Raw genomic sequence first — 114,109 nt, forward strand, 5'->3', positions numbered from 1 at the left:
GCGAGCGCCGGATCAGGGCGATCACGTCGTCCAGGGCGTCCAACGCCTTGGCCAGACCGCGCAGGATGTGCGCCCGCTCCTCGGCCTTGCGCAACCGGAACGCGGTCCGCCGGCGGATGACCTCGATCTGGTGCTCGACGTAGTAGCGGATGAACTGCGCCAGGTTCAGCGTGCGCGGCACCCCGTCGACCAGCGCCAGCATGTTGGCGCCGAAGGTCTCCTGAAGCTGGGTGTGCTTGTAGAGGTTGTTGAGCACCACCTTGGCGACCGCGTCGCGCTTGAGGACCAGCACGATCCGCATGCCGGTACGCCCGGAGGACTCGTCCCGGATGTCGGCGATGCCGCCGAGCTTCCCCTCCTTGATCAGCTCGGCGATCCGCTCGGCCAGGTTGTCCGGGTTGACCTGGTAGGGCAGCTCGCTGACCACCAGCGCCGGCCGACCCCGCTTGTCCTCCTCCACCTCGACCACCGCGCGCATCCGGATCGAGCCCCGCCCGGTCCGGTACGCGTCCTGGATGCCGGCGTGCCCCACGATCAGGCCGTGGGTCGGGAAGTCCGGACCCTTGACGATCTCCAGCAGCGCTTCCAGCGTCTCGGCCTCGTCGGCCTCCGGGTGCTCCAGGCACCACTGCACCGCCGCGCCGATCTCCCGCAGGTTGTGCGGCGGGATCTTGGTGGCCATACCGACCGCGATGCCCTCGGAGCCGTTGACCAGCAGGTTGGGGATGCGCGACGGCAGGATGGTGGGTTCCTTGGCCCGGCCGTCGTAGTTGTCCTGGAGGTCGACGGTGTCCTCGTCGATGTCCCGCAGCATCTCCATCGCCAGCGGGTCGAGCTTGCACTCGGTGTTGTGGCTGACGAAACCGTCGGAGACGAACGAGTGGTCCTCGGTGTCCACCCGGATGCTGTAGACCGGCCGCACGCCCGCGTCGGCCAGCTCGGCCACCTCGGCGTAGTAGAACCGGCCGTCGACCAGCGGCTCGACCACGTCGAGGATGCCCGGCTCGGTGATCCGGGCGGCGATCTCGTCCCGGTCCCGCTCCCAGCGCTCGATCCGGTCCACGTTGTGCCGCCGCAGCCAGTCCCGCTCGGTCCAGCGGGTGGCGCCGTGCTCGCGGATGAAGTCACCGACGAAGGGCACGAAGTCACCGGCGAGCGCCCTGCTGGTCACCGGCACCTGGGCCAGTTCCGATGCCAGCTTGGCCTGCTTGCGGCCGAGGAAACCGACGTGCGCGGCGAAGATCCGCGCGTCCCGGCGGTTGGTGATGACAACCTTGATCTCGCCGTTGTCGTACCGGCACTGCCGGCTGACCACGCCGAACTCCAGCAGCAGCTGCTGCACCTCACGGGCGAGCCGCGCGCTGCGGGTCGAGTACGAGACCTGGATGGTGTGGCGCGGCAGCAGCGAGGAGGAGCCGTCGCCCTCGAAGAGCGCCTGGAGGAAGGCCCGCTTGACCGCCGCCGGCCCGCGCCAGACGAATTCGGGTACGAACTTGTCGGCGCTACGCGCCCCGACCAGCTCGCCGAGGATGCTCGACCGCAGGGCGGAGAGGTCCTGGACATCGAGCTCGTGCAGCGTGCTGCCGGAGGCGATGACCCGCTCGGCAACGTAGCGGGGGCCACCGACCGCCAGGTCGTAGGCGGCGAGTACCCGCACGAAGAACTCACGGTCGACGTTGTTGAAGCCGGCTCGGTGCTCCGACACCCAGCCTTCGGACACGAATGCGCCCGCCAGGACCGCCGCCTCGACGTGCTCCAGCGTCGGGTAGCCGATCTCGTCCGGCACCGTCCGCTGGAGGACCACCCGATCCCCGGGGGAGATCTCGGCGAGCAGCTTCCACAGCAGGGTGGGCACGCCGGCCACGCTCACCAGGCAGAGCACCGGGTGGTTGTGGGTGCCGGTCAGCTCGTACCCCTCGCGGGTGCGCAGCCGCAGCGTGGGGTGCTCGCCGGAGTGGAAGAACCGGCTGGCGTGGACCAGGTCGCCGTTGCGGTCGCGGACCTTCAGGTCGACGTCGGTCTCGCTGCTCGGCGCGGCGCCCGGCACGACGTCGCCGATCCGTACGCTAGCCTCGGCGGCACGAATCCGGACATCTCCGGTCAAGCAGTAACGCATCGCCGCAGCCGGATCATTTCCGGGCGAACCGAAGTTGCCGTTGCCGTCCACCAGCGGGTACCGCAGCGACCAGGGCTGCGCCATCCGGACCAGCGCGTCGTAGATCGCCGAGTCGCCGTGCGGGTGGAACTGGCCCATCACGTCGCCGACGACGCGGGAGCACTTCACGTAGCCGCGGTCCGGCCGGTATCCGGAGTCGAACATGGCGTACAGGATCTTGCGGTGGACCGGCTTGAGCCCGTCCCGGACGTCCGGCAGCGCCCGCCCGACGATGACGCTCATCGCGTAGTCGAGGTACGAGCGCTGCATCTCGACCTCGAGGCCGACCGGCTCGATGCGGTCGTGCTGGGCGACGACCGCGGCCGGTGTCTCCGGGGTCTCCGGCTCGTTGGGGGTGGACTCGGGAGTATCGGTCACTGTTAACCCTTATCAGACTCAGAGTCGGCTTCGTGCTGTGGATAACCGCTGTGGAAACCGGCCAGACTGTGGATAACTCTGTGGATCGCCGGGGTGTCCGGTGGATCACCGACCACCCCGGCGCCGTCCGTCAGATGTCGAGGAACCGCACGTCCTTGGCGTTGCGCTGGATGAACGACCGGCGCGCCTCGACGTCCTCACCCATCAGCACGCTGAACAGCTCGTCGGCGGTTGCGGCGTCGTCGAGCGTCACCTGGCGCAGCGTACGGGTGGCCGGGTTCATCGTGGTCTCCCACAGCTCGGGATAGTTCATCTCGCCGAGGCCCTTGAACCGCTGGATGTCGTCCGGCCTGGCGTTTGCCTTCTTCTGCTGGCGCAGCGCGATCAGCCCGTCGCGCTCCCGGTCGGAGTACGCGTACTGGGCGTCGTCGCCCTTCCGGTTCCACTTGATCTTGTAGAGCGGCGGGGCGGCCAGGTAGACGTGGCCCAGCTCGACAAGCGGCCGCATGAAGCGGAACAGCAGGGTGAGCAGCAGCGTCTGGATGTGCTGGCCGTCGACGTCGGCGTCGGCCATCAGCACGATCTTGTGGTAGCGCAGCTTCTCGATGTCGAAGTCGTCGTGGATGCCGGTGCCCAGCGCGGTGATCAGCGCCTGGACCTCGTTGTTCTTGAGCACCCGGTCGATCCGGGCCTTCTCCACGTTGAGGATCTTGCCGCGGATCGGCAAGATCGCCTGGGTACGCGGGTCGCGGCCCTGCTTCGCCGAACCACCGGCGGAGTCGCCCTCGACGATGAAGACCTCGGACTCGCGCGGGTCGGTGGACTGGCAGTCGGCCAGCTTGCCCGGCATCGAGCCGGACTCCAGCAGCGACTTGCGCCGGGCCAGCTTGCGCGCCTGCTGGGCGGCGATCCGGGCCCGGGCGGCCTGGGACGCCTTCTGGATGATGATCTTCGCTTCGCTCGGGTTGCGGTCGAACCAGTCGACCAGCGACTCGTTGCAGACCCGCTGCACGAAGCTCTTCACCGGGGTGTTGCCCAGCTTGGTCTTGGTCTGCCCCTCGAACTGCGGGTCGGTCAGCTTGACCGAGATGATCGCGGCCAGGCCCTCGCGGATGTCCTCGCCGGAGAGCCGCTCGTCGCCCTTGAGCAGCTTGCGGTCGGCGCCGTACCGGTTGACGACGCTGGTCAGCGCGGCCCGGAAGCCCTCCTCGTGGGTGCCGCCCTCGTGGGTGTTGATGTTGTTGGCGAAGGTGTAGACCGACTCGCCGTACGACTCGTTCCACTGCATCGCGATCTCGACCGACATGCCGGCCTCCTCGGCGCCGAACTCGACCACCGTCTTGTGGATCGGGTTCTTGGAGGCGTTGAGGTGCCGGACGAAGTCGGCGATGCCGCCGTCGTAGTGGAAGGTCACCTCGCGGATCTTGCCCTCCTCACCCTCGGGCACCCGCTCGTCGAGCAGGTGGATGGTGAGGCCACGGGTGAGGAAGGCCATCTCCTGCAGGCGCCGGTAGATGGTCTGGAAGTCGAAGTCGACGGTCTCGAAGACGTCCGGGTCGGGCCAGAAGGAGACCGCCGAGCCGGTGCGGTCGGTGGCCTCGCCCTTCTCCAATGGGGTCGGCTTGGAGTGGTCGTAGCGCTGCCGCCAGACGAACCCGTCCTTGTGGATCTCGACGGCCATCCCGGTGGAGAGCGCGTTCACCACGGACACGCCGACGCCGTGCAGGCCGCCGGAGACGGCGTACGCCTTGCCGTCGAACTTGCCGCCCGCGTGCAGCACGGTCAGCGCGACCTCGACACCCGGCTTCTTGAGCTTGGGGTGGAGGTCGACCGGGAAGCCCCGGCCGTTGTCGGTGACCCGGACCCCGCCGTCGGCCAGCAGCACCACGTCGATGGTGTCGCAGTAGCCTGCCAGCGCCTCGTCGACCGCGTTGTCGACGACCTCCCACACGAGGTGGTGCAGGCCGCGCTCGCCGGTGGACCCGATGTACATACCGGGCCGCTTCCGGACCGCCTCCAGCCCTTCGAGGACGGTGATCGACTCGGCGCCGTACTTCTTGTTGTCCTCCGCTGCCACCCTCGGCCACTTTCTGCGCCGGCCACGCCAAGGCGCGGGGCGCGGGTTCGGCGGACAGGACGCGACGTCGGGCGCGCACGGACCGGCCCGGATGCCCAGGTCGGGGATCGCTCGCGCCGGTCGCCGCGGTTGCCCGCGGATCGCGATCGGCTCGACCGGGCCCGGGACAATGATCAAGGGCCTGCGGGCCCGTTGTCCGTCGCACCGTGTCCGGTCTTCGTCTCGCCCTCAATCTTACTGTGCGCACACGACAGAACCGCCACTCGGCACCCCTGTAATGGCGGCTGAGAACTCCGTAGCGGGCCGAACTGCGCTGTCCGCGACTCCCCCTACACGCCAGGCCCCCGTCGCGGGTCGCCGCCGCCGTCGGATCGCCGGGCCGGGCCGGGGCGGACGTGGCGGACGACCGCGCCGTACCGTAGCTTTGCCACGCCGCCCGGGCTGCTCTTGATCTTTTCCGGTCGGAACCGGGACGATCGACCCGATCGCTCGCACACGTGCTGAAGAGGTGACGCCAGATGGGGCTGGACAACGTCGCGGTGCACTGGCCGCGGACCGGCCGCTTCTACGATCCGGTCGCGCCGGCCGAGTTCGTCGACTTCGGCGAGATCGTCGACCTGCCGCGGATCTCCGCGCCGACCGCGGCGCTCGCCGAGCTCATCGCCAAGACCGGCACGGTACGGGCGACCGCCTACACCGAGCTGGTCGACCTGATCCTCGGGCTGGAGGATGTGCTCTACGCCACGGAGAACGCCGCCGAGGACGAGGATCCGGTGATCGACCCGGACGGTTGCTCCTGGATCGCCGGCGGGGTGGAGAAGTTCGTCGCCCAGCACCGGCCGTTCGGCGAGGCGGTGACCTTCGAGTCGGTAAGCGAGGTGCTCCGGTCGCTGCTGTCCGACGGTCGGCTGGCCGAGCAGCAGTTGCGCTGGCTGGACAGCCGGCTGGACAAGCTGCGGGACGAGAACGGCGAGCCGCCGCAGTGGAGCTTCACCTGCGCCGAGCTGGCCGTGCTGGCCGCCTTCTACCGCCGCTGCGCCGACCGGGGCTTCGCCGTCTACGCCGACGCCTGATCCGGTCGCCCCGGCGCGGGCGGCTCGGTGGTGGCCCGGTTCGCCGCCGCGATCACCTCGGTCAGCACGGTGTGCAGGTGCCGCAGGTCGGCCAGCGGCAGGCCGAGCCGCTCGACGATCGCGGGTGGGATCCGCTCCGCCTGCGCCCGGAGCGCCCGCCCTTCGGGGGTGAGCGACACGGCGAGGCTGCGTTCGTCCGACGCGTCCCGCTCACGTCGCAGGTAGCCGGCCGCTTCGAGCCGCTTCAGCAGCGGTGACAGGGTGCCGGGGTCGAGTTGCAGGAGCCGGCTCAGCTCGCGACCGGAGAGCGGCGCGTGCTGCCAGAGGGCCAGCATGACCAGGTACTGCGGGTGGGTGAGGCCCATCGGCTCCAGCAACGGCCGGTAGACCGCGACGACGCCGCGGGCGGCGACGGAGAGCGCGAAGCACACCTGCTGCTCCAGCGCCAGCGGGTCACCGTCGAGTTGCTCGGACACCTGCGGCCTCCCTGGGGTCGTTGCGATCGTAGCAATGGTTGCTGTACCAATGGTTTGTACACCAACGGTTGGTCGGGAGGGGCAGGTATGAGCACCGAGGAGCACATCGGGGACGCCGCCGGCAAGGGCGGGCGCCTCATGAGTTGGGTGTTCCGCAACCTGGCCGGTCCCCCGCAGATCCAGGGCGCGCTCCAGGGCGGCTCCCGCCAGGCCCGCGAGGGCTGGAAGCAGGACCTCGAACGGCGCAAGCAGTGGAGCCGGGAGCAGCGCGAACGCAAGCGGGCCGAGCGCGAGGCCCGGCGCGGTAGCTGACCGTCAGCCGTAGGTGTCGCGGGGGCCGCGACCACGCACCCGGCGCGGCCCCCGCGACCAGGACGGCGCGGCCGGGCCGTGGATGTGCAGCTTCCGGACCACGTTGTGGCCGACCTCCCGGCCGATCTGCTGGAGCAGCGAGCCGGCGAGCAGCCGGAGCTGGGTGGCCCACGCGGTCGAGCGGGCCTCCACGGTCAGCTCGCCGTCCTCCAGCTTGACCGGCCGGCTGTGCTGGGCCACCTCCGCGCCGACGACCTTCTCCCAGGCGCCGAAGACGGTCGCCTCGGCGGCCGGCTGCTGCCAGCCGCGCGCCTTCATCAGCCGTTCCAACACCACGCCCAGCGGTTGGGGGTCGCGCGGGTCGGGGCCCGACCCCGAGTAGCCGCGCAGCCGCTTCTCGCCGTCGCCGCGTACCGCGCCGCGCCGCCGGGTGGGCGCGGCGGCCTGCCGGCGGGCCTTGGCCGCGTCGAGCACCGCGCGGGCCAGCTCCGGTCCGGACGCGCCGGCCGGCGGTTCCGCGGCACTGTCGCCGGCCGCGGGCGCTCCGGACTTCCGGGTACGGCCCGCAGCGGGTTCCCCGCCGCCGGCGGGCGGTGCTCCGCCGGCCGGGGCCGGCTCCCCGGGCCCACGCTCGGCGCCCGACGCACCGGCCCGCCGAGGGGCCGAACCACCGGGGGTACGCCGGGCCGGGTCCTTCGCCGGCCCCAGCCGGGCGGGCGGGAGCAGAGGCTCATCCGACACGGTGCACCGTCCCCTCACCGACCGCGTACCGGGTGCCGCGCAGGGCAGCCGGCACGTCCTCGTCCACCGCACAGGTCACCAGCAGCTGGCTGGCCCCACCCACCAGCGCGGCCAGCCGCTCCCGGCGACCGGCGTCCAGCTCCGCGAACACGTCGTCGAGGACCAGCACCGGCTCGATGCCGTCGGTGCGCAGCAGGTCGTAGCCGGCCAGCCGCAGCGCCAACGCGTACGACCAGGACTCGCCGTGGCTGGCGTACCCCTTGGCGGGCAGCGGGCCCAGGGTCAGGCTCAACTCGTCGCGGTGCGGGCCGACCAGGGTGGTGCCCCGCTCGATCTCCGCCGATCGCTGTTCGGTGAGCGCGGCGGTCAGCGCCTCGGCCAACGCCGCCCGGTCCGGGCTCGGCTCGGGCAGCGGCACCGACGGCCGGTACGCGATGCCCGCCGCGCCCCGGCCGGCGGCCACCGCGTCGTACGCCTTCGCCACGTGCGGGGTCAGCGCGGCGACCAGCTCCAGCCGGCCGGCCAGCAGCTCGGCCCCGTGCTGCGCGAGGTGCGCGTCCCACACCGCGAGGGTGGACAGGTCCCCGCCCCGGGAACCGCCGGTCTTGCGGGCCAGGTACGCGGTGCGCAGCAGGGCGTTGCGCTGCTTGACCACCCGCTCGTAGTCGGCGCGTACCCCGGCGAACCGGGGCTGCCGGAGCACCAGCAGGTCGTCCAGGTAGCGACGCCGCTCGGCGGGATCGCCGCGGACCAGTTCGAGGTCCTCCGGGGCGAAGAGCACCAGCCGCAGCGCGCCCAGCACGTCCCGGGCGCGGCGGGCCGGCGAGCGGCCCAGCCGGGCCCGGTTCGCCTTGCCCGGGACGATCTCCAGCTCGACCAGGAGTTCCCGGCCGTCGTGCACCACCGCGCAGCGGATCACCGCCGACGAGGCGCCCATCCGGACCAGCGGGGCGTCGGTGGCGACCCGGTGCGAGTCCAGGGTCGCCACGTAGCCCAACGCCTCGACCAGGTTGGTCTTGCCGACGCCGTTGGCGCCGATCAGCACGTTCGGCCCCGGCTCCAGGTCGACGCCGACCCGCTCGTACGAGCGGAAGTCGACAAGTTCCAGCCGGCGGACGTACACAGGTTGTGGATACCGGTCAGCGCTTGTGGACGGCGTGGCCGCCGAACTGCTGGCGCAGCGCGGCGACGGCCTTCATGGCGGGTGAGTCGTCCTGCCGGGAGGCGAACCGGGCGAACAGCGAGGCGGTGATGACGTTGAGCGGCACGGCGAGCCGGACCGCCTCGTCGACCGTCCAGCGGCCCTCGCCGGTGTCCTCGGTGTAGCCGCTCAGCTCGGCCAGCTCCGGGTCCTCGTCCAGCGCCCGGTCGAGCAGGTCGAGCAGCCAGGAGCGGACCACGGTGCCCTCGCGCCAGGACTTGAACACGCCCGGCACGTTGGTCACCAGCTCGGACTTGCTCAGCAGCTCGTAGCCCTCGGCGTAGGCGTGCATCAGGCCGTACTCGATGCCGTTGTGCACCATCTTGGCGTAGTGGCCGGCGCCGACCGGGCCGGCGTGCACGAAGCCGAACTCGCCCGCCGGCTTGAGCGCCTCGAAGACCGGCATCAGCCGGTCGACGTGCTCCTGGGCGCCGCCGACCATCAGGCCGTACCCGTTCTTGTTGCCCCAGACGCCGCCGGAGACGCCGACGTCGACGTATCCGATGCCCTGCTCGTTGAGGCGCTCGGCGCGCGGGGCGTCGTCGCTGAACCGGGAGTTGCCGCCGTCGATGATGATGTCGCCCTCGCCGAGCACCCCGGCGAGCTCGTCGATGGTGGTGTCGGTGACGCCGGCCGGGACCATCACCCAGACCGCGCGGGGCGACTCCAGCTTCTCGGCCAGCTCCGCCAGGCTCGCGACGTCGCTCAGCTCCGCGTTGCGGTCGAAGCCGACCACCTCGTGCCCGGCGGCGCGCAACCGCTCGCGCATGTTGCCGCCCATCCGGCCGAGTCCTACCAGGCCGAGCTGCATCTGCTGCTACCTCCGTACGTGCGGGTCCTGCGGGCGCCGGTCAGCGGGAGACCCGGATCGGCATGATGAGGTACCGGTACCCCGGGACGACCTCGCCATCCTCGCCGGCGGGGGAAATCACCGCCGGCTTGAACGCGTCGACGAAGTGCAGCAGGGCGTGCTGGGCGCCCAGGTTCGTCAAACCGTCGATCAGGTACTGCGGGTTGAAGCCGATGGTCAGCGGCTCGCCGGTGAAGGTGGCCTCCATGGCCTCGCTGGCCCGCGCCTCCTCGGTGCCGCCGGCCTCGACCACCAGGCCGTCGGAGCTGAAGCTCAGCAGCACCGGGGTGGTGCGCTCGGCGACCAGGGCGACCCGCTTGACCACCTCGATCAGCGTGCTGACCGCCACCTGGGCCGCGGCGTTGTGGCTGTTGGGGAAGAGCGAGCGCACCGGCGGGTAGTTGGCGCCGTCGAGCAGCCGGCTGGTGGTGCGCCGGGTGCCGCCGGCGAAGCCGATCATCCCCTCGCCGGCCGTGCCCTGGGAGAGCGCCAGGGTCACCGAGCCGCCGAGCGGGCCGAGGGCCTTCGCGGTGTCGTTGAGGGTCCGGGCCGGCACCAGCGCGTTGACGCTGATCTCCGGGTCGTCCGGGTGCCACTCCATCTCGCGCAGGGCGAGCCGGTAGCGGTCGGTGGCGAGCATGGACAGCGTGCCGCCGGAGAGCTCGACGCGTACGCCGGTCATCATCGGCAGCGTCTCGTCCCGGCCGGCGGCGATCGCGACCTGGGAGACGGCGGCGGCGAAGGCCGCCGCGTCGACCATGCCGGCGCTCTCCGGCATCTCCGGCAGGGTGGGGTAGTCCTCGACCGGCATGGTCGGCAGGGTGAAGCGGGCGCTGCCGCAGACCAGCTCCAGGTGGGCGCCGACGGCGGCGATGTCCACCGGCTTGGCCGGCAGCGCCTTGGTGATCTCGGCGAGCAGCCGGCCGGAGACCAGGGCGGCGCCGTCGGCGTCTCCCTGCACCTCGACGGTGACCTGGCTGGAGACCTCGTAGTCGAAGCCGGAGACCTGCAGGTTGCCGTCGGTGACCCGCAGCAGCACGCCGGCGAGGACCGGTACGGACGGCCGGTTGGGCAGGCTCTTCGCGGTCCACGCCACCGCTTCGGCGAGCGCGTCGCGCTCTACTCGGAACTTCATCAATGCCTCCGCGTCGACGTCAGCGACAACTCTCTCATGCCGACCGCTGCCTGCCGTCCCGCCCGACCGTGCGGGTACCCATCGCACCTTAGGGCGCGGGGACATCGGCTGTGCGCCCGACCCCGTGGATCTGCCGGTGCCGGAGCGACTGTCTCCGGCCGTTCCGGCCCGATCCACAGGAAGTCCAACGGTGATGATTGGTTTTTGTTGTTTTAGAAGAGATAACTCATCGTCTTCATCGCACCTGTGCAAACTGTGGAGAACCGGCGTCTGCCCAGTTCAGACAGGTTATCCACCGGTGGTTTGGCTGTGGAGAACCAGGGGTACAACCGGTGTCCCGGTCCACAGCCACGCCGCGTCCCCAGGTTGTCCACGGTTGTCCACCGGTTGTCCACCGCTAATCCACCGGGTTTCTCCCCAGTGCTGTGGACGGCGCGGAACGCCTCGACCGGCGTCATCCCCAGAACCTTCAACAGGCCGCCCACAGGCCCACCGTCGGCGGTGGACAACCGGAGCGTTGTCCCCAGGCGTCCACAGGTCCGTCCCCAGGAGTTGTCCACAGTCTGTGGGTAACCGGGTCGGGACGGAGGGTGGTTTTCCACCGCCTGTGGAACAGGGGGTGTGGACAACCGGGCCGAGGTGTGGACGAACACGACGCCGATGGTGGCCCCTGCACCGGGTCGAGGGTCAAGCGCCCGTACGCGAAAGGGCCCGCCGGACGTCCGGCGGGCCCTCGTCGTCGGTTCGCTCAGGGGGTGTTCTGCTTGATCCGGTTGGTGAGTTCGGCGATCTGGTTGTAGAGCGAGCGGCGCTCGGCCATCTGCTGCCGGATCTTGCGGTCGGCGTGCATCACCGTGGTGTGGTCCCGGCCGCCGAACGCCTGCCCGATCCGGGGCAGCGACAGGTCGGTCAGCTCCCGGCACAGGTACATGGCCACCTGGCGGGCGTTGACCAGCACCCGGGAGCGGGAGTGCCCGCGCAGGTCCTCCAGGCTCACCCCGAAGTAGTCGGCGGTGGAGACCATGATCTGGTCGGCGGTGATCTCCGGGCCGGCGCCGTCCGGGATGAAGTCCCGCAGCACCTCCTCGGCCAGCGACAGCTCGACCGTGGAGCGGGTCAGGCTGGCGAACGCGGTGACCCGGATCAGCGCCCCCTCCAGCTCCCGGATCGAGTTCGACACCCGGGAGGCGATGAACTCCAACACGTCCGGCGGCGCGTACAGCCGTTCCTGGGCCGCCTTCTTCTGCAGGATCGCGATCCGGGTCTCCAGGTCCGGCGGCTGGATGTCGGCCAGCAGCCCCCACTCGAACCGGGTCCGCAGCCGGTCCTCCAGCGTCGCCAGCTGCTTCGGCGAGCGGTCGGAGGTGATCACGATCTGTTTGTTGGCGTTGTGCAGGGTGTTGAAGGTGTGGAAGAACTCCTCCTGGGTCCGTTCCCGGTTCTCCAGGAACTGGATGTCGTCGATCAGGAGGATGTCCACGTCCCGGTAGCGCCGCTGGAAGGCGCTGGTCTTGTCGTCCCGCAGCGAGTTGATGAAGTCGTTGGTGAACTCCTCGGTCGAGACGTACCGGACCGAGCGGGCGTTGCCCAGCGTGGTGGCGTAGTGCCCGATGGCGTGCAGCAGGTGGGTCTTGCCCAGCCCGGAGCTGCCGTAGATGAACAGCGGGTTGTACGCCTTCGCCGGCGACTCGGCCACCGCCACGCTCGCCGCGTGGGCGAACCGGTTGGACGAGCCGATGACGAACGTCTCGAACATGTACTTCGGGTTGAGCCGGTTGCCGCCGGAGTCGGCGGCGCCGGGGAGCCGACGGTCGTCCCGTCCGCCCGGGCGGTGATCCGCGCCACCACGGCCCGGCCCGCTCTCCGCGCCGCCGGCCAGCCCGCGCGGCGGCGGCTGGTCACGGGCGGCGCGCGCCTCGTCCCGGTAGCGGGGCTCGAAGCCGCCGGACTCGGAGCGCGGGCGCTCGTCCAGGCGGGGCCGGCCGCCGCGGGCGGGCGGGGCCGCCGGCTCGTCGAACGTGCCGAAGAGGGTCTCCTGGGCGTCCCGGCTGGCCGGGATGTGGGTGCCGCGCCGGCCGTCGCCGGGCGCCGGTCGGGTCCCGGTGCCGTCCGCCGCCGGCCGTACCGCGGGACGATCCTGCTCCGGCGGGGGCCCGAGGTCGGTGTCCCGGTCGATCCCGGGTGGCCCGGTGTGATCGAGGTAACCCGGGCCGCCGTGGTCCCAGCCCGCCAGGGGCTCCGGGTAGGCCGGCGGCCGGTGGTCGACCGGCGGTCCGTCGCCGGGCACGGCGACCGGCAACTCCGGCGCGGTCTCGTAGCCGGCCTCCGGGGCGCTGCGGTAGACGGTGCCGGCCGGGCGCCCCGCGCCGTCCTCGGGCAGCCGTACGGTGACCGCCACCTGGATCGGCCGGCCGAGCCGGCGGGTGAGCGCCTCGGTGATCGCCGGGCGGAGCCGGGACTCGATCACGTCCCGGGTGAACGCGTCCGGGACGGAGAGCAGCGCGGTGTCCTCGACGATCGCGCGCAGTCGGGTGAGGCGCAGGTACGCCCGCTGCTGGGCGGAGACGATCTCGTCGGCGAGCTCGTCCGTCGTCGCCGTCCACACCGCGGCAAGGTCGGTCGTACCGGCCACCGTCGTGCCACCCCCCTCGCCTCTGCCCCCGGTCGCCGCTGTGGTCCAGCCAGCCGTACCGGGCCCGCCACCGTGTCGAGCGGGGGTGTGACACCCACCCGGACGGCTGACCGGTCGTCATCCACAAGTTATCCACAGCCTGTGTGTACCGACCGATTGTGGCCGCCCGCCGGACGCGGGTCGGACCTGGCCCCCCGGTCTCGACGGGCGCTGAAGCGGGTTCACCGTGCCGAACGATTCACGACCTTGTCCGGTCTTGCCGGTCAGCGACTTTTCCCCACCCCCGCCGCTGACCGCAAACGCGCACGCTAACAGCGCGGGCGGCACGGCATCAACCGCCGACGCCCCGCCCACCTTGTCGGCATCAGCAAAAACCGCCGCTTCGGTCCCGGTCGTCCGGTAGCGGGTCATCTGCTGTTTGACGGTCATTGCCCCCCTGCGTAGGCTGGAGCGGCTGCTCTCTCGCCCTCTGCTAGGGTGATTGATGCTTGCTGTCCGCGGTCGCGTTCCCGCGTCGCCGAGGTGCCGATTCGCCGGACAGCACCGATCGGAGGCCACCCACCGAGGTGGTCTTGAGCCACCCCACGACCCGGGCGATCCCGCGCCCGGGACGTACGAAAACGGAGAGCCTGACGTGAGCAAGCGCACCTTCCAGCCGAACAACCGCCGGCGCGCGAAGACCCACGGCTTCCGGCTGCGCATGCGCACCCGTGCCGGCCGCGCCATCCTGTCGACCCGTCGCGCCAAGGGCCGCACCCGCCTGTCGGCCTGACGCCGCACAGGTCGGTACCGGGGGCGTGGTCAGTCGTGCTGGCGGCCGCACAGCGACTGCGGCGCAGTAACGACTTCGCCGCAGCGGTCCGCGGTGGCCGACGCGCCGGACGAGGCGCGGTCGTGGTCCACCTGACCCTGCCGACAACGCCCGACGGCGCCACAGCGACCTCGCCGGAGCCGGCGCGGGGCGCGGAGGCCATCTCCGCACCGACCCGCGCCGGCTTCGTCGTGTCCAAGGCCGTCGGGCCGGCCGTGGTCCGGAACAAGGTCCGGCGCCGGTTGCGCCACCTGGTCCGCGAACGGCTGGACGCGCTGCCCGCCGGGAGCACCCTGGTGGTACGCGCGCTGCCGGCCGCGGCCGACGCGTCGTACCTCCGGCTCGGCACTGACCTCGACGCGGCGCTCGCCGCCGCGCGGGCTCCCCGGGGGCGGCGGCCGCGATGACCGACCACACCGGCGCCCGGCCGGCGACAACGGGTGCCCGGCTGCTGGCCGGGCCCATCATCGCGTACCGTCGTTGGATAAGCCCGGCGCTGCCGGCCCGCTGCCGGTTCTACCCGTCGTGCAGTGCGTACGCGCTGGAGGCGGTGACCCGGCACGGTGCGCTCCGGGGAGCCGCCCTGACGGTCCGGCGGCTCTCGCGCTGCCACCCTTTCCACCCCGGTGGACATGACCCGGTGCCGGAGCCGGGCGGCCGCCGCCGCGCTGACGTGACTGGAGCCTGAGAATTGAGTCTCGACTGGATCTACTCCGCGATCTCGTGGATCCTGCTGACCTGGCACTCGGCCTGGGACGCCATCGGGGTGCCGGTCGACACGGTGCTGGGCACCAACTGGGCCTGGATCCTGGCCATCATCTTCCTGGTGGTCACCGTCCGGGTGATCCTGTTCCCGGTCTTCGTCAAGCAGATCAAGTCCCAGCGGGCGATGCAGGCGCTCCAGCCCAAGGTCAAGGAGCTGCAGGAGAAGCACAAGGGTGACCGGGAGACGCTCCAGAAGGAGATGATGGAGCTCTACCGGAAGGAAAAGGCCAACCCGCTGATGGGCTGCCTTCCGATGTTCCTCCAGATCCCCGTCTTCCTCGGCCTCTTCCACGTGCTGCGCCGGCTCGACCCGGCCAAGATGAACAAGGACCTCTACGGCTGGTCCGTCGAGCAGTTCGACAGCGCCTCGAAGGCGACGATCTTCACCGCGCCGATCGCCGGCAAGTTCGGCTCCACCGCCGACGAGCTGGCCCGGCTGGGCGCCAACGGCACCACCGTCAAGGTGCTCGCCGGGATCCTGGTGCTGGTCATGATGCTCACCACCTACCTGACCAGCCGCCAGATGATCCTCAAGACCGGCTGGGCCGAGGACCCGCAGCAGCGGATGGTGCAGCGGCTGATGCTCTACGGCATCCCGGCCTCGCTGCTGATCTCCGGCGCGATCTTCCCGATCGGTGTGATCATCTACTGGGTCACCAACAACCTCTTCACCCTCGGCCAGCAGCAGTGGGTGCTGCGCAAGTTCCCGCCGCCGGTGACCAACCCGACCAAGGCCGGCGCGACCCGCGCCGCGGTGCAGCCGGCGAAGACCGGCGGGCTGTTCGGCCGCAAGCCGGCCCCCCAGGCCCCCGCCAAGCCCGCCACGCCGAAGGTCGCCGGGCCGAAGCCGGGCGCCCGGCCGGTCAACCCGAAGAAGAACCGCCCGGCCAAGCGGCAGGGCTGAGCTTGTCGGCCGCCGCCGGACCCCCGGCGGCGGCCGGTTCCGTCGATCGAGCCGCCGCCTCCAGGCAGGCGCCGACCGGAACCCACCGCGCACCGCGCGGTCGCGGGCGAAACTGGCCCGTACAGACGTGCCCGCGGGCACCGGCGACCTCCAGCCGGCCCCGGGAGACCAGCGGACCCGACGGTCCGGCCGAGCGAGTACGGAGATGAGACCGTGACCGACACCAGCATTCCCAGCGTCGACCCGGCCGTGGACGAGGAGAACGCTTCGACCACGGCACCGGACGACGTGGCGGAGACCGACGCCGAGGGCGGCGCGCGGGAGAAGAAGGCCCCGGCCGAGAGCGAGCTGTTCCGGCAGAGCGAGATCGCCGCCGACTACATCGAGGGCCTGCTGGACATCCTCGACTACGACGGTGACATCGACGAGCTGGTCTCCGGTGGCCGGCCGGTGGTCGAGGTCGTCGGCAGGCGCCTGCAGAGCCTGGTCGGCCAGCGGGGCGCCACCCTGGAGGCGCTCCAGGAGCTGGCCCGGCTGGCGGTGTTCCGGCAGACCGGCTCGCCGAGCCGGCTGCTGCTCGACGTGGGCGGATACCGGGCCACCCGGCGCAAGGAACTCGCCGCCGTCGCCAAGAACGCGGTGGAGAAGGTCAAGGAGTACGGCGAGCCGGTGCGGCTGGAGCCGATGTCCGCCTTCGAGCGCAAGTGCGTGCACGACGTCGTCAACGCGATGAGCGGCGTGGAGAGCGAGTCGGAGGGCGTCGAGCCCAACCGGCGCATCGTCGTCAGCCCGGCGGACTGACCGAGTGGACCACCAGCACGTTCCCGGCCCGGGTGGCACGCCGCCCGGGCCGTCCCCTGTCCCCTCCCCGTTCCTCCCCGACGAACCGGCCGCTGTGGCATCCGCCAGTGAACCGGCGGCCGTGCCCCCCGCCGAGCCGCCGGCCGTGGCGTCCGTCGACGAGTCGGCGGCCGTGCCCCCCGCCGACGAGCCGCCGGTCGTGGCGTCCGCCGGGGAGCTGTCGGAGGTGGTGCTGCCGGCCGAGCTGGCGGAGGCCGCCCGCACCCTCTTCGGTGACCGGCTCGACCTGGCCGCCGCGTACGCGGAGCTGCTCGGCACCGACGGCGTGGTCCGCGGCCTGATCGGCCCCCGCGAGGCACCCCGGATCTGGGACCGGCACCTGCTCAACTGCGCCGCCGTCGCGGAGCGCATCCCGCAGGGCGCGACGGTCATCGACGTCGGCTCCGGCGCGGGGCTGCCCGGCCTGGTGCTGGCGATCGCCCGACCCGACCTCGAGGTCACCCTGGTCGAGCCGCTCGCCCGCCGGACCTCCTTCCTCGTGGAGGCGGTGCAGCAGCTCGGCCTGACCCGCTCGGTGCGGGTGTTCCGTGGGCGCGCCGACGAGGCGGCCTCGGGGGCGACCGGTGTGGGTCCGTTCAGCGGTGACGTGGTCACCGCCCGCGCGGTGGCCCCGTTGGACCGGCTGGCCGCCTGGTGCCTGCCGCTGGCGGTACGCGGGGGACGGGTGATCGCGCTGAAGGGTGCCTCCGCGTCCGAGGAGATCGCCGAGCACGGCGCGGCGGTGGCCCGGGCCGGCGGTGGCGAGCCGGTCGTGCACAGGTGCGGCACCGGGATCATCGACCCGCCGACCACGGTGGTCGAGATCGTCCGGGAGCGGATGGTGGTGCCGCGGGCGGCGAAGCCCTCCCGGGCGGCCCGCCGGGGCCGGGGTCGCTGACCCGCGCAGGCGGTGTTCGGTGCCCGGTCGGGGCTCCTGGCGGCGCGGCGGTCGGGGGCGGGTGGCACCGCGCTCCTCGTCCCCCCTTCGCGCCCGTCGTCCCTAGCCCGCGGCCGGTATCCCCACCAGTCCCGTTGTGGGTGGCGCCCCGACCCGGCCGGTGATTCCGATCTCCACCGGAAGTCGAGGTGGGCTTCCCGCCAGGCGTTCCTTCGTTGGACAGGTAACGGGATGAGCACCCGACATGGACCCGCCGCGCCCGTGCGCCGTAGGCTGGCCGCGCGTCGATAGTGTGGAGCGGGCGGCACCGCGAGGCATCGGTCTCGGCCGCTTCTCCCAGAAGGGCCGGCCGCTCGGTGGAGCGGGCGTGCGAGGCCAGTTGACGGGGTGCCGACCGACATCCGGAGCGGGCAGGGATGACAGGTGCATGACGACGGCAGGTACGACGACCCACGGGTGAACGGTTCGGGCGACCCAGCCTCCACAACGGACCATGTTTCACGTGAAACCGACCAGCGCGGCGGATCGGCCGGCGAGTCGACCGACTCCGCTGCGGACTGCGCTCCGGTCGTACAACGGGACGGGTCGCCGACTGACGTCATCGCCGCATCGACCGCGGACGGTGGCCGGGACGCCGAGACGACGGGCCCGGTGCCGTCGGGGCGGGCGGGATTCGATGTCCCGAACCGGCCGGCGAACCTACCCGGGGCAGCGGGACCGGATGGCCCGGCTCGCCCGGCGAACCTGCCCGGGCCGCGACCGGTGGAGCCGCGCCGCAACGCGGCGGCCTCCGTGCGCTTTGAGCCGCCGGCCGCCGCGGCGGTGGTGCCGCAGCAGCCGGCCGCACCGGCCGCCGGCCCGGTGCCGCAGCAGCCGGCCGCCCGAGCGGTCCCGGACGCCACGCGGGCAGGGGCGGTCGGCGAGACCGTCGCCCCGTACGCTCAACCGGACGAGGCCGCGTACGTTTCACGTGAAACTCCGACGCGCGAAGAGGATGATCCACCGTTGGCTATGGAGGCGAGGCGCGCCGTGCAGATCCTGAATCCGAGTGGCGAGGTGACCATGCCTCGACCGGAGCGGACGCGGGTCATGTGCGTCGCCAACCAGAAGGGTGGCGTCGGTAAGACCACGACCACGGTGAACCTGGCGGTGGCCCTCGCGCTGCACGGCAACCGGGTGCTCGTGGTCGACCTCGACCCGCAGGGCAACGCCTCCACCGGGCTCGACGTGCCGCACCACACCGGCATCCCGGACGTGTACGACTGCCTGATCAACAGCATGCCCCTGGCCGAGGTGGCCCAGGCCGTCGACGGCATCCCCAACCTGTGGTGCGTGCCGGCGACCATAGATCTGGCCGGCGCCGAGATCGAGCTGGTGTCGGTCGTCGCGCGGGAGTCCCGCCTCGCCCGGGCGATCGCCGCCCACCCCGGCGACTTCGACTACGTGTTCATCGATTGCCCGCCCTCGCTCGGCCTGCTGACCGTCAACGCGTTGGTGGCCGCGCAGGAGGTGCTGATCCCGATCCAGTGCGAGTACTACGCGCTGGAGGGGTTGAACCAGCTGATCAACAACATCAACCTGGTCCGCCAGCACCTGAACCCGGCGCTGGAGGTCTCGACGATCCTGCTCACCATGTACGACCGCCGTACCCGGCTGGCCGACGCCGTGGAGCAGGACGTCCGGAACCACTTCGGCGACAAGGTGCTCCAGGCGGTGATCCCCCGTAACGTGCGCGTGTCCGAGGCGCCGAGCTACGGGCAGTCCGTGATGACCTACGACCCCGGCTCCCGGGGTGCCACCAGCTACTTCGAGGCCGCGCAGGAGATCGCCGAGCGCGGAGCCAAGGAGCCGGTGAGCCGGCATGCGTAGTACGGACAACCCGCTGGGAGGCGTGGCATGAAGAACCGACCCCGTGGCGGTCTGGGACGCGGGCTCGGCGCGCTCATCCCGACCGGTCCGGCGCCGGCCGACGGTACGACCGACACGGCACCGGCCCCGCAGTCGGTGAGCCCGGCCATCCTGCCCGGCCCCGCGGAGGCCGCCTCGGCCGAGCTGTCCGCGCCCGCGCCGCAGGCTCAGCCGGAGCCGGAACTCAGCCCGGTCCCGGGGGCCCGCTTCGCCGAGATTCCGGTCGACGCGATCGTGCCGAACCCGAAGCAGCCCCGGCACGTCTTCGACGAGGACGCCTTGGAGGAGTTGAAGACCTCCATCCGTGAGGTCGGCTTCCTCCAGCCGATCGTCGTACGTCAGCTCGACCCCGACAAGTACGAGCTCGTCATGGGCGAGCGGCGTTGGCGGGCGGCCCAGGCGGTCGGACGGGAGAGCATTCCCGCGATCGTCCGGGACACCCGCGACGACGCCATGCTGCGCGACGCCCTGCTGGAGAACATCCACCGGGCCAACCTCAACCCGCTCGAAGAGGCGGCCGCCTACCAGCAGCTGCTGGAAGAGTTCGGCGCCACCCACGAGGAGCTGGCCCGCCGGATCGGCCGGAGCCGGCCACAGATCTCGAACACCATCCGACTGCTCAACCTCCCGCCCCAGGTGCAGCGCCGTGTGGCCGCGGGAGTTCTCTCCGCCGGCCACGCCCGGGCGCTGCTCAGCCTCGACGACGCCGAGGCGCAGGAGCAACTGGCGCTCCGGATCGTCGCCGAAGGGCTCTCCGTACGGGCCACCGAGGAAGTGGTGGCCCTGGCGCTCGCCGACGGGCCGGCCAAGGCTCCCGCCGCCAAGCGTCGACCGAAGCCGCACGCACCGGCGCTGACCGACCTGGCCGATCGGCTTTCCGATCGCTTCGACACCCGGGTGAAGGTGGACATCGGGCGAAGCAAGGGGAAGATCACCATCGAGTTCGCCACCGTCGACGACCTGGAGCGGATCGTCGGCATCATCGGCGTGACCAAGGGCGACGAGCCCGAGGACTAACCGGACCCATCGACGCCGGCCGCGTACCTCCGATGTCGGGGGCGCGGCCGGCGTCGTTCGTGCGCGGCTGGTGGCGACGACACCGAGTGGCGGAGCCGATGGCGGCTGGTCGCTGCGGCCGCCGACCTCACCCGGGCCGGGCGGCGGCGGGTCTGGCGGCGGGTCGGTCAGGGCCGCCGCAAGGCGTCGTTCTTCCTGAGGCGGTACCAGCTCGTAGGTTTCACGTGAAACGTGGGCCATGTCGAGGGCGACCGGCGCGGTCGATCGGCCCTCCTCGTCGGTCGGCCCTCCTCGTCGGTCGGCCCTCCTCGTCGGTCGGTCGGAGGCGGGTCTCGCTGGTGCGGGCTCCGGATTTGCGGCAGCGATGTTTGCACAACGGCCGGCCAATACCGGCAACCAGTCGACGCTGCTGCTGGCCGGCCTCTGTTGCCTGGCGCGTTGCCCGTTCGCCAGTCAAGCTCGGCGCTGGCCCCACGGGGCGGTAGTCAGGACGCGGGGGATCACCACCGGGTCTAGCGGCCGGCCAGGGTGCCGTGGGCCTTCGAGGGCGGATCCTGTCCGGGCCATGCCGGCGGCCGGCCCGTGGCATGGCCGGGACAGGGCAGCCGGTGGTCCGGCCGGGACAGGCCCAGCCCGTGGCACGGCCCCGACGGGCTGGCCGGTGGCACGGCCTCGACTACCCAGCGGTGCGTGTGTTCTTCGCCGGCCGGCGTGGTCGGCGCCGCCGACCCGTACGGCGTCCACGAAGGCTCGGCTGTTACGCGACCGATGTGGGTTGGCTGGGCGTTCCCGGGCGTCCGGCATTCCGCTACTGGGCAACGCCACTGGGACGTAGCGGCGTGCCCGTTTCACGTGAAACCGGAGTCGTGGCCTGTGGCGAGCACGCTCGTTGCCGAGGCTGGCGTTGGCCTTCGCCGGCTGGCTCGCGCCGGTGCTGCCACCCGAGTGGTGGGGTCGACTTCTCGTCGCCCCCTCCTCCGCTGTCGTCGGTTGGCGGTGCTGCCCGACAGTCGGGCGAGCAGCGCCGCACCACGCTGAAGCAGGAGGGCCGGCTGCTGGGCAACTGCGAACTGCGCCCAGCGCGGCAACGGCGAGACACGGGAGATGCAGCGGGCGGCTCGCACTGGCATGGCCTGGCTAGCGCCCAGCGCGGTGACGGCGAGACGCGGGCGATGTAGCGGGCGGCGTTGGGACTGGCGTGGCCTGGCCAGCTGAGCGGCCCGAGGTCGCGCCATCACCGCGACCACCGCCAGGGCCGACCCGGGGCGAGGCGACCGCTCGATCGGCGGCACTGTGGCGGCGCTTCACCTGGTGTCGCTCGCCCGGCAAAGCGACAGCGGGACGGAAAGCGCCAGCGGTCCGCGCTGCCGGCGCGTGCCGGGCCGACGACTCGGCCCGCTCACCCGAGGACGGCTTTCCAGCCGGTCCCGGGTGAGCGGGTGGCCGAGCAGCCTGGCGTCCAGCACCGCTGGGCCACCCCTGACCGATCCTGTACCGCCAGCGGCGCTCACCGGCCGGTTGTGGGCCGCCTTTGCCGGGCGCCCCAGTTTCTCTGTTTCACGTGAAACCGGCGGCGATTATGTCGTGAGCTGCTCCGGTCACCCTTCCGACCCGGCGGCATCCGGCCCGCAGCGCCAGAGCTGCGGGACGGGTGCCGCCGGCTCAGCCAAGTGCGATCGGCAATGAGAGGACCGCCGGCCGATTGGAGAGCAATGCGAATCCCACCTCTTCCCGAGCCGATGCGCGCCCACCGACACGCTCCTTGATGCGATGGCCCTCCTGTCCCGCTGAGCCGTTCCAGGCGGTTCCGGCCACTCTCGACCCACAAGCCCCGGTCGAAGGCGGGCGTGGAGCCTCTCAGTGCCTTTTACGCACCCGCGAACTGCTCGGCGGCGGACCCGGGTCAGCACCCGACTGGCGGGCGTCGCCGCGCTGAGCGGAATCGCCCGCCGGTATCTGGCCCCGGAACCGCCGGCTCAGGGAGCCAGTCGCAGCCGTCCATCGGGAGCGAGCACCCCTTCTCCGCCTCGCTCGTTAGGAAGGAAGGGCGCGTCGGGCCCGGTCCTGAGGACGCCCCGCACGCAACCGCCGCTGGCGACGGAGACCGGGTGCACCCGGGCCGAAAAGGGAGTCGGGGAGGCCGATCGAGCCCACCGAAGCTGGTGGCCGCGACCAGCGGCCGATGGCGTTACGAGGGTGCCTCCCGGTCCTGTGGAAGAGCGCGACCGGCCGTACGAGTTATCCACAGGGGTTTTCCACAGGCCACCCTGTTTCACGTGAAACCCCGCGTAAAACAGGGTGTGTGCCTGTGGATGACGCGGTGTGCTGTGGATCTCAGCGGCCCTCTGCGCGCACTCGTCACGTGTCGCGAGCCGGTGAGCCGCCCCCGTTGTGGACGAACCCCGGGAACAGGAAAAGGGGATTCCAGGGGGCCCTTCTTCCCGCCGGCTCGGTTAGGGTCACCATCGTGCCCGACACCCCTCCCTCAGTTCCGGACTTCACCCAGTGGCCCTCGTTCCCCTTCGAGGGCGACATCCGCGTCAAGCAGCTTGCCGACCCCGTCGCGGAGGAGCCGCTCCGCAAGGGCGAAGGCAACCGCGACTGCACCGCCTGCCAGGCTCCGGACGAGGCGTACATCTGGGTCGGTGAACGGTGGCGGGTGCGGGCGATGGACCGGCCGACCGGCCTGCCGATGGTGTTGATCCTGGAGTCCCGGTCGCATCTCGACCTCGGGGACCTGCCCAACCTGCTCGCCGCCGAGCTGGGCGTCATGACCGTACGCCTGGAGCGGGCGATCCGGTCGCTCGACGGCGTCGCCCGGGTGCACGTGAACCGGTGGGGAGACGGGTCGGCGCACCTGCACATGTGGTTCCTCGCCCGGCCGTACGGGCAGCTCCAGTTGCGCGGGACGTTCCTGCCCCTCTGGGACTCGATCCTGCCGCCCATCTCCGAGGCGCGGTGGCGGGAGAACCTGGCTCTGGTGGCCGCCTGGCTGGCCGAGTTCGGCGGGCGCCCACTCGCCGAACCCCCGCGCATCCAGTGGCAGGCACCGTCGAGCTTCTCGGGACCGGCCGCCGAGCCGGTGAGCGAACCGGCCGAGCCGGCGTCGGTCATCGAGGCCGCCGAGGAGGCCCCGGCGCCCGAGGACGACGAAGAGGTGACCGAGGCCGAGGAGGACCAGAAGCCCGCCCCCGGCACCGGATCCGCCTGACGCGCCCCCCCGGTCGATGTGCCCGGGCGACGGCGGCGCGGACCAGACGTAGCCGGCCGGGACGACGGTCGGCCCGCCGGCCCCAGGCCGATGTGCGGACCGCGTCCGAGGGCCCAGGGCGTCGGGGGTGTCCCCGGCTACCGGGGCCGGGCGACGGCCCGGGTGACCAGGGTGCCGAGCACCCGGCCGAAGTCCAGGCCGCCGGCCTGGATCGCCAACGGCAGCAGCGAGGTCTCGGTCATGCCCGGCGACACGTTGACCTCCAGCACGTGCGGCCGGCCGTCCGCGTCGACGATCAGGTCCACCCGGGACAGGTCCCGCAGGCCCAGCGCCTGGTGGGCGGCGAGCGCGACGTCCGCCACCGCGCTCGCCACCTCCGGGTCCAGCCGGGCCGGGGCGTGCCAGGTGGTCCGGCCGGCGGTGTAGCGGGCCGCGTAGTCGTACACGCCGTTGCGGGGCACGATCTCCACCGCGGGCAGGGCCTGCGGCCCGTCCCCGAGGTCCAGCACCGACACGGCGACGTCCATGCCGGGCACGTAGCGTTCCACCAGGGCGGTCGAGTCGTACGCGAAGCAGCCCACCATGGCTGCGGGTAGCGCCGCGTCGTCCCGGACCACCGCGGCGCCGAGCCCCGACCCGCCCTGGGCGGGCTTCACCATCAGCGGCAGCCCCAACCGGTCCACGATCCGGTCCAGCACGGCCACCGCACCCAGCTCGGAGAACCGGTCGTGCGGCAGCGCCACCCAGTCCGGGGTGGGAATGCCGGCCTCGCGGAGCACCGCCTTCGCCGACGGCTTGTCCCAGGCGAGCCGGGACGCCCGCGCGTCGCACCCGACGTACGGCACGCCGCACAGGTCGAGGACGCCGCGCAGCGAACCGTCCTCACCGGTGGCGCCGTGCAGCGCGATCACCACCGCGTCCGGCGGGTCCGCGGCGAGCGCCGGCAGCAGGGCGACGTCCGCGTCGCGCAGCTCGGCCTCCAGCCCGGCGCCGCGCAGCGCGTCGAGCACCCGGCGACCCGAGCGCAGCGAGACGTCCCGTTCGTAGGAGAGCCCACCGGCGAGCACCAGGACGTGCAGCTCGCCCGTCGCGGCGGGGTCGGTCACCAGGGAGTGGTCGGCGGAGGTGGCAGCCATGCCGGAATCATGCCAAGTCGGGTCCGGGGGCGTCCGCGCCGGGACGCCCCCGCCGGATCCCGGGACGGTCCACCGGCCCGAAGATCCGCCGCATGGCGATGTCCTGCTCCATCACCCCGGCCAGCCGGCGGACCCCCTCGCGGATCCGCTCCGGCGGCGGGAAGGAGAAGTTGAGCCGGATGTTGCCGCTGCCCGACCCGTCGGCGTAGAACCCGGTGCCCGGCACGTACGCGACCCGGGCGGCGATGGCGCGGGGCATCATCGCCTTGGCGTCCAGCCCGTCCGGCAGGGTGGCCCAGACGAAGAGACCACCGCCGGGGGTGGTCCAGGTGGTGCCGGCCGGCATCATGTCGTCCAGGGCGTCCAGCAGGGCGTCGCGGCGCTCCCGGTAGACCTCGCGGTAGACCTTCAGCTGCTCCCGCCACGGCATGGTGGACAGGTACGTCGTCACCGCCGCCTGGGCGTAGGCGCTGGGGCAGAGGATCTGCGCCTCGCTGGCGATTACCAGCTTGTCGCGGACGGCGTGCGGGGCGAGGATCCAGCCGACCCGCAGCCCGGGCGCGAAGGTCTTGGAGAAGGTGCTGAGGTAGAAGACGCCCTCCCGGCGGCGGGCCCGCAGCGGCTTCGGCGCCTCCCCCTCGAAGCCCAGCTGACCGTACGGGTCGTCCTCCACCACCAGCAGCCCGGCCCGCTCGCAGATGTCCAGCACCCGTTCCCGCCGCTGCTCGCTCAGCGTCACGCCGGCCGGGTTCTGGTAGGTGGGGATGGTGTAGAGGAACTTCACCCGACGGCCGGCGCGGGCCAGGTCGGCGATGGCCACCTCCAACGCCTCGGGGATCAGCCCCTCGTCGTCCATCGGCACGTGCACCACCTGGGCCTGGGCGGCCTGGAGCACTCCGAGTGCGCCGACGTACGTCGGGCCCTCGGCGAGCACCACGTCGCCCGGGTCGAGGAAGAGGCGGGCGACCAGGTCGAGCGCCTGCTGCCCGCCGACCGTCACCACCACGTCGTCCGGGGAGGCGCCGCAGGAGGCGTCGATGCCGGAGAGGGCCATCACCTCGCAGATCCGCTCGCGCAGCTCCAGGGTGCCCTGGCCGATGCCGTACTGGAGGGTGGTGGCGCCGTGCTCGGAGCCGAGCCGGCCGAGCATCTCGCCGACCGCGTCCAGCGGCAGCGCGGCGATGTAGGGGGCCCCACCGGCGAGCGAGACGACCTCCGGCCGGCTGGCCACCGCGAAGAGCGCCCGGATCTCCGAGGCGGTCATGCCGCGGACCCGCCGGGCGTACCGGTCGGTGTAGTCGTCGAGCGTCGTGCCGGTCATGACATCACCTCGATCGCGTGTCGGGTGGCTCCCACCCGGGTGGTACCCGGGTCGCCGGCGACCATGGCGGCGCGGGCACCGATTCCGTCGATCCTAGTTCGCCCCGCCCACCAGCGGCTCCACCACGCGGTGGAGGTCCACATCCCGGACCCGTCGGACCACCGACGGCGGGCGTTCGCGCGTCCTCTCCCGTACGGTCGAGTGGCGGCGTACGATCGCTCGTCGGGGGCAGGAAGGCGGCGGCGTCGTACCGCGGTGGTTTCACCTCTGAGCCTAAGTGTGGGGATGCGCCAATGTCGCGACGTCTGGTCAGTCTGACCCTGGACACGTTGGAGGATCTGCCCCGTCCGTGCCGGCAGTGCGTCTTCTGGGAACTTGATCCGGTTTCCGCCGAGCGGGCCTGCGCGGCCGGCGACCCCGGTCTGGAGAAGGAGGCCTGGGTCTCCCAGACCCTGCTGGAGTGGGGCTCGTGCGGCAAGCTCGCGTACGTCGACGGGATGCCCGCCGGCTTCGTCATGTACGCCCCACCGGCCTACGTCCCCCGCTCGATGGCCTTCCCCACCTCGCCCGTGTCGGCCGACGCCGCGCTGCTGATGACCGCGCACGTGATCCCCACCTTCGCCGGTGGCGGCCTGGGCCGGATGCTGGTCCAGGGCGTCGCCCGGGATCTCACCAAACGGGGCATCAAGGCGATCGAGGCGTTCGGCGACGCGAAGTTCGGCGACGTGGACGAACTGGTCAGCGGCTGTGTCGCCCCGGCCGACTACTTCCTGTCGGTGGGCTTCAAGACGGTCCGCCCGCACCCCCGCTACCCCCGGCTGCGCCTGGAGCTGCGCACCGCGCTGTCCTGGAAGTCCGACGTGGAATACGCGCTGGAGAAGCTGCTCGGCTCGATGAGCCCGGAGTCCCTGCTGCGCCCGGTCCGCCCCGCCCCGGCCACCCGTTCCGCCGGCCGCTGACCGGTCCTCGGCGCTGGTCGGGGTGGTGGCTCAGTCGACCACGGTGCCGGCGGTGACCACGGCGCGCAGCTCGGTGACGTCGAGCGAGCCGGTCGGCACGTCCCGCTCGACCGGCAAATACAGGCGCTGCACGGCGGCGACGATCGCGTCCGCCACCCGGTCCCGGAACCGCGGGTCGACCAGGCGGTCCCGGTCGGCGGCCGAGGTGAGGTAGCCGACCTCGACGCGTACCGCGGGCATCCGGGTGAGCCGGAGCAGGTCCCAGGTCTTGGCGTGGGTGCGGCAGTCCCGCAGCCCGGTCCGGGCGACGATCTCCCGCTGCACCAGCCCGGCGAGCCGTTCACCGGTCGCCGAGGTGACCCCGTTGTCCGTTCCGTAGTGGTAGGTCGCCACGCCCTCGGCGGCGGGGTTGGCGTGCCCGTCGGTGTGCAGCGAGATGAACACGTCGGCGCCGAGCGAGTTGGCCAGCTCCGCCCGGTCGGCGTCCGGCAGGCAGGTGCGGGGCGCCGGCCCGCGGGTGAGCTGCACCCGTACCCCGGAGGCGGCGAGCCGCCCCTCCAGCCGGCTGGCCAGGTCGTGCGCCAGGTCGGCCTCGGTCCAGCGCAGCGGGCCGTCCGGCACCACCTGGCCGGGGTCGGTGCCGCCGTGGCCAGGGTCGATCACGACGGTGCGGCCGACCAGGTTCGGGCCGGCCTGGCGGATCGCGTCGGACTCCCGCAGCCACTGCGGCCGGCCGCCGACCACCTTGCGGCCGAGCCGCCGCAACGCCCCCATGGTGTACGGCCCGCACGACCCGTCCGGCTTCAGCCCCACCTCGCGCTGGAACTGGGCCACCGCCCGGGAGGTCCGTACGCCGTAGACGGCGTCCGCGCGGCCCACGTCGTACCCCATCTCCAGCAGGCGTTCCTGAAGCGTCCGGACGTCCTCGCCGGTGAGTGGCTCGGGCACCGCGTGGTACAGCGTCCGGGCACCCAGCCGCCAGCGGGCCTGGTCCAGCGCCCGCCAGGTCTCCGCGCCGACCCGGCCGTCCACGCTGAGCCCGCGGGACTGCTGGAACGCCCGGACGGCGCGTTCGGTGGGCGAGTCGAACTCGTCGCCGGCACCGCCGTCGGTCGGGGTGAGCAGGTCCAGGCCGGTCAGCACGGCGCGGATCTCCGTCACCGCCGGTCCCCGGTCACCGGGTCGGATCGGACGCACGTTCGACCCCCTTCGCAGCACGGGTCACCGATGGCCGGGTACCGCGGTCGCCCCGCTTGAGGCTAAGCGCTGCCGGACGCCGGTGGTGCCGGGTCCGCGCAGGTCAGCCCGGAAAAGACGGAACCCCGCGCCGTCGACGGGCGCGGGGTTCCGGTGACGACGATCAGGTCAGAGCGCGGACTCGATCAGCTTGACCAGCTCGCCCTTGGGCTTGGCGCCGGCGATGGACTGCACCGGCTCGCCGTTCTTGAACACGGTGAGGGTCGGCACGGACATCACCCGGTAGGCCCGGGCGGTCTCCGGGTTCTCGTCGATGTTGAGCTTGACGATGGTGACCTGGTCACCCATCTCGCCCGCGATCTCCTCCAGCAGCGGCGACACCTTGCGGCACGGGCCGCACCACTCCGCCCAGAAGTCCACCAGCACCGGCTTGTCGGACTTCAGCACATCGGTGGCGAAGTTGGCGTCGGTGACGACCTTTGTTGCTCCCACTATGACCCTCCTCCGGGGGTTTTCGTTCCTGTCGTGCGCTCCGCCGCCGGGGCGGAGCAACGTTCTCGGCCCGCGCGGCGGGCACCCGCTCAGGCCAGGGTGGCGATGAAGCGCTCGGCGTCCAGGGCGGCCGCGCAGCCCGTACCGGCCGCGGTGATCGCCTGCCGGTAGGTGTGGTCCACCAGGTCACCGGCGGCGAACACGCCCGGGATGTTGGTCCGGGTGCTGGGCGCCGTCACCTTCACGTACCCCTCGTCGTCCAGTTCCACCTGGCCGCGGAAGAGTTCGCTGCGCGGGTCGTGACCGATGGCCACGAAGACCCCGGTGACGTCGAGCACCTTGCTCTCGCCGGTGTGCACGTTGCGGATCCGTACGCCGCTGACCTTGCCGTCGTCGCCGAGGATCTCCTCGACCACGGTGTTCCACTCGACCTTGATCTTGTCGTTGCTCAGCGCCCGGTCGGCCATGATCTTGCTGGCCCGGAAGCTGTCGCGCCGGTGCAGGATGGTGACCGACTCGGCGAACCGGGTGAGGAAGCTGGCCTCCTCCATCGCCGAGTCGCCGCCGCCGACCACCACGATGTGCTGGTTGCGGAAGAAGAAGCCGTCACAGGTCGCGCAGGAGGACACGCCGTGGCCGAGGTATTCCTGCTCGCCCGGCACGCCCAGCGGCCGCCAGGCCGACCCGGTGGAGAGGATCACGGCCTTCGCCCGGTATGCCGTCTCGCCGACCCACACCGTGCTCACCGCGTCGGAACCGACCTCACCGGTGTCCTTCAGCTCGACCCGGGTCACGTCGTCGGTGAGGAACTCGGCCCCGAAGCGCTCGGCCTGCTTGCGCATGTTGTCCATCAGCTCGGGCCCGAGGATGCCGTCGGCGAAGCCGGGGAAGTTTTCCACCTCGGTGGTGGTCATCAGGGCGCCGCCGGACTGCACGCCCTCGATGACGAGTGGCTTGAGGTTGGCACGCGCGGCATAGACCGCCGCCGTGTAACCGGCCGGCCCGGAGCCGATGATGATCAGGTTGCGGACCTCGTCCACTGCCGTCTCCCGATGTGTGTGTTCGCCATCCGTTCCGGCGGGCGTGACGCCGGGACGATGCCGGTTCGAGTGCCGACGGCCGAGGGCGCCGGCGACCTGACTTGCAGAACGTCATCGTACGAAGCGGGGATTCCCGCGCCGGTCATCCGGTGGGTCACGTCACGTGCGAAAGCGGACGCCCGGCCGCGATCTCACCCTACCCGGGCCCGGTAGCGGGTGTCCGCGCCGGAACCGGGCACCCCACACTCCGGACCGCTCACCCAGGCCCACCGGGCGCCGGTGCTGTCGGCGAAGTCGACGACCAACGCCGGCTGCCCCTGGAAGGCGGCGTAGTCGACCACCATGACGGTCAGCGTGCCGGCGCCGTGCTCGGTGGTGATCTCCGCCAGGCAGGACTGGAGCGCGCCCGGATCGGTCAGCCGATCGAGCCCCACCGGACCCGCCAGCCGCTTGTCCTCCTGCGCGTCGGGACCGAGCAGTGGTCCCTTCGTCGTCCGCCCGCCCACCCGGGACATCCCCTGAGCCAGGCTGGCCGGGGTCCAGTCGGTGCCGCTGGCCGTCGTCGGCGCCGCCGCCACACCGAGCGGGGCGACTCCCGAGGGCTGGGCCTCGTGGACGGGGGCGTCGGCGGCGACCCCGCCGCTGTCGTTCGTCGCGTACGGCCGGGCCAGCTGGTTGAGGCCGAGGCCGCCGGCCACCACGACGGCGGCGGCGAGGGCCACCGGACCGGCGAGCCGGGCCCAGCGCCGGCGCCGCCGGCCCGGGCCGGCGGGCGGGCGGGCAGCGCCCCGCTCGTCAGGTGCGGGCCGGGAGCGCCGGCCCGGCCGGTCGTCAGTGGGGCCGATCGGCCGGGTGCCAGCACGCGGGGCGGGCACCACCCTCCGGCCGGTCTCGCCCGGTCCGTCGGGTTCGCCGGCCGCACCGTGCTCGTCCGCCGCGCCGGCTTCGGTTGCGTCGGCGGGGTCGACCGGGCCGGCGCCGGCCAGCGCGGCGGCGATCCGCTCGGTCACGGCCAGCGGCATGGCCGGCTCGGGGCCGGCCCAGCGGGTCAGGTCGTCGTGGACCTCGGACAGGGCGGCGGTCAGCCCGGCGTACGCCGTGGCCCACGCCTCGTCCCGCTCGACCAGGCGGGTGACGGTGTCCTGCTCCGGCGTACCCTCCAGCGCCCCGCCGACGTAGTCGGCGAGCAGGTCGTGGTCGACCTCGCGGAAGCCCCGGGCGGTCACGTCTCCTCCTGGTCGGTCTCCGGTCGGGAACGCCCCGACCTCGATCCGACGCCCGGGGTGGTCCGTGGGTTCCCCGGGGTGACGCCCGGCACGTCCGGACGAACCGGGTGGCCGGCGGTGGCCGGCTCGTCGGTGCCGGTACGCAGGTGACCGAGGTGCACCGCGAGCCGGGCCCGGCCCCGGGCGCAGCGGCTCTTCACCGTGCCCTCGGCCACGCCGAGGATCCGGGCCACCTCGGCGACCGGGTAGCCCTGCACGTCGACCAGGATGAGCGCCGCCCGCTGCTCGACCGGCAGCGCGGCCAGCGCCTGGCGGACCACCAGGGCGGTGTCGTGGTCCCGGACCGGGGCGGCCGGCTCCGGTCCGGCCGGCCGGTCCTGGTCGCCGTGGTTGCCGTCGGGCAGCGGGACCGTCGGGTGCGCCTGGCGGCGCCGGATGCGGTCCAGGCAGGCGTTCACCACGATCCGGTGCAGCCAGGTGGTCACCGCCGAATCGCCCCGGAACCGGGCGGCGGCGCGGTGCGCGGAGAGCAGCGCGTCCTGCAGGGCGTCCGCGGCCTCCTCGCGGTCGCCCACGGTACGCAGGGCGACCGCCCACAGCCGGTCGCGGTGCCGGTGGAAGAGCTCGGTGAACGCGTCCCGGTCACCGGCCACGTGGGCGCGGATCAGGTCGAGGTCGCTGACGCCCGGAAGCTCGGTGTCGACGCGCCGGGCAGCACCGGCCGGCTGCGTGCCGCGATCGGTCATCACCACGTCCGGCGGAAGTGGTGCCCGGTGCGCGGCGGCCGGCTCACGACCCCTGAACCGTGATCTCCTGGACGCCGAGCTTGTAGCCGCTGCCGTCCTCCTTCTGCGGCAGCTCGGTGATCCAGAGCATCAGGTACTGGTATTTCTGGTCGGCGTTGAAGCCGTTGCTGAAGGTCATCGTGGTGCCGTCGTACTGCTCCAGGGCGTCGCCGACCGGCTGGTAGTTCTTGACCAGATCCTTGTCACCGGAGGACGAGGCCGGGAAGTTTGAGGTGCCGGCGAAGAGCTGGGCGGTCGCGCCGCTGGCCGTGAGCACCGCCTGCACCGACTTCACCGTGTGCGGGGCACCCAGGTCGATCCAGACGCCCATGCCCCGCTTGAAGTTGCCGAACTTGGCGCTCTTGTAGGTTTGGGTGTCCCAGCCCTCGTCGAGGCTGCCGTCGGTCACCTTGTCGGCGCCGTCCAGCTCGTCGCGCTTCTTGCTGTCCGGGTCGATGATCTTCACGGCGCCGATGTCCAGCTTGCGGACGGCCGCCGTGGCCGGCGCGGTGTCCTCGGTGGCGGGCTGGCTGGCGGTCGGCTGGGCCACCGGCTCCTTGTCGCCCTTCTTGTCGTCGCCACCGCCGAGGACGCTGATCCCGATCAGGAGGCCGACCAGGGCCACCGCGAGCAGGCCGCCGATGCCGATGGCGACCTTGCGGCCACCGGCCGCGGCCAACGGTGAGCGGTCGTCCTCGGGGTCGGCGGTGAAGCGCAGCGTGCCGGCGCTCTCCAGGAAGTGGTCCTCGGCCGGGATGTCGAGGCGGGCCAGCTCGGCGGCGAGCACGTCCGAGCCGGGCGGCGCGATCTGCGCGTCCAGCAGGTCCATGGTCAGGTCGTCGAGGTAGGCCGGCACGCCAGCGCGGACCTGCCGGGGCGCCGCGATGGCGCCGCTGGCGTCGCGCACCGCGTCGGGGATGGCGGCCCGGCCGTGCCCGGCGGTGGCGCCGTGCAGCGGCGCCTCGGCGTGCGGCCAGTGCCCGGTGAGCGCGAAGTAGAGGATCCCGCCGACCGCCCGGACGTCGGTCTCCTGGCTGTCCGCGCCGTCGGTGCGCGCGTCGGCCAGCACCACCCGGCCCTCATCGCTGATCATGACGGTGCCGGGGTGCAGGTTGCCGTGCACCATCCCGGTGGCGTGCACGGCGGCGAGGGCGCTGGCGACGGCGTTGCCGACGGCGGTGGCCCGGGCCGGGTCCAGCGGCCCGTCGGCGCCGACCAGCTCGCGCAGCGACTGCCCGTCCACCCACTCGCGCACCACGTACGCCCGCTCGTCCTCGTCGATCGCGTCGTAGACGCCGACCAGGTTGGGGTGGATGACGCGGCTGGCCGCCACGGCGGCCTGGAGCATCTCCGTGGCGGAGTCGCCGCCCGGGTAGCGCATGACCACCGCGACGGGCCGGCGCAGCACGACGTCGACCCCGCGCCAGACCAGCCGGCCCGCGCTGTCGTTGTTGATGTGCTCGACCAGTTCGTACCGCTCGGCGAGGATCTCACCGGCCGTGGGAGCACCGAAGGTCATGATTGGCGGAGCGCTCTCGTCCGCCTCCTGACCCTCGCCGACCTGGGTCACCCGTCCTCCCTCGGTGATCGTGTCGATCGATGGACCCGCGCTGCTGGGCATTGTGGCTTCCCGCTCCGCCTGCGATGGAACCGGCCCGACCGGAGCCGACGCGGAGCGTCGACACCTGCCGTACCCGTCGAGTGCGACCTTACCCGGGTTGCCCGTGCCCTCGACATGTCATCTTCCCGCCGTCCCTGGCGGGTGCCAAGGGTCGGTGGATGCGTCCGGTTGTGACCGTTGTCGGCCACGTTGCTGGCACATGTACTAGCCAATCTAGAGGTTGACCGCAAGTAGTCGAAGCAGGGGTTCCCGGTGTGGCGGCCCGGGCCACCACCGCTCCGGGTTCCCCCGGACCGGCCCCTCGCACTCATCCTTCCGGTCGGTTGTCCACAGGCTGAACCGGTGGGTGACCCGCGAATCGCTGAGTTATCCACAGGCTCGTCCCCAGCCTGGTGATCGCCGGTCACGGTGCGTGGTGGGCGGCTCAGCGGGCCAGCCGCCGCCGCACCATCCCGATCACCTCGGTGATCTCCCGGATCCGCAGGAGCGCGGCCAACCCGAGATAGGTCAGGCCGATCGCCGCGCCGCCGATCAGCAGCTGCCCGAACGCGTGCCCCCGGCTCAGGGCCGCCGGGTCGCCCGGCAGCAGGGCGACCACCAGCAGGCCGACCAGGGTGGCGCCGAGCGCGGCGGCCAGCACCTTGCCGACGGTCCCGGTGATCCGGGCCAACCCGAGCCGGCCGACCCGCCGCCGGATCAGCATCGCCGAGGCGGCCACCGCCACCAGATACGAGATGCCGTTGCCCAGCATCATCCCGGCCGCCGCGAAGCTGGCCGGGAAGACCAGGTAGAAGACGACCTGGAGCAGGGTACGCAGCGCGACCACCCCCACGATCACCAGCGCCGGGGTACGGGTGTCCTGGAGCGCGTAGAAGCCGAAGGTGAAGAGCTGGCTGATCGCGAACGGCACCAGCCCCAGCGCCCCCACCAGCAGCACCGTCGAGGTGAGCCGGGCGCTCTGGCTGTTGAACGCGCCGTACCGGAAGACCATCACCGCGATCGGGCCGGCGAGCACCGCGTAGACCACCGCGATCGGGGCGAGCACCGCGCTGACGGTGCGGATGCCCCGGGACAGGTCGGCGGTGATGTCGGCGAACCGACCGTCCGCCGCGGCGGCACTCATCCGGGGCATCAGCGCGGTGATGATCGAGACGGCGACGATCCCGTGCGCCATCATCACCAGCAGGAAGACGTTGTTGTAGATCATGATGCCGGCCTTGTCGTCGCCGGCGGCCCGGGTGAGCAGGTTGACGATCACGAACAGGCCGAGCTGGTTGGCCGCGACGTAGCAGAACATCCAGGCGCCGAGCTTGGCCAGCTCGCGCAGCCCCAGCTCGCGGAAGTCGAACCGCCACTTCCACCGGAAGCCGACCTTGCGCAGCGCCGGCACCAGGCCGGCGGCCTGCACCGCCACGCCCAGCAGGGTGCCACCGCCGATCACCAGGATCCGGGCGCCGCCCATGTCCTCCGGGCTGAGCAGGTCGGTGCCGAAGGTGGCGATGTAGATCGCGCAGGTGCCGATCACCACCAGGTTGTTCAGGATCGGCGCCCACATCGGCGCGGCGAAGTGCCCCCGGGTGTTCAACACCGCGGCGACCAGCGCGCTGACGCCGGTGAAGAAGAGCATCGGCAGCATCAGCCGGGACAGGTTGTTGACCAGGCCGACGTAGTCGGCGCTCTGGCCGCGCGCGTACAGCAGGGTGATCGCCGGGGCGGCGATCACCGCGAGCAACGCGGCGACGCCCAGGGCGAGCACCGCGAGGGTGAGCAGCCGCTGGGCGTACGCGTCACCCCGGTCTGGGTCGGAGCGGCGCCGGCGGACCAGCACCGGGATCAGCACGCTGGTGAGCACCCCGCCGAGCAGGAACTCGTACACCTGGCTGGGCAGGAACTGCGCGGTGGTGTACGCGTTACCGACCAGGCCGCCACCGAGCGCCGCGCCGATCATCAGGTTGCGGACGAAGCCCGTACCCCGGCTGACCAGGCTGCCGACCGCCATCACCGCGCTGTTCGCGGCGGCGCTGCCCTCCGCCACCTGCTCCGGCGGTGGCGCGGTCGCCTCCACCGCCGGCTGGTTCAGCGGCTCGGCCGAGATGAAGGTCGCCTCGTCGGTGGGAGGGATCGCGCCGGGCGGCGTGGCGTTCGCGCTGCGGTAGAGCCCGCCGCTCATCTCCAGCCTCCAAGGGGTACGTGTGAGCCGGGCACCGGCCCGCACGCCACGACCTTAGTCAACGCCCGCTGCATACCCGCGCCCGGCGGATCAGTTCCTGCCCCGGCCCGATAGGCTGGCGATCCCATGTCCGAAGCCTCCGCATCCCACGCCGCCGACCGCCGCGAGCTCAGTGCCGCGCAGCGCAACGCCGTCGCCGAACTGCTCCGCGTCTCCCCGGTCGCCGACGAGCTGGGCCGCCGGTTCGCGCGCGCCGGGCACGAACTGCACCTGGTGGGCGGTTCGGTGCGGGACGCCCTGCTCGGCCGGCTCGGCAACGACCTCGACTTCTGCACCGACGCCCACCCGGACGAGACGCTGCGGATCGTCAAGGGCTGGGCCGAGGCGATCTGGGAGACCGGGCGGGAGTTCGGCACCATCGGCTGCCAGCGCGACGGCCTGCTGCTGGAGATCACCACCTTCCGCGCCGAGGCGTACGACCAGGTCAGCCGGAACCCGATCGTCGAGTACGGGACCAGCCTCGCCGAGGACCTGAAGCGCCGGGACTTCACCGTCAACGCGATGGCGGTGAGCCTGCCCGAGCACCGCTTCACCGACCCGTACGGCGGGCTGGACGACCTCGCCGCGAAGGTGATCCGTACCCCCGGCACGCCGCGGGAGTCGTTCGGTGACGACCCGCTGCGGATGCTGCGGGCGGCCCGGTTCGCCGCCCAGCTGCGCTTCGCCGTCGCGCCGGACGTCCGGGCGGCGATGACCGCGATGGCGGCCGACCTGGACCGGATCACCGCCGAGCGGATCCGCGACGAGTTCACCAAGCTGCTCTGCGGGGCCGACCCGATCACCGGGCTGCGGCTGCTTGTCGACTCCGGCCTGGCCGAGCGGTTCATCCCGGAGCTGACCGGGCTGAAGCTGACCATCGACGAGCACGCCCAGCACAAGGACGTCTACGAGCACACGCTGACCGTGGTCGGCAACGCGATGTCGATGGAGTCCGGCGGCTGCGACTTCGTGCTGCGGATGGCCGCGCTGATGCACGACGTGGGCAAGCCGGCCACCAAGGCGGTCGGGCCGGACGGCCGGGTCAGCTTCCACCACCACGAGGTGGTCGGCGCCCGGCTCACCAAGGCCCGGATGAAGGCCATGCGCTATCCCAAGGACGTCACCGCCCAGGTGACCAAGCTGGTCGGCCTGCACCTGCGCTTCTACGGGTACGGCCGCGGCGAGTGGACCGACTCGGCCGTCCGCCGGTACGTCACCGACGCCGGTGACCTGCTGCCCCGGCTGCACAAGCTGACCCGGTCCGACTGCACCACCCGTAACCGGCGCAAGGCGGCCCAGCTGGCGGCCGACTACGACGCGCTGGAGGAGCGGATCGACCGGATCGCGGCCGAGGAGGACCTGGCCCGGGTCCGTCCGGACCTGGACGGCAACGCGATCATGGAGCTGCTCGGCGTGCCGCCGGGGCCGGTGGTCGGGCGGGCCTGGAAGCACCTGAAGGAGCTGCGCCTGGAGCGCGGCCCGCTGGACCGGGACGAGGCCGAGGCCGAGCTGCAGCGCTGGGCCCGCGCCGAGGGCATCGTCAACTGACCGCGCGCCGGCTTCCGCCGCGCCCACTCCCACCGCGCCGTACCTGCTCGCGTCGTGCCCGCTCGCGTCGTGCCCGCTCGCGCGGCGCCGGGTCCCGCCGGGCTGGGGTGTTAACAGGGGCCCCCTGTACAACGGAATGCGTTAACAGGGGGCCCCTCCTTACACCTCAGCCGCCCGCCGCCCACCGGTCAGCGGGGCGCCACCGCCAGGACGGGGTTGGCCTCGAGCGCCGGGGGTAGGGCCTGCCGGGCGAGGACCCGGCCGGCGAGGTCGACCAGCAGCATCTCGTTGGCCCGCCGGTCCCGATAGAGCAGCTGGTCGCCGGCCACCCACGCCGCGTCGGCGGCGGGGGCCGGTCCGATCGTCCGGCCGGTCGCCACCTCGGCCAGCAGCGGGCCGTCCGGGCCCTTCACGATCACCGACCGGCCGTCCGGCGACCAGGACCAGGGGCCGTCCGGGTCGCCCTTGACCGGCACGAAGCGGCTGGGGCGGCCGTCGTCCGGCGAGAAGAACTGCACCCCGCGCCGGGCGTGCGGCTGCGACTCCGACACCGAGGCATCGGGGTCGGTCTGCTGGAGGGCCACCTCCGCGCCGTCCCGGCTCCAGGTGAAGAAGCACTGGTCGGTGCAGAGGTAGCGCTTGCCGTCGACGGGGAATGTGCGGTAGTCAGCGGTGTCGACGGTGAGCACCCCGAGCGAGAACCCGCCGTCGTCCTTGTCCATCAGGGTCAGCGCCAGCCGGCGGCCGTCCGGCGACCAGTGCGGGGTCATGATGAACGAGCCGACCTTCACCCAGCGGACCTGCCCGGTGCGCAGTTCGAGCAACCCCAGCTCGCCCCGCCGCTCGTAGTCGACCACCGCGGCCACCCCGCCGCGCGGGGCCGCCCAGGTCTCCTCGTACCGGCTGGTGACGTAGCGGCCGGCCGAGCGGTCCAGCGCGTAGCCCAGCTCGGCCGGCGTGCCGGTGGAGGTGGCGCCGGTGAGCACCCAGCCGCCGGGCAGCGCCAGCGGGCCGCGCGCCCAGTCTCCCGCCGGCGGCGGGGCCGCCACCGGGCCGGAGGGCGAGGGCGTCGACGCAGCCGGTGGTGCCGCCGGACCGGAGGGCGGGGGCGTCGACGTGGCCGGGGGCGCCGCCCACCGGGCCGGGCCGGCCGGCGGGTCGGGTCGCAGCCAGACGAACGGCCCGGCGAGGACGGCCGTCGCGGCGAGGGCGGCGCCCGCGGCCACCACCCGACGCCGTCGGCGCAGGCTCCGGCCCCGCCGCAGGGCCCGACCGGCGATGTCCGGCGCGCCCCGGGCCTCGTCCGCGAGGTCACGTACGGCCGCGCGCAGCGCCTCCTCGGTTCGTCCGTTCATCACGGCGCCTCCTGAAACGTCGTCAGCTCGTCGAGGGCGGGGACCAGCTCCCGCAGCTTGGCCAGGGCCCGGGACGCCTGGCTGGCCACCGTGCCGGCCCGACAGCCGAGCGCCGCGGCGGTCTCCTCGACGCTCATGTCCTCCAGGTAGCGCAGGATCAGCACGGCGCGCTGCCGGGGCGGCAGCCGGCGCAGCGCGTCGCGCAGCAGCAGCCGCAGGTCACTGTCCTGGCCGAGGTCCCGTTGCACGGCCCGCTCGGGCAGCACGGCCACCGGCACCTCGGCGCGGTGCGACCGGAGCCGCCAGCGGGAGACCTGGTCGTGGTAGAGGATCCGCTTCACGTACGGCTCGGCGTCGCCCCTGATCCGGGGCCACCGGGCGTACGCCTTGGCGAGCGCGTTCTGCAACAGGTCCTCGGCGCCGTGCTGGCTGCCGGCCAGCGCGTACGCGACCCGCAGCAGCGCGTCTCCCCGCTCGTGGACGAACGCGGTGAACTCGCCGTCGACTACCTCTGCCACCGGCCACCTCCGTCCTGTCAGACGCGTGGCACCGGGGAAATCTTGCCCGGCCGGCGGAAAATCCTCGATGTCCCACCGGCGGGGCAGAATGGCGGGATGCGCTGGACCGTGCTCGACACGCCGATCGGCGAGTTCTCCGTCGCCACCGACGGGGAGGCGGTGTGCGGGGCGCACTTCGGCCGGCTGGAGCCGGCGGTCGAGGAGCCCGGCGACGCGCTGGCGGCCCGGGCGGTGACGGAGCTGCGGGCCTACTTCGCCGGTGAGCTGACGGAGTTCACGGTGCCGGTGGCGGCGCGGCGGGGCTCCGAGTTCGAGCGGGCGGTGTGGCGGGAGATGACCCGCATCCCGTACGGGGAGACGCTCACCTACGGCGAGGTGGCGCGGGCGGTCGGCGACCCGGGTGGCGCGCGGGCGGTGGGGGTGGCCTGCAACCGCAACCCGATCCCGGTGCTCGTGCCGTGCCACCGGATCGTCGGCGCGGGCGGCAAGCTGGTCGGCTTCGGCGGCGGGCTGCCGCGCAAGGTGACGTTGCTGGAGCTGGAGGCGGCGGTGGCCCTGCGCCGCGCCTGGTCGAGCTGACACCGCACAACTCGTCCGCCTCGGCCCGAGCGATTCTCGCCATCATCTGGCGACGGCGAGATCGGCTCGACCGACGCACCGAGGAGGAGACGTAGTGCCGAGCGTGGTTGACCAGCCCACGGACGAGTTATACAAATCTGGTATGGCCTTCACCCTGAACCTGAAGCCCGAGGTCGAGCAGCGGCTCAAGGAGCTCGCCGAGGCGGAGCACCGCTCGATGCACAAGACGGTCGAGGTGGCGGTGCAGGCGTACCTGGACCGGCACGAGCGCGACGAGTGGACCCGCCAGGCCGCCCAGCGGGTTCGTGAGCGCAACGCGGAGTTCTACGAGATGTTGGGCGACCGGTGACGCGCTCCTGGCCGGATGCGGAGGATCTACTGCTCCTGCTCGCCGGCAGCACGGCGTCCCGCACGATCGTGCGCGACGGCGGGACCCTCTTCGCCTCGGCCGCGCGGCCCCATGCCCACCTCCTGCAAGGGCGGGTCTATCCGACCCCGTTGGAACAGGCGGCGGCTCTTCTGCACGCGATCATGGTCTGGCGTCCGCTCGACATGTGGAACGCCAGTCTCGCCTGGACGGCGGCGGATGTCCGACTGGACCGCTCCGGCTTCGTCCTCGCCATGCCGGCCAAGGAGCGGATGGCGCTGACCGACGCGCTGACCAGCGGTGAGGTCGACTCGGTCGAGGAGTTGGCGCTGCGGCTGTCGCCGTACCTGGAGATGCCGGCCTGACCGGACGACGAGGGCCGGGTCCACGCGGACCCGGCCCTCGATGCTGCTGCGGTGTTCAGCGCGTCAGCGCTCGACCTCGCCGGCGATGAAGCCCTCGACGGCGGCGTGCGCGTCGTGGTCGGCGTACTGCACCGGCGGGGACTTCATGAAGTACGAGGAGGCCGAGAGGATCGGGCCACCGATCTTGCGGTCCAGCGCGATCTTCGCGGCCCGGACGGCGTCGATGATGACGCCGGCCGAGTTCGGCGAGTCCCACACCTCGAGCTTGAGCTCGGCGTTGAGCGGGGTGTCGCCGAAGGAGCGGCCCTCCAGGCGGATGTACGCCCACTTGCGGTCGTCGAGCCACGGCACGTGGTCCGACGGGCCGATGTGCACGTCGCTCTTGCTCATCTCGTGCGGGATCTGGGAGGTCACCGACTGGGTCTTCGAGATCTTCTTGGAGACCAGGCGGTTGCGCTCCAGCATGTTCATGAAGTCCATGTTGCCGCCGAAGTTGAGCTGGTACGTGCGCAGCAGCTCGACCCCGCGGTCCTCGAAGAGCTTCGCCAGGGCGCGGTGCACGATGGTGGCGCCGACCTGGCTCTTGATGTCGTCGCCGACGATCGGCAGGCCCGCGTCCTCGAACTTCTTGGCCCACTCCGGGTCGGAGGCGATGAAGACCGGCAGGGCGTTCACGAACGCGCAGCCCGCGTCGATCGCGGCCTGGGCGTAGAACTTGTCGGCCTGCTCCGAGCCCACCGGCAGGTAGGAGACGACCACGTCGACCTGCGCGTCGCGCAGCGCCTGGGCCACGTCGACCGGCTCCGCGCCGGACTCCTCGATGATCTCGCGGTAGTACTGCCCGAGACCGTCGAAGGTCGGGCCGCGCTGCACGGTGACGCCGGTCGGCGGCACGTCGCAGAGCTTGATGGTGTTGTTCTCGCTGGCCACGATCGCCTCGGCGAGGTCCATGCCCACCTTCTTGGCGTCCACGTCGAACGCCGCGACGAACGTCACGTCCGAGACGTGGTAGTCGCCGAAGGTGACGTGCATGAGACCCGGGACGCGGTCGTTCGGGTCGGCGTTCCGGTAGTACTCCACGCCCTGCACGAGGGACGAGGCGCAGTTACCCACACCGACGATGGCGACGCGGACGGAGCCCATAGCGTCTGCCTCCTTCTTCTTCATCACGGCCGCTCTTTCCTGGACGTTCCAGGCGGGGGCGGGTTGTTGTTGTCTCGTCGGCCGTCGGCCGTCCCGGGTTGCGGGGCGGCCGGGGCCCGGCCGGAGCGCTCGTTGGCGATGAGCTCCTCCAGCCAGCGAACCTCGCGCTCACAGGCGTCGAGCCCGTGACGTTGCAGTTCCAGGGTGTACGCGTCGAGTCGCTCGGCCGCCCGGCCCAGCACGTCGCGCAGTCCCTCGCGACGCTCCTCGATCGTGCGGCGGCGGCCCTCCAGAATGCGCAGGCGGGTCGCCCGGTCCGTGCGGGCAAAGAACGCGAAGTGCACGCCGAAACCCGTGTCGTCGTACGTCTCGGGGCCGGCCTGCGCGATGAGCTGGGCGAAGCGTTCCTTGCCCTCCGCGGTGATTTTGTAGACCACCCGACCTCGTCGGCTGGTCAGTGCGGGAACCTCCTCGGCGGTCGCGGGTGTCTCGGCGGCTTCGGTGATCCAGCCCGCCGCCTGCAGCCGGCGCAGGGTCGGGTAGAGCGAGCCGTAGCTGATCGCCGCCCGGATCGCACCGAGTTTGGCGGTCAACTCCTTGCGCAGCTCATAGCCGTGCATCGGAGACTCCTGCAGGAGGCCGAGGATGGCGAGCTCGAGCACGGGCCACCCTTCCTTACCCCCGACGCGGAGCGGTAACCGCCGCGATGTATCGGACCGATACATCGCACGTTAGTGCCTTCTCCAGGATCAGGGCAAACCCCGGTTCCGAGACGCCGGGGTCACGCATTGTGACGGTGGTCGCCTCGCGGTCGCCGACGGCGTACCCTTCTCCGCATGCGTACGCAGCGCCAGGTCGTCGACTACTCGCTCCAGAAGCGGGCAGTGCTGCGTGAACTCCTCGCCGGCCGGATCGGCACGTACGACGTCTGTGACGCCTCGCCGTACCTGAAGAACGCCGCTCGGTTCCATGGCGAGCCGACCGAGCACCGGTGCCCGATCTGCCGCAGCGAGAACCTGATCCACGTCCATTACATTTACGGGGACGAGCTCAAGCAGTCCGCCGGCCAGGCCCGCACCCGGGCCGAGCTGCCGGTGCTCGCGATGACGCTGCGTGAGTTCCAGGTCTTCGTGGTGGAGGTGTGCCCCGGCTGTGACTGGAACCATCTCGTCGAGCAGTTCCTGCTCGGCCGGGACGGGCTGGCCGGCGGCGTGGACGACGCGCCGGAGGACGCCGCCCCGGCACGGAGGCGAGAGGCGCAACGGTGACCACCGCTGATCCGATCGATCCCGGTACCGTGCATGTCTGGTGGAGCGATCGACGGATCCAGGGCCTGATTGGTCCGAATAGTTCAGATTGGACGCCTTCGGCGCGGCCCGGATCGGCCCGCGCCCGTGGTGTCTCAACTCACGGCAACCCGGTGGCGGCGCACCCGCGTCCCACCGCGACCGGCAGGGTGTGAGGAATGAGTTCGTACGGCGATCCCAGTTCCCAGCGTGGGCGGGCCCAGGTTCCGGGTGGCGACCCGGGGAACGGCTGGTCCGGTTCCGCCGGGTCCAGCGGTCGGGCCTCGGTCGGTGCGCGCGCCTCGGTCGGTGGCTCGGCCTCGGTGCCGGCGCAGGGCGCTGCCGCCGGTCGGGCCGGCTCGGGTCGGGCCTCCGTGCCGGCGCCCGGCGGCGGCTCCGGCCGCGCCACCGTGCCGGTCTCCCCGGCCCCGGGCGGTGGGCGCGCCTCGGTGCCGGTCTCGCCGGCTCCGGGCGGGCGGGCCTCCGTGCCGGTCTCCCCGGCCGGTGGACGCGCTGCGGTCGGGGTCGGCTCGGCCGGCCGGGCCAGTGTCGGCGCGGCCTCGGTCGGCGCCGCCTCCGTCGGCGGTCGGGCCGGTGTCGCCCGGGCGTCGGCTCCCCCGCCCGGCGGCGGACCGGGCGGTCCCGGCGGGCCGGGAGACTTCGGCGGCCCGGGCCGCCGCGGCCGCGGTGACCGCGACCCGGACGCCGTGGCGCGGGCGAAGAAGCGCCGCCGGATCAACCTGCTGATCGCCAGCTTCGCCGTCTTCATCATGCTGGCCGGCATCGGCGTCGTCGGGTTCACCTACTACTCGACCACGGTGGTGCTGCCCAAGGCCCTGCCGATGCCGCTCTCCACCACCGTCTACATGAGTGACGGCAAGACGGTCGCGGCCAAGCTGGGCAACCAGAACCGGCAGCTGATCAAGATCGATCAGATCCCGCAGTGGGTGCAGGACGCGGTCGCCGCCGCCGAGGACCGCAACTTCTACCGGCACGACGGCGTGGACTACAAGGGCATCGCCCGGGCCGCGTGGAACAACTTCAGCGGCGGCGACAAGCAGGGCGCGTCGACCATCACCCAGCAGTACGCCCGCAACGCCTACGACAGCCTGAAGGACGACACGTACGCCCGGAAGGTCAAGGAGGCCATCCTCGCCTCCAAGCTGAACGACCAGTTCACCAAAAAAGAGATCATGGAGCACTACCTCAACGTCATCTACTTCGGGCGTGGGGCGTACGGCATCGAGGCGGCGGCGCAGACCTACTTCGGTGTGCCGGCCAACAAGCTCAACGTGGCCCAGGCCGCGGTGCTCGCCGCGTTGATCAAGCAGCCGGTGGCCAGCACCACCCACCGGGGCTACGACCCGGCGGTCAACCTGCCGGACGCCCAGCAGCGGTGGACGTACGTGCTCGACGGGATGGCCGCCGAGGGCTGGTTGGACGCGGCGGACAAGCCGAAGCGGCCGACCAAGTACCCGAAGGTGCTCCCGCCGGACAAGGCCGGCTCGACCTCGTTCGGCGTCAAGACCCCGCGCGGCAACGTGATCAACTACGTCCGCAAGGAGATGGAGCAGTGGGGCATCTGCTCCAACTCGGGCGCGGAGGGCAAGCCGAGCTGCGTCGACGAGCTGCGCGACGGCGGCTACCGGATCACCACCACGCTCGACCCGAAGCTGCAGAAGTACGCCGAGCAGGCGGCGCGGCCGGCCCAGAAGGGGTCGGTGCTCAACGGCCAGCCCCCGAACCTGATGTCGGCGCTGGTCTCGATCGACCCGCGCAACGGCCGGGTGCTTGCCTACTACGGCGGTGACAGCGGCGCCGACTTCGACTACGCCGGCCTGAACACCGACAAGTACGGCGACCTGACCGGCGGCCACCCGCCGGGGTCGTCGTTCAAGATCTACACGCTGGCCGCCGCGATCAACGAGGGCATCTCGGTGAAGTCCTACTGGGATGCCACCCCGTTCAAGCCGGACGGCAAGAACGAGATCGGCAACGCCGGTCGCGGCGCCGGCGTCTGCGGCAAGTCCTGCACCCTGGAGCAGTCGACGATCAAGTCGTACAACGTGCCCTTCTACCACGTGGCGGAGAAGATCACCTTCGCCAAGGTGGTCGACATGGCCCGCCGGGCCGGCATCACCACCATGTGGAACACGGACGGCAAGATGTACAACCTGCTCAAGATGAAGCCGGAGGAGGCCGTCCGGGCCGGCTTCGACGGCTGGACCGCGTTCGGCAAGTACCCGGTCACCGTCCTCGACCACGCCAACGGTGTGGCCACCCTCGCCGCCCGCGGCACGTACAACAAGGCGCACTTCGTCCTCCGGATCCAGAAGCAGAACAGGGAGACCGGCAAGTGGCAGAACGTCAACGGTGAGAAGCTCGACCCGCAGGACCGGCTGCGCCCCGACGTGGTCGACGAGGTGACCGGCGTGCTCAAGCAGATCCCCGGGCCGAACGACGCCAAGCTGGAGAACGGGCGCGAGGCGGCGGCCAAGACCGGCACCTGGGAGTGGAACGGCACCAAGGACAACGCGCACGCCTGGATGATCGGCTACACCCCGCAGATCGCCACCGCCGTCTGGGTCGGCAGCAAGGACCCGAAGAAGCCGCGAATCTTCGACGACGAGAACGAGCGGGTCACCGGTGGTGGCAAGCACGGCCTGCCGGCCAAGGTCTGGAAGAAGTACATGAACGCGGCGCTCGACGGCAAGGACAAGGAGGAGCTGCCGAAGGTGCAGGGCATCGGCGACGACAACGCCGGCACCGGCGTCAAGCCGGCGCCCAAGCCCACCGGCCCGGTCTGCCCCGACCCGCTGAACCCGTTCTGCCCGCAGGACCCGCAGCAGCCGCAGCCCGAGCAGCCGACCTTCCCCGGCTTCCCGGGCGGTCCCGGCGGGCCGGGTGACGGCAACGGTGGTGGTCGCGGCGGTGGCCTGCTGCCGACCACACCACCCCGCTCCACGCCGTACTGACCGCACGACATGCGGCCGACGGCCGCCGGACCCACCCGTCCGGCGGCCGTCGGCCTTTCCGCGTACCGGAATCTCGGGCCGGCGGCGGGACGCGGACCCCCGACGTACGGCAGGATGCCTCTCCATGAGCACCCAGTCGACGCCCACCCCGGACGGGGCCGGCAGCACCGACCACCCGTCCCGCTCGGACGGTTTCGTCCGCGGTGCGTCCGAGCTGATCGGCGGCCCGGTCGGTGACCACGCCGTGACGCCGACGGACCACCAGGGGCGGTTCTGGACGGCCGCCCGGATCGTGCTGGCGCTCGCCTGCCTGACGCTCGCCCTGCACTGGGTGCAGAAGTCGCCCTGCCAGGACGGCGCCTGGCAGAACAACGTGCAGTACACCCGGATGTGCTACACGGACGTGCTGGCCCTCTACTACGCCGAGGGCCTGAACGAGGGCAAGGTGCCCTATGCCGACCACCCGGTGGAATACCCGGTGCTCACCGGCTACTTCATGGGCGCGCTCGGCCTGCCGGTGCACGCCCTCGGCGTCAACGACCCGACCATCAACCAGGGGCAGTGGTTCTACAACCTCAACGCGCTGGTGCTCGGCGCGCTGGCGGTGGCCACCGTGGCCACCATCCTCGCCCTGCGCCGCCGACGACCCTGGGACGCCGCGCTCTTCGCCCTGGCCCCCGCGCTGTTCCTCACCGCCACCGTCAACTGGGACCTGCTCGCCATCGCACTTGCCGCGTTCGGGCTGCTGGCCTGGGCCCGCGCCGGCACCAGCCGACACGCGACACCGCTTGTCGTCCTGGCCGGCGTCCTGCTCGGGCTCGGCGGCGCGGCCAAGATGTGGCCGCTGTTCCTGCTCGGGCCGATCCTGGTGCTGGCCGTCCGCGCCGGCCGGATCGTGGCCGGCCTGCTGTCCGTCGCCGCGGCCGTGGCGACCGTGGTGCTGGTGAACCTGCCGGCGGCGACCCGCTACCCGGAGAACTGGGGCCGGTTCTTCGAACTGAACACCACCCGGCCGATCGACTGGGGCACCCTCTGGTACATCGGCCGCTACGCCGACGGCCGGATCGGCGACCCCGCCAAGCAGGGGCCGTTCGAGTGGCTGAACAACAACATCCCCACCCTCAACTGGGTCTCGTACCTGCTGTTCGGGCTGGCCTGCGTCGGGGTGGCCGCGCTGGCGCTGCTGGCCCCGCGCCGGCCGCGCCTGGCCCAGCTCGCCTTCCTGGTGGTGGCCGCGTTCCTGATCTTCAGCAAGGTCTGGTCGCAGCAGTTCGTGCTCTGGCTGCTGCCGCTGGTGGTGCTGGCCCGGCCGCGCTGGGGCGCCTTCCTGGCCTGGCAGGTCGCCGAGATCGGCTACTTCGCCGCGTTCTACGGCGAGCTGCTCGGCACGGCCAACAACCGCCCGGTCTTCCCCGAAGGGGTGTTCGTGCTGGCCGCCTCCCTGCGGCTCGGCACGGTGGTGCTGCTCTGCGTGCTGGTGATCCGGGAGATCCTGCACCCCGAACGGGACGCGGTCCGGCGCACCTACGCCGACGATCCGGACGGCGGCGTCCTGGACGGCGCCGACGACGCCCCCTGGCACCAGCGCTGGCGACACCGCCACCGGGAACCGGCCCCCGAACCGGTCCCCGCCACCACCACCTGATCCTGGACGGGATCAGAGCCGGTAGACGACCGCCGACCCGACCTCCGAGCGGGTGACCCCGAGACCGTCGACCGGCTCGTCCACCACCCGCTCCCAGGGGGTGCCGGCCAGGTGGTCGCGCAGCAGCACCACGTTGCGCACCCCGAGGGTGCGCAGGTAGTCGACGCTTACCTGGTCCGGGAAGGTCAGCGTCACCCGGCGGACCTCGTCGAGCTGGGTCGGGGTGAAACCGCTGCCGCCGTTGACCACCTGCTGGAAGCGCGAGGTCGACCAGAGCATCACCGGCTGGTCGAGGTTCTGGCTGCTGGGCAGCACCAGGAGCGGGCCGTCCACCGTGCGCATCGCGGCGGGCTGCTCGGGCACCACCGGATGCGGCGTGGCGTTCACCCCCTCGACGGCCACCAGCAGCAGCGGCAGCAGGGTGGCCAGCCGCAGCCACACCCCCGGCCGGTACGGGGGCCGCTCGGCGGCGATCTCGCCCACCCGCTCGGCGAACGCACTGACCGCGCCCGCGGCGAGCAGACCGAGCAGCAGCGTGGCCCAGAGCATCATCCGGCCCGGCGTGCGCAACCCGTTCCAGCCGGGCAGGTAGTCGAAGAGCGGCACGTAGGTGAAGGTGCCGCCGAAGAACCGGGTGCCCATCGCCAGCGCCATGGTGACCACCACCCCGGCCAGCAGCAGCAGCCGGTGCCGCAGCCGCCACACCGAGAAGAACAGGCCCCCCGCCGCCAGCGCGTACAGCACGAAGCCGGGCAGCAGGGTCATCTCCGGCGGCCAGGGCAGCGCCGCCCGGGCCCCCTCGTGCAGGGCCCCCCAGATCCGCGACTCGGCCGGCGCGGTGAACAGGCCGCCCGCCGGGGGCGAGTAGATGGCGATGTCGCCGATGGTGCGCTGCGCGTTCGGGTGCAGCTCGGCCACCTTGAAATACGGAATGGACAGCAACGCCCCGACCGCGGCGAAGACCACCCCGCCGATCAGGTCGGCGACGAGCAGCCGGGCACCGAACACCGGCCGGCGCACCAGCCACCGCACCGCCGCCACCAGCACCACACCCGCCAGCACGTACGCGAACGCCAGGCCGATGCCGAAGCCCAGGCTGAGCTGCCAGGCGGCCACCAACCAGCCCGCGTACACCCAGCCGGGGCGGCGCCGGTCGGGGCGGTAACCGTGGCGCAGCGACCAGCCGTGCCCCCGGGCCAGCATGGCCAGCGCCAGCGGGATGCCGCCGTTGGAGACGATGTGCAGGTGCCCGGCCTGGGCCAACAGCCACGGCGCGTACGTGAAGCTGACCCCGGCCACCGCCGCGCCGATCCGGCCGGAGCCCAGCTGACGCGCCAGCGCGTACGCCCCGAACGTGGCCAGCGCGTGGGCCAGCACGAAGATGATGTTGTAGCGCAGCACGGCGGCGTCGGGGCCGGTGCCGATCAGGCCGGCCGGCGCGTAGCCGAGCAGCATGTCGGAGAAGGCGAAGCTCCAGGGCTCCGGGAAGAACGTGTTGGACTGGAACAACCGCGCCGGGTCGGTCAGCAGGATGTGCCCGGACCAGGCCATCTGCCACGACTGCAGGCTCGGGTCCCAGTAGTCCTGGGGCAGCGTGTAGCGCGGGTAGCGCAGAGCGGGCCAGGTCAGCAGGACCGCCAGGCCGACCGCGCCGAGCGCGGCCAGCGTCCACTCGTGGGCCAGGAAACGGCCGACCCGGCCACGGGCCCGCCCCAGCCGGGTGAGCTGCCGCGCGGGGGCCGGGCCGAACGACTCCCAGCGGTCGGGTTCGGCCTTACCTGCGGGAGAAGCCTGGTCGGCCGCGGCGCCGGCGGCGGGTTTCGCGGCGGCGTCGGACCCGTCCCCGGGTTTCGTGTCGGCGTCGGATCCGTTCCCGGGCTTCGCGGCGGCGCCGGACCTGTCACCGGTTGGGCCGTTCCCGGCGGACCTGTTCCCGGCGGTCCCGCCTCCGGCCGACCCGTTCCCGGCGGACCCGGCGACGGCACCGGCGGCGCTCGGGCCGGCGGTCGGTTCCTTGCCGGTGGGCTCCTGGCTGGGGCCAGCCGCCGCTTTCTCAGCGGTGCGGGCCTGGCCGGGGTCGGCGCCCGTCTCCTTGTCGGTGCGGGCCTGGCGGGGGTCGGCCGCCGATCCGTTTGCGGTGGTGCCGGGGCTCGCGTCCGGTGCCGTGCCGGTGGGTGGCTGGCTGCCGGGGGCCGATCCGTTGGTGGTGGGGCCCTGGCCGGCGGCGGCCCGCGCGGGCTCGCCGTGCCCCGGCGGGGACCCGCCGGCGTCCGCGGCGGACTGCTCGGTGGTCATGCGGCGGGGCTCCCGCCCAGCTGCTCGCGCAGGAAGTCGATGTCCGCGCCCTGGCCGGCCGCGCCACCGGGCGTCTCGACCACCACCGGCGCCCCGGCGGCACGGATCACCGCGACCACCAGCTCCGGGTCGATGGTGCCGCCACCGAGGTTGTCGTGCCGGTCCTGGCCGGAGTTGAACGCCCCCTTGGAGTTGTTGGCGTGCACCAGGTCGATCCGCCCGGTGATCGCCTTGACCCGGTCGACCAGGCCGAGCAGGTCCTCCCCGCCGGCGTGCGCGTGGCAGGTGTCCAGGCAGAAGCCGACCTCGTACTCCCCGACGGCGTCCCAGAGCCGGGCCAGCGCGTCGAGTCGGCGAGCGCAGGCGTTGTCGCCGCCGGCGGTGTTCTCGATCAGGACGGGCAGCTTGAACCCGCCGGTCTCCGCCGCGTACGCGAACGTCTTGCGCCAGTTGTCGAAACCGACCGTCAGGTCGGCGCCGGAGTTGACGTGCCCGCCGTGCACGATCAGCCCCTGCGCGCCGATGGCCGCCGCCGCGTCGGCGTGCCCGACCAGCAGCTTGCGGCTGGGGATGCGGATCCGGTTGTTGAGCGTGGCGACGTTGATCACGTATGGCGCGTGGACGTAGAGGTCGACGTCGGCGGCGCGCAGCCGGTCCGCGTCCTCCCGCGGCTTCGGGGCCTTCCAGCCCTGCGGGTCGGAGAGGAAGAACTGGACGGTGTCGGCGCCGCGGGCGGCTGCCTCAGCCAGCGGGTCGGCCGAATCGACGTGAGCTCCGATACGCATGCCCGGGAGCCTACGTCGCCACCCTGACGCGCGGTGCGACGGCGGCGGGGAGTCGCGGACCCGGGTGTCGCGTCACCGGCTGCCCGGCGGGTCGTTGACCCGGATGGATGTACGGCGGTGCCGGGTGCGGGTGGCCGAAGGTGGGGTCGCTGCACCGAATATCCCGAAAACCCCGACACATGACGAAAACCCCGGTAGCGTCTCATAACAACACAACAAAGCTCCGCGGGGCGTCTTCGGTCCAACCTCATCGGTGTGGTCGTTCCTCCCCAGGTCCCACCCAAGGAATGCGGACGGGACGCCCTGCGGCCTCGTGGACGGGGGTCCGGTCCCGGCGCTCGACGCCGGTGCCGGGCCCCCGTCGCCACGTCCGGCCGGGCCGCTCCGACCTGCCCGGTCATGATCGTCCGGACCGGGTATTCTGGTCCGGTTGTCCGCGCCCGGCCGGGGCCGACCCGGTGCGAGCGGGCACGACGCACGACCTCCTGCCACGGAAGGACCGTGGCCGCATAGCCCACAGGAGGTGAGCACGTCTTGCGTCATTACGAAGTCATGGTGATCCTCGACCCCAGCCTCGAGGAGCGCACCGTCGCCCCGTCGCTCGACACGTACCTGAACGTGATCCGGACCGCGGGTGGCTCGGTGGAGAAGACGGACGTGTGGGGCCGCCGGCGCCTCGCGTACGAGATCAACAAGAAGGCCGAGGGCATCTACGCCGTCGTCGACCTCCAGGCGACGCCGGAGGCCGTGGCCGAGCTGGACCGTCAGCTGCGACTCAACGAGTCCGTGCTGCGCACCAAGGTCATCCGGCCGGAGATGCGCTAAGCAATCCACCCCAGTTCGCCCGGACCTGCCTCATCGGCTCTGTCGTACGGCTCTGAGAGCCTGTGACGGACCTGATGAGTGCGCGAGGAGATGGTCATGGCAGGAGACACCACCATCACGGTCATCGGCAATCTGACCGATGACCCCGAGTTGCGGTTCACCCCGTCCGGCGCGGCGGTCGCCAAGTTCCGGGTCGCTTCGACGCCCCGGTTCATGGACAAGGCCTCCGGCGAGTGGAAGGACGGCGAGCCACTCTTCCTGGCGTGCACGGTGTGGCGGCAGGCGGCGGAACACGTCGCCGAGTCGCTGCAACGAGGCGCCCGCGTGATCGTCTCGGGTCGGCTGCGCCAGCGGTCGTACGAGACCCGCGAGGGTGAGAAGCGCACCGTCATCGAGCTCGAGGTCGACGAGATCGGCCCGTCGCTGCGCTACGCCACGGCGAAGGTGCAGAAGATGTCTCGCTCCGGCGGTGGTGGCGGCGGCTTCGGCTCCGGTGGTGGTGGCAACCAGGGTGGCGGCGGAGGCAACTTCGACGACCCCTGGGCCTCGGCCGCACCCAGTCCCTCCCGCTCCGGTTCGGGCGGCAACTTCGACGAGGAGCCTCCGTTCTAATGGCGCCGAGCGCCCGCGATCGCAAACCAGGAGCAAGGTCAATGGCCAAGGCTGCGGCACTTCGCAAGCCGAAGAAGAAGGTGAACCCGCTCGACAAGGACGGGATCACCTATATCGATTACAAGGACACCGCGCTGCTGCGCAAGTTCATCTCCGACCGCGGCAAGATCCGCGCTCGGCGGGTGACCGGCGTGACCTCGCAGCAGCAGCGGCAGATCGCCCGTGCGGTCAAGAACGCCCGCGAGATGGCGCTCCTGCCGTACACCGCCACGGCGCGCTGAGAGGGGGCACCGACATGAAGATCATCCTGACTCAGGAGGTGTCCGGCCTCGGCACCCCGGGCGACATCATCGAGGTGAAGGACGGCTACGGCCGTAACTACCTGCTGCCGCAGGGCTTCGCCATCGCCTGGACCAAGGGCGCGGAGAAGCAGGTCACCCTGATCAAGCGGGCCCGCGGGGCCCGGGAGATCCGCGACCTGGACCACGCCAACGAGGTCAAGGCCCAGCTCGAGGGCCTCAAGGTCAGCCTGAAGGCCCGCGCCGGCGACGGTGGCCGGCTCTTCGGCTCGGTCACCCCGGCCGAGATCGTCGAGGCCGTCAAGACCGCCGGCGGACCGGTCCTCGACCGCCGCCGGCTGGAGACGCCCGGTCACATCAAGTCGACCGGCACCTACCCGGTCAGCATCAAGCTGCACCCCGAGGTGACCGCCAAGTTCGACCTCAACGTCGTCCAGGGCTGACACCACACCGCACCACCGAAAGGGCCCGCACCGGCATCCGGTGCGGGCCCTTTCGCGTCGCATCCGAGGCGGCGTCGCATCCGAGGCGGCGTCGCATCCGAGGCGGCGTCGCATCCGAGGCCGCGTCAGCCGATCGGCTGCCCGGTCACCGCGCTGATCAGCACGGTGGAAAGCCCACCACCGACCACGGCCGCGGCCAACGCCACGGTCGTGGACCGCCACGTCGTACCGACCCGACGCAACACCACCGCCACCACCAGGCTGCTCAGCAGCGCCAACCCGAACCGCGGCGCGCCCGCGATCAGCGAACCCAGCGCGTGCGCCCGCGGCGAGTCACAACCACCGCCGCTGATGTCCGTCACGCAACCCGCCGGCGCCGACCCGTCCAAGGTCAGCAACCACAGGAAGACCAGCACCGCCGGCACCAGATAACAGGCCGCCGTGTAGACCAGCGGACGCAGCGGACCCCCCGGATCCGGGTCCAGCAGGTCGTCCTCCAGCCGGCGACCCCACACCCCGCTGCCCACCGCGTCGATGCGCTGCCGCCACGACCCCGAGTCCACCGGCCCGCCCGCACGGTCCACCGACGGCCGGCGCGGCGCGACCCGGGGACGCGGCGCCGGGTAGCCCACCACCGGCGACCGCGGCGCGGACGGCGGCGCGTCCACCCACCGCGGATCGTCACCGGCCAACCGGGTGCCCGTCCAGAACCCGTCCACCTGCTCCCGCCAGGGCCAGCCCGTGGTCGGCTCCACCGGCTCGGCGCGAGCCGTCCCGCCCCACCGCGCCGCCTCCGCGCGGTCCGGACCCTCGGCAGCCGCCGTACCCCAGCGGCCCGCGCCCGCGCCGTCCCACTCGGCGCGACCCCGGCCGTCGGGCCGGTCCCACCGGCCCGCACCGTCCCACTCGGCGGTGTCGGTGAAGCGGTCCCACTGCCCGGTGCTGTCACCCTGGTCCCACCGCCCGGCCGACGCGGACCGATCCCAGCCGTCCGCGCCGGAGCCCTGCCAGGCGTGCACCCCGGACGCGTCCCACGGGTCCACCGCGGGCGGCTGCTCCGGCTCCACCTCGGCCGCGCGGCTCCACGGGTCGACCGCGGGTGACTGCTGCGGCTCCGGCTCCGGCGCGCGGCTCCACGGATCCACCGCCGGCCCCGCCTCCAGCGCCCGCCGGCTCCGCCGGGTCGGACGCACCGGCTCGGCCCCCGCCTCCGGCTCGTCCCCGCCCGACCAGGTCACCTGCGGCCGGCGGGTGGACGAGCGGCGCGGCCGGGTCGTCGGCACCGCCCCGGACACCGGCTCGCCGTCGCCCGAACCGGCCCGCCGGCTACCGACGTACCCCTGCTCCTGTGGGCGGTCGAAGGTCCACTCGCTTGTGTGCTCCGACTCCGGGCCGGCCCCGATCGCGCGCAGCCCGGTCGAGCCCCGATCGGCGCGGCCACCCTGCCAGCCCGACCCGGACGCCGGGGCCTCAACCTCGTCGTCGTCCGGCGCCGCGTGCCGCCCCCGCCCGTCCGCGCGGGTCACCCCCGACTCCACCGCCCAGCGGGGAAGGTAGGCGTCCACCGGATCCTGGTCGCGCTCGCCGGCCCGACGCCGACCTTGCGGATGGTCACCTACCGGCTCCGACCAGTAGGCGTCGGTCGGGAGCGTCTCGCGAGCGTCGACCCAGCCGCCGATCGGTCGACGCTCACGCGGGCTGCCCTCCCCGCGCTCCCAGTCCCGGTAACTCACGGCCGGAGCGTGACCTTTCTCAACCGAAAGTGCAATCCGCTGTCCAGGTGTAGCCGTTCGCCGAGATAGTACGGGAAAACCGGCCGGAAAGCCTCACCGGAAAATTCTCCTCCACAGGCTGGGGATCACGTTTCAGCAGTTCAGAGCGATGCGGCCCGGAATTCCCCATCCGTTTTCCACAGGCTGTGCACACGCTGCGCACACCCTTGCCCACCGGCGTCCACAGGTTGTCCCGAGGCTCGTCCACCGGCGTTGTTGAGCGGCTGACCTCGGGTTCCGTATCGTGAGGCACCGACCGGTCGCGCGATGCCCCCCGATCGACCGCACCGGTCCGATCGGAAGTTGTCGCACCCCGCCGGTAGAGCTGGTAGACGACCTGACGCAGTGGAGGGGGATCCGTGTCGGTCACCGATGACGTACGGGCGGAGCCCCGCGCCGGCGGGCAACCGCCCGCGCCCCGCGACGGCCAGTTCGACCAGCGCGACGCCCCCTTCGAGAAGACCCCACCCCAGGACGTCGCCGCCGAGCAGTGCGTCCTCGGCGGCATGCTCCTCTCCAAGGACGCCATCGCCGACGTCGTCGAGATCCTCAAGACCAACGACTTCTACCGGCCCGCGCACGCCACCATCTTCGACACCATCCTCGACATCTACGGCCGGGGCGAGCCGGCCGACGCGATCACCGTGGCCGCGGCCCTCGCCGACGCCGGTGACCTCGCCCGGATCGGCGGCGCGCCCTACCTGCACACCTGCATGTCCGCCGTGCCGACCGCGGCGAACGCCGCCTACTACGCCCGGATCGTCGGCGAGCGGGCCGTGCTGCGCCGGCTGGTCGAGGCCGGCACCCGGATCGTCCAGCTCGGCTACGGCACCGCGGCCGGCGGCAGCCGGGACGTCGACGACGTCGTCGACCTGGCCCAGCAGGCGGTCTACGAGGTCACCGAGAAGCGGGTCAGCGAGGATTTCGCCATCCTCGCCGACATGCTCCAGCCCACCCTCGACGAGATCGAGGCGGTCGGCGCGCAGGGCGGCGTGATGACCGGCGTGCCGACCGGCTTCACGGATCTGGACCGGCTGCTCAACGGCCTGCACCCGGGGCAACTCATCATCGTGGCCGGCAGACCTGGTCTGGGTAAGGCGCTCGCCCTGGACACCCCACTGCCCACACCCGAAGGCTGGACCACCATGGGTGAGGTCAAAGCCGGCGACCGGCTGCTGGCCGCCGACGGTACGCCGACCACCATCACCGCCGCCTTCGACGTCCTGCACGACCGACCCTGCTTCGAGGTGGAGTTCTCCGACGGCAGTGTGATCGTTGCCGACGCCGAGCACCTCTGGAAGACGACCACCCGCGCCCGCCGACGCCAACCCGCCCCCGCGACACGGTCCTACTGGCCGGATGAGGCGCTGTCGCGGGTCCGGGCGGCGGCTACGACAGCCGCCGCGGAGCCGGCCCGGCCGGTCACCCTCGCCCAGACCCTGGACCTGGTCGGCCCCGAGTTCAAGAACGTGCTGCACACCGTGGCCCGGGACGTGGGCGCCAACGGCCGCGTCAGCCGGCCGGTGACCCGGGCCGGCAAGGTGCGGAACTGGACCGCCCCTGGCTACCCGGCTGGACCGCTGCTGACCCGGCTGCCTGACCGGGCGGAGGGCGCGATCAACGCTGGTGCTCGGGCGACCCACGACGGCGTCGTCACCACCGCCGAGATCGCGGCGACCCTGCGTACCGGCTCCGATGGCCGGCTCAACCACGCGGTCGAGAACTGCGGACCGCTCCAACTGCCTGACCGGGAACTTCCCGTGCCGCCGTACACCCTCGGCGTCTGGCTCGGAGACGGGCACGTCGGGGCCAGCCGCTTCACCACCGCCGACCCCGAGATGGTGATGCACGTAGAGCAGGACGGGTTCACTGTCCGGCCCAGTGGGCCGATGCATCACACCATCGTCCTGCCCCAGCCACCGGCCCGCGCCGACCGGCGGTGCATCGACTGCGGCGTCACCACGCGAGCGCTGCGCGAGAACCCGGCGGTCCGGCGCTGCGCCCACTGCCGTCGCCGGCACGGCTCTTTCCTGGCCCTGCTCCGCGCGGGCGGACTGTCGAGCGACAAGCACATCCCGGCGGCCTACCTGCGGTCCTCCGAGTCCCAGCGACGCGCCCTGCTGGCCGGTCTGATGGACACCGACGGCACGGTCGCCCCGGCAGGCAACCTGCAGTACACGTCGACCTCGAAGCGGTTGGCGGAGGACGTTCGTGAGCTGGTGGTGAGCCTTGGCTACCGGTGCACGGTCAACGAGAGAGCGGTGCGTGGTCGCACCGAGAAGTCGTCGACCGCGTACACCGTGAACTTCTCCACGCCCGACCCGGTGTTCCGGCTGAGCCGGAAACGGGATGCGCACGCCGCTCGCCGGCGGACCGCGTCCGATGTCCGGACAAGTTCCCGGTACATCGTGGCGGTCCGGCCGGTGGCCAGCGTGCCGGTCCGCTGCGTGACGGTGGACAACCCGGAGCACCTCTATCTGGCCGGCCGCTCGATGATCCCGACGCACAACAGCACGGCCAGCATGGACTTCGCCCGAAATGCGGCCATCAGGGCCAACCAGGCGGCGGCGATCTTCTCGCTGGAAATGAGCAAGGTCGAGATCGTCATGCGACTGCTCTCGGCCGAGGCCCGGGTGCCGCTGCACGTGCTGCGCAGCGGGCAGCTCTCCGACGACGACTGGACCAAGCTGGCCCGCTGCATGGGTGAGATCAGCGAGGCGCCGCTCTTCGTCGACGACACGCCGAGCATGAACCTGATGGAGATCCGGGCCAAGGCGCGGCGGCTCAAGCAGAAACACGACCTCAAGATGATCGTGGTCGACTACCTCCAGCTGATGACCTCGCCGAAGCGCACCGAGAGCCGGCAGCAGGAGGTCGCGGACCTGTCCCGTGGCCTGAAGCTGCTGGCCAAGGAGGTCGAGTGCCCGGTGATCGCGGTCAGTCAGCTGAACCGTGGCCCCGAACAGCGTACGGACAAGCGACCCCAGTTGTCCGATCTGCGTGAATCGGGATCAATTGAGCAGGATGCCGACGTTGTCATCCTGCTCCATCGCGACGACTATTACGACAAAGAATCGCCGCGGGCCGGAGAGGCGGATTTCATCGTCGCCAAGCACAGGAATGGCCCGACCGATTCCATAACGGTCGCCGCGCAACTCCATCTGTCCCGTTTCGTAGACATGGCAATTGTCTGACAAGGGAAGCCATGGCTCTTTCCGAGGCGCAGATAGCAGACGTCATCAACCGTGCCGGCCGAGGTGAGAGTCTGACCGATATCGCCCAGAAATACGGTGTCACCCGGCAGGCGGTGCACGGACTGCTGCACCGCCGCGGCATACCCGCCCAGGCGCACCGGAAAGCTCACCGACCCTCAGCGTGAAATGGTCGTCCAGCGCTACCAGGTAGGTAGTTCGGCCGCCCAGATTGCCCGAGAGGTTGGCATTTCGGAGCCAGCGGTCCGGGGCCTCCTGCTCCGCCGGGGTGTGCCGCTCCGGATGCGCACCCTCCGGCACGATGCCTTTGACGACCTGACGCCAGAGACCTGCTATTGGCTCGGGTTTCTCTTCGCCGACGGGTCGGTGACGCATCGCCCGGGTCATCTCCCTTCGGTGTCGGTGGGGCTGGCCGCGTGCGATCGCGACCACCTGGTGGCGCTGCGGACATTCCTCGGTTCGACCAACAGCATCTCGGCCCCGAATCCCAAGCTGCGCTCCTGTCAGTTTTCGATGCGATCGCTGCAACTCGCCAACCGGCTCCTGGAACTCGGTCGTTACACCGGCCCGGTGAATGGCCAATTGACATCCTCCCGTGACTTCTGGCCCGGGTTCGTGGACGGCGACGGGTCCATCGGAGCCTACGCAAAAAGGCCAGGTGGGCCGTTGGTGCCCCAGTTCCGGCTGGTCGGGCGGCCCCGAATGCTCGAACCGTTTCTCGCCTTCCTCTCCGAGCGAGTGGCCTGCAACCTCACGCTGCGGCCCCACAAGACCATTTGGACGGTCGGGACGACCGGCCGCCCGGCCCGGGAAATCGTCGATCTGCTCTACCGGGACGCCGTCGTGGCGCTGCGCCGCAAGGCGGAGCGGGCCGCGCTGATCGCGCCCGGCCGAGCCGCGCGCTGACCCACGAAGGCAAGCAACTCAGCCGAGCAGCGGAAACCACCCCGCCGCCTCGCCCAACTCCATCCGGTCCCGCTCGGTCAACGGCTCCCGGCCGGTCGCCTTGCGCAGATATTCGGCGTCGTCCCATCCGGCCGGCCGGACCGCGTCGTCGCTGAGCAGCCCGTCCATGGTGGCCACCGCGACCGCGGTGGCGAGCTGGCCGGGCGGCGGCGCGGCCGGCAGGTCGACGGTCAGGTCGAGGTGGTGCACGACCGCCTCGGTGGTCAGGGTGGCCAGGAAGTCGGGGATGCGGAGCACGTGCCCCTGGGTGGTGATGCAGCCGTCGGGTCGGTGCGCCACGGCGGCGCCGGCGGCCCGGACCGCGGCGGGGGCGGTGTCGCACCAGTGCCGGACGATCTCGGTGGGCCGGTCGAAGGCGGCGGCGGAGCGCCGGGCCCACCAGGCGTGCCGGGCGTCGCGGTCGTCGCCGGCCGGGAAGGAGCGCCAGTAGCTGACGTCGTCGGTGTCGGGGGGCCCGTCGGCGGGGCTGGCGAGGGCGACCAGCGCGCGCTGCGCGTCGCAGAGCAGGTGGAAGAGCAGGTCGGCGACGACCCAGCCGTGGCAGCGGGTCGGCCGTTGCAGGTCGGTGTCGTCGCAGTCGGTGACGACCCGGATGATCCCGTCGTAGGCCTGTGCCAGCGCGATGTGCTGCCCGTGCGGCGTCATGGGGTGCAGCCTGCCACGGTGGGTGCGGTTCGGCAGGGCGGATCGGGGGCCGGTTGGGCCGGCCCCCGACCGGCGGTCAGCCGAACATGTCGTCGAGGAAGCCCTTGCGCTTCTTGCGCCGGTAGTGGCCGTGGTAGCCGTAGTGCTGTTGCTGCTGCCCGTGGCCGTAGGCGGGCTGCGGCGGGTAGCCGTGGCCGGGTGGCGGGGGCGGTGGGGGCACCGCGCCGTAGCCCGGCTGGTGGGCGGGCGGCGGCGGGGGCGGGGCGTAGCCGCCCTGGGCGGGGGCCTGCGGACCGGGGCCGGCCTGCTGCTGCTGGCTCCAGTTGGCTTCCGCTTCGAAGAGTTTTTCGAGTTCGCCGCGATCGAGGAAGATCCCCCGGCATTCGCCGCACTGGTCGATGACGACTCCGCTGCGCTCGTACTGGCGCATGTCTCCGTGACACTTGGGACAGGTGAGCTGCATCATCCGACGGTACCCGGTGCGGTCACCCAACTGCCGCCAGCGCGTCGGTCACCTCGTCGTCGGAGACCTCGTGGAAGTCGTCGTAGTAGGCGCTGACCGCGCCGAACTCGGGTGGTCGCTGGACGCAGACGACCAGGTCGGCTTCGGCGGAGAGCATCTCGTACGCCTCCTGTGCGCCGACCGGCACCGCGACCACGACCCGGCGCGCGCCGAGGTGGCGGGCGACCTGCACGGCGGCGCGGGCGGTGGCGCCGGTGGCCAGCCCGTCGTCGACGATCACCGCGGTCCGGCCGGCGAGGTCCAGCGGTGGTCGGCCGTCCCGGTAGCGGGCCTCGCGGCGGTCCAGTTCGGTCTGTTCGCGGCGTTGGACCTCGGCCATTTCGTCGGCGCCGAGTCGGGCGGCGACCTGGTCGTTGAGCACGCGTACGCCGCCGGGACCGAGCGCGCCGAAGGCCACCTCGGGGGCCCACGGCATGCCGAGCTTGCGGACCACCAGGACGTCCAGCGGGGCGCCGAGCCGTTCGGCCACCACCCGGGCCACCGGTACGCCGCCGCGGACCAGGCCGAGCACGATGACGTCCGGTTGCCCGGTCAGGTCGGTGAGCCGGTCGGCGAGCTGGCGGCCGGCGTCCTCGCGATCGTGGTAGCTGCTCATGTCCTCAGGTCTACGCCGTGTGTGCGGTTCCCGCCCGGGAGTCGGGCGAACCGGACGCGGATGGGCCGGTTCGCGGCGCAGTGCGGGTGCCCAGGCCAGCAGGGCGAGCGGGTAGAGCAGGTAGCCGAAGCGGGTGGCGGGCATCAGCAGAATGGCGGCGAGCAGCCCGTACCCGCAGATGAGCGCGGCGGCGGTGGCCGTGCGGGGCGGGCGGCGGGCGAGCCGGACGGCGATGGCCGCTCCGGCGGCGAGCAGCAGCGCGGTGGCGATCAGCCGGCCGGCGGGCAGCGCGGTGGCGATGAGGTGGCCGGGGAACGGTGAGGCGGCCGGGCTGGTGACGAGGCCGTGGCCGAGTGGGAAGCGCAGCACGTTCTCGAGCAGTGCGTCCCGGTCGACGAGCAGCGCGGGGAGCAGGGCGAGCACCGGGAGGCCGAGGGCGCCGGCGGTGAACCGGGTGGCGCGGCGGTGGGTGGCGGCCCAGCAGAGCAGGACGAGGGCGATGGGCCAGGCGAAGAGTTTCAGCGCGCCGGCGGCGCCGACCGCGACGCCGGCCGCGCCGGTCCGGCCGGTGGCGGCGTATGCGAGGGCGAGCAGGCAGAGGGCGAGGACGGGCAGGTCGTCGCCGCCGGTGGCGAGGGTGAGCGCGGCGACGGGCAGCACGGTGGCGGCCTGCACGCCGCGCAGCAGCAGGTCGCCGCCGGGCCGGTCGGCGGAATGGCCGGCCCGGCGCAGGGTGGTCACGGCGAGGGCGAGCAGCAGTGCGGTGGCCAGCGCGAACCAGATCCGGGCGTCGGTCCACCAGGCGTCGCTGGCGGCGCGGGGCAGCCCGAACAGCGCCATGCCCGGTTGGTACGGGGTGTAGCCGAGGAGCCGTTCGTCGGGGGGCAGGGCGGCGATGGCGTGGTGGCCGAGGTAGGGCGTGCCGTGGTCGGCGAGTCGTTGGCCGGCGTGTTCGACGACGACCACCTCTTCCTGGGCCCGGTCGGTGCGTCCGGCGGCGCGCTGGATGCTCTGCACGAGCACGGGCAGCAGGGCGGTGGCGGCCCAGGCGGCGGCGGTGACCGTCCAGCGGGCCCGCCGGTTGGCGAGCGGGGTGTCGGGTCGGGTCCGCCGGGCGAGTAGTTGGCCGGCGGCGGCGAGCGCGACGAGCAGGTAGCCGGCGCTGGCGACGGCTCCCCAGGCGCGGTGCGGGGGGAGGGTGGAGGTGGCGGCGGTGATGGCGGCGAAGGCGGCGGAGGTGGCGTAGAGGGCGAGGTCGAGGGCGAGTCCGCCGGCCGCGGCGTCCAGCCGGTGCCAGCGGTCGAGCCGGTCGGTGGCCTGGTCGGGGGCGGCGGTCACGCCGGCAAGTGTGGCAGACGGCGGGTGCCGGACCGGCTCGACCGCTGGCGCGGGCGGCTGCGGTGCGGCGCGGTGGTGTGGTCGGGTGTCCGGGCGGCGGCCGGGTCAGACCGGCAGTTGGGAGCCGCCGGCGGCGCGGCTGCGGCCGCCGGGGCGCCGGCCGGGCAGGCGGATCACCGCGCCGGCGTCGTGCAGTGGTGGGGCGAGTACGCCGGGGCGTCCGCCGGAGCCGCGGCGGAGGGTGGCGAGCAGCGCGCCGGCGGGGAGGGGTCGGGCGAACAAATGGCCCTGCCCGGCGGTGCAGCCGAGTTCCCAGAGTGCGCGCCGTTGTGGTTCGTTCTCCACCCCTTCGGCGACGACGTCGAGGTCGAGGCTGCGGCCGAGGTCCAGGGTGGAGCGGATCACGGCGGCCGCTTCGGCGGAGGTCTCCATCGCGGCCACGAAGCTGCGGTCGATCTTTAGTTCGTGTACGGGGATGCGGGACAGCAGGGACAGCGACGAGTAGCCGGTGCCGAAGTCGTCGAGGGCGAGTCGGACGCCGGCGTCGCGGAGCCGGCTGAGCACCCGGTCGACGACGTCGAGTTGGCTGAGCGTCAGCGTCTCGGTCAGTTCGAGCACCAGCCGGTCCGGTGGCAGGTCGTGGGCCCGCAGTCGGGCCAGCACCGAGCCGGGGAAGCGGGCGTCGAGCAGGCTGCGCGGGGACACGTTCACCGAGACCGGCAGGTCGAAGCCGGCGTCGCGCCAGCTGCGGGCGGCGAGGAGGGCCTGGTCGAGGATGGCCTCGGCGAAGGCCGGCAGCAGGCCGGAGCGTTCCACCGCCTCCAGGAACCGCAGCGGGTCGATCAGCCCGTGGGTGGGGTGGTGCCAGCGGGCGAGTGCCTCGGCGCCGGTGGCTTCGCCGGTGCCGAGGTCGACGATCGGCTGGAAGTTGACGGTGAACTCGTGGTCGGCCACCGCGCGGGGCAGTGCGCCGTTGAGCGCGAGCCGGCCCAGGTCGGCGGTGTCCCGGGTGGGGGCGTACGTGGCGATCCGCTGGCCGGCGCGTTTGGCCTGGTACATCGCCACGTCGGCGCGGCGCAGCAGTTCGGGCATGCCGCCGCTGGCCGGCGCGCCGGCGATGCCACCGCTGGCTTCGACGCTGATCCGCATGCCGTCCAGGTCGAGGGGTTCGTGCAGGGCCGCGAGCAGGGCCTCGGCCCGGTGGGTGGCGACCGCGGGCGCGGGCAGGCCGCGCAGGAGTACGGCGAACTCGTCGCCGCCCAGCCGGGCGACCAGGTCCTCGGGGCCGGTGGCGGCCCGTAGCCGGTCGGCGACCTGGGTGAGCACCTGGTCGCCGGCGGAGTGCCCGAGGGTGTCGTTGACCTCCTTGAAGTGGTTGAGGTCGATCAGCACCAGGGCGGTCACCCCCTCGGCGTGTCGCTTGCCGAGCTGTTCGGTGCCTTCTTCCAGCAGGTGCCGGCGGTTGGACAGGCCGGTCAGCGCGTCGTGGGTGGCGGCGTAGGCGTGTTCCTCGGCGGCCCGGGCCAGCTCGGCGTACGCCTGGGCGTTGCGGACCGCGGTGCACAGCGCCGAGGCGAACGTACGCAGGGTGTAGCGCTCCCGTTCGGAGAGTTCGACGGGCCCGCGGAAGCGCAGTCGCAGGACCCCGACGTCGGCGCTGCCGTCGTGTCCCTCCAGCGCGGCCGGGATGACCATCCCGTCGACGTCGCTGGGCTGCTCGTCGGTCCCGTCGTAGCTGAGCGCGTCGGCGGTGCCGCGGACCACCCGCCCGTCCCGGCGCAGCTCGATCTCGACCTCGTCGGCGGAGAAGAGCGCGGCGGCCTGGGTGACCGCGGTGGTGAGGACCCGGTCCAGGTCGACCACGTTGAGCGCGTCGGTGGTGCGGGCGAGGCGCTGCCAGGCCTGCTGTTCGGTGCGGGTGCGGATCCGGGTGGTGTAGGCGAGGTGCAGGCTGAGCACCAGTGGGGGGACGGCGAGCAGGAGGCGGGGGTCGACCCAGAGGATGACCAGGGTGCACAGGATGGCCGCGAACCGGACGCCGACGCCGATGGCACGAAGGTCCCAGTTGCTGCGAAAATGCTGCCCGATCTTGTTGCCGGATGCCAGCGCGATCACGGGGATGGCCAGCACCTCGTCGAGAAGGGTGGCCACCAGGTAGGCCAGGGCGACCGGCGTGATCAGCTGGGTGAGGTCGGGGGTGGGCCACCGCCAGTCGAGTAGGACGAGGGTGAGACCGGCGCCGCCGGCGACCAGGGTGTTCTTGGCGACGCTGAAGGCGGTCTTGATCATCGCGAGCCGCCAGGTGGCGAAGGCGATGGCGACCCCGGCGGCGGTGCACAGGACAACCCAGGCGGGTGGCGCGACGGCGACCCCGATGATGATCGCGGTCTCGACCCACGTGATGGAGTGTGTGGTCGACCTGATCCGGACGCGAGCCTTGACCAGCGTTCCGACCGTCACCATGAAGGTGATGGTCGCGACGGTGGCGATCTCCTGGGCGGTCGACGGCGGGTCCGCCAGGACGGCCCGCAGCGACACTGCGCAGACGAGGATCGACAGTACGACGACGAGGCCGACGAACGCCGTCAGTCGCGGGTCGGCCTCATGATCTCGTCGCTTCGCTGGCTGCATGCCGCTCCCGCCGGCGCCTGGAGTGCTCTTCGCACCGTAGCGCACCATCGGGTTTTCTCGGCAGAGTCATTTCGGTTCAGGTCCACTCGTTGCCGCGCATGGCCTTCTCCCCTCGGCTGCGGAATGTGGCTGCCGCGTCACTTCCGTTCGCGCCGTCGCCGGCGCCGTGACGATCCGAGGTTAAGGGAGTAAAGGTCGATTAGCGACCGATAAATGTCTCTATATGCAATATCAGCTAACACTGTGGGGATTTGTTACTATCTGTCCATAGCGTGAGAGCGGAGCGCGTCGGCAAAGTCGCGTCGCGTGCTTGATTCATCGCCCCCAAGTGACAAGGATCTGGTGATGGTGCCGCCTGCAATGGATTTTCCCCGTTGCTGTCGGCGCGCTCATCCCCCGGTCCGGCCAATCTGGCCGAAGGCGCGTGTGTCCATAGGCGTCAGCTGTCGACAACAGGAATGAGGCCAGCGAGAAGTTGCCCGACGAGAATCTGCCCTTACGTGCCGGCAGTGTCGTGGGGGGCGGCGCTTCTTAGCATCCGAGACCTGGCTGGCGTAAGGCACCTGAATGTCGACGCCTCGACAAATGAGCAAATGTCAGACTGCCGGCCGGATCGACGTTTGGCAAAGGCTGAGCCTGGGGAGGGAGACGGTGACAGAGGTCCGGCTCCTGGGCCCCCTGGAAGTGCTCGCGGAGGGGGTTCCTCTTTCCCTGGGTACGCCCAAGCAGCGCCTGGTGCTGGGCATGCTCGCCCTTTCGCCCGGCCGGCTGGTCACGCTCGATGCGTTGGTCGACGAGCTCTGGCCGGCCACTCCGCCCCGATCGGCCGTCGCCAACGTGCGAACGTATGCGGCGAATCTTCGGCGAACCCTCGTAGCGGCCACGGCGGACGGCCAGGTCTTGATCCGCGAAGGCAGCGGCTACCGCCTGAACCTACCGCCCGACTCCGTCGACCTGAATCGCTTCTCGGCGGATCGTCGGGGGGCCGGGGAGCTCGCTGAGCTGGGCGAACTGGAGGCCGCCGCAAAGCTTCTGACCTCGGCGCTCGCCTGGTCCCGCGGACCGTTGCTCGCTGGCCTGCCGGTCGGGCCGGCAACGGCCGGGCGGCGGGTGGCAGTGGAGGACGAACTGCTCGGCGCGGTCGAGCTTCTCGCCGATGTCCGCATTCGGCAGGGCCGTCCGGACGAGGCGGTACGTCTGATCCGGCAGCAGTACCGGCTGTCCTTGCTCCGCGAGTCCGCCCAACTGCTCCTGATCCGTGCGCTGTACCGGCAGGGTGACGTGGCGGGGGCCCTGGCCGCGTACCGATCGGCGCGGGCCAGCCTGCGCGAACACCTCGGCATCGAGCCGGGCCGGGAGCTTCAGCGCCTGCATCGGAGCATCCTGAACCGGGACTCGGCCGGGGACGTCCCGCCGCGATCCACCCGTGAGCGGGCACCGAGTCACCCCGTGCCGGTTGACTGGTTGCCGCGAGCGGTCAGTGACTTCGTCGGGCGCGCCGACGCGGTAGCTCAACTGCTGGCCGTGACAGACCACGACGAGGGGCGCCCGGTGGTGCACCTCATCGACGGCATGGCGGGCAGTGGTAAGACCGCGCTGGCCGTGCACGTCGCTCGCCGCCTGGCGGGCACCCACCCGGATGCCCAGCTCTTCATCGATCTGAGTGGCCACGGTGAGGAGGCTCCGGTGGCACCGGCGGCGGCGCTCGTCACGCTGCTGCGGCAGCTCGGCGTGCCGGCCGGCCTGATTCCCGTCGAACTGGACTTGCGGATCGCCCATTGGCGGCGTGAGCTGGCCGATCGCCGAGTGGTCCTGGTGCTGGACAACGCGGCCAGCAGCGAGCAGATCCGGCCGCTCCTACCGTCGGGCCCCGGGACGGTCGTGCTGGTCACCTCGCGCCGCCGGCTGGTCCTGCCGGACACCGAACTGCCGTTGTCGCTGTCGGTGATGACCTCCGACGAGGCGCTTCGCCTGCTGGCGGCGACCGTGGGGGCGGACCGGATCGACGCCGAACCCGAGGCGGCGGCGGAGGTCGTCCGACGGTGCGGGCATCTGCCGCTGGCGATTCGGCTGGCGGGATCCCGGCTGGCGCACCGGCGGAGCTGGCGGGTGGCGGATCTGGCGGACCGGTTGGCCGCCACCGCCGTGCTCGACCAACTCGGCATGGAGGACCGGACGGTTGCCGGGGCGTTCGCCGCCTCCTACGAACCCTTGGACGAGCGCGGTAGACGGGTTTTCCGGCTGCTCGGCTGCTTTCGACGTCCGTTTGACGTCACCCAGGCCGCAGCCTTGACGGGGCTGCCGCTGGCTGCCGCCATTCGTACCGTCGACGACCTGGTGGATCGGCACCTGGTCGAGGAGACGGAGGGTGACCGGTACCGACTCCACGATCTGGTGCGGCAGTACGCCAACGAGTTGTCATGGCGAGAAGACGCCAGTGAGCAGGACGCCGCCAGTGAGCTGCTGCTCGATTTTGTCCTGCACGCGGTGCTCATCGCCAACGAGGGCTTGTTCGACTCGTACGACGTCCGTGCCGAGTTGGCGCCTGACGAGCCGCGACGACCAGATCTCCTGGCAGCGGCCGGACCGCTCGGCCCCGACTGGCTGGAGCGCGAGCGGGCCACCCTCGCCGGCATGGTCGAGCTGGCGAACGAGCGGGGCCAGCATGCGGCCGCCTGGCGGCTGGCCCGCTCGCTGTGGCGGTTCTACTACATGCGTGGCTACTTCGACGAGATCCGGGAGACCCACCTGCGCGGTCTCGCCTCGGCGGAGGCGGCCGGCGATCTGCGCGGCATGGCGACGATGAGCAACTACCTGGCCTCCGCCTACCTAAAGACCAGCGAGTACGCGGAGGCGGCCCGCCTCGTTGACAGAGCGGCCGCTCTGTGGCGAAAGCTGGGTGACGTCCCCACGGCGCTGCGATACGAGGCGAATCTCGCTGTCGTTCACTGGCACAGAGGTCAGCTCGCGGAGGCAGTCGCACTCGGCAGGCGAATCCTGCGTGACCCGGGATTCTCCACCGCCTTACGCATTCCGGTCGCCCTGCCGAACCTCGGACTGGCGTTGACAGCCATTGGTCACTACGACGAAGCGCTCCGGATCCACCGCCTGCATCTCTTCCTGGCGAGGGTGAACGGAGATGTCTTCCACACGATGCACGCGCTGGGACATCTCGGCGCGGTGCGAGTCCGGCTCCGGCAGTGGACAACCGCGATCCGGCTCCTCGACGCCGCCCTGATGCTGCACCGCCGGACCGGGCACCGGTACGCCGAGACCGAGAACCGCAACGACCTGGGCATCGCCTATCGCCACCTGGGCCGCCTGGACGACGCCCTCCGCCAGCACCAGTTGGCCCTGGACCTGGCGGTGGAATCGGGCGAACGCCACGCGCAGGCCGCCGCCCTGAACGACCTCGCGCTCACCCTGGTCGTGGCCGCCCGCCGGGACGAGGCGGCGCGGAACCACCGTCGCGCCCTGGAGCTGGCGACCAGGATCGCCCACCCGTACGAACAGGGCCGCGCCCTCGCCGGCCTCGCCGAGCTCACCGACGACCCGGACGAGGCACACCGGTACCGGCGACGCGCCCTGGCGATCTTCGACCGGATGGGCGTGCCGGAACGCTTCGAGCTGCGCCGCCGGCTCGGCGAAGCACCGGCATAGCCCTGCTGACCTGCGGCGACACGCGCTTATCGAATTCTTATCGCCCCGCTCGGTAGCGTCTGCCCGTCAGCTACGGGGGTGGCTCGGGCGCGGGGCCGGACCGGCTGACGCGGATCGCCCGCCGCCGGCCTCCCCAGCGGCCGGCGGTGGGCCAGGGAGGGAGTGGGCGTGACCTGGGCACCGGGTCACGCCCACTCCTCAGCACGCGCGGTCCGCCCGGCCGCCCGGATGACCGACCCCCGCCAGCCGGCGGGACGGGGATAGGCTCGCGCCGTGACCGATCCCGCGCAGCTCACCCACGTCGACCCGGCGGGCGCGGCCCGCATGGTGGACGTTTCCGCCAAGCCGGTCACCGGCCGGCTCGCGGTGGCGGCCGGCCGGCTCCGCACCACCGCCGAGGTGGTCGAGCTGCTGCGCCGCGACGGCCTGCCCAAGGGCGACGCGCTGGCGGTCGGCCGGCTGGCCGGCATCATGGGCGCCAAGCGCACCCCCGACCTGATCCCGCTCTGTCACCCGATCGCCCTGCACGGGGTGGCGGTCGACCTGCGGCTCACCGCCGACACCGTGGAGATCACCGCGACCGCGCGGACCGCCGACCGGACCGGGGTGGAGATGGAGGCCCTCACCGCCGTGGCGGTGGCCGGGCTGGCCCTGGTCGACATGGTCAAGGCGGTCGACCCGGCGGCCTCGGTGGAGGCGGTGCGGGTGCTCCGCAAGGAGGGCGGCAAGACCGGCGAGTGGGTCCGCCCGGAGGACCGGCCGTGATCCGCGCCCGGGTGATCGTCGCCTCCAACCGGGCCTCCGCCGGGGTGTACGAGGACACCAGCGGTCCCCTGCTCGTGGCCGGCCTGCGCGAGCTGGGTTGCCAGGTGGACGAGCCGGTGGTGGTGCCCGACGGCGACCCGGTCGGCGTGGCGCTGCGGGCCGCCCTATCCGACGGGGTGGACGTGGTGCTGACCAGCGGCGGGACGGGCATCAACCCGTCCGACCGGACGCCGGAGGTGACCCGGGCGCTGCTCGACCACGAGATCCCCGGCATCGCCGAGGCGATCCGGGCGCACAGCCGGGACCGGGTGCCCACCTCGGCGCTGTCCCGGGGCCTGGCCGGGGTGGTCGGGCGGATGCTGGTGGTCAACCTGCCGGGCTCCCGGGGCGGGGCGCGGGACGGCCTGGCGGTGCTCGGCCCGATCCTCGGGCACGCCGTCGACCAACTGCGCGGTGGCGACCACTGACCGGCGCGCCGACCGGGCCGGCGATAGGCTCGGCGGAGTGCCTGCTGCCGGGGGGATGCCGGCGGGAAGGAGCGCAGGGGCGTTGAGCACGGACACCGCGTCGGCCGTGGAGCCGGCGGAGGCGCCACCGGCCGGCTGGGAAGAGGCCCGGGCCCGGGTCTACGCCGTCGGGCTCTCCGCCGCGCTGCCCGCCGCCAGCCGGCCGCTCGCCGAGCTGGACGGGCACACCCTGGCCGAGCCGCTGACCACCCGGACGGCCCTGCCGGCCTTCCCCACCTCGAGCGTGGACGGTTGGGCGGTGCGCGGCGCCGGGCCCTGGCAGGTGGTCGGTCGGGTGCTCGCCGGCGGCCGTCCGGAGCCGCTGACCGACGACGGGACCACCGTCGAGATCGCCACCGGCGCGATGGTGCCGGCCGGCACGACCGCGGTGCTGCGGGTCGAGGAGTCCACCCGCACGACCGACGGGCGGGTCGCGGGCACGCCGCGTCCGGCGCCCGAGTGGCGGGAGCCGGGCGAGGAGGCGTACGCGGGGGAGGAACTGCTCCCGGCCGGCACCCCGGTGGACCCGGCGCTGATCGGGTTGGCCGCCTCCTGCGGCCACGACACCTTGCGGGTGCGCCGGCCGCCCCGGGCCGCGCTGCTGGTCTTCGGTGACGAACTGCTGACCCAGGGCCCGCCGGCGGACGGTCGGGTGCGCGACGCGCTCGGTCCGGCCGTGCCGGCCTGGCTGCGCCGGTACGGCTGCCAGGTCCGCCCGGCCGACGTGGTCGGTCCGGTGGCGGACACCCTGCCCGCGCACGTGGCCGCGCTGCGGTCCGCGCTGACCGGCGCCGACCTGGTCTGCACCACCGGCGGCACGATGCACGGCCCGGTGGATCATCTGCACCCCACGCTGGCGGCGCTCGGCGCGGACTACGTGGTCAACACGGTCGCGGTCCGGCCCGGCTTCCCGATGCTGCTGGCCCGGCTGGTCGGCGACGACGGCCGGGTGCGGTTCGTGGCCGGCCTGCCCGGCAACCCGCAGTCCGCCGTCGTGGCGTTGGTGTCGCTGGTGGCGCCCCTGCTGGCCGGCCTGCGGGGGCGGCCGATGCCGGTGCTGCCGCACGCCACGCTGGCCGAGCCGATCCCCGGCCGCGGCGACTACACCCACCTGGCCCTGGTCCGGTTGGACCGGGTGGCGGGCACCGCCCACCCGGTGCGGCACGTCGGTTCGGCGATGCTGCGCGGCCTGGCCGGCGCGGACGGGTTCGCGGTCGTCCGGCCGGGCGCCAGCGGCCAACCGGGTGACCGGGTGCCGATCGTGCCGCTGCCGCTGCTGCCCGGGGAGCGTGCCTGGTGACCGCGCCCGCCGACGCCCAGACCGTCTTCGGCACCGTCACCGACCAGCCGCTGGACCTGGCCGCGCACGAGGCGGCGGTCGCCGACCGCCGGGCCGGCGCGGTGGTGTCCTTCCAGGGCGTGGTCCGCGACCACGACCACGGCCGCGCGGTGACCACCCTCGAATACGAGGGCCACCCGAGCGCCGCGGCGGTGCTCCGGGAGGTGGCCGCCGAGGTGGCCGCCGACCCCGAGGTGTACGCAGTGGCCGTCTCGCACCGGGTCGGCCCGCTGGAGATCGGCGACGTGGCGCTGGTGGCGGCGGTCAGCACCGCGCACCGGGCCGCGGCGTTCGCGGCCTGCGCCCGGCTGGTGGACGAGGTGAAGGCCCGGCTGCCGATCTGGAAGCGGCAGGTCTTCACCGACGGCACCGAGGAGTGGGTGAACTGCCCCTGAGCTGGCGGAGCCGGGTCAGCGGCGGGCGGCCAGTTGCGCCGCGCGGGCCGGTCGCTGGGGAGGGAACGCCGGGTCGGCGCCCGGCCGCCAGGGCAGCGCGGCGACCAGTGCGATCAGGGCGATCGCCAGGGAGTTCTCCATCAGCGCGCCGAACAGGCCGTCCTGGTAGTGCGACACCTCGGGCAGTTGGTGCTCGTACCACCAGATCGGCGAGACCAGGAAGATCAGGTAGAGCACGGCGGCGGCGACCGCGTGCCGCAACCCGGTGAGCGCCGGATACCAGATCGGCGGTCGCAGGCCGGTGACCACGGGCAACCCGCCCTCGCCCGGGGCGGCCCGCGCGGCCAGCCCCCGGCTCGCCTCGCGGCGGCGTACGGCCGCGTCGGCGAGCACGATGATCGCCGGGATCACCCAGACCAGGTGGTGCGACCAGGAGATCGGGCTGATCACGTTGGCGGTCAGTCCGACCAGGGTGAACGCGGTCAGCTCGTCGCCGTCGGCGCGCGCGGCCGCCGCCCGGGACAACCCGAGCGCGAGCAGCAGCATGGCGAAAGACACCCAGAGCAGGCCCGGCGTCTCGATCGTGTCGTAGAGCCGGGCCAGCAGCCCGGCCAGGGACTGGTTGGCGGTCATGTCGGCCGCGCCCACCCGTTCGGTCTGCCAGAGCACCTCGCTGAAGTAGGCGCGGGACTCCGCGCCGAAGAGCAGGAAGGTCGCCACGGTCACCCCGACCGCGGTGCCGACGGCGGTGGCCGCCGCCCGCCACTGCCGGGTGATCAGCAGGTACGCGACGAACAGCGCGGGAGTCAGCTTGATGGCGGTGGCCAGCCCGATGCCGACCCCGGCCCAGCTGCCGCTGAGCACGAACCGGACCAGTGGCCCGTCGGTGGGCGCGTACCGGGGGCCGCGCCGGCAGCGCCTGCGCAGGCCGACCAGGTCGGCCGTGATCAGGGCGAACAGGATCAGGTTGACCTGGCCGTAGCCGAGGGTCTCGCGCACCGGTTCGATGGCCACCGCCATCGGCACGGCCACTCCCACGCTGAACCAGAGCGGCCAGCCGAGCCGGGCCACGATCGGCCGCAGCAGGGCGATCAGGACGGCGGTGAGCGCCGCGACGCTGACCAGTGCGTTGATCCAGCCGGCCAGCGCGACCGGGACCCGGGCCATGGGCAGCATCAGCAGCCCGGCGAACGGTGGATAGGTGAAACCCAGCGTGGTGGCGGGGGCGACGAAGTCGTACAGCTCGTGGCCGGTGGCCCACCACACCACGGCGCCGTGGTAGATCCGCATGTCGAAGAAGGTGTACGGCCGGCCGAACGCGCCGATGGCGAGCCAGGCGGCGTACGCGGCGGCCACCACGATCCCGAGCTGGACGAGGACGGTGCGGTCGACCCGGTCGGTGACGTAGGGCAGCGGGGGCAGCCGGTCGGGTCCCGACCGGCCCTCCTCCCCGCCGGGCATCCAGCGGCGCCTCACCTCGCTGCCCCCTCACACGACCGTCCCGATCCCCCGTGGACCGGCGGATGTTCTCGACTTCATCCGCGTTAACGCCGGCCCGGGCAGGCAGGTGATTCGCGGTCGGGGGGTGGTGGTGACCGTGCGGGGGGTGAATGCGGGTCAGCGGCCGGGCAGCCGCCGGGCGGTGGCGGCGGAGCGGACCGCGATCCGGGCCTCCCGGCGGGCGGTGCGCACGGTGCGTGCCACGGAGCGGCGGGAGTGCCCGATCCGGTGGCCGGCCCGCCAGCGCAGCCCCGGCTTGCCCTCGGTGTCGGCCGCGGCGAGCAGCAGCCCGCCGAACAGGCCGAGGTTCTTCAGGAAGTGGATCTGGTTGTTGTTCCGGGCGGCCGGGTCGTCGTTGTTCCAGAAGGGGTGCCCGGCGAGGGTGGTGGGCACCAGCGTGCCGGCCAGCACCAGCGCGACCGGGCGGGTGAACCGGCCGGTGGCGAGCATCAGCCCGCCGACCAGCTGGGTGGCCGCGTTGGCGCGGATCAGCGACTCGGTGTCGGTGGGGAACCGGGGGGCGTTCTTCTCGATCAGCGGCGCGATCCGGTCGGTGACGGGCTTGGCCGCCGGCACCAGCCGCTCCGGGTTCTGCAGGTTGCGGGCGCCACTGACCACGAAGATGCCGCTCAACATGATGCGGGCGAGGGAGCGCACGGGCTTCATGGATCAGTCATACCCCGTCCCGGGGCCGGCTACCCCTGCAACGGCCGGATCCGGACCGGCCCGGATGGACGCCGCGCCACGCCGATTCGAGCGACCGTCGCGGATGGACGGGCCGCAGCGGGTAGCCTCGCGCGGGTGACGACCCTACGGCTGCGACCCGAGGGGCCGGCCGACGTCGAGCCGATCCGGCGGGTGCTGGCCGCCGCCTTCGCCCGCCCCGACGCGGCCACCCCACCCGAGGTGGGCCTGGTCGACGCCCTGCGCGGCAGCGCCGCGTGGCTCCCGGAGCTGGCCATGGTCGCGGAGTACGGCGGCGAGGTGGTCGGCTACGCGCTGCTGACCCGGGTCACCGTGCGGGACGACGGCGGGGCCGCGCCCGCGTTGGCGCTCGGCCCGGTGGCGGTGGCCCCGCACCGGCAGCGGGTCGGGCACGGCACGGCGGTGGTGCAGGCGGCCCTGGAGGCGGCGACCGAGCTGGGTGAGCGCCTGGTGGTCGTGCTCGGCGACCCCGCGTACTACCGGCGGTTCGGTTTCGAGCGGGCCGACCGGATGGGACTGACCAGCCCGTGGTCCGGGCTGGGTGAGCCGTGGCAGGCCCTGGCGCTGCCCCCGGCGGCGGGCGGGTTGGGGCCGCTGCCGCGCGGCGAGGTGCTCTTCCCGCCGCCCTGGTCCCGGGTCTGACCGCCGCCGCGCCGGGGGAATGCGGTCAGGCGGGCTGGGTGCGCAGGTAGCGGCCGAAGTGCGGCACGGTGAAGGCGACGGTGCCGCGCTCCCCGGAATAGATCAGGCCCTTCTTGATCAGTGCGTCCCGGGCCGGGGAGAGGCTGGCCGGCTTGCGCCCCAGGGACCGGGCGATCTCGGCCGTCGGCACCGCCGCGTCCATGTCGTCCCGGCCACCGTCGTCCTCCCCGTCGACCAGCGCCAGGGTGGCCATCGCCCGCATGTACTCCCGTTCCGCCGGGGTGGCCCGCTCGAAGCGGGAGCCGAAGAAGCCGACCGCCAGCTCGGCCTCCGCCTCGGGCGCGGCGACCCGCACGTCGGCGGCGGTGATCGGTGAGCGCGGCGCGTGGTCCCAGGTGGCCTTGCCGTACGCCTGGACGAAGTAGGGGTAGCCGCCCGACTTCTCGTAGAGCAGGTCGAGCGCCTTCTGCTCGTATTCCACCTCTTCCCGCTCGGCCGGCGCGCAGAGCGCCCGGTCGGCGGCGATCCGGTCCAGCCGGTCGATGCGCTGATAGCGGAAGAGCCGCTCGGAGTACGACTTCGCGGCGCTGAGCACGGCCGGCAGGTGCGGCAGGCCGGCGCCGACGACGATGAGCGGGGCACCGAGCTGGGACAGCTCGTGGCAGGCGGCGCAGAGCGCGGAGACGTCCTCCGCGCCGAGGTCCTGCATCTCGTCGATGAAGACGGCGACGCCGGTGCCCACGTCGGTCGCCACCGCCGCCGCGTCGGTGAGCAGCTCGACCAGGTCGATCTCGATGTCCCCGGAGTCGGCGCGCCCGCTGCTGGCCGGCACGTCGATGCCGGGTTGCCAGCGGTCGCGCAGCTTCGGTGCGGTGCCGCCCCGGCCGGTGGGCGCGGAGCGTTGGGCGAACGCCTTGAGCACGCCGAGGAAGGCGTCGATCCGGTCCGGGGCGCGGTGCCGGGGGGCCAGCTCGCGGACCGCCATGTGCAGCGCGGCGGCGATCGGCCGGCGCAGCGACTGGTCCGGCCGGGCCTCGATCTTGCCCGTGCCCCAGAGGTGGTTGATCGCCTGGGAGCGGAGGGTGTTGAGCAGCACCGTCTTGCCCACGCCGCGCAGGCCGGTGAGCATCAGGCTGCGCTCCGGCCGGCTGCGGGCGATGCGTTCCAGGACGACGTCGAAGACGTCCAGCTCCCGCCCCCGGCCGGCGAGTTCGGGCGGGCGCTGGCCGGCGCCGGGGGCGTACGGGTTGCGGACCGGATCCACGCATCGCACAGTATCGGGCCCTCTAGCGCCGGGGCTAGAGATGGATAGAGGCGGCTACCGGCGTGTCGAAACCGGTCGAGGAGAAACTAGGGCTCTCTAGCTTCAACGCTAGAGAGCCCTAGTTTCGACTACCGGGCCGGATCAGCGCCGCTTCAGGCAGAGGACGAAGTCCAGGGTGTCCAGCTCGCTGTCGAAGAAGAACCAGTTGGTGTAGCCCGGCACGCCGGCGCACTTCGCCTCGGCGTCCTTCTCACCGCTCGTCGGCCCGTCGAAGCGGCGCAGCACCTCGTACGTGCTCGGCGCGCACTCGGCGATCAGCAGCTTCGGCGTGCCCTCGGCCGGGCCCTCGTTGCGGACACACTGACCCTCCTTGACGAACCGGGGGTCGGCCGTGGAGTTCGGCGCGGGGGCGGTCGGCACCGCCGGGACGGCCGCGCTGGGCGGGGCGCCGAGGGCGCTGCCCGACTCGCCCGACGCCGCACCGTCGGACTCGGGCGCGGCCGCGCCGAGCAGCCACACCAGCGTGCCGACGCCGGCCAGCAGCGCCACCGCCAGCACGGCGAGCACGGCGATCAGCGGGCCCCGACCGCGCCGGGGCACCGGCTGCCCGTCGTACGACACCGGGCCGGGGCCGCCCGGGCGGTAGGGGTCGGCGCCATCCGGGTCCGGATAGTCCGCCGGGCCGATCGGCCGGCTGCGCGGCACCACCGGCTCCGGGCCGGCGTCGACCGTCGCCCGACCCCGCGCCGGCAGGTGCGCGGGGTGCTCCGGCCCGCCGGCCGACTGCCGTGGCGGCTGGCCGGCCACCTGCTCACCCCATCCGCCACCGGGCCGGCCGGCACCGTCGGGCCCGTCGCCGGGTCGCCGCTCGTCCCACGGGACGTCGTCACCCCGGGGACCGTGGTTCGCCATGCCCGCCTCCTGCGTGGGTGAGGTCCGGCCAGCCGGGGCGACACGGACACCGTCGCCACCGTAGCGTGATCCCACGATGGCCTCACCCACTCCGCGTTCTTCGTCACCCACGGGACCGTCCACGCCGGCGGCCGCCCCGGCCGCCCGCCCGTCGCCGGCCACCGCCCGGCCCGCGCTGGTGTGGACCGCGCTGGGCCTGGTCTACGTCCTGTGGGGCTCCACCTACCTGGGCATCCGGGTGGCCGTGGAGACGCTGCCGCCGCTGCTCTCGGCGGGCCTGCGGTTCGCCGCCGCGGCGGTCGTGCTGGCGGTGCTGCTGCGACTGCGGCGCGGTCCCGGCGCGCTGCGCGTCGACCGTCGTCAGCTCGTGGCCGCCGCCGGAGTCGGGGTGCTGCTGCTCGCCGGCGGCAACGGACTGGTGGTGCTCGCCGAGTCCGGCCCGCCCGGGACGGCGTTGCCCTCCGGGGTGGCCGCGCTGCTGGTGGCCACCGTCCCGCTGCTGGTGGTGCTGCTGCGTACGGTCACCGGCGACCGCCCCCGGGCCTGGACGCTGGCCGGGGTGACCGTCGGGTTCGCCGGGCTGGTGCTGCTGGTGCTGCCCCGCGGCGCGGGCGCGGTGCCGCTGGCCGGGGCGTTGACCGTGGTCGTCGGCGCCGTCTGCTGGTCGGTCGGCTCGTTCCTCTCCGGCCGGCTGCGGATGCCGGACGACCCGTTCGTGGCCACCGTCTACGAGATGGCCGCCGGCTCGGCGCTGCTCGTCGTGCTCGGCGCGGCCCGGGGCGAGCTGTCCGGCTTCGACCCGGCGCAGGTCAGCACCCGCTCGTGGCTGGCGCTCGGCTACCTCACGGTGGCCGGCTCGCTGGTCGCCTTCACCGCGTACGTGTGGCTGCTGCAGAACGCGCCCATCTCGCTCGTCGCCACGTACGCCTACGTGAACCCGGCGGTCGCGGTGGCGCTCGGCGCGCTGCTCGTCGCCGAGCCGGTCACCCCGGCGGTGCTGCTCGGCGGCGCGGTGATCGTGGCCGGGGTGGCCCTGGTGGTGACCACCGAGCGTCCCCGCCGGAAGGCTCAGATCAGCCGCAGCTGACGGTCCCGGGGCCGGCGGGGCTCGCTGTCGCCGAACCGTTCGAACAGCCCGGCGTCGATGTCGGTCAGGAAGGGCGACGGCCCGACCTCGCGTTCCGCGCCGTGCCGGGACCGGCGCGCCGCGTGCGTCACGTAGAGCCGGTCCTGGGCCCGGGTCAGCCCGACGAAGAACAACCGCCGCTCCTCGGCCACCTGCTCGTCGTCCGGCGTGCTGCCCGGCCAGCGCAGCGGCAGCAGGCCGTCCTCCGCCCCGACCAGGAAGACCACCGGGAACTCCAGCCCCTTGGCGGCGTGCAGGGTGAGCAGGGTGACCGCCTCGGCGCGCGGGTCGAGCGCGTCCACCTCCGCGCCGGTGGCGAGCTGGGACAGGAACGCCGCCAGATCGTCGCCGCAGCGCCGGGCCAGCGGGGTGAGCAGGTCCACCGCCGACCGGACGTCCTCCGGGCGTACCGCGCCGGTGCCGTCCAGCGTCGGCACCGCGAAGCGTTCCGCCAACACCTGCCCGGCCAGCCGGACCCGGGCGGCCAACGAGCCGTCGAGCCCGGTGTGCCGCAGCTCGCGGGCGATCGCGGCGACCCCGGGCCGGTCCCGCAGCCGGTCGTGCGAGCGCTTCTGCACCGGGATGTTCCCCCGGGACAGCGCGTCCAGGATCGGTGCGGCCTGCGCGTCGGTGCGGTAGAGCACCGCGATGTCGGCGAAGGACAGCTCGGTGGACCGGCCGTCGATCCGGCCGGAGTCCAGCGAGCGGTGGGAGAGGCCGCCGACCAGTTCGTCGATGGTGCGTACCACGAAGTCGGCCTCGTCCACGGCGGACCCCGCCGCGTATCGGCCGACCAGCGGGGCCTCCGGGTCGAGTCGGGCCGGGTCGAGCCGGCGGCCGCGGACCAGCGACGACGGCGCGATGGCCTGGACCGCGGCGGCCAGGATCGGCGCCGAGGAGCGGTAGTTGCGGTTCAGCCGGACCAGCCGGGCGTCGGTGAAGTCCTGCGAGAACCGCAGGAAGTAGCCGACGTCCGCGCCCCGGAACGAGTAGATCGCCTGGTCCGGGTCGCCGATCGCGCACAGGTTGCCGTCGGCGGGACTGAGCAGCCGCAGCAGCTCGTACTGGACGGCGTCGACGTCCTGGTACTCGTCGACGAAGATCCACTTCCACCGCTCGCGGTACTCGCGGACCAGCTTCCGGTCACCGCGCAGCAGCGCCACCGGCAGGGTGAGCAGCTCGTCCAGGTCGACCAGGTCGTGCTTGCGCAGCAGCGCGACGTACCGGTCGGCGTCGTCACCGGCCTCCGCGCGGGCCGCCGCCCGGTCGGCGTCGTCGGCGATCCGGAAGTCCGCCGGCAGCCCGACGGCCTCGGCGTTCTCCCGCAGGATGGTCAACCCGAGGGAGTGGAAGGTGCCCACCGTGACGTCCTCGGCCACCGGCCCGAGCAGCCCGTCCAGGCGGTGCCGCAGCTCCTCGGCCGCCCGGCGGGTGAAGGTGATCGCCAGGCACTGGTCCGGGAAGACGTTCAGCTCCGCGCAGAGGTACGCGATCCGGTGGGTAAGCGTCCGGGTCTTACCGGTGCCCGGACCGGCCACGATGAGCAGCGGCCCACCCGGCGCGGAGGCGGCCACCCGCTGCATCGCGTCCAACCGGTCGAGCAGACCGGTGCCGACCTCCTCCATGCCGGCCAGCATCGGCTCGAACGGCTCGTGCGGGGAGGGTGCCGGCGCGATCGGCGGCGGGGGCGCGGCGGCCGGCTTGCGCTTCGGCTCCGGCCCGGTCGCCGCCGGGCGCCGGGTCTTCGGCTTCGGCGCCGGCTCCACCGGCCGGCGCTGCGCGGGCACCGACACGGGTACGTCGAAGAGCGTCTCCTGCGCCGCCGACCCGCCGCCGCCCAGCTCGGCCGGGTCGAAGAGGGTGATCACCCCGTACTCGCCGTCGTAACCCGGCACCCGGCGCACCTCGCCGCGGCGCAACCGGCCGATGCCCTCGGCGAGCAGCTCGCCGCCGACCCGGCCGATCTCGTCCAGCGGCGCACGGGTGAGGATCTCCAGCTCCGGCCCGAGCGCGGCGACCAGCTCGTGGAGCCTGCCCTCGACCTTCTTCGAGCGGGCGCCCACCTTGTTGATCTCACCGAGGATCTCGGCCAGCGGCACCAGGTGGGTCACCGGGCGGGCGTGCGCCGGCCGGTGCCCCTCCGGCCGGTCGGCCAGCTCCTCGACCCGGCTCAGCACCCCCACGGTCAACGGCTTGCCGCACTCCGGGCAGCGCCCGCCGGCCTCCCGGGTCCGCTCCGGGGCCCAGTTGACCCCGCAGAGCCGGTGCCCGTCGGCGTGGTACTTGCCCTCCTCCGGGAAGAACTCGATGGTCCCGGCCAGCCCGTCCCCGGTGCGCAGCGCCTCGCGTACCGCGAAGTAGTCGCGGTCGGTGCCCAGCAGCGTCGCCTCCCGGGCCAGCGCCGGCGGGGAGTGCGCGTCGGAGTTGGAGACCAGTTGGTAGCGGTCCAGGCTGCCGACCCGCCAGTTCATCTCCGGGTCGGAGGAGAGGCCGGTCTCCACCGCGAAGATGTGCTCGGCCAGGTCGGCGTAGCAGTCGGCGATCGCGTCGAAGCCCGACTTCGAGCCCAGCGCGGAGAACCAGGGCGTCCAGATGTGCGCCGGGACCAGGTAGCCGTCCGGGCTGGCGGTCAGGGTGATCTCCAGCAGGTCGCGGGAGTCCAGCCCGAGGATCGGCCGGCCGTCCGAGCCGAGGTTGCCGATCCGGCCCAGCGCGGCGTTGAACCGGGCCACCGCGTCCAGGTCCGGCAGGTAGACCAGATGGTGCACCTTGCGGGTCCGGTCGTCCCGCTTGTAGATCGTGGAGATCTCCACGCTGAGCATGAACCGGACCGGGTCGGTCTCCGCCTCGCTCGCCAGCCGGGGCGGCAGCCGCCGGGCGATGTCCCGCTCCGCCTCGGGGCTGAGCCGGTACAGGCCCGGCTCGGCCGGGTGCAGCGTCTCGCGCAGGTGGTCGTACCAGGCCGGGTGGGTGAAGTCGCCGGTGCCGAGCAGGTCGATGCCCTTGCGCCGGGCCCACCAACCGAGGTTGGGCAGGGTCAGGTCGCGGCTGCACGCGCGGGAGTATTTCGAGTGGATGTGCAGGTCCGCGACGAGCGGCGGGGAGCCGCCGGGGGGTACGGCGCTGAACGGGGGCACGCCGCATCCTGTCACGACCGTTGGCGTACCCGCCCGCCGCCACGCTCACGCGTGACCTGAGCAATCCCCGCGCGGGCTTCGCCGACCGTCAGGCGCTGCGCAGCTCGACCAGGCTGACCTGCGGCTCGGCGCCGACCCGCACCGGCGGACCCCAGAAACCCGCGCCGTTGGTGACGTACACCTTGGTGCCGTCCACCTCGCCGAGGCCGGAGACGATCGGCTGCTCCAGGCCGACCGCCAGGTTGAACGGCACCATCTGGCCGCCGTGGGTGTGCCCGGACAGTTGCAGGTCCACCCCGAACCTCGCCGCCTCCTGCGCGGCCACCGGCTGGTGGGCCAGCAGCACCACCGGCCGGCCCGGGTCACGGTCACCCAGCGCCGCCGCGTAGTCCGCCGGGGCCGCCAGGCCGGTGCCGGCCGCCGAGACGTCGTTCACCCCGGCCAGGTCCAGCACCCCACCCGGCGTACGGATCTCCTGGCGGGTGTTCTGCAACACCCGCAGGCCGAGCCGGTCGACCTCCCGGACCCACTCCTCGACGCCCGAGTAGTACTCGTGGTTGCCGGTGACGAAGAAGCTGCCGTAGCGGGAGCGCAGGCCGCGCAGCGGTTCGGCCGCCGCGCCCAGCTCCGCCACCGTGCCGTCGACCAGGTCACCGACGACCGCCACCAGGTCGGCGTCCAGCCGGTTGATCGCGGCCACGATCCGCTCGGTGTGCGCCCGCCCGCGCAGCGGGCCGAGGTGGATGTCGGAGACGGTGGCGATGCGCAGGCCGTCCATCCGCCGGGGCAGCTTCGCCAGCGGGATGCGCACCCGGTCCAGCTGGGGCGGGCCGAGCGCGGTGCGTACGCCGTACCCGGTCACGCCGACCGCGGTGAGGCCGGCGAAGATGGCCGCCCCACGGGCCAGCAGCAACCGGCGACCGGGGTCGTGGTCCGGCCGGCCGCCGGTGCCGGCGGGCGGCGTTGCCCCGGCGGGCGGTGCGGCCCCGGCGTCCGGCGTGGACCCGGCGGGCGGTGCGGCCTCGGCGAGCGAGGTGGGGGCCTCGGTGGCCGGCGGTGGGGTGGTGGCGGTCCGGCCGGCGGCGGGCGGTTCGGTGGCCGGGCCGGCGGCGCCCACCAGCACCGGTTCCGGCGCGGCGTCGGCCGGCGCGGTGGCGGCCCGGCGGCGCAGCGCCAGCTTCGCCACCGCCATGGGCACCTCCAGCACCACCAGCGCGACCAGCAGGTAGAACATCACCGCCAGCCAGAGGTAGCCGGGCCAGGCCAGCCAGTACATCCCGGCCCGGGTGCCCACCAGGGTGGCCGGCACCAGCAGCGCCAGCACCACGGCGAGGATCGAGCCGGCCCGGCGCACCCGCCCCGGCGCGGTGGTGTCCTTCACCAGCCGCTTCCACAGATAGAGGTGGATCAGACCGGTGAGCAGCGCCAGCACCGCCACGAACCCCACGACCGCCAACGCCTCGTCCTCTCTCAGCCGCCGGCGAAGGGCGGCAGCACGTCGATCGTGGCGCCGGCCGGCAGCGGGGTGGCCCGATCATGACAGGCCACGCCGTCGACCAGGAAACTCGCCGCCCGCAACACGCGGGCCAGCCGTTCGCCGTGCCGCCCGGCCAGCTCGGCGGTCACCTCGTCCAGGGACCGGCCGGCGGGCACGGCCTCCTCGGTGCGACCGGCCGCGGCCCGGGCGCCGGCGAAATACCGGACGGTCAGCTCCACCGCTCAGCCGCCGATCGCCGACATCGGCCGGGCCGGTTGCAGGAACGCCGGGTCGTCGATGCCGTGACCGGCCCGCTTGCCCCACATCGCGGTGCGCCAGCGGCGGGCCATCTCGTCGTCGTCCGCCCCCGCGCGCAGCGCGCCGCGCAGGTCCGACTCGTCGGTGGCGAACAGGCAGGACCGGAGCTGTCCGTCCGCCGTCAGCCGGGTGCGGTCGCAGGCGCCGCAGAACGGCCGGGTCACGCTCGCGATCACGCCGACCCGGGCCGGCCCGCCGTCCACCAGCCAGGTCTCGGCGGGTGCCGCGCCCCGCTCGGTCGGATCGGCGGTCAGCGCGAACTCGCCACGCAGGGCGGTCAGGATCTCGTCGGCGGTGACCATGGTGGCCCGGTCCCAGCCGTGCTGCGCGTCCAGCGGCATCTGCTCGATGAAGCGCAGCTGGTAGCCCTGGGCCAGGGCGAACCGGAGCAGCGCGGGCGCCTCGTCGTCGTTGACCCCGCGCATCAGCACCGAGTTCACCTTGACCGGGGTCAGCCCGGCCGCGGCCGCGCCGGCCAGGCCGGCGAGCACGTCGGCCAGCCGGTCCCGCCGGGTCAGCCGGCTGAACCGGTCCCGGTCCAGGGTGTCCAGCGAGACGTTCACCCGGTCCAGACCGGCGGCGCGCAGGGCGGGCGCGAGGCGCGCCAGACCGATGCCGTTGGTGGTCAGCGAGATCCTCGGTCGCGGCTCCAGCGCGGCCACCGCGGCCACGATGCCGGGCAGGCCGGGGCGGATCAGCGGCTCGCCGCCGGTGAAACGCACCTCGGTCACGCCGAGCCGCCGCACGGCCACCCGGACCAGCCGGACGATCTCCTCGTCGGTGAGCAGCTGCGGCCCGGCCAGCCAGGGCAGCCCCTCCGCCGGCATGCAGTACGTGCAGCGCAGGTTGCACTTGTCGGTCAGCGACACCCGCAGGTCCCGGGCGACCCGGCCGTACCGGTCGACGAGGACCCCGTCGGTCGTCGGCGCGGCGGTCACCTGTCGACCGTAGCGCGCCCGGCACCGCGCAGGGCGGCCCGGGCCGCGCCGGTTACCGCATCCCGGTACGCCCCACCGAACAGCGCCGTGTGCACCAGCAGGAGGTGGAGCTGGTGCAGCGGCATCCGCGCCCGCCAACCGTCCGCCAACGGCCACGTCTCCTCGTACGCGGCCAGGATCCGCGCCAGGTGCGGCGGGCCGCCGAAGAGCGCGAGCTGGGCCAGGTCGGTCTCCCGATGCCCGCCGTGCGCGGCCGGGTCGATCAACCAGACCCGCTCGTCGGCGCCCCAGAGCAGGTTGCCCGGCCACAGGTCGCCGTGGATCCGGCTCGGCGGCTCGTCCCCGCCGAACTCGCCGATCCGGTCCAGCACCTCCGTCACCAGGGCGGCGTCGGGCGCGGTGAGCGCGCCACCGTCGACCGACCGGCGCAGGTACGGTTCGAGCCGGCAGCGGGCGAACCAGGCGGACCACGGGCCGGGGTCGGGGGTGTTCTCCGCCGGTAGCGCGCCGATGAACCCGGGCCAGTCGGCGCCGAAGGCCGGTGCCCCGCCCCGGTGCAGGCCGGCGAGCTCCCGGCCGAACCGCTCGGCGGCCTCCGGCGTCGGCTCGCCCGGCTCCACCCAGTCCAGCGCCAGCAGCCCGGGCAGCGCCACCAGCACCTCCGGCACGGCCACCGTGCCGGCCGCCCGCAACCAGCGCAGCCCGGCTGCCTCGGTGGCGAAGAACCCGTCAGGCACCGGGCCGGCCGTCTCCGGCCAGGTCTTGGCGAAGATCGAGTGCCCGTCGTCCAGGGTCAGCCGGGAGGCGGCGCAGCTGTCACCGCCCGCGACGGGCGTCTCCCGGATCCGCTGGTGGGTCAGGAACGTCGGCAGGTGTTCCGGGTGCGCCCGCAGGTACGCCAGGTCCATGTGCGCAACGTAGCCCGTCGGCGCGCGGCGTGTGTCCCGGGCGCGTCGGAGCTCCGCGCGGGAGGGTGCCGGTTGCGGCTCCACCTGCGGAGATACGGAGGGTGACTGTGGATAACCCGCGTGTCATCCACAGGGCCTGTCGGGGCGCACCGGGGCCGCGCAGGCTGCCCGCATGACCCCGACCGACCCCGCCCGCCTGGCCGTCCGCTCGCCCGCCGACCTCATCGCCGCCGTGCCGTATCTGCTCGGCTTCCATCCCGCCGACAGCGTGGTGGTGGTCGCGCTGCGCGGTCGCCGGATCATCTTCGCCGCCCGCGCGGACCTGCCCGATCCGGGCGCCGACCCGCAACCGCCGGCCCACCACCTCGCCGAGGTGATCCGGCGGCAGCGCGCCGACGCGGCCACCGTGATCGGGTACGGCCCGGCGGGCCGGGTGACGGCGGCCGTCGACGCCGTCCGGGCGGTGCTCGAAGGGGCCGGCCTGCTCCTGCTCGACGTCCTCCGGGTGACCGACGGTCGGTACTGGTCCTACCTGTGCACCGAGGTCGACTGCTGCCCGCCCGACGGCAACCCGTACGACCCGGCGGCCAGTCAGGTCAGCGCGGCGGCCGTCCTCGCCGGGCAGGTCGCCCTGCCCGACCGGGCGGCCCTCACCGCCCAGGTGGCACCCCTGTCCGGCCCGGTACGCGTCGCCATGCGCCGGGCCACCGCCCGGGCCGAAGGGCGGCTGACCCGGCTGCTGCGCCGCGCCGGCGGACCCGGCCGGCCGGCCGGCACCCCGCGGCCCGGAGTGGCCGACGGCGCCCTGTCCGACAGCGGCCGGTCTGACGGTGGCCCGCCGCTCGGCGCGACCGACGGCGAGCGGCCCGACGACCGGGCCGTGCACGGCGCCGGGGTGGCGGCGACGCGGTCGGCCCAGCGCCGGCACCGGCGGGGGGAGCGGTTAACCGACGACGAGGTCGCGTGGCTGAGTCTGCTGCTGACCCGGCTGTCGGTCCGCGACCACGCCTGGGAGCGCACCGACGGCCGGGACGCGGACATCAGCCTCTGGACCGACGTGGTCCGCCGGGCCGAGCCGGCGTTGACCGCCGCGCCGGCCAGCCTGCTGGCCTTCGCCGCCTGGCGGGCCGGGCAGGGCGCGCTGGCGGCGGTGGCCCTGGAACGGGCCCTGGCCGTCCAGCCGGGCTACTCGCTGGCCCTGCTCCTCGACGACCTGCTCCGCCGGGGCGTACCCCCGTCGGAGCTGGACGGTTGGCCGGCCGTGGCCCTGCCGAACGTGGTCCGCAGGCGGGCCCGCCGCCCCCGCCTGCCCCGCCGCGGCGCCTGACGCCCGCCGCTGGGTGCCCGCGCCCGCCCCGTCGCCGGCCGCCCCGTCGCCGGACGCCAGCGCTCGCCCCGCCCCGCCGCCGGACGCCAGCGCTCGCCCCGCCCTGCCGCCGGACGCCCGCGCTCACCCACCCTGCCGCGGCGCCGGACGCCCGCGCTCGCCCCACCCTGCCGCCGGCCGCCCGCGCTCACCCACCCTGCCGCGGCGCCGGGCGCCCGCGCTCGCCCCACCCTGCCGCGGCGCCGGGCGCCCGCGAGCGGCCCGGGATCAGCCGGCGTCGGTGATCCGCTGGGCGCCGGTGTAGACGTTCATGGTCCGGCCGCGCAGGAAACCGACCAGGGTCATGCCCGCCTCGACGGCCAGGTCCGCGGCGAGGGTGCTGGGGGCGGAGACGGCCGCCAGCAGGGGTACGCCGGCCATCCAGGCCTTCTGGGTCAGCTCGAAGCTCGCCCGGCCGGACACCAGCAGCAGGTGCCCGGCCAGCGGCAGCCGATGCTGGCGGGCCGCCCAGCCCACCACCTTGTCCACCGCATTGTGCCGGCCGACGTCCTCGCGGAGCACCACCAGTTCGCCGCCGGCGGTGAACAGGCCGGCGGCGTGCAGCCCGCCGGTGCGGTCGAAGGCCCGCTGCGCGGCCCGCAGCTTGTCGGGCAGCCCGGCGACGACCTCCGCCGGCACGGCCAGCGGGTCGTCGGCGACCGGGAAGAGTGACCGGGTCCGGACCGCGTCGATGCTCGCCTTGCCGCAGACCCCGCACGAGCTGGTGGTGTAGAAGTTCCGGGACGGGTCCGTGGTCGGCTCCGGCACGTCCGGCCCCAGCACCACGTCCACCACGTTGTACGTGTTCGGGGTCTCCGCGCCGGCGCAGAGCTGGGCGGTCCGCACGTCCTCGGCCGAGCGGATCAACCCCTCGGTGAGCAGGAACCCGATCGCCAGGTCGATGTCATCGCCCGGAGTCCGCATGGTGACCGCCAGCGGTCGCCGCCGCCCGGGGCCGGCCGGGCCGACCCGGATCTCCAGCGGTTCCTCGACCGCCATGCTGTCCGGCCGGCGGACCGACCCGCGGCCCTCCGCCGCCGCGTCCAGGTCGATCCGGAGCACGCCACGTCGATCGGTCGCCCGTCCCATCCCGTCATCCTCCCCCGCCCGGCCAGCCGCCACACCCACCGGCGCTCGACGGTGCCCGCGATCACCCGCCCACCCGGTCGGCCCGTGGCGCGGCGCCCGTCGGCCCCAGCGTGCGGTGGCCCGCCCTGCTAGCGCCCTCGCCCGGTGGTGTCGGAGGACCGCCCCGGCCGGCCGCGCCCGCCGCCGGTAGGTAGGTGTGTTCGCGCCCTACCAACTTGATGTCGTAAACGAATCACCCGCCGGTAAAGGCGGTCGGCCGCGCACATAGAAGGCGAGGTCAGGCCGGTGGGAACAATCCTCTGTCGGCCGGGCCGCCCGGCCTTTGATTCGTTTACGACATCAAGTTCGTAGCCTGCCGGGAGCACCCCCGACCCTCGGGACGGGCGGGGCATGCGCCAGGCGGCAACGGACCGGCACGCCGGTCCCGGAGCGTCCGGCCAGGGCCGCTGTCCGGCCAGGGCCGCCGTCCGGCCCACGGAGCGTTCCGACCAGCCGGCCGACCAGCAGAGCCGCGGCCGAGCGCGGCGGCTGGGCTACCGGGGCGGCCGACCGAGCGGCGTGGCCTACCGAGCGGGGTGGTCGGGCGAGCGGGCCGGACGCGGCCTAACGTGACGGGATGGAGGCGTACGCGGCGGTCGTGCTCGCCGGTGGCGCGGCCCGGCGGATGGGTGGGGTGGACAAGCCCGCGCGGCCGGTCGGTGGCCGGCCGATGCGCGACCGGGTGCTGGACGCGGTCGCCGACGCCACGCCCCGGATCCTGGTCGGCCCACCCGGCCCGGTGCCGCCGGACGTGTGGGTGACCCGGGAGGAGCCGCCCGGCGGCGGACCGGTCGCCGCCGTGGCCGCCGGGCTGGCCCTGCTGCCACCCACCACCGCCACCGTGGCCCTGCTCGCGGCCGACCTGCCGCTGCTAACCCGCGACGCGGTCGGTGAGCTACGGCGCCGCCTGGCCGCCGCACCGCCCCGTGCAGCCCACCGCCCCGACGCGGCCCACGCCGACGCGGCCCACGTGCCCGCCGACAGGGCACACCGCCCCGAAGCGGCCCACGAGCCCGCCTACGGGGCCCGCCATGCCGGCCCGGACGGGGTCTGCTTCGTCGACGGGGACGGGCGCCGGCAGACGCTCTGCGGGGTCTGGCGGGTGGGCCCGCTGCGGGCCGCGCTCGCCGAGCTGACCGCCCGGCGGGGCGGTACCGCGCACGGTGCCCCGCTGCGGCAGCTGCTCGGCGGGCTCACCGTGCGGGAGGTCGTCTGGTCCGGTGCGGGGCCGCCGCCCTGGTTCGACTGCGACACTGACTCGGACGTACGCCTCGCACAGGAGTGGACGCGATGACGGTGATGGACGACTGGGTGACGGCGGCCTGCGCCGAGCTTGGCCTCGACCCGGCGGAGGTGTCGGTGCCCACCGTGCTCGACCTGGCCCGGGACGTCGCCCACCAGGTGTTGCGCCCGGGTGCCCCGGTCAGCGCGTACCTGCTCGGGGTGGCGGTCGGGCGCGGCGCCGACCCGGCGGTCGCCGCCGCCCGGCTCAGCGACCTGGCCGCGACCTGGCCGGTCGAACTCGGCTCGGACCGCCCCGCCTGAGCCGGCCGCCGGGGTCGCCCCGGTCGGGGCTGGTTGGCGATCTCGACGGCGTGGGTAGGGTGACTCTGACGGACGGAGGCGATCATGACGGCAGACCACCCCTCGGCGCCGCCCGCCGCTCCGGCGGGCACCCCACCGGAGCCGCACGAGTCGATCCTGCTGGACGAGCCGAGCACGGCCGACCTGCGGGCGAAGGTCACCGAGGCGTGGCGGGAGTTCGCCCGGTCGCTGGCCGAGCAGCTGCGCGAGCTGCCCGCCGGGGCGCACCTCGAGTTGACCCTCGACCCGACCGCCTCCGGCACCGGCGACGCCGTCTACTCGACCAGCGTGGACGTCGGTGAGCAGGGCCGGCTCTCCGCCCGCGCGGTCGGCAACGCGACCCTGCCGGCGGGTTACCGGCTGGACCGGGCCGCCGTGGCCGACATGATCGCGCTCGGCTGGTCCCCGCCCGGCGTGGTTCCCGGCTCCGGCGAGGACTTCGGCCTGGACTGCTCGGTCGCGGAGGTCGGCCGGCTCGCGCCGGTGCTCACCCGTACCCTGCGGGACGTCTACGGGGCCCCGCACCCGGCCTTCCTGGTCTATCTGGTCCACGACGGGCAGGGGGAGTCGCTGCCGCTGCGACCGTTGGGCACCGCCCGCAGCGAGTTCGGCCCGGACCGGGACGTGGAGGCCGACCTGGACGAGGCGCTGGCCGCCGCGGCGAGCGCCAAGGAGGTCGACACCGAGGTGCTCGATCTGGCCGAGCGGGTGCGTACCGTCGTCTCCACGATGTTGAAGTCGAAGTCCGACCAGATCCAGGTCGACTCGGACGGCGACATCAACATCCGGGCCGGCTCGGCGATGGTCTTCGTCCGGGTCCGGGACAACCCGCCGCTGGTGGACGTCTTCTCCCCGGTGCTGACCGAGGTCGAGCCGACCGAGCGGCTGTACGTGAAGCTCTCCGAGCTGACCAACCGGATGCCGATCGGCCGGCTCTACTGCGCCGACGACACCGTGTGGGCCTCGATCCCGGTCTTCGGCCGCAACTTCCAGGCCACCCACCTGATGCTCGCCGTGCAGGTGATGACCGGGCTGGCCGACGAGCTGGACGACCGGCTGCACGGCGAGTTCGGCGGCAAGCGCTTCTTCGGCGAGGGGGACAAGCCGGCCCGGGCCATCGAGGGGGAGCACCGCACCGGCATGTACCTCTGAGCCACCGTCGGCTCAGCCCACGTCGAGCAGGGTCTTGCCGACCGTGGCGCGGGCCTCCATGGCGGCGTGCGCGTCCGCCGCGCGCTCCAGCGGGAACCGCTGGCCGATGAGCGGCCGCAGCCGGCCGGCCGCGCCGTCCGCCAGGGCCTGCCGGGTGTACGCCCGCAGCTGCTCGGGGGTCGGGGCGGGGCGCACCAGCGTCACGCCCCGCCGCTGTGCGTCCGCCGCGTCGATCGCCGCCCAGGCACCGCTGGCCAGCCCGTAGCTGATCATGCGCCCGCCGGCGTCCAGCAGCTCGTACGCCGAGCGGGCCGGCCCGCCGCCGACCCCGTCGAAGACGACGTCCACCGCGCCGACGGCGTCGCGTACCCGGTCCGTCCAGTCCGGCGCGGTGTAGTCCACCGCCACCTCCGCGCCGAGCCCGGGCAGCAGGGCCACCTTCCGGGCCCCGCCCGCGGCGGCGACCACCCGGGCGCCGGCCCGCGCGGCGAGCCGGACGAGCAGGCTGCCCACCCCGCCGGCGGCGGCCTCGACCAGCACCCGCTCGCCGGGGCGCGGTGCGGCGGCGTCAACCAGCATGGTCGCGGTCCGGCCGTCGGCGAGCAGCGCCACCGCCTGGTCGAGGGCGAGCCCGTCCGGCACCTCGAAGAGCGCCTCCCGGTCCACCGCGACCCGCTCGGCGTACCCGCCGCTGCCGCCGGTGCCGGTGACCACCCGCCGGCCGACCAGCTCCGGGTCGACGCCCGGGCCGACCGCCGTGACCACCCCGCCGACCCCGTTGCCGGGGATCGTCGGCAGCGGCCCGCGGAACGGTCCGAAGCCGGTGGCCCGGAACATCGTCTCGACGAAGGTGAGGTTGGCGTGGGCCACCTCGACCAGCACCTGCCCCGGGCCGGGCGCCGGGTCCGGTGCCGGGCCCGGCACCAGCACCTCCGGCCCACCGAACTCCCGCAGCCACACCGCGCGCACGGCACCTCCCCGCTCGTCCCTGCCCCGCCCGTCCCGCTCGTCCCGTCGAGTCAACGACATGAAGCGAGGTTGAGGTCAAGGATCAACCGGTGGATGGGCCGACGCCGGGGGACTCCACCAGCCGGGAGAGCACGATGGTGCTGCGGGTGGAGGTGACGAACCCCTCGGCGCGGAGCCGCTCCAGGGCCTCCTCGAGGTGCGCGATGTCGGCGGCCCGCAGGTGCACCAGGGCGTCCGCCTCGCCGGAGACGGTGTACGCGCCGACGACCTCGGGGTGCCGGCGGGCGGCGGCCCCGATCTGCGCCGGGGTGGTCCGGCCGGCGCAGAACAGCTCGACGAACGCCTCGGTGGTCCAGCCGACGGCGGCCGGGTCGACCACCGCGGTGAAGCCCCGGATGACCCCGGTGGATCGGAGCCGGTCGACCCGTCGCTTGACGGCCGGGGCGGAGAGTGACACCCGGGTGCCGATGTCCGCGTACGAGGCGCGGGCGTCGGCCACCAGTAACGCAATGATTCGCTGGTCTACCGTGTCGATCTGCAACGTTCCGCCTCTGGCAAGCAATGGTTGTGGCTGTTACCAAAGTTCTACGCTACCTACTCTTGGTGACCGTGAACCAGCAGCGAGTCCCGCGAAAGCGGACATATCTCATGTGCTCGCCCGAGCACTTCGCCGTCGAGTACGCGATCAACCCGTGGATGGACGTCACCACGCCCGTCGACGCGGAACTGGCGGTCAAGCAGTGGGACCGGCTGCGCGAGACGCTCGTCGGTCTCGGCCACGAGGTGCACCTGCTGGACCCGGAACCGGGGCTGCCGGACATGGTCTTCGCGGCCAACGGCGCGTTCGTGGTGGACGGCCACGTCTACGGCGCCCGGTTCAAGCACGAGCAGCGGGCCGCCGAGGCCGCCGCGCACCGGGCGTTCTACGAGGAGCGGGGCTGGCGGTTCATCGCCCCGAACGAGACGAACGAGGGCGAGGGGGACTTCGCGTACCTGCCGGACGCCCACGGCGGGCTCGTCCTCGCCGGGCACGGCTTCCGTACCGAGCTGCCGGCGCACGCCGAGGCGCAGGAGGCGCTCGGCCGCCCGGTGGTCTCGCTGCGCCTGGTCGACCCGCGGTTCTACCACCTGGACGTGGCGCTGGCCTCGATCGACGACGAGAACGTCGTGTACTACCCGGGCGCCTTCTCCGCGGCCAGCCAGCGGGTGCTGGGCCAGCTCTTCCCGGACGCGGTGATCGCCGACGACGAGGACGCGCTGGCCTTCGGGCTGAACCTGGTAAGCGACGGCCTGAACGTGGTGCTGAACAGCGAGGCGAGCCGGCTGGCCGGCAAGCTCAAGAACGCCGGTTACCACCCGGTCCCGGTGGAGCTGGCCGAGCTGAAGAAGGGCGGCGGCAGCGTGAAGTGCTGCATCGCCGAGCTGCGCCCCTGACGGTGCCGGCGCGGCGGCGGACCGCCGCCGCGCTCAGCCCTGCGTCGAGAGCTCGGTGACCAGGACGTTCGACAGCAGCTGGCCGTCCGGCTCGACCCGGCGCAGGTACCACTTCTGCTGCGGGGTACGCGGCTGGTTGAACTGCCAGGGCCCGCGCGGGCTGTCGATCTGGCCGATCTTGCCCATGGCCAGGTTGACCTGCTGCGCGGTGGGGGACGCGCCGGCCAGCCGGATCGCCTTGTCCAACACCTGCGCCGCGTCGTACGAGGCCATCGCGTACGTGGTCGGCGAGGCGTTGTAGGTCTTGCGGTACGCCGAGGCGAAGACCCGGTTCGGGGTGTTGTTGAGATCGGCGGAGTAGTTCAACGCCGTCTCGACCCGGGCGACCTCCTGGGGCTTCACGTCGTCGAGCACGGTGCCCTCGGTGAGGAAGCCCGGCGCGAAGACCCTCCCCCGGTAGCCGGCCTGGTGCAGCTGCTTGAGGAACTCGACTGCCGCCGGCCCGGCGAAGTGGCAGAAGACGCCGCTCGGGTTGCGGTTGAGCAGGGCCTGGATGTCCTGGGCGTACGCGGTCCGGCTCGGGTTGGGCGCGTCGGTCGTCCAGATCGGCGCCCCGGCCAGCCGGGGGTCGGTGGCCCCGAAGCCCCGGCGGAAGCCCTCCACCACGTCCCGGCCGCCCAGGCCCTGGGGCGCGATGATGGCGATCCGGTCGCGGGCCGGCAGCTGCTGGCGCAGGTACTCGCCGAGCGCCCGGCCCGGCTCGTCCAGCACGTACGAGGTCCGCCAGATGTAGACCACGCTCTGCAGGCTGGTGGGCGAGGCGTTCGAGCCGACCAGCGGCACCCGGGCCCGTTCGACGGTGTCCCGGATGCCGGTCATCACGGCGGAGCCGACCACCCCGGTCAGCGCCAGCACGCCCTCCTTCAGCAGGCCGTCCACCGCGGCCTTGCCGCTCTTGGCGCTGTCTCCCTCGTCGGCGGTGAGCAGGGTGACCGGGTGGCCGCCGAGCTGCTGGTCGTTGAGGCTGAGGAAGAGCTGGAAGCCGTTGAGGATCTCGTCGCCGATGGCCTTGTACGCCCCGGTCTGCGGTGCCACGAGTCCGATCTTGACGGGACTGCCGGGTGTGCTGGTGGTGCCGGTGTCGTCGTCGGCGCCGCACCCCGCGGCCAGGCCGGTCGTACCGAGTGCGGCCAGCAGTTGGAGGGCCCGCCTGCGGTTCATCTGCGACACCGAGTTCCTTTCGGGAGCGTTGCAGGGCCGGTCACCGCCCCCTCGGCGTTCTACCTGGTTGGCGACGCTGCGTCAATGCCTAGTGATCATCGAGCAAGGACCGCAACGCGGCAGTTACCTGGGGCCAGGCGGCCGACTCCGGGTCGATCAATCCGAAATGCTCGCATCCTTGCAGCTCAACAAGGGTGGCGGGGGTGCCGGCGGCGGCTGTGGCGGCGACGTACCGGCGGCTGATGGACAGCGGCACCTGACGGTCCTCAGTGCCGTGCATCACTACCGTGCGTGCGCGCGCCGGTACCAACGACCGTGGATCGCTCGTCCGGTACCGGTCCGGGACGTCGTCCGGGCCGCCGCCGAGCAGCGCGGCCACCGCGCCGGCGTCCAGGTCCAGCCGGTACGCCTCGGCGAGGTCGGCCACCGGGGCGAGCGCCAGCACCCCGCCCACCGCCTGCGGGGCGTGCGCGGCGGCGTACAGGGCCAACTGACCGCCGGCGGAGTGACCGATCAGGATCGGCGGGCCGGGCGGCACCAGCCCGGGCAGCGCGTCGGCCGCGAGTGCGGGCAGCGCCGCCACCCCGGCGAGCACGTCGGTGAGGGTGTGCGGCCAGCCGCCGTCCGGCTGGCCGGTGCGGCGGTACTCCAGCTGCGCCACGGGATGCCCCAGGGCGGCCAGCGCCGCCGCCAGCGGGCCGGTGTGGGTGCGGTCGTACTCCGCCCGCCAGAACCCGCCGTGCACCACCACCAGGAGCCGTCCGGCCGGGCCCGGGCCGGCGGGTCGGCGCAGGTCGGCGACCTGGTCCGGGTGGCTGCCGTAGGCGACGGTCACCTCGGGGGCCGGGGCGGGGCGGGTGAGCACGGCACGTGGGTCGGCGGGCATGGCGGCGACGGTAGCGCGTCGCCGGCCGGTCCCACCGCACCGGCCGGGCGGTCCCGGCGCGCAGCCATGGCGGCGGTGGGGTAAAGATGGGTGCCATGACCGAAGCGCGTGCAGGTGGACAGAACGACGAGCCGGGCCAGGAGGACGCCGGGCACTCCGGCACCGTGGTGGTGGTCGGCCCGGACGGCCGGCCGGTCGGCACCGTGCAGACCGACGACGGCGGGGGCGAGGACCCGGCCCGCCTGGTCGAGCAGCCCGCCAAGGTGATGCGGATCGGCAGCATGATCAAGCAGCTGCTGGAGGAGGTCAAGGCCGCGCCGCTGGACGACGCCAGCCGCAACCGGATGCGGGAGATCCACGAGCGGTCGATCGTCGAGCTGAAGGAGGGCCTCGCCCCGGAGCTGCGCGACGAGTTGGAACGGCTCTCGCTGCCCTTCACCGAGGACCAGACGCCCAGCGAGGGCGAGCTGCGGATCGCCCACGCCCAGCTGGTCGGCTGGCTGGAGGGGCTGTTCCACGGCATCCAGGCCGCCCTGGTCGCCCAGCAGATGGCGGCCCGCATGCAGCTGGAGCAGATGCGCGGCGGCCGGCAGGCGCTGCCCAGCGGGCCGGGCGGGATGGTGCCCGGCATGCCGGGCATCGGGCAGCCGCCGGGCGGCGAGGGGCACAACACCGGCCAGTACCTCTGATCCCGGGTGCGGCGCCGCCGGCCGCGGCGCCGCTCACCCGGCCGGGAAGACCTTCTCCAGGTACGCCGCCACCCCGTCGTCGGTGTTCGCCGCGGTGACCTCGTCGGCGATCTCCAGCACCGCCGGGTGCGCGTTGGCCACCGCCACCGCCCGGCCGGCCCAGGTCAGCATCGGTACGTCGTTCGGCATGTCGCCGAAGGCCAGCACGTCCCGCTTGTCGATGCCGTGCCGGGCGCAGTACCAGGCCAGGCCGGCGGCCTTGGTCACCCCGGCGGCGGAGATCTCCACCAGCCCGCTCCGCGAGGAGTGGGTCGCCTCGGCCAGCCCGGCCAGGGCCCCGGTGATCAGCGCCACGAAGGCGTCCGGGTCCTGCTCGCCGGCCCGGGCCAGCAGCTTCACCGCCGGCACGGCCAGCAGTTCCTCCGGCGACTCGATCGCCCGGATGGCGTCGGTGTCGGCGTCCCAGCGCAGCGGATAGTGCGACTCGTGCCGCATCTGCCGGCTGTCCACGATCTCCACCGCGAAGCTGATGTCGGGCACCTCCGCGCGCAGCCGGCGGGCCACCTCGGCGAGCAGCTCCGGGGCGAGCGGGTCGGCGCGCAGCACCTCGTCGGTGTGCGGGTCGTAGACCACCGCCCCGTTCGCGCAGATCGCCGGGAGCGGGGCGTCGAGCTGGTCGTACACCAGCTTCAGCCAGCGGATGGGGCGGCCGGTGACCAGCACGACCGGCGTGCCCTCGGCGGTGATCCGCTTCAGCACCGCGGCGGTGCGCGGGGTGATCCGGGCGTCGTCGTCGAGGAGTGTGCCGTCGATGTCGCTGGCGACCAGGCGGGGTGGTGAGGGAGCCATCATCGGGACAGTAGTCGGTCCAGGTAGACCGCGACGCCGTCGTCGTCGTTGCGCAGGGTGATCTCGTCCGCGGCGGCCCGGACGTCGGGGTGCGCGTTGGCCACCGCGACCCGCGCCCAGCCGGCCCAGCCGAACATCGGCAGGTCGTTGGGCATGTCGCCGAAGACGAGCACCTCGGCCGGGTCGACGCCGAGCCGGGCGGCGACGACGCTGAGCCCGGTGGCCTTGTCCACCCCGGGCGGGCAGATCTCCACGAAGCCCAGGCCGGCCTGGGTGAGCGTGGCCACCTCGGCGGGGACGATCCGGCGGGCGGTGGCCAGCAGCTCGTCCACGTGGTGGTCGGCGGTCCGGACGAACGCCTTGATCACATCGCAGGAGAGGCATTCGGCGCGGCTGCGCTCCTCGAACAGGTCCGGGTAGGGCCAGCTCGGGTGGTAGTCGCCCCAGAGCGGCGCGTCCTGCTCGCCGGACGCCTCCACCATCACGGTCAGCGGGCCCACCTCGGCCTCCAGGTCGGCCAGCAGTCCGGCCAGCACCTCGCCGCGCAGCCGCTCGTCGCGCAGCAGCACCGGGCCCGCCGGGTCGCTCTGGTCCACCACGCAGCCGCCGCCGGCCATCACCAGGAAGTCCGCGGCCCGGATGTCGTTGCGGGTCAGCTCCTTCAACCGCGGGCCGCGGCCGGTCGCGCCGACGACCGGAATACCGGCGGCCCGCACCCGGTCCAGCACCCCATGGGTGTACGCCGACACGGTGTCGTCGCTGCGCACCAGCGTCCCGTCGAGGTCGGTGGCGATCAGTTTGGGCAGTCCCGGGCGGGTCATGGCTCCTCCTTCGCCCGCCGCCGTCACGCCGGCCGCTCTGGTCGTCGGTGCCTCGACCGACCAACGGCGGGCAGCAACCGTACCTCGCGGAAGGGACGGCAACCACGGCTTCCCGGCGAATCGGGCACCAACGGCCGGCGACCGTCCCGTGACCTGCGGGTTCCGTCCGAGCGGGCCGTCAGCGGGGCGGCTCGGGGTGGGCGAACGGCGGGCCGTCAGCGGGGCGGCTCGGGGTGGGCGAACGGCGCGGCCGGCTGCACGGTCAGGTCGGCGGGAGCGAGCGGCTCGTCCGGGTCGGCGGCCCCGGGGCGCCGCCACCCGCCGGTCGCCTCCCCCGGCTCGGGCTCCCCGGCCCCGCCGTCGGGCGCGGGGACGGCGGGCTCCGCTGCGGGCCCGCCGGCCCGGCCGGCCAGGTGCAGCGCCGCCGCGAGCAGCAGGGTGGCCAGGAACGCCATGGTCAGCCCGCGCCCGTACTCGGCCCGGTAGCCGTCGTCGGAGGAGAAGTAGAACGTGCGGTCGGCCAGGCCGTCGAGGGAGAGCGCGTGCGCGGTCAGCACCGCCGCCACGGCCACGGCGAGGGCCAGCCCGGCCACCCGGGCGTTGGGGCGTACGGCCGCCGTGCCGCGTAGCGCGAGCGCCACCGCGACGGCGAGCCCGAGCAGGCCGGCCAGGTAGCCGATGCCGAACCCGCCGATGTCCCCGACCCCGTTGGGCACCCGGACCGTCTGGTTGCCCTCCGGGCCGCCGTTGGGCAGGGTCAGCACCACCCATTCCCCGACCAGCGAGGCGATCGCCGCCGCCGCGCCCAGGCCGGCCAGCGCCAGGGGCAGCCGGTGGTCCCGGGTGAGCGCCGCGAGCGAGGGCCGTCGGCGTGGCTGCTCCGGCCGGCCGGGCTCGTCCGGGCCCCACTCGACGACGGCCGTGCCGTCGGCCCGGTTGTCCTGCCGGGGGATGGGGAGATCCTGGGACATCGGCCACCTCCGCGCTCGCGGGCCTGCGTCGAATCATGACACAGCCGGTACGGCGCGACCGGGACGCGGATCGGCCGTCGGGCCGGGTCGGTCGCCGCGGACCGCCGTTTCGGTTAGCGTCGGTGGCATGCCTATCCGTACCGCTTCCGCACGTTGGCAGGGCAACCTCACCGAGGGTGCCGGCACCCTCCGCACCGGCAAGGGCGGGCTGGAGGGGAACTACTCCTTCAAGTCCCGCTTCGAGGAGGGCGAGGGGACCAACCCCGAGGAGCTGATCGGCGCCGCGCACGCCGCCTGCTACTCGATGGCCTTCTCCAAGGCGCTGGCCGACGCCGGCGCGACCCCCACCTCGGTGGAGACCACCGCCAAGGTGCACTTCGACAAGACCGACGCCGGGATGACGGTGACCGCCATCGACCTGGAGACGGTCGGTCAGGTCCCGGGCATCGACGAGGCGCAGTTCGGCAAGCTGGCCGAGGCGGCCAAGGAGAACTGCCCGATCTCCCGGCTGCTCTCCCCGGGCGCGACGATCAACCTGAACGCCCGACTGGCCTCCTGACCACCGCCGACGGTCCGGGACCGCCCCTGGTCCCGGGCCGCGGCCCGTAGGCCGGCTGCCGGTGGCCGTGGCTCGGGGCAGAATGGCGGGCGTGGCCGTCGAGATGAGCCGGGAACGCTTCGAGGAACTGGTCGGTGACGCCCTCGACGAGGTGCCCGCTGAGCTGCTCGCGCTGATGAACAACGTGGTCATCCTGGTGGAGGACGATCCGCCGCCGGAGGACCCGGATCTGCTCGGCCTGTACGAGGGGCACGCGCTGACCGACCGGGGCTGGGACTACGCGGGGGTGCTGCCGGACCGGATCTTCCTCTACCGCCACCCGATCCTGCGGATCTGCGACACCGACGACGACGTCGTCGACGAGGTGGCGGTGACCGTGGTGCACGAGATCGCCCACCACTTCGGCATCGACGACGTGCGGCTGCACGAGCTGGGCTGGGGCTGACCGTCCGGCCGGTGCCGCCCGTTCGGGCGTCCAGCGCCGGGCCTGCCGCTCGGCCGATGTCGCCGGTTGCGCTGGTCACCTACCGTTCCGCCAAGAACCGGAACAGGGAGGGAACCCCATGCGCAGCGCGCTGTTCTCCGCGGAGAACCTGGAGAAGGAGTCCGCCCAGCCCGGCATGCGGCTGCAGAACTCCAAGATGCTCAAGATCGAGCTGAACGGCGAGGCGATGGCCCGGGTCGGCTCGATGGTCGCCTACCAGGGGCAGGTGCAGTTCCAGGCGCTCGGCTCGGGCGGCATCGGCAAGTTCATCAAGCAGCGTCTCACCGGTGAGGGCGTGCCGCTGATGAAGATCAGCGGGCGGGGTGACGTGTTCCTCGCCGAGCTGAGCAAGGACGTGCACGTGATCGACCTGGAGCCGGGCGACGCCCTCTCCATCAACGGCTCCAGCGTGCTGGCCTTCGACTCCACCCTCCAGTACGACATCCGGATGGTGGGCGGCGCGGGGATGGCCTCCTCGGGCCTGTTCAACTGCGTCTTCTCCGGCCACGGCCGGATCGCGATCACCACCCGGGGCACGCCCGTGGTGCTCAACGTCGACCAGCCGACGTACGTGGACCCGCAGGCGGCGGTCTGCTGGTCGGCGAGCCTGCAGACCGGCTACCACCGGGCCGACCAGCTCGGCCTGGGCACCCTGCTGGGCCGCAGCACGGGTGAGGCGTTCACGATGAGCTTCGCCGGCCAGGGCTTCGTGGTCGTCCAGCCCTCCGAGGAACCCCCCGTCCAGGGCAGCGGCACCCAACAACAGGGCGGCCTCCTCAACAACCTCATCTCCTGACGCCACCCCTGCGGAGACTCGCGTTGATCATGAAGTTTGCGTCGCCAGAGCGGCCGATCCGCGACGCAAACTTCATGATCAACCCATCGAGGTGGGGCCTCGGTCAGGTGAGGTGGCCGGTGCGGAGGCGGGCGAGCCAGGCGGCGGCGTCGGCGTAGTCGGTGTCGGAGAGGCCGGCCGGGGCGGGGATCGGACGGTCGGTCGAGCCGTCCAGCCAGCGGTGCCGGGGGTACGAGCCGAGGAACCGTACGTCGGCGCAGACCCGGCGCAGCCCCTGCAACGCCTCGCCGAGCCGGACGTCCGCCACGTGCCCGGTGCAGTCGAGGAAGAAGACGTACCGGCCGAGCGCCTCGCCGGTCGGGCGGGACTCGATCCGGGTCAGGTTCACCCCGCGTACGGCCAGCTCCATCAGCACCGACAGCAGCGCGCCCACCCGGTCGTGGGCGATGTAGACGGCCAGCGAGGTGACGTCGTCGCCGGTCGGCGGGGGCGGCGACCCGGGGCGGGAGACCAGCACGAACCGGGTCACCGCGTCGGCGTGGTCGGCGATCTTGTCGGCCACCACCTCCAGCCGGTGCCGGGCGGCGCCGACCGGGGCGCAGATCGCCGCGTCGAACTCGCCGGTGGCGGCGCCGGAGGCGGCCGCGCCGTTGGAGAGCACGTCCACCACCGTCGCGTCGGGCAGCCACTCCCGCAACCAGCCCCGGCACTGGGTGGACGCCTGCGGGTGCGCCGCCACCGAGCGGATCGCGCCCAGCGGCGTCCCCGGCCGGGCGCCGAGCACGAACTCCACCGGCAGGACCACCTCGCGGGTGATCACCAGCGGGCTGCCCTCGGCCAGCTCGTCGAGGGTCACCCCGACCGCCCCGCCGATCGAGTTCTCCAGCGGCACCAGGGCGGCGTCGGCGTCCCCGGCCCGGACGGCCTCCAGCGCCTCACCCACGCTGCGGGCGGGCGTCCGGCTGCCCCGGTCGGCGGCGGACACGGTACGCAGCGCCTGCTCGGCGAAGGTGCCCTCGGGCCCGAGATAGACGAAGCGGGTCGGCGGTGTTCCCGGCATGCCGACCAGCCTACGCACCGGGTGCGTTCGGCAGGTCCGGGTCGCAGGCCAGCGCCCGAATGCCGGGCGGCGCGTCGGCGGCGACCCGGGGGCTGCACACGTCGGTGCCGGCGGTGACCAGCGTCAGCCCGCCCGCGCCGTTGCGGGTGACCGCCTGGAGTTCCTCGTGCCCGGTCACCTCGAGGGTGGTGTACTGCCAGTCGTCCGCGCAGAGCGGCCCGAGCGTCACCCGGACCGCGACGTCGCGGGAGAGCACCCGGGCCGAGCCGCGCAGCAGGGAGATCACCGTGCTGCCGGTCGGGCGGCCCGGGCACGGGTTCACCACCGGCGGCGGTGGCGGAGTCGGCACGGCCGCCCCGGTGGGGCCGGGCAGCGCCGGCGAGGTCGGCGGGAGGCTCATCCCACCCCCGTAGGGCGGCAGGCCCGCCCCGGCCGGCGGCACACCGGTCCCTGCGCCGAACGGCGGAAGCCCGTCCGCGGCCGGCGGGAAGCCGGTGCCGCCCGGAGCCGGCGTCGGCCAGCCGGTCGCGCCGTCCGGCGCGAGGGTCGGGGTGCTGGACGGGACGGGCGCCGTGGCGGGCCGACCGGCGTCGCGCTGCGGCGGCGGGGCGCCGCAGCCGGCGAGCGGCACGGCGGCGAGCAGCGCGCAGACGGCCAGACGGGGTACGGCCCGGCGGGCCGGTGGGGTGAGCGGCATCAGCCGATCCTCGGCATCGGGGAGCGTCGTGGTGGCGACTGCCCATGTTAGGAGGATCGGCGGCCGGGGTGAAGGGCCACGGGCGCCCGGATCGGCTCGGCCCACGTGCCCGGCTGGGCCGGTGCCGCCCGGCTCGGCCCGCATGCCCGGCTCGACCCGCGAGCCCGGCTCGGCCAACAGGCCGGCTCGGCCGGTGCCGCTCGGCTCGGCCCGCGTGCCCGGCTCGGCGATGCCGCCCGGCACGTGCCGTCCGGTCCGCTCGGGTTCCCCGAGTCGAAACTCGGCGGAGCGATCAGACCTCGGAGAAGAAGGTGAGCGAGCCGGCGACGGATCCGTCGTGCAGCACCGGCGTGGTGATCGCGTCCACGGTGGCGTCGGACGCGCCCTCGGCGGTCGCCTGGACCCGCAGCAGCCCCCGGGCCAGCCGGCCCGAGTGCAGGGCGAGCAGCGGGGGGATCTTGTCGGTCTCCTGCTCGGTGAGCTCGCCCCGGTTGGCGGTGAAGTCGAGCAGCCGCAGCCCGCCGCCGAGCAGCGGCAGGCCGATCATGTCCTCCGGCGCGCCGAGGCAGAGCAGCTCGCAGCCGGAGGCGGAGACCGCCACCACCCGGGTCTCGGCGTCGATCAGCAGGCACGGCTCGGCCGCCTCGGCGACGATCTCCGACCACCGTTCGAGGCTGTCGAATTCCCGCTCTGTCGAGGTCCGCCCGTCGGGCACGAACACTTCCGAGAGTGAGAGTTCGACGTGGGCCACCGAGCCTCCTATGTACACCAGGCGTCCGTCCACGCTAGCCGGTTTGCCCGGCAACCGCCCGGTCCCGTGGCGCGCCGGGCTCGCCGTGCTGGTCAGCCGGCCCGACGGGGGTCGGGCGGGGGCACGGTGCGACGGCGGTGCGAGGCGGTACGGGAGCCGGGGGGCGTCGCCGCTGACGTTACCGGCGGGCGGCCGGCTTGTCAGCGGCCGTTCGGCCCTCGTCATACCACCGGTAGTCCGCCGCCGGGCGGTAGGCGCCGTTCAGCCAGGTGGACGGGGCCTGCGCGACCCGGGACAGCTTCTCGGCGGTGGCCGGGCTGATCCGGCTGCCGCCAGCGATCAGGAGCCGGTCGAGCTCCCGGTGGGTCGCCATGAGGCAGTCCTTCGGCAGCCCGTACACGCTGATGACGCCGGAGCCGACGAAGGTCAGCACCGGCGTCACCGGGATGGGCAGCCCGACCGCCTCGGAGAGCGCCTTGCTCGCCCGCTTGGCGTCCCGCCGGGCCTCGGCCACGTACGGCGGGCGCTTGCCGTTGATCTGCACCACGTCGCCCGCGACGAGCACCCGGGCCCGGCCGTGGTCGGCGATGGTGACCGCGAACAGACCGCTCGGGCCGATGGCGAGGAAGCCGGCCCGGTCGTCCTGACCGGACTCCAGCAGCGCCTCCGCGACGTCGGTGCGCGGCCACTCGATGACGTGCCAGGCCGGCCCGAGGTGGTCGAGCTGGCCGACGGCACGGGCACCGGCGGCCTCCAACCGGCGGGCGTCCCGCTCGGCGCGGCGGCGCCGGGCCCACTGCAACGGGCCCGGGCGGAGCGGCTCCAGCGCGGGGGAGTCGGCACGTGGCGGCGATGCCACGGGCGGCAGTGCCCGCGGCGGCGTCACGGCTCGGCGAGCGGGAAAGACAGTCATCGCGACCTCCGGCAAAAGGTCCCTCGAAGTTATGTCCCCACTACACTACGTTGAACCTACCGGGGCTCGGCAAGTTGGAGCACCGGAATGACTGCGGATGAATGCCATATTCATCCGCAGTTCTTTTCTCGGATGGTGCGGAACCGGTGTCCTACGCTGCCAGAGTGACCCACTACGTGGACAGCGAGGTCGGTCGGCTCGGCGCCGTCCTGCTGCACCGCCCCGGCCCGGAGCTCGCCCGGCTCACCCCCCGCAACAACGACTCGCTGCTGTTCGACGCCATCCCCTGGGTGGGGCGGGCGCAGGAGGAGCACGACGCCTTCGCCGGCCAGCTGCGGTCCCGCGGCGTGGAGGTGCTCTACCTCGCCACCCTGCTGGCCGAGACACTCGCTATTCCGGACGCTCGCGCCGAACTCACCGAGCAGGTGCTCGCCGGGCCCCGGCTGGGCGACTCGCTGCGCCGCCGGGTGGCCGACCATCTGGCCTATCTGGACCCGGCCGCGCTGGCCGACGTGTTCACCGCCGGGCTGGCCCACGAGGAGCTGCGGATCAGCCCCGAGCGGCCGGGTGGTCTGGTCTACACCCTGATGGACCGGCACGACTTCGTCATCGACCCGCTGCCGAACCTGCTCTTCACCCGCGACTCGTCACTGTGGATCGGCGACCGGGTGGGGGTCACCAGCCTGGCCATGCCGGCCCGCCGCCGGGAGACCACGCTGACCGACGCGATCTACCGGCACCACCCCCGCTTCGCCGGTACGGAGTTCGTCTACCACCACCGGTTGGAGCACCTGGAGGGCGGGGACGTGCTGCTGCTCGCTCCCGGCGTGCTCGCCGTCGGGGTGGGCGAACGGACCACCCCGGCCGGCGCCGAGCGGCTGGCCCGGCAGGTCTTCCGGGCCGGGCTGGCGCACACCGTGCTGGTGGTGCCGATCGCCCAGGAACGGGCCACCATGCACCTGGACACCGTCTGCACCATGGTCGACGTCGACGCCGTGCTGATGTATCCGAACGTCGCCAGCACGCTGTCGGCGTACACGGTGATCGCCGGCGCGGACGGCGAGGACCCGCGGGTCGACGGCCCGGCGCCGTTCCTGCGCGCGGCGGCCGACGCGATGGACCTCGACCAGCTCCGGGTGATCGACACCGGGCTGGACCCGGTGACCGCCGAGCGGGAGCAGTGGGACGACGGAAACAACACCCTCGCCCTCGCGCCCCGGCTCTGCGTCGGGTACGAGCGCAACGTGGAGACCAACGCCCAGCTGGAGCGGGCCGGCATCGAGGTGATCCCGATCGCCGGCTCGGAGCTGGGCTCCGGCCGGGGCGGGCCGCGCTGCATGTCCTGCCCGCTGGTGCGGGAGCCGCTGGCCCGCCCGGGCCGGCTCAGCGCAGGGTGAGCTGGCGACCCAGCAGCCCCTGCCGGGCCCGGCGGCCCGCCGGGTCCAGCGGCGCCTGATCGGCGAGCGCCTCGGCGTACCGCTTGGCGAACTCGGCGACCGGGCCCTCCCACTCGCCGGCCGGGACGTCCTCGGGCAGGTCCCACACCGGCACCAGCCGCCCGTGCGCCCGGAACATCCCGGCGAACCGGGTGCCGTCGCCCAGCGGCAGCGTGCCGGCCGCGCCCAGCCGGGACAGCGCGTCCAGCGCGGTGTCCTCGTCCTCCGACAGCACCCAGCGCACGTGCGCCTTCTCCGGCACCTGGCACCAGTAGGCGGCCCGGGCCGAGTCGAGCCGGACCGTCGGGTAGACCGCCGCGTTCGCCCGCTCCAGGGACGCCTGCACGGTCGGGTCCTCCCCGGCGCCCGGGTCGAGCCAGAAGTCGAAGCCCTCGTGCATGGTGATCTCCAGCGGACCGTCCACCAGGACGTCCTGGAGCCGGGGCCCGGGGCCGGGCAGCGGCGGCACGGTGACCGGGCTGCCCGGGGTCGCCCGCAGCGCGCTGATCAGCGCGTCGGCCAGGTCCCGCGAGACGTCGCCGGACTGCTGGTGGCGCTGCAGCCCGACGAAGACCCGGCCGTCCTCCTTGGTCATCGCCGGTGCGGCCATCGGCAGCACGGTGGCCAGCACCACGGGCCGGTCACCGTGCTCCTCGACCAGTGCCGGGGCGAGCCGCAGCGGGGCGGACGCGGCGGGCACCAGCTCGCGCAGGGCGATCCACTCCGGCTCGTCGACCAGGCCCTCGAAGGGACGGGGGACGAAGACGTCCCGCACCTTCTCCCGCTTCGGGGCGGTCTCGACGGCGCGTTGGCTCTTTCGACGCTTGCTCACGGCGTCACAGCCTAGATGCCGGAGCGGACCGGGGTGGGCCGACCCGCCCCCGGCGCTGGTCAGCCGGCCGCGACGAGGTCCGGCCGGTTGGTGTCGGCCGGGTCGAACTCGGCCCAGACGCTCTGCCCCAGGCCGTCCCGCTCGACCCCCCACCGGGTGGCCAGGCCGGCGACGATGTGCAGGCCGCGCCCGTCGATCGCGTCCGGGCTGGCGGCCCGCATCCGCGGGCCCGCGCCCGCCCCGCCGTCGGTGACCCGCAGCTCGACGCTCGGCCCGGTCGGGCCGGGCCGCAGCCGCCAGGCCACCCGGACCACCCCGCCGGGCAGCGGCTCGGCGTGCCGCACCGCGTTGCCCACCAGCTCGGCCAGGACCGCGACCAGGTCCGCCAGCAGGGCCGGCGGTACGACGTCGGTCAGCTCGTCGGCGAGCCGGTGCCGGGCCAGCCGGGCTCCGGTGGGGTGGTGTGGCACCACCACCACGCACCACGAACGATCGCCCGCACCCGTCGACACCCGTCGTCCCTCCCGCCGCCGCGCTCCCGGCCCCACCCGGTCATCCGCACGGCAACCGCACCTCTGCGACCGTACCGCCACCCTCTCTCGGTCGGAGGGATACCCATCCATTCTGCTGTTCAACGATGCGCCGGACGAGATAGAGGCCCAGCCCGGCGCCGGGGTAGCGGCGGCGGTCACCGGACTCGCCCTGCCAGAACCGGTCGAAGGCCCGCTCCACGTGCTCCGGCCGGACGCCGACGCCCCGGTCGCTGACCCGGAAGCAGACCATCCGGTCCCGGGCGGCCGCGGTGATCTCGATCGGGGAGTCGGCCGGCGAGTACTTGCCGGCGTTCGTGCTCAGCTCGGTCAGCACGGTGGCCAGGCTCTGCCGCTCGCCGAGCGCCTTGGGCAGGTCGGCGGGGAGGTCGAGGAGCACCCGGCGGCGCAGGTCCGCCGGCAGGTCGGCCACCGCCGTCCGGAGCGCCTGGGCCAGGTCGAAGGGTACGGCCGAGTCGTCCTCCGGCCGGTCGTCGGTGGCCGAGATGAGCAGCCGGTCCACCAGCCGGGCCAGCTCGTTCGCGCGCTGCCCGATGATCCGGGCCGCGTACCGGCGGTCCGTCTCGCTCAGCGACTCCCAGTGGTCGGTGAGGGTGTCCGCGTACCCCTTGATCACCGTGACCGGGGTGCGCAGCTCGTGGCTGGTCACCGCGACGAACAGGTCGCGGTCCTGGTCGCGGCGCTGCTGCACGGTGATGTCGCGGAAGGTGACCACCCGCAGCGTGCCGGGACCGGGCAGCTCGCCGGAGGTGATCTTCAGCCACCGGCCGTCCGGCAGCCGGTGGTCGAGCACCTGGCCGGACGGGGGGATCGGGAACGGCAGCGGGAGGTTGAGCGCCTCCGCCGGGGGCAGCCCGGTCACCTGCGCCGCGGCCGGGTTCCAGAGCCGGACGTGGCCCTCCCGGTCGACCACGGCCAGGCCCTCGGAGAGCGCCGCCACCACCGGGCCGTCGCCGTGCACGGGCAGCCCGGTCTGGTCGCCGTACAGGTGCGCGATGCAGGAGGCGACGTAACCCAGCACGTCCCGTTCGGTCCGGTCCGCCGGGTCGCCGTCGCCCCGGTGCAGGGCGTGCAGGCTGCCCACGGTGTGACCGGTGATCTCGGCGCGGGCCACCACCATCCGGCGCAGCCCGTGCCCGGCCAGCTCGCCGGCCAGGGAGCCGGGAATGCGGTCCAGCCGCACCTGCCGAACCCGGGGCCCGTTGAGCAGGCACACCGTCGCCGGATCGGCGGCCGGCAGTGGCCGGCCGACGGTCCACTCGACGTCGCCGCTGGCCGCGACCACCCGGCCGCCGGCCGGGGCGAACTCGACGAACGCCAGCCCGGCCGCGCCGATCGCCGGCTGGACCACCTCGAGCAGCCGGGTGAGCAGGGCGAGTCCACCCTCACCGCGGTTGAGCAGTTCGATCACCTCTCCGTGACCGGCGATCAGGGCGGCGAGGTCGGTACGCTCCGGCATGTCCCGAGTGTGCCCCGCCGACCGGCCTCCGGGCACCCCCCGCCCGACCCGCCGGCCCCGGCCGGTCGGGTCAGCGGCCGAGCAGGGCCAGCGTGTGGGCCGGCCGGTCGGTGATGATCCCGTCCACCCCCGCGCCCAGGACCAGCGCCAGGTCGGCCGGCTCGTTCACGGTCCAGACGTAGACCTCGTTGCCCGCCGCCCGCAGGGCCGGCAGCAGCCGGGGTCGGGCCCGGATCAGCTCGATGCCCGGCCCGGCGATCCGGGTGCCGAACGGCAACCGGCCCAGCGGCAGCCAGCGCGGCAGCACCTCCAGCAGCAGCACCGTCGGCAGGGCCGGGGCCAGTTCCCGGATCCGGCGTACGGCCAGCGGCGAGAACGACATCACGGTGACCCGCACCGGGGCGTCCGGCGCGGGCTCGGCCAGCCCGTACCGGCGGAGCAGGGCGACCAGCCGGCGCTCGACGTCCCGGCCGTACCGGGACGGATGCTTGGTCTCCACCAGCAGCCGCACCGGCCGCCCGGCGGCCAGTACGGCGTCGAGCAGCCGTTCCAGGGTGAGCAGCCGGACCCGGGTCTCGTCGACCGGCGTCCCGCCGCCGCCCGGGTGCCACGAGCCGAAGTCGAGCGCCTCCAGCTCGGCGAGGGTGCGCGCGCTGACCAGCCCGTGCCCGTTGCTGGTCCGGTCCAGCCGGCGGTCGTGCACGCAGACCAGGTGCCCGTCCCGGGTCAGCCGGACGTCGCACTCCAGCCCGTCGGCGCCCTCGTCGAGGGCGCGCAGGTATGCGGCCAGGGTGTGCTCGGGCAGGTCGTACGAGGAACCCCGGTGCGCGAAGACCAGCGGTGCGGCCATGGCGCGTGACTCAGGCGACCCGGCCCGGCCGTCCGTCGTCGGTGACCACCGGCCGCCCGGCGGTGGCCCACTCGCCCATCCCGCCGTCGACGTTGCGCACCTGCTCCCAGCCGTTGCGCAGCAGGTAGCCGACGACCTGGGCGGACCGGCCGCCGGAGCGGCAGATCACCGCCACCTCGCGGTCGGTGGGCACCTCGGCGATCCGGGCGGGCAGCTCGGTCATCGGGAGGTGGTGGGCGCTGGGCGCGTGACCGGCCGTCCACTCGTCGTCCTCCCGGACGTCGAGCAGGTAGACGTCGTCGGGCACCGCCGACGCCGGCACGCTGGGAAGCTGAGGTCCGAACACGGTTACCAAGCCTAGAACCTCGCCGGCCGGCGGCGGCAGCGGGCGGGGTCGGAAGTCAGAGCGGGTTGACCCAGCGCGGGTTCGCCGCCGCCCAGCCGGCCACCCGCCGGTCCCGCAGGGCCGGGAACAGTCCGCCGCCGTCGGCGTCGTCCAGCACCACGTACGACACGCCGTCGATGTTCTGCGGGTGGGACGGCAGCTTCAGCCCGTGCAGGGCGTTCGTCGGCAGCGCGCGGAGCGCGAAGACCAGGTCGTCCAGGGGTACGCCGTTGGTGTCCACGGTCAGCGACTCGCCGGCCGCCCGGATCAACCGGTCCAGCTTGACCGGGTCGCCGCGCAGGTCGGTCTGGCCGGCCCGGTCCAGCATCGCCCGCAGCAGTTGCTGCTGGTGGCGCTGGCGGTCGTAGTCGCCGCCGGGCAGGCCGTACCGCTGGCGGGCGTAGTCGAGGGCGCGCGCGCCGTCCATCTGTTGGCAGCCGGCGGGGAAGACGGTGCCGGTGTGGATCGACCGGACCGGGGTGTCGACGCACATCCGGACCCCGCCCAGCAGGTCGATCACGGTCTGGAAGCCGGAGAAGTCGATCAGCGCCGCGCCGTCGAAGTGCAGGCCGGTGAGGCGGGTGAGGGTGGCGGAGAGCAGCCGGGCCCCGCCCTCGCCGCCGCCGCCGTGCTCGTACGCGGCGTTGATCTTGTCGCGGCCGCCGCCCCAGTCGCCCCCGGCGGGGATGGACACCAGCAGGTCGCGCGGGACGGAGATCAGGTACGCCTGCCGCATGCCGGCCGGGACGTGCACGATCAGGATGGTGTCGGAGCGCTGGTCGGCGCTGGTCGCGCCGGGGCGCTGGTCGGAGCCGACCAGCAGGTAGTTCAGGTCCTCGCTCAGGTCGCTGCGGCGCTGCCGGGCCGCCGGGTCGAGCAGTTCCCCCCGGTCCACCGCCCGGCCGTAGTGCACGGCGAGCAGCTTCAGCCCCAGCACCGCGACGCCGGCCAGCAGCACCAGGGCGAGGCCGGCCCGGAGCAGCAGGACCGGCCAGCGGGGGCCTCGGCGACCGACCTGCCCGCGTACGACCCGCGCCGACCTGGACGTGGCAGCCTCCCCGCTAGCCTGACATGAGTCCCGCTCACGTCAGGCTACGAGGGTGTTCCGGCAGGTCGGGCGGCTTTCGCCGGATCGGTCGCGGCCGAGGGGCTTGCTACTTGCGGGTGGAGAGGACGCTCGGGTTCTCGAAGACGAACTGGGCGAGCCGGTCCTCCTTGACCGCCTTGAACATCGCCAGCGTGGTCTCGTCCAGTGCCTCGCGGCCGCCGGTGCTGTTGTAGGTGCCGCCGTTGGTGCGCAGCATGACCAGGTCGTTGCCGGTGATGCCGCGCATGGTGAAGATGAAGTCGTCCATCTTCGCGCCGCCGGTGTCCAGCACCAGCGACTCGCCGGCCGCCTTGATGATCTTCTGAAGCTTGAGCGGGTTGCTCATCGTGCCGCTGTCGGTCGCCTTGCGGGCCATCGCCTTCAGCAGCTGCTGCTGGTTCTGCTGGCGGTCGTAGTCGCTGTTCTTCAGGCCGTACCGCTGGCGGGCGAAGTCCAGCGCGAGGGCGCCGGTCATCTCCCGGCAGCCCTTCTTGTGGATCAGCGGCTCCCACTTGTCGCCGTCCAGCTTGGCGTTCGCGATGTACTTCGGCTTGCCGTTGACCAGGCCCATGTGGATCGACTTGACGTCCTGGCTGACGCAGAGCCGGACCGTGCCGAGCGCGTCGATGACGTGCTTGAAGCCGCCGAAGTTGATGATCGCGGCGCCGTCGAAGCTGATCCCGGTCATGTTCTTGATGGTGTGCGCCATCAACTGGGCGCCGCCCTCCCAGCCGCCGCCGTTGCGGGCGCCGGCCTGGAAGGCCGCGTTGATCTTTTCGGTGCCGCCCCGGTAACCGCTCTTCTTGAACGGCGGGATCTGCGCCTCGGTGTCCCGGGGGATGGAGATCATGTACGCCTGGTCGTGCGAGGCCGGGATGTGCAGCACGATGATGCTGTCCGAGCGGACGTCGTCCGCGGCCCACTGCTCGCGGGCGTCGACGCCCAGCAGCAGCAGGTCGATCGGGCCGTCCAGGCTGTCCCCGCCCTCCGCGCCCGACTTGCCGGCGCCGCCGAGCAGGTTGCGCTGGGCGATGTCGCCGGTGGCCTGGCCGATCACCGCCTTGGCGCCGACCAGCGCGACGCCGCTGCTCATCATCAGCACGGCGCCGAAGATCAGGGTGAGGCGGGCCCAGAGCGGGTCCTTGCGGCGGGAGCGCTTCTTCGACCCGCCGGCGGCGCGGCGACCGCCGCCACCCGGCTGGCCGGGGATGGCCGCCGAGACCCGGGCGGAGCCGCTGACGGGGTCGGGGGACGTGGGGCGACGGCTGGTCTGGACCGGCATGCGTGCTCCAGCTCGGGCGAACAGGGGGCGGAACTACTGTACGTACCGGTTATCAATCTGGCGACATCGCCTCGGCGCGATTTGCGACTTTCCTTCGCCAGTCGCCGAGAAGTGGCCGAAAGTCGATCCGGATCTGTGCGGTCGGTGGTACGCCAACCGATCCAACGAGTATTCGCCTGGCGTGGTGACGATCGCGGCCGGTCGCCGGGGCGGACGGCGGAGGTCGTCGCCGCCGCCCCCTGCGGTGACTGCGTGTAGTCGACCCGCCGTCAGTTGCCCGTCGGCTGCTGGTGCGCCGCCACCCAGTCGGCCATCGTGTCCTTCGACATGGCCGTGAACATGGCGAGCGCCTTCTCCCGGTCGGAGACCACCACCGACTCCCCGTTGATGGTCTCGCTGCCCTTGTTGGGGCTGGTGATGAAGGTCAGGTTCTCCCCGCGCAGGTTCCGGAACTGCACCGCCATGTCGGTCAGCTGGAAGTCCTTGTCCACCGTCGTCGCGGCGGTGACCGCCCGCAGGAAGTCGTTCAGCTTCTTCGGGTTGGACAGCGTGCCGGTGCTGGCGGCCTTGTCCATCAGCGCCCGGAGGAACTCCTGCTGGTGCCGCATCCGCGCGAAGTCGCCCTGCGGGAACTGCTTGCGCTGCCGGATCCAGTCCAGCGCCTCCTCGCCGTTCATGTGGTTCGTGCCCTTGTTGAACGTGCGGTACGGCTTGTGGATGGACTTGATGGTCCGCTCGACCGGCAGGTCGACCCCGCCGAGGGCGTCGGTGACCTTCTTGAAACCGGCGAAGTCGATGGACATCGCGTGGTCGATCCGGACGTCGGTGAAGCACTCGATGGTCCGCACGGCCAGCGGCACCCCGCCGAACGCGAACGCCGCGTTGATCTTTGCCCGCCGGCCGGTGTCGCACGACGCGCCGGCGTTCTCCGGGATCGGCACGTAGAGGTCGCGCGGGATGGAGACCAGGTAGGCGGCCTTGTGGTCGGCCGGGATGTGCATGACGATGATCGTGTCCGCGCGCCATTTGCCGGCTTTGTCGACCGGGGCGTCCGGGTCCCGGGAGTCGGTGCCGACCAGCAGGATGTTCAGCGCGCCGTTGACCGCCTTCGCCGGCCGCCCGCCGGTGATCTGCGCGAACGGGTCCATCCGCTTCAGGTCGTCGTTGAGGTTGCGGGCGTAGAACCAGGCGCCGGCACCGGCGATCAGCGCGATCACCAGCAGCGCCACGCCGGCCACCAGGCCGATCCGGCCCCAGCGCGGCCGGCGCCGGCCCGGCCCGGCCGGTCCGCCCGGTCCCAGCGGGCCGCGCGGCCCGCCCGGCCCCGGCGGGCCACCGACCCGGGTCGAGTCGTCGTGCGACGGGTACCACTGCGCGCCCGGTCCGCGGGACCGGGAACCGCCGGCCGGGCCGGGCACGGAGGCCCGCCCCGCGCTGCGGCGCAGGGGGTACGGGAAGGCGGCGGAACTGCTCGCTGACATGCCCCGAGGGTACGTAGCCCGGGCCACTACCGCCCTCAGGCGCGACCGGGCGGCGCGGGACCGGCGTTACCCTAGCCGCTCGCGGAAGTACGCGATGGTGCGTCGCAGGCCCTCTTCGGGCGCGACCTGCGGCTCGTATCCGAGCAGTTCGCGGGCGAGGGTGAGGTCCGGCCGGCGCATCTCCGGGTCGTCCGCGCTGCGGGTGACGTATATCACCTCGGAGGTGCTGCCGGAGAGTGACACGATCAACTCGGCCAGTTGCCGCATGCTCAGCTCGTGCTCGGTGCCGCAGTTGACCGGCCCGGTCTCGGTGGAATCCAGCAGCAGCAGGATGCCGCGCACCAGGTCGTCGACGTAGCAGACCGAGCGGGTCTGGTTGCCCGTGCCGTGCACGGTGATCGGCTCGTTGCGCAGCGCCTGGGAGATGAAGGTGGGCACGGCCCGCCCGTCGTCGGGGCGCATCCGCGGCCCGTACGTGTTGAAGATCCGGATGATCGCCGCGTCCAGCCCGCGGTAGCGGTGGTAGGCCATGGTGGCGGCCTCGGAGAAGCGCTTGCCCTCGTCGTAGACGCTGCGGATGCCGATCGGGTTGACGTGCCCCCAGTACGACTCGCGCTGCGGGTGCTCCTTCGGATCCCCGTACGCCTCGGAGGTGGAGGCCATCAGGAACCGGGCGCCGTCGGCCACCGCCCGGTCCAGCAGGTGCAGGGTGCCCACCGAGCCGACCCGGAGGATCTCGATCGGGATCTGGGTGAAGTCGGTCGGGCTGGCCGGCGACGCCATGTGCAGGATCGCGTCGAACCGCTCCGCCATCGCCGGGTGGTATGTCGGCAGCCCCTCGGTGACGTCCGCCTCGATCAGCGTGAACGTCGGCTTCTCGACCAGGTGGGCGATGTTGTCCTTGGAGCCGGTGCTGAAGTTGTCCAGCGCCACGACCGTGCAGCCCCGGTCGAGCAGGGCCTCGACCAGGTGTGACGGCACGAAACCGGCGCCGCCGGTGACGAGGATGCGGTGGCCGGTTCCGAAGCGCGGGGCAACCTTCATGGCCGCCAGCCTACTGCTGTGCGACGGGGCTCCGCCGCGCAGCACGCCCGGTACGCGAGGAGGAGCCCCTCCCGGTGGGAAGGGCTCCTCCGTACCGCGTACCGGTCAGTGGGCGCCGGCGCCGGTGAGCGACCGCACCTCCAGCTCGGCGTACTTGTCTTCGTCGCGCTCCTTCGAGATCACCGTGCCGATCCAGCCGCACAGGAAGCCGAAGGGGATGGAGATGATGCCCGGGTTGGACAGCGGGAACCAGTGCCAGTCGTGGTCCGGGAACATCGCCGTCGGCGCGCCGGAGACCACCGGGGAGAAGAAGACCAGCAGTACGGCGGAGAGCAGACCGCCGTAGATGGCCCAGACCGCCCCCGAGGTGTTGAACCGCTTCCAGAACAGGCTGTAGAGGATCGCCGGCAGGTTGCCGGAGGCCGCCACCGCGAACGCGAGCGCCACCAGGAACGCCACGTTCAGGTTCTGCGCGTAGATCGACAGCGCGATCGCCACCGCGCCGATGACCAGGGCGGAGATCCGGGCCACCTGCACCTCCTGGCGCTCCGACGCCTGCCCACGCTTGATCACGTTGGCGTAGAAGTCGTGCGCGATGCTGGACGAGGAGGCCAGGGTGAGCCCGGCGACCACGGCGAGGATGGTCGCGAAGGCCACCGCCGCGATGATCGCCAACAGGGTCGCCCCGCCCAGGTCGCCGCCGAAGAAGTCGGCGCCCAGCGCCTCGGCGAGCTGCGGGGCGGCGGTGTTGCCGGCCTTGTCCTGCTCGGTGATCGCCTGCCCGCCGACCAGCGCCGCGGCGCCGAAACCGAGCGCCAGGGTGAGCAGATAGAAGGTGCCGATGATGCCGATCGCCCAGAGCACGCTCTTGCGGGCCGTCTTGGCGGTCGGCACCGTGTAGAAGCGGATCAGGATGTGCGGCAGGCCGGCGGTGCCGAGCACCAGCGCGATGCCGAGCGAGAGCAGGTCCATCTTGCTGTAGAACGTCTTCAGCGGATCGCCGGCGGTCTCCACGCCGTACCGGAGGCCGGGTTCGAGGAAGGCCGCTCCCTTGCCGGACGACTCGGCCGCCTGGCCGAGCAGCTCCGACAGGTTGAAGTTGAACTTCGCCAGCACCAGCACGGTCATCACCGTCGCGCCGCCCATCAGCAGGAACGCCTTGACGATCTGGACGTACGTGGTGCCCTTCATGCCGCCCACGGTGACGTAGATGATCATCAGGGCGCCGACCATGATGATGGTGGCCACCTTGGCGGTGTCGGCGTCCATGCCCAGGAAGGTGGTGCCCGGCTTGATGCCGAGCAGCAGCGCGACCAGGGCGCCCGCGCCGACCATCTGGGCCAGCAGATAGAAGATCGACACCGTGATGGTGGAGACCGCGGCGGCGGTCCGCACCGGCCGCTGCCGCATCCGGAACGCCAGCACGTCGGCCATCGTGTACCGGCCGGAGTTGCGCAGCAGCTCCGCGACCAGCAGCAGCGCCACCAGCCAGGCGACCAGGAAGCCGATCGAGTAGAGGAAGCCGTCGTAGCCGTAGAGCGCGATGATGCCGGCGATGCCCAGGAAGGACGCCGCCGACATGTAGTCGCCGCCGATCGCCATCCCGTTCTGGAAGCCGGAGAACGACCGGCCGCCGGCGTAGAAGTCGGTGGCGGTCTTGGTCTGCCGGCTGGCCCAGACGGTGATCG

General features: G+C 73.2%; 101 protein-coding genes and 2 pseudogenes (2 of these 103 running past the window's edge). 42 read left to right on the top strand and 61 right to left on the bottom strand.

The window, feature by feature from the left end:
* On the bottom strand, positions 1–2,533 hold the 5' portion of the coding sequence (gyrA, locus tag K7640_RS17125; protein ID WP_222955855.1) for an intein-containing DNA gyrase subunit A. The gene continues 1,250 nt to the left of window position 1, outside the view; 2,533 of the gene's 3,783 nt are visible here — the first part of the coding sequence; the start codon lies at positions 2,531–2,533; its stop codon lies beyond the left edge, outside the window.
* A gap of 130 nt (positions 2,534–2,663) precedes the next feature.
* Entirely contained in the window at positions 2,664–4,610 is a 1,947-nt protein-coding gene (gyrB, locus tag K7640_RS17130) for a DNA topoisomerase (ATP-hydrolyzing) subunit B (protein WP_222955856.1), read from the bottom strand.
* A 518-nt stretch (positions 4,611–5,128) separates the two neighbouring features.
* Between gyrB and K7640_RS17135 the strand changes: the two genes are divergently transcribed.
* Positions 5,129–5,683, top strand: coding sequence for a hypothetical protein (locus K7640_RS17135; RefSeq protein ID WP_222955857.1), 555 nt, complete (start codon positions 5,129–5,131; stop codon positions 5,681–5,683).
* Here K7640_RS17135 and K7640_RS17140 read toward each other — a convergent pair.
* Positions 5,668–6,159 (bottom strand): MarR family winged helix-turn-helix transcriptional regulator, encoded by a 492-nt coding sequence (locus tag K7640_RS17140; RefSeq protein WP_222955858.1) that lies wholly within the window; start codon positions 6,157–6,159, stop codon positions 5,668–5,670. The two genes, K7640_RS17135 and K7640_RS17140, sit on opposite strands and share 16 nt — an antisense overlap.
* Before the next feature lie 87 nt (positions 6,160–6,246).
* On the opposite strand from K7640_RS17140, the gene K7640_RS17145 reads away from it, so the two are divergent.
* Positions 6,247–6,471, top strand: coding sequence for a hypothetical protein (locus tag K7640_RS17145; RefSeq protein ID WP_222955859.1), 225 nt, complete (start codon positions 6,247–6,249; stop codon positions 6,469–6,471).
* A gap of 3 nt (positions 6,472–6,474) precedes the next feature.
* Here K7640_RS17145 and K7640_RS17150 read toward each other — a convergent pair whose 3' ends face one another.
* The 6 genes from K7640_RS17150 to K7640_RS17175 all read right to left on the bottom strand — a co-directional run bounded on the left by K7640_RS17150 (position 6,475) and on the right by K7640_RS17175 (position 13,459).
* The gene (locus K7640_RS17150; protein WP_308042576.1) at positions 6,475–7,212 is read right to left on the bottom strand and encodes a DciA family protein; all 738 of its coding nucleotides are present in this window, start codon (positions 7,210–7,212) and stop codon (positions 6,475–6,477) included.
* Positions 7,202–8,335 (bottom strand): DNA replication/repair protein RecF, encoded by a 1,134-nt coding sequence (gene recF / locus K7640_RS17155; RefSeq protein ID WP_222955860.1) that lies wholly within the window; start codon positions 8,333–8,335, stop codon positions 7,202–7,204. The genes K7640_RS17150 and recF overlap by 11 nt, the downstream gene beginning before the upstream one ends.
* Before the next feature lie 16 nt (positions 8,336–8,351).
* Complete coding sequence (gene gnd, locus K7640_RS17160) at positions 8,352–9,224, bottom strand: phosphogluconate dehydrogenase (NAD(+)-dependent, decarboxylating) (RefSeq protein ID WP_222955861.1); 873 nt, start codon at positions 9,222–9,224, stop codon at positions 8,352–8,354.
* Positions 9,225–9,264: 40 nt separating this feature from the next.
* The gene (dnaN, locus tag K7640_RS17165) at positions 9,265–10,398 is read right to left on the bottom strand and encodes a DNA polymerase III subunit beta (protein ID WP_222955862.1); all 1,134 of its coding nucleotides are present in this window, start codon (positions 10,396–10,398) and stop codon (positions 9,265–9,267) included.
* Between the two features lie 748 nt (positions 10,399–11,146).
* Positions 11,147–13,030 (bottom strand): chromosomal replication initiator protein DnaA, encoded by a 1,884-nt coding sequence (dnaA, locus tag K7640_RS17170; RefSeq protein ID WP_222955863.1) that lies wholly within the window; start codon positions 13,028–13,030, stop codon positions 11,147–11,149.
* Positions 13,031–13,147: 117 nt separating this feature from the next.
* Complete coding sequence (locus tag K7640_RS17175; RefSeq protein ID WP_222955864.1) at positions 13,148–13,459, bottom strand: hypothetical protein; 312 nt, start codon at positions 13,457–13,459, stop codon at positions 13,148–13,150.
* A gap of 205 nt (positions 13,460–13,664) precedes the next feature.
* Here K7640_RS17175 and rpmH point away from each other — a divergent pair, with 205 nt between their 5' ends.
* The 9 genes and pseudogenes from rpmH to K7640_RS17220 all read left to right on the top strand — a co-directional run.
* Complete coding sequence (gene rpmH, locus K7640_RS17180; protein ID WP_088969042.1) at positions 13,665–13,802, top strand: 50S ribosomal protein L34; 138 nt, start codon at positions 13,665–13,667, stop codon at positions 13,800–13,802.
* Positions 13,803–13,837: 35 nt separating this feature from the next.
* A complete protein-coding gene (rnpA, locus tag K7640_RS17185) occupies positions 13,838–14,248 on the top strand; it encodes a ribonuclease P protein component (RefSeq protein ID WP_222955865.1) in 411 nt (136 codons plus the stop codon).
* A complete protein-coding gene (yidD, locus tag K7640_RS17190) occupies positions 14,245–14,529 on the top strand; it encodes a membrane protein insertion efficiency factor YidD (protein ID WP_222955866.1) in 285 nt (94 codons plus the stop codon). Before rnpA ends, yidD begins: the two co-directional genes overlap by 4 nt.
* A 3-nt stretch (positions 14,530–14,532) precedes the next feature.
* The gene (yidC, locus tag K7640_RS17195; protein ID WP_222955867.1) at positions 14,533–15,510 is read left to right on the top strand and encodes a membrane protein insertase YidC; all 978 of its coding nucleotides are present in this window, start codon (positions 14,533–14,535) and stop codon (positions 15,508–15,510) included.
* A gap of 213 nt (positions 15,511–15,723) precedes the next feature.
* Entirely contained in the window at positions 15,724–16,311 is a 588-nt protein-coding gene (locus K7640_RS17200) for a R3H domain-containing nucleic acid-binding protein (protein WP_222955868.1), read from the top strand.
* Positions 16,312–16,315: 4 nt separating this feature from the next.
* Positions 16,316–17,248, top strand: a complete 933-nt coding sequence (gene rsmG, locus K7640_RS17205; protein WP_374198099.1) for a 16S rRNA (guanine(527)-N(7))-methyltransferase RsmG — start codon at positions 16,316–16,318, stop codon at positions 17,246–17,248.
* Positions 17,249–17,671: 423 nt separating this feature from the next.
* Positions 17,672–19,117 carry an AAA family ATPase gene (locus K7640_RS17210; protein ID WP_374198100.1) on the top strand — a complete coding sequence of 482 codons (1,446 nt, stop codon included), beginning with the start codon at positions 17,672–17,674 and terminating at the stop codon, positions 19,115–19,117.
* A gap of 27 nt (positions 19,118–19,144) precedes the next feature.
* Positions 19,145–20,173, top strand: a complete 1,029-nt coding sequence (locus K7640_RS17215) for a ParB/RepB/Spo0J family partition protein (protein WP_222955869.1) — start codon at positions 19,145–19,147, stop codon at positions 20,171–20,173.
* 2,467 nt (positions 20,174–22,640) lie between these two features.
* Positions 22,641–23,381, top strand: a pseudogene (locus K7640_RS17220) (hypothetical protein); the annotation flags it as partial.
* Positions 23,382–23,521: 140 nt separating this feature from the next.
* Here K7640_RS17220 and K7640_RS17225 read toward each other — a convergent pair.
* Positions 23,522–24,520, bottom strand: coding sequence for a D-alanine--D-alanine ligase (locus K7640_RS17225; protein WP_222955871.1), 999 nt, complete (start codon positions 24,518–24,520; stop codon positions 23,522–23,524).
* A 7-nt stretch (positions 24,521–24,527) separates the two neighbouring features.
* The gene (locus K7640_RS17230) at positions 24,528–25,841 is read right to left on the bottom strand and encodes a PLP-dependent aminotransferase family protein (RefSeq protein WP_222955872.1); all 1,314 of its coding nucleotides are present in this window, start codon (positions 25,839–25,841) and stop codon (positions 24,528–24,530) included.
* Positions 25,842–26,134: 293 nt separating this feature from the next.
* Between K7640_RS17230 and K7640_RS17235 the strand changes: the two genes are divergently transcribed.
* The gene (locus tag K7640_RS17235; RefSeq protein WP_222955873.1) at positions 26,135–26,800 is read left to right on the top strand and encodes a GNAT family N-acetyltransferase; all 666 of its coding nucleotides are present in this window, start codon (positions 26,135–26,137) and stop codon (positions 26,798–26,800) included.
* 30 nt (positions 26,801–26,830) lie between these two features.
* Here the strand turns inward: K7640_RS17235 and K7640_RS17240 are convergent, their stop codons facing one another.
* From K7640_RS17240 to murJ, 7 genes are all read right to left on the bottom strand, one after another.
* The gene (locus tag K7640_RS17240) at positions 26,831–27,997 is read right to left on the bottom strand and encodes an N-acetylmuramoyl-L-alanine amidase (RefSeq protein ID WP_222955874.1); all 1,167 of its coding nucleotides are present in this window, start codon (positions 27,995–27,997) and stop codon (positions 26,831–26,833) included.
* Between the two features lie 168 nt (positions 27,998–28,165).
* Positions 28,166–28,489: a thioredoxin gene (trxA, locus tag K7640_RS17245; protein ID WP_222955875.1), complete on the bottom strand. Its 324-nt coding sequence runs from the start codon at positions 28,487–28,489 to the stop codon at positions 28,166–28,168.
* 89 nt (positions 28,490–28,578) lie between these two features.
* Positions 28,579–29,529 (bottom strand): thioredoxin-disulfide reductase, encoded by a 951-nt coding sequence (gene trxB, locus K7640_RS17250; RefSeq protein ID WP_222955876.1) that lies wholly within the window; start codon positions 29,527–29,529, stop codon positions 28,579–28,581.
* Positions 29,530–29,720: 191 nt separating this feature from the next.
* Positions 29,721–30,755, bottom strand: a complete 1,035-nt coding sequence (locus K7640_RS17255) for a hypothetical protein (protein ID WP_222955877.1) — start codon at positions 30,753–30,755, stop codon at positions 29,721–29,723.
* Positions 30,752–31,507 (bottom strand): RNA polymerase sigma factor SigM, encoded by a 756-nt coding sequence (sigM, locus tag K7640_RS17260; protein ID WP_374198101.1) that lies wholly within the window; start codon positions 31,505–31,507, stop codon positions 30,752–30,754. The genes K7640_RS17255 and sigM overlap by 4 nt, the downstream gene beginning before the upstream one ends.
* 37 nt (positions 31,508–31,544) lie before the next feature.
* Positions 31,545–33,161, bottom strand: coding sequence for a protein kinase family protein (locus K7640_RS17265; RefSeq protein WP_222955879.1), 1,617 nt, complete (start codon positions 33,159–33,161; stop codon positions 31,545–31,547).
* Positions 33,162–33,585: 424 nt separating this feature from the next.
* A complete protein-coding gene (gene murJ / locus K7640_RS17270; RefSeq protein ID WP_222955880.1) occupies positions 33,586–35,331 on the bottom strand; it encodes a murein biosynthesis integral membrane protein MurJ in 1,746 nt (581 codons plus the stop codon).
* A gap of 126 nt (positions 35,332–35,457) precedes the next feature.
* Here murJ and K7640_RS17275 point away from each other — a divergent pair, with 126 nt between their 5' ends.
* A complete protein-coding gene (locus tag K7640_RS17275; protein WP_222955881.1) occupies positions 35,458–36,918 on the top strand; it encodes a CCA tRNA nucleotidyltransferase in 1,461 nt (486 codons plus the stop codon).
* A gap of 188 nt (positions 36,919–37,106) precedes the next feature.
* Here K7640_RS17275 and K7640_RS17280 read toward each other — a convergent pair whose 3' ends face one another.
* Together K7640_RS17280 and K7640_RS17285 are read right to left on the bottom strand one after the other, a co-directional pair.
* Positions 37,107–38,273 carry a hypothetical protein gene (locus K7640_RS17280; protein WP_222955882.1) on the bottom strand — a complete coding sequence of 389 codons (1,167 nt, stop codon included), beginning with the start codon at positions 38,271–38,273 and terminating at the stop codon, positions 37,107–37,109.
* Positions 38,273–38,791, bottom strand: a complete 519-nt coding sequence (locus K7640_RS17285; protein WP_222955883.1) for a SigE family RNA polymerase sigma factor — start codon at positions 38,789–38,791, stop codon at positions 38,273–38,275. Before K7640_RS17285 ends, K7640_RS17280 begins: the two co-directional genes overlap by 1 nt.
* 96 nt (positions 38,792–38,887) lie before the next feature.
* Here K7640_RS17285 and K7640_RS17290 point away from each other — a divergent pair, with 96 nt between their 5' ends.
* From K7640_RS17290 to K7640_RS17300, 3 genes are all read left to right on the top strand, one after another.
* Positions 38,888–39,370: a methylated-DNA--[protein]-cysteine S-methyltransferase gene (locus tag K7640_RS17290; protein ID WP_222955884.1), complete on the top strand. Its 483-nt coding sequence runs from the start codon at positions 38,888–38,890 to the stop codon at positions 39,368–39,370.
* 142 nt (positions 39,371–39,512) lie between these two features.
* Complete coding sequence (locus tag K7640_RS17295) at positions 39,513–39,719, top strand: ribbon-helix-helix domain-containing protein (RefSeq protein ID WP_222955885.1); 207 nt, start codon at positions 39,513–39,515, stop codon at positions 39,717–39,719.
* Entirely contained in the window at positions 39,716–40,102 is a 387-nt protein-coding gene (locus K7640_RS17300) for a hypothetical protein (protein WP_222955886.1), read from the top strand. The genes K7640_RS17295 and K7640_RS17300 overlap by 4 nt, the downstream gene beginning before the upstream one ends.
* 63 nt (positions 40,103–40,165) lie before the next feature.
* Here K7640_RS17300 and K7640_RS17305 read toward each other — a convergent pair whose 3' ends face one another.
* Both K7640_RS17305 and K7640_RS17310 read right to left on the bottom strand, forming a co-directional pair.
* Complete coding sequence (locus K7640_RS17305; RefSeq protein ID WP_222955887.1) at positions 40,166–41,245, bottom strand: inositol-3-phosphate synthase; 1,080 nt, start codon at positions 41,243–41,245, stop codon at positions 40,166–40,168.
* A gap of 23 nt (positions 41,246–41,268) precedes the next feature.
* Positions 41,269–41,907 carry a PadR family transcriptional regulator gene (locus K7640_RS17310; protein ID WP_222955888.1) on the bottom strand — a complete coding sequence of 213 codons (639 nt, stop codon included), beginning with the start codon at positions 41,905–41,907 and terminating at the stop codon, positions 41,269–41,271.
* 174 nt (positions 41,908–42,081) lie between these two features.
* On the opposite strand from K7640_RS17310, the gene K7640_RS17315 reads away from it, so the two are divergent.
* The 3 genes from K7640_RS17315 (at position 42,082) to K7640_RS17325 (ending at position 47,151) form a co-directional block, all read left to right on the top strand.
* Complete coding sequence (locus K7640_RS17315) at positions 42,082–42,513, top strand: DUF5318 domain-containing protein (protein WP_222955889.1); 432 nt, start codon at positions 42,082–42,084, stop codon at positions 42,511–42,513.
* A gap of 197 nt (positions 42,514–42,710) precedes the next feature.
* Positions 42,711–45,506 carry a transglycosylase domain-containing protein gene (locus K7640_RS17320; RefSeq protein ID WP_222955890.1) on the top strand — a complete coding sequence of 932 codons (2,796 nt, stop codon included), beginning with the start codon at positions 42,711–42,713 and terminating at the stop codon, positions 45,504–45,506.
* 124 nt (positions 45,507–45,630) lie between these two features.
* The gene (locus K7640_RS17325; protein WP_222955891.1) at positions 45,631–47,151 is read left to right on the top strand and encodes a glycosyltransferase family 87 protein; all 1,521 of its coding nucleotides are present in this window, start codon (positions 45,631–45,633) and stop codon (positions 47,149–47,151) included.
* A gap of 12 nt (positions 47,152–47,163) precedes the next feature.
* On the opposite strand, the gene K7640_RS17330 is transcribed toward K7640_RS17325, so the two are convergent.
* Complete coding sequence (locus K7640_RS17330) at positions 47,164–49,446, bottom strand: hypothetical protein (protein ID WP_255609288.1); 2,283 nt, start codon at positions 49,444–49,446, stop codon at positions 47,164–47,166.
* Entirely contained in the window at positions 49,443–50,231 is a 789-nt protein-coding gene (locus tag K7640_RS17335) for a deoxyribonuclease IV (protein WP_222955892.1), read from the bottom strand. The genes K7640_RS17330 and K7640_RS17335 overlap by 4 nt, the downstream gene beginning before the upstream one ends.
* Positions 50,232–50,765: 534 nt before the next feature.
* Between K7640_RS17335 and rpsF the strand changes: the two genes are divergently transcribed.
* From rpsF to rplI, 4 genes are all read left to right on the top strand, one after another.
* Positions 50,766–51,056 carry a 30S ribosomal protein S6 gene (gene rpsF / locus K7640_RS17340; protein WP_088643630.1) on the top strand — a complete coding sequence of 97 codons (291 nt, stop codon included), beginning with the start codon at positions 50,766–50,768 and terminating at the stop codon, positions 51,054–51,056.
* A 78-nt stretch (positions 51,057–51,134) separates the two neighbouring features.
* Positions 51,135–51,668 (top strand): single-stranded DNA-binding protein, encoded by a 534-nt coding sequence (locus K7640_RS17345; protein WP_222955893.1) that lies wholly within the window; start codon positions 51,135–51,137, stop codon positions 51,666–51,668.
* A 41-nt stretch (positions 51,669–51,709) separates the two neighbouring features.
* The gene (rpsR, locus tag K7640_RS17350) at positions 51,710–51,949 is read left to right on the top strand and encodes a 30S ribosomal protein S18 (RefSeq protein WP_007073789.1); all 240 of its coding nucleotides are present in this window, start codon (positions 51,710–51,712) and stop codon (positions 51,947–51,949) included.
* Between the two features lie 14 nt (positions 51,950–51,963).
* Positions 51,964–52,410, top strand: coding sequence for a 50S ribosomal protein L9 (gene rplI, locus K7640_RS17355; protein WP_222955894.1), 447 nt, complete (start codon positions 51,964–51,966; stop codon positions 52,408–52,410).
* A 125-nt stretch (positions 52,411–52,535) separates the two neighbouring features.
* On the opposite strand, the gene K7640_RS17360 is transcribed toward rplI, so the two are convergent.
* Positions 52,536–54,143 (bottom strand): hypothetical protein, encoded by a 1,608-nt coding sequence (locus K7640_RS17360; protein WP_222955895.1) that lies wholly within the window; start codon positions 54,141–54,143, stop codon positions 52,536–52,538.
* 398 nt (positions 54,144–54,541) lie between these two features.
* Between K7640_RS17360 and dnaB the strand changes: the two genes are divergently transcribed.
* Positions 54,542–57,376 carry a replicative DNA helicase gene (gene dnaB, locus K7640_RS17365; RefSeq protein WP_222955896.1) on the top strand — a complete coding sequence of 945 codons (2,835 nt, stop codon included), beginning with the start codon at positions 54,542–54,544 and terminating at the stop codon, positions 57,374–57,376.
* Between the two features lie 300 nt (positions 57,377–57,676).
* A complete protein-coding gene (locus K7640_RS17370; RefSeq protein WP_222955897.1) occupies positions 57,677–58,300 on the top strand; it encodes a hypothetical protein in 624 nt (207 codons plus the stop codon).
* An 18-nt stretch (positions 58,301–58,318) separates the two neighbouring features.
* Here the strand turns inward: K7640_RS17370 and K7640_RS17375 are convergent, their stop codons facing one another.
* The 5 genes and pseudogenes from K7640_RS17375 to K7640_RS17395 form a co-directional block, all read right to left on the bottom strand.
* Positions 58,319–59,005, bottom strand: coding sequence for a maleylpyruvate isomerase N-terminal domain-containing protein (locus K7640_RS17375; RefSeq protein WP_222955898.1), 687 nt, complete (start codon positions 59,003–59,005; stop codon positions 58,319–58,321).
* 76 nt (positions 59,006–59,081) lie between these two features.
* Positions 59,082–59,471, bottom strand: a complete 390-nt coding sequence (locus tag K7640_RS17380; protein ID WP_222955899.1) for a zf-TFIIB domain-containing protein — start codon at positions 59,469–59,471, stop codon at positions 59,082–59,084.
* A gap of 19 nt (positions 59,472–59,490) precedes the next feature.
* Entirely contained in the window at positions 59,491–60,123 is a 633-nt protein-coding gene (locus tag K7640_RS17385) for a phosphoribosyltransferase (protein ID WP_222956037.1), read from the bottom strand.
* A pseudogene (locus K7640_RS17390) lies at positions 60,124–61,461 on the bottom strand (glycosyltransferase 87 family protein); the annotation flags it as partial. It abuts the gene before it with no gap.
* Positions 61,462–61,566: 105 nt separating this feature from the next.
* Complete coding sequence (locus K7640_RS17395) at positions 61,567–64,092, bottom strand: bifunctional diguanylate cyclase/phosphodiesterase (RefSeq protein WP_222955900.1); 2,526 nt, start codon at positions 64,090–64,092, stop codon at positions 61,567–61,569.
* Positions 64,093–64,743: 651 nt separating this feature from the next.
* On the opposite strand from K7640_RS17395, the gene K7640_RS17400 reads away from it, so the two are divergent.
* From K7640_RS17400 to K7640_RS17420, 5 genes are all read left to right on the top strand, one after another.
* Positions 64,744–67,752: a BTAD domain-containing putative transcriptional regulator gene (locus K7640_RS17400; RefSeq protein WP_308042578.1), complete on the top strand. Its 3,009-nt coding sequence runs from the start codon at positions 64,744–64,746 to the stop codon at positions 67,750–67,752.
* A gap of 273 nt (positions 67,753–68,025) precedes the next feature.
* Positions 68,026–68,517: a cyclic pyranopterin monophosphate synthase MoaC gene (moaC, locus tag K7640_RS17405; RefSeq protein WP_222955902.1), complete on the top strand. Its 492-nt coding sequence runs from the start codon at positions 68,026–68,028 to the stop codon at positions 68,515–68,517.
* On the top strand, positions 68,514–68,984 hold the full coding sequence (locus K7640_RS17410) for a molybdenum cofactor biosynthesis protein B (protein ID WP_222955903.1): 471 nt from the start codon (positions 68,514–68,516) through the stop codon (positions 68,982–68,984). Before moaC ends, K7640_RS17410 begins: the two co-directional genes overlap by 4 nt.
* A gap of 55 nt (positions 68,985–69,039) precedes the next feature.
* Entirely contained in the window at positions 69,040–70,323 is a 1,284-nt protein-coding gene (locus K7640_RS17415; protein ID WP_222956038.1) for a molybdopterin molybdotransferase MoeA, read from the top strand.
* Positions 70,320–70,757 (top strand): molybdenum cofactor biosynthesis protein MoaE, encoded by a 438-nt coding sequence (locus K7640_RS17420; protein WP_222955904.1) that lies wholly within the window; start codon positions 70,320–70,322, stop codon positions 70,755–70,757. The genes K7640_RS17415 and K7640_RS17420 overlap by 4 nt, the downstream gene beginning before the upstream one ends.
* 15 nt (positions 70,758–70,772) lie before the next feature.
* Here the strand turns inward: K7640_RS17420 and K7640_RS17425 are convergent, their stop codons facing one another.
* Positions 70,773–72,218: a glycosyltransferase 87 family protein gene (locus K7640_RS17425; RefSeq protein ID WP_222956039.1), complete on the bottom strand. Its 1,446-nt coding sequence runs from the start codon at positions 72,216–72,218 to the stop codon at positions 70,773–70,775.
* 156 nt (positions 72,219–72,374) lie between these two features.
* On the bottom strand, positions 72,375–72,923 hold the full coding sequence (locus tag K7640_RS17430; RefSeq protein ID WP_222955905.1) for a DoxX family protein: 549 nt from the start codon (positions 72,921–72,923) through the stop codon (positions 72,375–72,377).
* Positions 72,924–73,058: 135 nt separating this feature from the next.
* Between K7640_RS17430 and K7640_RS17435 the strand changes: the two genes are divergently transcribed.
* Positions 73,059–73,604, top strand: coding sequence for a GNAT family N-acetyltransferase (locus K7640_RS17435; RefSeq protein WP_222955906.1), 546 nt, complete (start codon positions 73,059–73,061; stop codon positions 73,602–73,604).
* A 25-nt stretch (positions 73,605–73,629) separates the two neighbouring features.
* Here the strand turns inward: K7640_RS17435 and K7640_RS17440 are convergent, their stop codons facing one another.
* Positions 73,630–74,868 carry an ATP-binding protein gene (locus tag K7640_RS17440; protein WP_222955907.1) on the bottom strand — a complete coding sequence of 413 codons (1,239 nt, stop codon included), beginning with the start codon at positions 74,866–74,868 and terminating at the stop codon, positions 73,630–73,632.
* A 141-nt stretch (positions 74,869–75,009) separates the two neighbouring features.
* The gene (locus K7640_RS30835) at positions 75,010–75,489 is read right to left on the bottom strand and encodes a hypothetical protein (protein WP_222956040.1); all 480 of its coding nucleotides are present in this window, start codon (positions 75,487–75,489) and stop codon (positions 75,010–75,012) included.
* 367 nt (positions 75,490–75,856) lie between these two features.
* Between K7640_RS30835 and K7640_RS17450 the strand changes: the two genes are divergently transcribed.
* Positions 75,857–76,867, top strand: a complete 1,011-nt coding sequence (locus K7640_RS17450) for an EamA family transporter (protein WP_222955908.1) — start codon at positions 75,857–75,859, stop codon at positions 76,865–76,867.
* Here the strand turns inward: K7640_RS17450 and K7640_RS17455 are convergent.
* The 5 genes from K7640_RS17455 to K7640_RS17475 form a co-directional block, all read right to left on the bottom strand.
* Positions 76,849–80,043, bottom strand: a complete 3,195-nt coding sequence (locus K7640_RS17455; protein WP_222955909.1) for a UvrD-helicase domain-containing protein — start codon at positions 80,041–80,043, stop codon at positions 76,849–76,851. The two genes, K7640_RS17450 and K7640_RS17455, sit on opposite strands and share 19 nt — an antisense overlap.
* An 88-nt stretch (positions 80,044–80,131) precedes the next feature.
* Positions 80,132–81,499 (bottom strand): metallophosphoesterase, encoded by a 1,368-nt coding sequence (locus K7640_RS17460; protein WP_222955910.1) that lies wholly within the window; start codon positions 81,497–81,499, stop codon positions 80,132–80,134.
* Positions 81,500–81,513: 14 nt separating this feature from the next.
* Positions 81,514–81,759, bottom strand: coding sequence for a MoaD/ThiS family protein (locus K7640_RS17465; protein WP_222955911.1), 246 nt, complete (start codon positions 81,757–81,759; stop codon positions 81,514–81,516).
* Positions 81,760–81,762: 3 nt separating this feature from the next.
* A complete protein-coding gene (gene moaA, locus K7640_RS17470; RefSeq protein ID WP_222955912.1) occupies positions 81,763–82,776 on the bottom strand; it encodes a GTP 3',8-cyclase MoaA in 1,014 nt (337 codons plus the stop codon).
* Positions 82,773–83,684 carry a fructosamine kinase family protein gene (locus K7640_RS17475; protein WP_222955913.1) on the bottom strand — a complete coding sequence of 304 codons (912 nt, stop codon included), beginning with the start codon at positions 83,682–83,684 and terminating at the stop codon, positions 82,773–82,775. Before K7640_RS17475 ends, moaA begins: the two co-directional genes overlap by 4 nt.
* 172 nt (positions 83,685–83,856) lie before the next feature.
* On the opposite strand from K7640_RS17475, the gene K7640_RS17480 reads away from it, so the two are divergent.
* Positions 83,857–85,011 (top strand): DUF4192 domain-containing protein, encoded by a 1,155-nt coding sequence (locus tag K7640_RS17480; RefSeq protein ID WP_222955914.1) that lies wholly within the window; start codon positions 83,857–83,859, stop codon positions 85,009–85,011.
* A gap of 267 nt (positions 85,012–85,278) precedes the next feature.
* Here K7640_RS17480 and fdhD read toward each other — a convergent pair whose 3' ends face one another.
* A complete protein-coding gene (gene fdhD / locus K7640_RS17485) occupies positions 85,279–86,139 on the bottom strand; it encodes a formate dehydrogenase accessory sulfurtransferase FdhD (RefSeq protein ID WP_222955915.1) in 861 nt (286 codons plus the stop codon).
* 616 nt (positions 86,140–86,755) lie between these two features.
* On the opposite strand from fdhD, the gene K7640_RS17490 reads away from it, so the two are divergent.
* The 3 genes from K7640_RS17490 (at position 86,756) to K7640_RS17500 (ending at position 88,914) form a co-directional block, all read left to right on the top strand.
* The gene (locus K7640_RS17490; protein WP_222955916.1) at positions 86,756–87,472 is read left to right on the top strand and encodes an NTP transferase domain-containing protein; all 717 of its coding nucleotides are present in this window, start codon (positions 86,756–86,758) and stop codon (positions 87,470–87,472) included.
* Positions 87,469–87,723: a DUF6457 domain-containing protein gene (locus K7640_RS17495; RefSeq protein WP_222955917.1), complete on the top strand. Its 255-nt coding sequence runs from the start codon at positions 87,469–87,471 to the stop codon at positions 87,721–87,723. The genes K7640_RS17490 and K7640_RS17495 overlap by 4 nt, the downstream gene beginning before the upstream one ends.
* 84 nt (positions 87,724–87,807) lie before the next feature.
* Complete coding sequence (locus tag K7640_RS17500) at positions 87,808–88,914, top strand: YbjN domain-containing protein (RefSeq protein ID WP_222955918.1); 1,107 nt, start codon at positions 87,808–87,810, stop codon at positions 88,912–88,914.
* A 12-nt stretch (positions 88,915–88,926) separates the two neighbouring features.
* On the opposite strand, the gene K7640_RS17505 is transcribed toward K7640_RS17500, so the two are convergent.
* Positions 88,927–89,883, bottom strand: coding sequence for a zinc-binding dehydrogenase (locus tag K7640_RS17505; RefSeq protein WP_222956041.1), 957 nt, complete (start codon positions 89,881–89,883; stop codon positions 88,927–88,929).
* 82 nt (positions 89,884–89,965) lie between these two features.
* Positions 89,966–90,424 carry an Lrp/AsnC family transcriptional regulator gene (locus K7640_RS17510; protein WP_222955919.1) on the bottom strand — a complete coding sequence of 153 codons (459 nt, stop codon included), beginning with the start codon at positions 90,422–90,424 and terminating at the stop codon, positions 89,966–89,968.
* Positions 90,425–90,483: 59 nt separating this feature from the next.
* Between K7640_RS17510 and ddaH the strand changes: the two genes are divergently transcribed.
* On the top strand, positions 90,484–91,317 hold the full coding sequence (gene ddaH, locus K7640_RS17515) for a dimethylargininase (protein ID WP_374198102.1): 834 nt from the start codon (positions 90,484–90,486) through the stop codon (positions 91,315–91,317).
* Positions 91,318–91,350: 33 nt separating this feature from the next.
* Here the strand turns inward: ddaH and K7640_RS17520 are convergent, their stop codons facing one another.
* Together K7640_RS17520 and K7640_RS17525 are read right to left on the bottom strand one after the other, a co-directional pair.
* On the bottom strand, positions 91,351–92,547 hold the full coding sequence (locus K7640_RS17520) for an ABC transporter substrate-binding protein (RefSeq protein WP_222955920.1): 1,197 nt from the start codon (positions 92,545–92,547) through the stop codon (positions 91,351–91,353).
* 79 nt (positions 92,548–92,626) lie between these two features.
* Positions 92,627–93,424 carry a S9 family peptidase gene (locus K7640_RS17525; protein WP_222955921.1) on the bottom strand — a complete coding sequence of 266 codons (798 nt, stop codon included), beginning with the start codon at positions 93,422–93,424 and terminating at the stop codon, positions 92,627–92,629.
* An 86-nt stretch (positions 93,425–93,510) separates the two neighbouring features.
* Here K7640_RS17525 and K7640_RS17530 point away from each other — a divergent pair, with 86 nt between their 5' ends.
* Positions 93,511–94,113, top strand: a complete 603-nt coding sequence (locus K7640_RS17530; protein WP_222955922.1) for a bacterial proteasome activator family protein — start codon at positions 93,511–93,513, stop codon at positions 94,111–94,113.
* Positions 94,114–94,146: 33 nt separating this feature from the next.
* On the opposite strand, the gene K7640_RS17535 is transcribed toward K7640_RS17530, so the two are convergent.
* The 3 genes from K7640_RS17535 to K7640_RS17545 form a co-directional block, all read right to left on the bottom strand.
* Positions 94,147–94,962 (bottom strand): HAD family hydrolase, encoded by an 816-nt coding sequence (locus K7640_RS17535; RefSeq protein WP_222955923.1) that lies wholly within the window; start codon positions 94,960–94,962, stop codon positions 94,147–94,149.
* Positions 94,962–95,783: an HAD family hydrolase gene (locus K7640_RS17540; RefSeq protein ID WP_222955924.1), complete on the bottom strand. Its 822-nt coding sequence runs from the start codon at positions 95,781–95,783 to the stop codon at positions 94,962–94,964. The genes K7640_RS17535 and K7640_RS17540 overlap by 1 nt, the downstream gene beginning before the upstream one ends.
* Positions 95,784–95,998: 215 nt before the next feature.
* Positions 95,999–96,754: a hypothetical protein gene (locus K7640_RS17545; RefSeq protein ID WP_222955925.1), complete on the bottom strand. Its 756-nt coding sequence runs from the start codon at positions 96,752–96,754 to the stop codon at positions 95,999–96,001.
* 127 nt (positions 96,755–96,881) lie between these two features.
* Between K7640_RS17545 and K7640_RS17550 the strand changes: the two genes are divergently transcribed.
* From K7640_RS17550 to K7640_RS17560, 3 genes are all read left to right on the top strand, one after another.
* Positions 96,882–97,313: an OsmC family protein gene (locus K7640_RS17550; RefSeq protein ID WP_222955926.1), complete on the top strand. Its 432-nt coding sequence runs from the start codon at positions 96,882–96,884 to the stop codon at positions 97,311–97,313.
* Positions 97,314–97,395: 82 nt separating this feature from the next.
* A complete protein-coding gene (locus K7640_RS17555) occupies positions 97,396–97,758 on the top strand; it encodes a metallopeptidase family protein (RefSeq protein WP_222956043.1) in 363 nt (120 codons plus the stop codon).
* Positions 97,759–97,876: 118 nt separating this feature from the next.
* Positions 97,877–98,593, top strand: coding sequence for an AIM24 family protein (locus K7640_RS17560; protein ID WP_222955927.1), 717 nt, complete (start codon positions 97,877–97,879; stop codon positions 98,591–98,593).
* Between the two features lie 103 nt (positions 98,594–98,696).
* Here the strand turns inward: K7640_RS17560 and pheA are convergent, their stop codons facing one another.
* The 4 genes from pheA to K7640_RS17580 form a co-directional block, all read right to left on the bottom strand.
* Complete coding sequence (gene pheA, locus K7640_RS17565) at positions 98,697–99,653, bottom strand: prephenate dehydratase (protein ID WP_222955928.1); 957 nt, start codon at positions 99,651–99,653, stop codon at positions 98,697–98,699.
* A gap of 10 nt (positions 99,654–99,663) precedes the next feature.
* On the bottom strand, positions 99,664–100,350 hold the full coding sequence (locus K7640_RS30260) for a hypothetical protein (RefSeq protein ID WP_255609297.1): 687 nt from the start codon (positions 100,348–100,350) through the stop codon (positions 99,664–99,666).
* A 292-nt stretch (positions 100,351–100,642) separates the two neighbouring features.
* Positions 100,643–101,101 (bottom strand): hypothetical protein, encoded by a 459-nt coding sequence (locus K7640_RS17575; protein WP_222955929.1) that lies wholly within the window; start codon positions 101,099–101,101, stop codon positions 100,643–100,645.
* Positions 101,102–101,279: 178 nt separating this feature from the next.
* Entirely contained in the window at positions 101,280–102,014 is a 735-nt protein-coding gene (locus K7640_RS17580) for a hypothetical protein (RefSeq protein ID WP_222955930.1), read from the bottom strand.
* A gap of 164 nt (positions 102,015–102,178) precedes the next feature.
* Between K7640_RS17580 and K7640_RS17585 the strand changes: the two genes are divergently transcribed.
* Positions 102,179–103,411 carry an arginine deiminase gene (locus K7640_RS17585; RefSeq protein ID WP_222955931.1) on the top strand — a complete coding sequence of 411 codons (1,233 nt, stop codon included), beginning with the start codon at positions 102,179–102,181 and terminating at the stop codon, positions 103,409–103,411.
* On the opposite strand, the gene K7640_RS17590 is transcribed toward K7640_RS17585, so the two are convergent.
* The 10 genes from K7640_RS17590 to K7640_RS17635 all read right to left on the bottom strand — a co-directional run.
* Positions 103,398–104,282: a DUF5926 family protein gene (locus K7640_RS17590; RefSeq protein ID WP_222955932.1), complete on the bottom strand. Its 885-nt coding sequence runs from the start codon at positions 104,280–104,282 to the stop codon at positions 103,398–103,400. The genes K7640_RS17585 and K7640_RS17590 overlap by 14 nt on opposite strands.
* A gap of 59 nt (positions 104,283–104,341) precedes the next feature.
* Positions 104,342–104,758, bottom strand: a complete 417-nt coding sequence (locus K7640_RS17595; protein WP_308042589.1) for an ATP-binding protein — start codon at positions 104,756–104,758, stop codon at positions 104,342–104,344.
* A gap of 76 nt (positions 104,759–104,834) precedes the next feature.
* Positions 104,835–106,292 (bottom strand): PAS domain-containing sensor histidine kinase, encoded by a 1,458-nt coding sequence (locus K7640_RS17600; protein ID WP_222955934.1) that lies wholly within the window; start codon positions 106,290–106,292, stop codon positions 104,835–104,837.
* 70 nt (positions 106,293–106,362) lie between these two features.
* Positions 106,363–107,142: a glycerophosphodiester phosphodiesterase family protein gene (locus K7640_RS17605; protein ID WP_222955935.1), complete on the bottom strand. Its 780-nt coding sequence runs from the start codon at positions 107,140–107,142 to the stop codon at positions 106,363–106,365.
* A 10-nt stretch (positions 107,143–107,152) separates the two neighbouring features.
* Entirely contained in the window at positions 107,153–107,488 is a 336-nt protein-coding gene (locus K7640_RS17610) for a rhodanese-like domain-containing protein (protein ID WP_222955936.1), read from the bottom strand.
* Between the two features lie 55 nt (positions 107,489–107,543).
* The gene (locus tag K7640_RS17615) at positions 107,544–108,485 is read right to left on the bottom strand and encodes an LCP family protein (protein ID WP_222955937.1); all 942 of its coding nucleotides are present in this window, start codon (positions 108,483–108,485) and stop codon (positions 107,544–107,546) included.
* Positions 108,486–108,681: 196 nt separating this feature from the next.
* The gene (locus tag K7640_RS17620; protein ID WP_222955938.1) at positions 108,682–109,896 is read right to left on the bottom strand and encodes an LCP family protein; all 1,215 of its coding nucleotides are present in this window, start codon (positions 109,894–109,896) and stop codon (positions 108,682–108,684) included.
* Between the two features lie 269 nt (positions 109,897–110,165).
* The gene (locus K7640_RS17625; RefSeq protein ID WP_222955939.1) at positions 110,166–111,377 is read right to left on the bottom strand and encodes an LCP family protein; all 1,212 of its coding nucleotides are present in this window, start codon (positions 111,375–111,377) and stop codon (positions 110,166–110,168) included.
* A 66-nt stretch (positions 111,378–111,443) separates the two neighbouring features.
* Positions 111,444–112,421, bottom strand: a complete 978-nt coding sequence (locus K7640_RS17630; RefSeq protein WP_222955940.1) for a UDP-glucuronic acid decarboxylase family protein — start codon at positions 112,419–112,421, stop codon at positions 111,444–111,446.
* Between the two features lie 105 nt (positions 112,422–112,526).
* On the bottom strand, positions 112,527–114,109 hold the 3' portion of the coding sequence (locus K7640_RS17635; protein ID WP_222955941.1) for a cation acetate symporter. 91 nt of this gene lie beyond the right edge of the window; the window shows 1,583 of its 1,674 coding nt (coding positions 92–1,674); its start codon lies beyond the right edge, outside the window; the stop codon is at positions 112,527–112,529.

Source organism: Micromonospora sp. PLK6-60 (assembly GCF_019890675.1).
Taxonomy (GTDB): domain Bacteria; phylum Actinomycetota; class Actinomycetes; order Mycobacteriales; family Micromonosporaceae; genus Micromonospora.

Bases quoted from the DNA above. Each gene is read 5' to 3' on its own strand.
- K7640_RS17135 (WP_222955857.1), top strand. From the start codon at position 5,129: ATGGGGCTGGACAACGTCGCGGTGCACTGGCCGCGGACCGGCCGCTTC.
- K7640_RS17145 (WP_222955859.1), top strand. From the start codon at position 6,247: ATGAGCACCGAGGAGCACATCGGGGACGCCGCCGGCAAGGGCGGGCGC.
- gnd (WP_222955861.1), bottom strand. From the start codon at position 9,224: ATGCAGCTCGGCCTGGTAGGACTCGGCCGGATGGGCGGCAACATGCGC.
- dnaN (WP_222955862.1), bottom strand. From the start codon at position 10,398: ATGAAGTTCCGAGTAGAGCGCGACGCGCTCGCCGAAGCGGTGGCGTGG.
- K7640_RS17175 (WP_222955864.1), bottom strand. From the start codon at position 13,459: ATGACCGTCAAACAGCAGATGACCCGCTACCGGACGACCGGGACCGAA.
- yidD (WP_222955866.1), top strand. From the start codon at position 14,245: ATGACCGACCACACCGGCGCCCGGCCGGCGACAACGGGTGCCCGGCTG.
- K7640_RS17215 (WP_222955869.1), top strand. From the start codon at position 19,145: ATGAAGAACCGACCCCGTGGCGGTCTGGGACGCGGGCTCGGCGCGCTC.
- K7640_RS17225 (WP_222955871.1), bottom strand. From the start codon at position 24,520: ATGGCTGCCACCTCCGCCGACCACTCCCTGGTGACCGACCCCGCCGCG.
- K7640_RS17230 (WP_222955872.1), bottom strand. From the start codon at position 25,841: ATGACCGGCACGACGCTCGACGACTACACCGACCGGTACGCCCGGCGG.
- K7640_RS17235 (WP_222955873.1), top strand. From the start codon at position 26,135: ATGTCGCGACGTCTGGTCAGTCTGACCCTGGACACGTTGGAGGATCTG.
- K7640_RS17265 (WP_222955879.1), bottom strand. From the start codon at position 33,161: ATGCCCAGCAGCGCGGGTCCATCGATCGACACGATCACCGAGGGAGGA.
- murJ (WP_222955880.1), bottom strand. From the start codon at position 35,331: ATGAGCGGCGGGCTCTACCGCAGCGCGAACGCCACGCCGCCCGGCGCG.
- K7640_RS17275 (WP_222955881.1), top strand. From the start codon at position 35,458: ATGTCCGAAGCCTCCGCATCCCACGCCGCCGACCGCCGCGAGCTCAGT.
- K7640_RS17280 (WP_222955882.1), bottom strand. From the start codon at position 38,273: ATGAACGGACGAACCGAGGAGGCGCTGCGCGCGGCCGTACGTGACCTC.
- K7640_RS17290 (WP_222955884.1), top strand. From the start codon at position 38,888: ATGCGCTGGACCGTGCTCGACACGCCGATCGGCGAGTTCTCCGTCGCC.
- K7640_RS17295 (WP_222955885.1), top strand. From the start codon at position 39,513: ATGGCCTTCACCCTGAACCTGAAGCCCGAGGTCGAGCAGCGGCTCAAG.
- K7640_RS17305 (WP_222955887.1), bottom strand. From the start codon at position 41,245: ATGGGCTCCGTCCGCGTCGCCATCGTCGGTGTGGGTAACTGCGCCTCG.
- K7640_RS17315 (WP_222955889.1), top strand. From the start codon at position 42,082: ATGCGTACGCAGCGCCAGGTCGTCGACTACTCGCTCCAGAAGCGGGCA.
- K7640_RS17320 (WP_222955890.1), top strand. From the start codon at position 42,711: ATGAGTTCGTACGGCGATCCCAGTTCCCAGCGTGGGCGGGCCCAGGTT.
- K7640_RS17325 (WP_222955891.1), top strand. From the start codon at position 45,631: ATGAGCACCCAGTCGACGCCCACCCCGGACGGGGCCGGCAGCACCGAC.
- K7640_RS17330 (WP_255609288.1), bottom strand. From the start codon at position 49,446: ATGACCACCGAGCAGTCCGCCGCGGACGCCGGCGGGTCCCCGCCGGGG.
- K7640_RS17335 (WP_222955892.1), bottom strand. From the start codon at position 50,231: ATGCGTATCGGAGCTCACGTCGATTCGGCCGACCCGCTGGCTGAGGCA.
- rpsR (WP_007073789.1), top strand. From the start codon at position 51,710: ATGGCCAAGGCTGCGGCACTTCGCAAGCCGAAGAAGAAGGTGAACCCG.
- rplI (WP_222955894.1), top strand. From the start codon at position 51,964: ATGAAGATCATCCTGACTCAGGAGGTGTCCGGCCTCGGCACCCCGGGC.
- K7640_RS17370 (WP_222955897.1), top strand. From the start codon at position 57,677: ATGCGCACCCTCCGGCACGATGCCTTTGACGACCTGACGCCAGAGACC.
- K7640_RS17375 (WP_222955898.1), bottom strand. From the start codon at position 59,005: ATGACGCCGCACGGGCAGCACATCGCGCTGGCACAGGCCTACGACGGG.
- K7640_RS17380 (WP_222955899.1), bottom strand. From the start codon at position 59,471: ATGATGCAGCTCACCTGTCCCAAGTGTCACGGAGACATGCGCCAGTAC.
- K7640_RS17385 (WP_222956037.1), bottom strand. From the start codon at position 60,123: ATGAGCAGCTACCACGATCGCGAGGACGCCGGCCGCCAGCTCGCCGAC.
- K7640_RS17395 (WP_222955900.1), bottom strand. From the start codon at position 64,092: ATGCAGCCAGCGAAGCGACGAGATCATGAGGCCGACCCGCGACTGACG.
- K7640_RS17415 (WP_222956038.1), top strand. From the start codon at position 69,040: ATGCCGGCGGGAAGGAGCGCAGGGGCGTTGAGCACGGACACCGCGTCG.
- K7640_RS17425 (WP_222956039.1), bottom strand. From the start codon at position 72,218: ATGCCCGGCGGGGAGGAGGGCCGGTCGGGACCCGACCGGCTGCCCCCG.
- K7640_RS17430 (WP_222955905.1), bottom strand. From the start codon at position 72,923: ATGAAGCCCGTGCGCTCCCTCGCCCGCATCATGTTGAGCGGCATCTTC.
- K7640_RS17450 (WP_222955908.1), top strand. From the start codon at position 75,857: ATGGCCTCACCCACTCCGCGTTCTTCGTCACCCACGGGACCGTCCACG.
- K7640_RS17475 (WP_222955913.1), bottom strand. From the start codon at position 83,684: ATGGACCTGGCGTACCTGCGGGCGCACCCGGAACACCTGCCGACGTTC.
- K7640_RS17480 (WP_222955914.1), top strand. From the start codon at position 83,857: ATGACCCCGACCGACCCCGCCCGCCTGGCCGTCCGCTCGCCCGCCGAC.
- fdhD (WP_222955915.1), bottom strand. From the start codon at position 86,139: ATGGGACGGGCGACCGATCGACGTGGCGTGCTCCGGATCGACCTGGAC.
- K7640_RS17490 (WP_222955916.1), top strand. From the start codon at position 86,756: ATGGAGGCGTACGCGGCGGTCGTGCTCGCCGGTGGCGCGGCCCGGCGG.
- K7640_RS17495 (WP_222955917.1), top strand. From the start codon at position 87,469: ATGACGGTGATGGACGACTGGGTGACGGCGGCCTGCGCCGAGCTTGGC.
- K7640_RS17500 (WP_222955918.1), top strand. From the start codon at position 87,808: ATGACGGCAGACCACCCCTCGGCGCCGCCCGCCGCTCCGGCGGGCACC.
- K7640_RS17525 (WP_222955921.1), bottom strand. From the start codon at position 93,424: ATGCCCGCCGACCCACGTGCCGTGCTCACCCGCCCCGCCCCGGCCCCC.
- K7640_RS17530 (WP_222955922.1), top strand. From the start codon at position 93,511: ATGGGTGCCATGACCGAAGCGCGTGCAGGTGGACAGAACGACGAGCCG.
- K7640_RS17535 (WP_222955923.1), bottom strand. From the start codon at position 94,962: ATGGCTCCCTCACCACCCCGCCTGGTCGCCAGCGACATCGACGGCACA.
- K7640_RS17540 (WP_222955924.1), bottom strand. From the start codon at position 95,783: ATGACCCGCCCGGGACTGCCCAAACTGATCGCCACCGACCTCGACGGG.
- K7640_RS17545 (WP_222955925.1), bottom strand. From the start codon at position 96,754: ATGTCCCAGGATCTCCCCATCCCCCGGCAGGACAACCGGGCCGACGGC.
- K7640_RS17550 (WP_222955926.1), top strand. From the start codon at position 96,882: ATGCCTATCCGTACCGCTTCCGCACGTTGGCAGGGCAACCTCACCGAG.
- K7640_RS17555 (WP_222956043.1), top strand. From the start codon at position 97,396: ATGGCGGGCGTGGCCGTCGAGATGAGCCGGGAACGCTTCGAGGAACTG.
- K7640_RS17560 (WP_222955927.1), top strand. From the start codon at position 97,877: ATGCGCAGCGCGCTGTTCTCCGCGGAGAACCTGGAGAAGGAGTCCGCC.
- pheA (WP_222955928.1), bottom strand. From the start codon at position 99,653: ATGCCGGGAACACCGCCGACCCGCTTCGTCTATCTCGGGCCCGAGGGC.
- K7640_RS30260 (WP_255609297.1), bottom strand. From the start codon at position 100,350: ATGCCGCTCACCCCACCGGCCCGCCGGGCCGTACCCCGTCTGGCCGTC.
- K7640_RS17580 (WP_222955930.1), bottom strand. From the start codon at position 102,014: ATGACTGTCTTTCCCGCTCGCCGAGCCGTGACGCCGCCGCGGGCACTG.
- K7640_RS17600 (WP_222955934.1), bottom strand. From the start codon at position 106,292: ATGCCGGAGCGTACCGACCTCGCCGCCCTGATCGCCGGTCACGGAGAG.
- K7640_RS17605 (WP_222955935.1), bottom strand. From the start codon at position 107,142: ATGGCCGCACCGCTGGTCTTCGCGCACCGGGGTTCCTCGTACGACCTG.
- K7640_RS17620 (WP_222955938.1), bottom strand. From the start codon at position 109,896: ATGCCGGTCCAGACCAGCCGTCGCCCCACGTCCCCCGACCCCGTCAGC.
- K7640_RS17625 (WP_222955939.1), bottom strand. From the start codon at position 111,377: ATGTCAGCGAGCAGTTCCGCCGCCTTCCCGTACCCCCTGCGCCGCAGC.
- K7640_RS17630 (WP_222955940.1), bottom strand. From the start codon at position 112,421: ATGAAGGTTGCCCCGCGCTTCGGAACCGGCCACCGCATCCTCGTCACC.